The organism is Nocardia sp. NPDC051832, from assembly GCF_040681285.1.
Classification (GTDB): Bacteria; Actinomycetota; Actinomycetes; order Mycobacteriales; family Mycobacteriaceae; genus Nocardia.
In genome coordinates this window covers 2,058,382-2,142,507 of record NZ_JBFAYL010000001.1, presented here as the reverse complement: position 1 = coordinate 2,142,507, position 84,126 = coordinate 2,058,382, and the positions used below count along the sequence as shown (strand labels likewise).

At 67.6% G+C, this 84,126-nt stretch carries 81 protein-coding genes, 2 rRNA genes and 1 pseudogene (2 of these 84 cut by a window edge); 55 read left to right on the top strand and 29 right to left on the bottom strand.

Translation table 11 applies throughout. The annotated features are described in order from the left end of the window. The 3 genes from AB0M14_RS09605 to AB0M14_RS09595 all read left to right on the top strand — a co-directional run. Positions 1-1,499 (top strand): 23S ribosomal RNA (locus AB0M14_RS09605); it begins 1,388 nt to the left of the window's first position. Between the two features lie 86 nt (positions 1,500-1,585). Next, positions 1,586-1,702: ribosomal RNA gene (gene rrf, locus AB0M14_RS09600) — 5S ribosomal RNA — on the top strand. Between the two features lie 128 nt (positions 1,703-1,830). Then, the gene (locus tag AB0M14_RS09595; protein ID WP_364991144.1) at positions 1,831-2,463 is read left to right on the top strand and encodes a hypothetical protein; all 633 of its coding nucleotides are present in this window, start codon (positions 1,831-1,833) and stop codon (positions 2,461-2,463) included. 92 nt (positions 2,464-2,555) lie between these two features. Here AB0M14_RS09595 and AB0M14_RS09590 read toward each other — a convergent pair whose 3' ends face one another. Beyond that, a complete protein-coding gene (locus tag AB0M14_RS09590) occupies positions 2,556-3,377 on the bottom strand; it encodes a GNAT family N-acetyltransferase (protein WP_364991433.1) in 822 nt (273 codons plus the stop codon). Between the two features lie 126 nt (positions 3,378-3,503). Here AB0M14_RS09590 and nucS point away from each other — a divergent pair, with 126 nt between their 5' ends. Both nucS and AB0M14_RS09580 read left to right on the top strand, forming a co-directional pair. Then, positions 3,504-4,187 carry an endonuclease NucS gene (gene nucS, locus AB0M14_RS09585; RefSeq protein WP_364991141.1) on the top strand — a complete coding sequence of 228 codons (684 nt, stop codon included), beginning with the start codon at positions 3,504-3,506 and terminating at the stop codon, positions 4,185-4,187. 86 nt (positions 4,188-4,273) lie between these two features. After that, complete coding sequence (locus tag AB0M14_RS09580) at positions 4,274-4,591, top strand: ATP/GTP-binding protein (protein WP_364991138.1); 318 nt, start codon at positions 4,274-4,276, stop codon at positions 4,589-4,591. Between the two features lie 324 nt (positions 4,592-4,915). On the opposite strand, the gene AB0M14_RS09575 is transcribed toward AB0M14_RS09580, so the two are convergent. Both AB0M14_RS09575 and mce read right to left on the bottom strand, forming a co-directional pair. After that, positions 4,916-5,914 carry a hypothetical protein gene (locus AB0M14_RS09575; RefSeq protein ID WP_364991135.1) on the bottom strand — a complete coding sequence of 333 codons (999 nt, stop codon included), beginning with the start codon at positions 5,912-5,914 and terminating at the stop codon, positions 4,916-4,918. Positions 5,915-6,000: 86 nt separating this feature from the next. Beyond that, entirely contained in the window at positions 6,001-6,474 is a 474-nt protein-coding gene (gene mce / locus AB0M14_RS09570) for a methylmalonyl-CoA epimerase (RefSeq protein WP_364991132.1), read from the bottom strand. Between the two features lie 96 nt (positions 6,475-6,570). On the opposite strand from mce, the gene AB0M14_RS09565 reads away from it, so the two are divergent. From AB0M14_RS09565 to AB0M14_RS09555, 3 genes are all read left to right on the top strand, one after another. Beyond that, a complete protein-coding gene (locus tag AB0M14_RS09565; RefSeq protein ID WP_364991128.1) occupies positions 6,571-7,749 on the top strand; it encodes an acetyl-CoA C-acetyltransferase in 1,179 nt (392 codons plus the stop codon). 53 nt (positions 7,750-7,802) lie between these two features. Then, positions 7,803-8,186 carry a DUF3817 domain-containing protein gene (locus AB0M14_RS09560; protein ID WP_364991125.1) on the top strand — a complete coding sequence of 128 codons (384 nt, stop codon included), beginning with the start codon at positions 7,803-7,805 and terminating at the stop codon, positions 8,184-8,186. A gap of 61 nt (positions 8,187-8,247) precedes the next feature. Next, complete coding sequence (locus AB0M14_RS09555; protein ID WP_364991430.1) at positions 8,248-9,108, top strand: tetratricopeptide repeat protein; 861 nt, start codon at positions 8,248-8,250, stop codon at positions 9,106-9,108. Positions 9,109-9,237: 129 nt separating this feature from the next. Here AB0M14_RS09555 and AB0M14_RS09550 read toward each other — a convergent pair whose 3' ends face one another. From AB0M14_RS09550 to AB0M14_RS09530, 5 genes are all read right to left on the bottom strand, one after another. Further along, positions 9,238-9,834: an AAA family ATPase gene (locus AB0M14_RS09550; RefSeq protein WP_364991122.1), complete on the bottom strand. Its 597-nt coding sequence runs from the start codon at positions 9,832-9,834 to the stop codon at positions 9,238-9,240. A 55-nt stretch (positions 9,835-9,889) separates the two neighbouring features. Further along, the gene (glgB, locus tag AB0M14_RS09545; protein ID WP_364991118.1) at positions 9,890-12,055 is read right to left on the bottom strand and encodes a 1,4-alpha-glucan branching protein GlgB; all 2,166 of its coding nucleotides are present in this window, start codon (positions 12,053-12,055) and stop codon (positions 9,890-9,892) included. Then, the gene (locus AB0M14_RS09540; RefSeq protein WP_364991115.1) at positions 12,052-14,055 is read right to left on the bottom strand and encodes an alpha-1,4-glucan--maltose-1-phosphate maltosyltransferase; all 2,004 of its coding nucleotides are present in this window, start codon (positions 14,053-14,055) and stop codon (positions 12,052-12,054) included. The genes glgB and AB0M14_RS09540 overlap by 4 nt, the downstream gene beginning before the upstream one ends. A gap of 28 nt (positions 14,056-14,083) precedes the next feature. After that, positions 14,084-14,725, bottom strand: a complete 642-nt coding sequence (locus AB0M14_RS09535; protein ID WP_364991112.1) for a LysE family translocator — start codon at positions 14,723-14,725, stop codon at positions 14,084-14,086. Between the two features lie 84 nt (positions 14,726-14,809). Beyond that, positions 14,810-15,394 carry a TetR/AcrR family transcriptional regulator gene (locus AB0M14_RS09530; protein WP_364991109.1) on the bottom strand — a complete coding sequence of 195 codons (585 nt, stop codon included), beginning with the start codon at positions 15,392-15,394 and terminating at the stop codon, positions 14,810-14,812. Between the two features lie 81 nt (positions 15,395-15,475). On the opposite strand from AB0M14_RS09530, the gene AB0M14_RS09525 reads away from it, so the two are divergent. Together AB0M14_RS09525 and glgP are read left to right on the top strand one after the other, a co-directional pair. Continuing rightward, positions 15,476-15,928, top strand: coding sequence for a VOC family protein (locus tag AB0M14_RS09525; protein ID WP_364991106.1), 453 nt, complete (start codon positions 15,476-15,478; stop codon positions 15,926-15,928). A 54-nt stretch (positions 15,929-15,982) separates the two neighbouring features. After that, the gene (glgP, locus tag AB0M14_RS09520) at positions 15,983-18,568 is read left to right on the top strand and encodes an alpha-glucan family phosphorylase (RefSeq protein ID WP_364991102.1); all 2,586 of its coding nucleotides are present in this window, start codon (positions 15,983-15,985) and stop codon (positions 18,566-18,568) included. Here glgP and AB0M14_RS09515 read toward each other — a convergent pair. Then, positions 18,565-19,257 carry a hypothetical protein gene (locus tag AB0M14_RS09515; protein WP_364991099.1) on the bottom strand — a complete coding sequence of 231 codons (693 nt, stop codon included), beginning with the start codon at positions 19,255-19,257 and terminating at the stop codon, positions 18,565-18,567. The two genes, glgP and AB0M14_RS09515, sit on opposite strands and share 4 nt — an antisense overlap. A gap of 222 nt (positions 19,258-19,479) precedes the next feature. Here AB0M14_RS09515 and AB0M14_RS09510 point away from each other — a divergent pair, with 222 nt between their 5' ends. The 3 genes from AB0M14_RS09510 to AB0M14_RS09500 all read left to right on the top strand — a co-directional run bounded on the left by AB0M14_RS09510 (position 19,480) and on the right by AB0M14_RS09500 (position 22,014). Next, on the top strand, positions 19,480-20,841 hold the full coding sequence (locus AB0M14_RS09510; RefSeq protein ID WP_364991096.1) for an NCS2 family permease: 1,362 nt from the start codon (positions 19,480-19,482) through the stop codon (positions 20,839-20,841). A 126-nt stretch (positions 20,842-20,967) separates the two neighbouring features. After that, complete coding sequence (locus AB0M14_RS09505; RefSeq protein WP_364991093.1) at positions 20,968-21,528, top strand: DoxX family protein; 561 nt, start codon at positions 20,968-20,970, stop codon at positions 21,526-21,528. An 84-nt stretch (positions 21,529-21,612) separates the two neighbouring features. After that, a complete protein-coding gene (locus AB0M14_RS09500; protein ID WP_364991089.1) occupies positions 21,613-22,014 on the top strand; it encodes a RidA family protein in 402 nt (133 codons plus the stop codon). Here AB0M14_RS09500 and AB0M14_RS09495 read toward each other — a convergent pair. Further along, positions 22,011-22,721, bottom strand: coding sequence for a hypothetical protein (locus tag AB0M14_RS09495; RefSeq protein WP_364991085.1), 711 nt, complete (start codon positions 22,719-22,721; stop codon positions 22,011-22,013). The two genes, AB0M14_RS09500 and AB0M14_RS09495, sit on opposite strands and share 4 nt — an antisense overlap. A gap of 176 nt (positions 22,722-22,897) precedes the next feature. Here AB0M14_RS09495 and AB0M14_RS09490 point away from each other — a divergent pair, with 176 nt between their 5' ends. Further along, positions 22,898-24,331 carry a protein kinase gene (locus tag AB0M14_RS09490; RefSeq protein ID WP_364991082.1) on the top strand — a complete coding sequence of 478 codons (1,434 nt, stop codon included), beginning with the start codon at positions 22,898-22,900 and terminating at the stop codon, positions 24,329-24,331. Positions 24,332-24,443: 112 nt separating this feature from the next. Here AB0M14_RS09490 and AB0M14_RS09485 read toward each other — a convergent pair. Continuing rightward, positions 24,444-24,623 (bottom strand): annotated as a pseudogene (locus AB0M14_RS09485) (RNA polymerase subunit sigma-24); the annotation flags it as partial. A gap of 194 nt (positions 24,624-24,817) precedes the next feature. On the opposite strand from AB0M14_RS09485, the gene AB0M14_RS09480 reads away from it, so the two are divergent. After that, positions 24,818-25,501 carry a hypothetical protein gene (locus tag AB0M14_RS09480; protein ID WP_364991078.1) on the top strand — a complete coding sequence of 228 codons (684 nt, stop codon included), beginning with the start codon at positions 24,818-24,820 and terminating at the stop codon, positions 25,499-25,501. Positions 25,502-25,532: 31 nt separating this feature from the next. After that, positions 25,533-26,018, top strand: coding sequence for a hypothetical protein (locus tag AB0M14_RS09475; RefSeq protein WP_364991074.1), 486 nt, complete (start codon positions 25,533-25,535; stop codon positions 26,016-26,018). Positions 26,019-26,067: 49 nt separating this feature from the next. Here AB0M14_RS09475 and AB0M14_RS09470 read toward each other — a convergent pair whose 3' ends face one another. The 3 genes from AB0M14_RS09470 to AB0M14_RS09460 form a co-directional block, all read right to left on the bottom strand. Continuing rightward, positions 26,068-26,769 carry a methyltransferase domain-containing protein gene (locus tag AB0M14_RS09470; RefSeq protein WP_364991071.1) on the bottom strand — a complete coding sequence of 234 codons (702 nt, stop codon included), beginning with the start codon at positions 26,767-26,769 and terminating at the stop codon, positions 26,068-26,070. Positions 26,770-26,977: 208 nt separating this feature from the next. Continuing rightward, positions 26,978-29,014, bottom strand: coding sequence for an ATP-dependent DNA helicase (locus AB0M14_RS09465; protein ID WP_364991067.1), 2,037 nt, complete (start codon positions 29,012-29,014; stop codon positions 26,978-26,980). Positions 29,015-29,068: 54 nt separating this feature from the next. Further along, positions 29,069-29,632, bottom strand: coding sequence for a nicotinamidase (locus tag AB0M14_RS09460; protein WP_364991063.1), 564 nt, complete (start codon positions 29,630-29,632; stop codon positions 29,069-29,071). 88 nt (positions 29,633-29,720) lie between these two features. Here AB0M14_RS09460 and AB0M14_RS09455 point away from each other — a divergent pair, with 88 nt between their 5' ends. Continuing rightward, positions 29,721-29,933 carry a hypothetical protein gene (locus AB0M14_RS09455; RefSeq protein WP_364991060.1) on the top strand — a complete coding sequence of 71 codons (213 nt, stop codon included), beginning with the start codon at positions 29,721-29,723 and terminating at the stop codon, positions 29,931-29,933. 25 nt (positions 29,934-29,958) lie between these two features. Then, the gene (locus tag AB0M14_RS09450; RefSeq protein WP_364991056.1) at positions 29,959-30,192 is read left to right on the top strand and encodes a hypothetical protein; all 234 of its coding nucleotides are present in this window, start codon (positions 29,959-29,961) and stop codon (positions 30,190-30,192) included. On the opposite strand, the gene AB0M14_RS09445 is transcribed toward AB0M14_RS09450, so the two are convergent. After that, positions 30,193-31,494 carry a nicotinate phosphoribosyltransferase gene (locus AB0M14_RS09445; protein ID WP_364991053.1) on the bottom strand — a complete coding sequence of 434 codons (1,302 nt, stop codon included), beginning with the start codon at positions 31,492-31,494 and terminating at the stop codon, positions 30,193-30,195. Positions 31,495-31,590: 96 nt separating this feature from the next. Here AB0M14_RS09445 and clpS point away from each other — a divergent pair, with 96 nt between their 5' ends. The 11 genes from clpS to rdgB all read left to right on the top strand — a co-directional run bounded on the left by clpS (position 31,591) and on the right by rdgB (position 38,944). Continuing rightward, positions 31,591-31,917: an ATP-dependent Clp protease adapter ClpS gene (gene clpS / locus AB0M14_RS09440; RefSeq protein WP_364991049.1), complete on the top strand. Its 327-nt coding sequence runs from the start codon at positions 31,591-31,593 to the stop codon at positions 31,915-31,917. Positions 31,918-31,940: 23 nt separating this feature from the next. Further along, complete coding sequence (locus tag AB0M14_RS09435) at positions 31,941-32,513, top strand: DUF2017 domain-containing protein (protein ID WP_364991044.1); 573 nt, start codon at positions 31,941-31,943, stop codon at positions 32,511-32,513. A gap of 9 nt (positions 32,514-32,522) precedes the next feature. Next, complete coding sequence (locus tag AB0M14_RS09430) at positions 32,523-32,900, top strand: DUF1801 domain-containing protein (RefSeq protein WP_364991041.1); 378 nt, start codon at positions 32,523-32,525, stop codon at positions 32,898-32,900. A 58-nt stretch (positions 32,901-32,958) separates the two neighbouring features. Next, on the top strand, positions 32,959-34,020 hold the full coding sequence (locus AB0M14_RS09425) for a P1 family peptidase (protein WP_364991038.1): 1,062 nt from the start codon (positions 32,959-32,961) through the stop codon (positions 34,018-34,020). Between the two features lie 240 nt (positions 34,021-34,260). After that, positions 34,261-34,674, top strand: coding sequence for a M67 family metallopeptidase (locus tag AB0M14_RS09420; RefSeq protein WP_307869867.1), 414 nt, complete (start codon positions 34,261-34,263; stop codon positions 34,672-34,674). Positions 34,675-34,698: 24 nt separating this feature from the next. Further along, positions 34,699-34,971, top strand: a complete 273-nt coding sequence (locus AB0M14_RS09415) for a MoaD/ThiS family protein (RefSeq protein ID WP_364991034.1) — start codon at positions 34,699-34,701, stop codon at positions 34,969-34,971. Positions 34,972-34,979: 8 nt separating this feature from the next. Further along, positions 34,980-35,942 (top strand): cysteine synthase, encoded by a 963-nt coding sequence (locus AB0M14_RS09410; RefSeq protein ID WP_364991031.1) that lies wholly within the window; start codon positions 34,980-34,982, stop codon positions 35,940-35,942. Positions 35,943-36,017: 75 nt separating this feature from the next. Next, on the top strand, positions 36,018-36,695 hold the full coding sequence (locus AB0M14_RS09405) for a rhomboid family intramembrane serine protease (protein WP_364991028.1): 678 nt from the start codon (positions 36,018-36,020) through the stop codon (positions 36,693-36,695). A 69-nt stretch (positions 36,696-36,764) separates the two neighbouring features. Then, positions 36,765-37,529, top strand: a complete 765-nt coding sequence (locus AB0M14_RS09400) for a cyclic nucleotide-degrading phosphodiesterase (RefSeq protein ID WP_364991025.1) — start codon at positions 36,765-36,767, stop codon at positions 37,527-37,529. Between the two features lie 42 nt (positions 37,530-37,571). Next, a complete protein-coding gene (rph, locus tag AB0M14_RS09395) occupies positions 37,572-38,339 on the top strand; it encodes a ribonuclease PH (RefSeq protein WP_364991021.1) in 768 nt (255 codons plus the stop codon). Then, a complete protein-coding gene (rdgB, locus tag AB0M14_RS09390; protein ID WP_364991017.1) occupies positions 38,336-38,944 on the top strand; it encodes an RdgB/HAM1 family non-canonical purine NTP pyrophosphatase in 609 nt (202 codons plus the stop codon). Before rph ends, rdgB begins: the two co-directional genes overlap by 4 nt. Before the next feature lie 30 nt (positions 38,945-38,974). Here rdgB and AB0M14_RS09385 read toward each other — a convergent pair whose 3' ends face one another. The 3 genes from AB0M14_RS09385 to AB0M14_RS09375 form a co-directional block, all read right to left on the bottom strand. Beyond that, positions 38,975-39,316 carry a DUF3817 domain-containing protein gene (locus AB0M14_RS09385; protein ID WP_364991014.1) on the bottom strand — a complete coding sequence of 114 codons (342 nt, stop codon included), beginning with the start codon at positions 39,314-39,316 and terminating at the stop codon, positions 38,975-38,977. Next, a complete protein-coding gene (locus AB0M14_RS09380; RefSeq protein ID WP_364991011.1) occupies positions 39,313-39,750 on the bottom strand; it encodes a transcriptional regulator in 438 nt (145 codons plus the stop codon). The genes AB0M14_RS09385 and AB0M14_RS09380 overlap by 4 nt, the downstream gene beginning before the upstream one ends. Before the next feature lie 62 nt (positions 39,751-39,812). Further along, the gene (locus AB0M14_RS09375) at positions 39,813-40,793 is read right to left on the bottom strand and encodes a helix-turn-helix domain-containing protein (protein WP_364991008.1); all 981 of its coding nucleotides are present in this window, start codon (positions 40,791-40,793) and stop codon (positions 39,813-39,815) included. Between the two features lie 120 nt (positions 40,794-40,913). Between AB0M14_RS09375 and AB0M14_RS09370 the strand changes: the two genes are divergently transcribed. After that, on the top strand, positions 40,914-41,843 hold the full coding sequence (locus AB0M14_RS09370; RefSeq protein WP_364991005.1) for an NADP-dependent oxidoreductase: 930 nt from the start codon (positions 40,914-40,916) through the stop codon (positions 41,841-41,843). Between the two features lie 32 nt (positions 41,844-41,875). Here AB0M14_RS09370 and AB0M14_RS09365 read toward each other — a convergent pair whose 3' ends face one another. Next, entirely contained in the window at positions 41,876-42,751 is an 876-nt protein-coding gene (locus AB0M14_RS09365; protein WP_364991002.1) for an oxidoreductase, read from the bottom strand. Positions 42,752-42,845: 94 nt separating this feature from the next. Here AB0M14_RS09365 and AB0M14_RS09360 point away from each other — a divergent pair, with 94 nt between their 5' ends. Next, positions 42,846-43,478: a TetR/AcrR family transcriptional regulator gene (locus tag AB0M14_RS09360; RefSeq protein WP_364990999.1), complete on the top strand. Its 633-nt coding sequence runs from the start codon at positions 42,846-42,848 to the stop codon at positions 43,476-43,478. A gap of 1 nt (position 43,479) precedes the next feature. On the opposite strand, the gene AB0M14_RS09355 is transcribed toward AB0M14_RS09360, so the two are convergent. Both AB0M14_RS09355 and AB0M14_RS09350 read right to left on the bottom strand, forming a co-directional pair. Then, on the bottom strand, positions 43,480-44,451 hold the full coding sequence (locus tag AB0M14_RS09355) for a sigma-70 family RNA polymerase sigma factor (protein WP_364990996.1): 972 nt from the start codon (positions 44,449-44,451) through the stop codon (positions 43,480-43,482). Positions 44,452-44,606: 155 nt separating this feature from the next. Then, positions 44,607-44,819 carry a hypothetical protein gene (locus AB0M14_RS09350; RefSeq protein ID WP_364990994.1) on the bottom strand — a complete coding sequence of 71 codons (213 nt, stop codon included), beginning with the start codon at positions 44,817-44,819 and terminating at the stop codon, positions 44,607-44,609. Positions 44,820-44,931: 112 nt separating this feature from the next. Here AB0M14_RS09350 and AB0M14_RS09345 point away from each other — a divergent pair, with 112 nt between their 5' ends. The 9 genes from AB0M14_RS09345 (at position 44,932) to AB0M14_RS09305 (ending at position 66,709) form a co-directional block, all read left to right on the top strand. Beyond that, a complete protein-coding gene (locus AB0M14_RS09345; RefSeq protein ID WP_364990992.1) occupies positions 44,932-45,567 on the top strand; it encodes a TetR family transcriptional regulator in 636 nt (211 codons plus the stop codon). Between the two features lie 55 nt (positions 45,568-45,622). Continuing rightward, a complete protein-coding gene (locus tag AB0M14_RS09340; protein WP_364990989.1) occupies positions 45,623-47,659 on the top strand; it encodes an MDR family MFS transporter in 2,037 nt (678 codons plus the stop codon). Between the two features lie 69 nt (positions 47,660-47,728). Continuing rightward, a complete protein-coding gene (locus AB0M14_RS09335) occupies positions 47,729-48,376 on the top strand; it encodes a PadR family transcriptional regulator (protein ID WP_364990986.1) in 648 nt (215 codons plus the stop codon). 197 nt (positions 48,377-48,573) lie between these two features. Continuing rightward, complete coding sequence (locus AB0M14_RS09330; RefSeq protein ID WP_364990982.1) at positions 48,574-49,788, top strand: FAD-dependent monooxygenase; 1,215 nt, start codon at positions 48,574-48,576, stop codon at positions 49,786-49,788. A gap of 147 nt (positions 49,789-49,935) precedes the next feature. Further along, on the top strand, positions 49,936-50,340 hold the full coding sequence (locus AB0M14_RS09325) for an AMP-binding protein (protein WP_364990979.1): 405 nt from the start codon (positions 49,936-49,938) through the stop codon (positions 50,338-50,340). A 145-nt stretch (positions 50,341-50,485) separates the two neighbouring features. Continuing rightward, positions 50,486-64,111: an amino acid adenylation domain-containing protein gene (locus AB0M14_RS09320; RefSeq protein WP_364990976.1), complete on the top strand. Its 13,626-nt coding sequence runs from the start codon at positions 50,486-50,488 to the stop codon at positions 64,109-64,111. Next, positions 64,108-65,085: an ATP-binding cassette domain-containing protein gene (locus tag AB0M14_RS09315; RefSeq protein WP_364990973.1), complete on the top strand. Its 978-nt coding sequence runs from the start codon at positions 64,108-64,110 to the stop codon at positions 65,083-65,085. Before AB0M14_RS09320 ends, AB0M14_RS09315 begins: the two co-directional genes overlap by 4 nt. Beyond that, the gene (locus tag AB0M14_RS09310; protein WP_364990970.1) at positions 65,082-65,900 is read left to right on the top strand and encodes an ABC transporter permease; all 819 of its coding nucleotides are present in this window, start codon (positions 65,082-65,084) and stop codon (positions 65,898-65,900) included. The genes AB0M14_RS09315 and AB0M14_RS09310 overlap by 4 nt, the downstream gene beginning before the upstream one ends. Beyond that, entirely contained in the window at positions 65,900-66,709 is an 810-nt protein-coding gene (locus AB0M14_RS09305) for an ABC transporter permease (RefSeq protein ID WP_364990967.1), read from the top strand. Before AB0M14_RS09310 ends, AB0M14_RS09305 begins: the two co-directional genes overlap by 1 nt. Positions 66,710-66,711: 2 nt before the next feature. Here AB0M14_RS09305 and AB0M14_RS09300 read toward each other — a convergent pair whose 3' ends face one another. Further along, positions 66,712-67,200 carry a hypothetical protein gene (locus AB0M14_RS09300; protein WP_364990965.1) on the bottom strand — a complete coding sequence of 163 codons (489 nt, stop codon included), beginning with the start codon at positions 67,198-67,200 and terminating at the stop codon, positions 66,712-66,714. Between the two features lie 65 nt (positions 67,201-67,265). Next, a complete protein-coding gene (locus tag AB0M14_RS09295; RefSeq protein WP_364990963.1) occupies positions 67,266-67,961 on the bottom strand; it encodes a type 1 glutamine amidotransferase domain-containing protein in 696 nt (231 codons plus the stop codon). An 86-nt stretch (positions 67,962-68,047) separates the two neighbouring features. Between AB0M14_RS09295 and AB0M14_RS09290 the strand changes: the two genes are divergently transcribed. Continuing rightward, entirely contained in the window at positions 68,048-68,968 is a 921-nt protein-coding gene (locus tag AB0M14_RS09290) for a LysR family transcriptional regulator (protein ID WP_364990961.1), read from the top strand. A 49-nt stretch (positions 68,969-69,017) separates the two neighbouring features. On the opposite strand, the gene AB0M14_RS09285 is transcribed toward AB0M14_RS09290, so the two are convergent. Then, positions 69,018-69,806, bottom strand: a complete 789-nt coding sequence (locus AB0M14_RS09285; protein WP_364990959.1) for a helix-turn-helix transcriptional regulator — start codon at positions 69,804-69,806, stop codon at positions 69,018-69,020. A gap of 86 nt (positions 69,807-69,892) precedes the next feature. Between AB0M14_RS09285 and AB0M14_RS09280 the strand changes: the two genes are divergently transcribed. Genes AB0M14_RS09280 through AB0M14_RS09265 form a run of 4 tightly spaced genes read left to right on the top strand, consistent with a single transcriptional unit; the run spans position 69,893 to position 71,700 of the window. After that, positions 69,893-70,324: a hypothetical protein gene (locus AB0M14_RS09280; RefSeq protein ID WP_364990956.1), complete on the top strand. Its 432-nt coding sequence runs from the start codon at positions 69,893-69,895 to the stop codon at positions 70,322-70,324. Between the two features lie 49 nt (positions 70,325-70,373). Then, positions 70,374-70,925 carry an alcohol dehydrogenase catalytic domain-containing protein gene (locus AB0M14_RS09275; protein ID WP_364990953.1) on the top strand — a complete coding sequence of 184 codons (552 nt, stop codon included), beginning with the start codon at positions 70,374-70,376 and terminating at the stop codon, positions 70,923-70,925. 2 nt (positions 70,926-70,927) lie between these two features. Beyond that, positions 70,928-71,317: a zinc-binding dehydrogenase gene (locus tag AB0M14_RS09270; protein ID WP_364990951.1), complete on the top strand. Its 390-nt coding sequence runs from the start codon at positions 70,928-70,930 to the stop codon at positions 71,315-71,317. A 23-nt stretch (positions 71,318-71,340) separates the two neighbouring features. Next, positions 71,341-71,700, top strand: a complete 360-nt coding sequence (locus AB0M14_RS09265) for an ACT domain-containing protein (RefSeq protein WP_364990949.1) — start codon at positions 71,341-71,343, stop codon at positions 71,698-71,700. A 3-nt stretch (positions 71,701-71,703) separates the two neighbouring features. Here AB0M14_RS09265 and AB0M14_RS09260 read toward each other — a convergent pair whose 3' ends face one another. The 4 genes from AB0M14_RS09260 to AB0M14_RS09245 form a co-directional block, all read right to left on the bottom strand. Next, positions 71,704-71,928, bottom strand: coding sequence for a hypothetical protein (locus tag AB0M14_RS09260; protein ID WP_364990946.1), 225 nt, complete (start codon positions 71,926-71,928; stop codon positions 71,704-71,706). 35 nt (positions 71,929-71,963) lie between these two features. Then, positions 71,964-72,728, bottom strand: coding sequence for an HNH endonuclease family protein (locus AB0M14_RS09255; protein WP_364990942.1), 765 nt, complete (start codon positions 72,726-72,728; stop codon positions 71,964-71,966). 180 nt (positions 72,729-72,908) lie between these two features. Continuing rightward, on the bottom strand, positions 72,909-73,331 hold the full coding sequence (locus AB0M14_RS09250; protein WP_364990939.1) for a hypothetical protein: 423 nt from the start codon (positions 73,329-73,331) through the stop codon (positions 72,909-72,911). A gap of 71 nt (positions 73,332-73,402) precedes the next feature. Beyond that, on the bottom strand, positions 73,403-74,545 hold the full coding sequence (locus tag AB0M14_RS09245; RefSeq protein WP_364990937.1) for a TDT family transporter: 1,143 nt from the start codon (positions 74,543-74,545) through the stop codon (positions 73,403-73,405). Positions 74,546-74,615: 70 nt separating this feature from the next. Here AB0M14_RS09245 and AB0M14_RS09240 point away from each other — a divergent pair, with 70 nt between their 5' ends. The 3 genes from AB0M14_RS09240 (at position 74,616) to AB0M14_RS09230 (ending at position 76,347) form a co-directional block, all read left to right on the top strand. Then, positions 74,616-75,527, top strand: coding sequence for a LysR family transcriptional regulator (locus tag AB0M14_RS09240; RefSeq protein ID WP_364990934.1), 912 nt, complete (start codon positions 74,616-74,618; stop codon positions 75,525-75,527). 68 nt (positions 75,528-75,595) lie between these two features. Beyond that, positions 75,596-75,757, top strand: coding sequence for a hypothetical protein (locus tag AB0M14_RS09235; RefSeq protein ID WP_364990932.1), 162 nt, complete (start codon positions 75,596-75,598; stop codon positions 75,755-75,757). Then, entirely contained in the window at positions 75,757-76,347 is a 591-nt protein-coding gene (locus tag AB0M14_RS09230) for a disulfide bond formation protein B (protein WP_364990929.1), read from the top strand. Before AB0M14_RS09235 ends, AB0M14_RS09230 begins: the two co-directional genes overlap by 1 nt. 10 nt (positions 76,348-76,357) lie before the next feature. On the opposite strand, the gene AB0M14_RS09225 is transcribed toward AB0M14_RS09230, so the two are convergent. Further along, a complete protein-coding gene (locus tag AB0M14_RS09225; RefSeq protein ID WP_364990926.1) occupies positions 76,358-77,488 on the bottom strand; it encodes a VCBS repeat-containing protein in 1,131 nt (376 codons plus the stop codon). 569 nt (positions 77,489-78,057) lie between these two features. On the opposite strand from AB0M14_RS09225, the gene AB0M14_RS09220 reads away from it, so the two are divergent. The 7 genes in view from AB0M14_RS09220 to AB0M14_RS09190 are tightly spaced (at most 3 nt apart) and all read left to right on the top strand, a layout consistent with a single transcriptional unit that may run on beyond the window. Further along, on the top strand, positions 78,058-78,936 hold the full coding sequence (locus AB0M14_RS09220; RefSeq protein WP_364990923.1) for an ABC transporter permease: 879 nt from the start codon (positions 78,058-78,060) through the stop codon (positions 78,934-78,936). Continuing rightward, positions 78,937-79,803 carry an ABC transporter permease gene (locus AB0M14_RS09215; protein ID WP_364990921.1) on the top strand — a complete coding sequence of 289 codons (867 nt, stop codon included), beginning with the start codon at positions 78,937-78,939 and terminating at the stop codon, positions 79,801-79,803. 3 nt (positions 79,804-79,806) lie between these two features. Next, positions 79,807-80,841: an MlaD family protein gene (locus tag AB0M14_RS09210; protein ID WP_364990919.1), complete on the top strand. Its 1,035-nt coding sequence runs from the start codon at positions 79,807-79,809 to the stop codon at positions 80,839-80,841. Further along, on the top strand, positions 80,838-81,842 hold the full coding sequence (locus tag AB0M14_RS09205) for an MCE family protein (protein ID WP_364990916.1): 1,005 nt from the start codon (positions 80,838-80,840) through the stop codon (positions 81,840-81,842). Before AB0M14_RS09210 ends, AB0M14_RS09205 begins: the two co-directional genes overlap by 4 nt. Further along, the gene (locus AB0M14_RS09200; protein WP_364990913.1) at positions 81,830-82,861 is read left to right on the top strand and encodes an MlaD family protein; all 1,032 of its coding nucleotides are present in this window, start codon (positions 81,830-81,832) and stop codon (positions 82,859-82,861) included. The genes AB0M14_RS09205 and AB0M14_RS09200 overlap by 13 nt, the downstream gene beginning before the upstream one ends. Further along, complete coding sequence (locus tag AB0M14_RS09195; RefSeq protein WP_364990910.1) at positions 82,861-83,964, top strand: MlaD family protein; 1,104 nt, start codon at positions 82,861-82,863, stop codon at positions 83,962-83,964. Before AB0M14_RS09200 ends, AB0M14_RS09195 begins: the two co-directional genes overlap by 1 nt. After that, positions 83,961-84,126, top strand: partial view of an MlaD family protein gene (locus AB0M14_RS09190; RefSeq protein ID WP_364990907.1) — the 5' portion only. The gene runs 917 nt beyond the window's last position; only the first 166 of its 1,083 coding nucleotides appear in the window; its start codon is at positions 83,961-83,963; its stop codon lies beyond the right edge, outside the window. The genes AB0M14_RS09195 and AB0M14_RS09190 overlap by 4 nt, the downstream gene beginning before the upstream one ends.

Sequence of the window (84,126 nt, the reverse complement as noted above, 5' to 3'; positions counted from 1 at the left end):
CCTGTAGTAGGTAAGCGATGGGGTGACGCAGGAAGGTAGCTGGGCCAGTCAGTGGTTGTACTGGTGTAAGCCTGTAGGGCGAGTGATAGGCAAATCCGTCACTCATGAAGCCTGAGAGGTGATGCGTAGCCGATTGAGGCGAATTCAGTGATCCTATGCTGCCGAGAAAAGCCTCTAGTGAGTTGGTACACGGCCCGTACCCCAAACCGACACAGGTGGTCAGGTAGAGAATACTAAGGCGATCGAGAGAACTGTGGTTAAGGAACTCGGCAAAATGCCCCCGTAACTTCGGGAGAAGGGGGACCTCGTCTGGTGACGACCCTTGCGGTCTGAGCTGGGTGGGGTCGCAGAGACCAGAGAGAAGCGACTGTTTACTAAAAACACAGGTCCGTGCGAAGTCGTAAGACGATGTATACGGACTGACGCCTGCCCGGTGCCGGAAGGTTAAGAGGACCGGTTAGCGCTTCGGCGCGAAGCTGAGAATTTAAGCCCCGGTAAACGGCGGTGGTAACTATAACCATCCTAAGGTAGCGAAATTCCTTGTCGGGTAAGTTCCGACCTGCACGAATGGCGTAACGACTTCTCTGCTGTCTCAACCACAGACTCGGCGAAATTGCATTACGAGTAAAGATGCTCGTTACGCGCGGCAGGACGAAAAGACCCCGGGACCTTCACTATAGCTTGGTATTGGTGTTCGGTACGGTTTGTGTAGGATAGGTGGGAGACTGTGATCCAGGGACGCCAGTTTCTGGGGAGTCGTCGTTGAAATACCACTCTGATCGTATTGGACTTCTAACCTCGGACCATGATCTGGTTCAGGGACAGTGCCTGGTGGGTAGTTTAACTGGGGCGGTTGCCTCCCAAAATGTAACGGAGGCGCCCAAAGGTTCCCTCAGCCTGGTTGGCAATCAGGTGTCGAGTGCAAGTGCACAAGGGAGCTTGACTGTGAGAGCGACAGCTCGAGCAGGGACGAAAGTCGGGACTAGTGATCCGGCACCGGCAAGTGGAAGCGGTGTCGCTCAACGGATAAAAGGTACCCCGGGGATAACAGGCTGATCTTCCCCAAGAGTCCATATCGACGGGATGGTTTGGCACCTCGATGTCGGCTCGTCGCATCCTGGGGCTGGAGTAGGTCCCAAGGGTTGGGCTGTTCGCCCATTAAAGCGGCACGCGAGCTGGGTTTAGAACGTCGTGAGACAGTTCGGTCTCTATCCGCCGCGCGCGTTAAGAAACTTGAGGAAGGCTGTCCCTAGTACGAGAGGACCGGGACGGACGAACCTCTGGTGTGCCAGTTGTACTGCCAAGTGCACTGCTGGTTAGCTACGTTCGGAAGGGATAACCGCTGAAAGCATCTAAGCGGGAAGCCTGTTCCAAGATGAGGTTTCTCACCCCCTTCGAGGGGTTAAGGCCCCCCACAGACCATGGGGTTGATAGGCCAGAACTGGAAGCCCGGTAACGGGTGTAGGTGACTGGTACTAATCGGCCGAGGACTTACCAACAAAGAAGCTACGCGTCCACTGTGCAGTATCTGAAACAACACAGATACAGAAGCATTCGATTGCTCTCTGTGATCGTTTCATAGAGTTACGGCGGCTATAGCGGTGGGGAAACGCCCGGTCCCATTCCGAACCCGGAAGCTAAGGCCACCTGCGCCGATGGTACTGCACTCGACAGGGTGTGGGAGAGTAGGACACCGCCGGAACATCATTGCGAAAGGCCCCCAACAATGTTGGGGGCCTTTCCGCGTTGTCGGACCCTGCTCCGAAGCCTCGATCCCGCTAGACTCGTCGGGAAAGTCGCTGAGCGGCATTAGGGTTGGGGGAGCTTGCGATGGACATTGCCCACTGGAACGACCGGCGTCGCCGTGGATCTAAACCCTTCTGGATCTGGGGCACAATCCTTCTCGCCCTACCAGCTCTTTACGTCGGCGGCGGATTGAAGCACGTGTACGACAGCCGGGATCTGCCGAGGCTGTCTGTGCCCGTCGTAGGAACCTGTACCGACAGCACATCGACCGGGCCGAGGAATTTCGGAGCTCTGACGGTGAAGGCTTGCGCGGATCCTGCGGCCACCTTGAAGGTGGTCACGGTGGAGGTAAATCCCGAAGGTGTAAAACTTCACTGCAGTACTGGAGACGACTGGCGGCTCGCCATCTCTTCAGGGTGGGAAAAGGGCTGGATGAGCAACGACATCGTGAGTGCGTACGCCTGCCTGGAGTCGAACCTCATCCTGGGAACCTGTTATCTCCGTATCGGTCTCGCCCAATTTGCCCACGACCCGGCCTGTGGGAACACCTCTGCGCGATTCGACAGAAGGGTTGCGGCGAAGTCATGGGACGTCGCACGCGAGAAGTGCGGAGTGCGAGCCCCTGACCCACGCTGGCGTGAGTACAGCAAAATCGACCACTTCCACTTCTTCCACGCCACCGACAACGCCGTCTACTGCTTCGCCCCCATATCGTGAGCTGGGTGAACGCCCAGGTGCAGTCGAGTGGGACACCACCGGGGGGCTTACTCGGGCTTTGCCTCGGTTATGTCCCGCTTGCGGCTGCTCGACTATTCCTTGACGAGGATGGCGCGGGTGTAGAGGAGGTCGAAGCCGCGGCGTTGGGCGTTCTGTTGGGATTTGGAGCCGGGCTGGGTGGTGATGACGGCGATGTCACAGCCGGCCGTGGCAGCGCGCTCCAGACGTGCTGACAGCAGGGCGGATTGGACGCCGTGGCGGCGGTGGGTGGGGATAGTGGCCGCGCCGGTGAGCTGGGCGATGCCGCTGTGGTGGCGGACGCTGGCGCCACCGGCGATCTGGCCGTCTCGGATCGCTACATAGCGTTGGACGCCGGCGGTGGCGGTGAGGTCGCGCATGGCGCTCGCGATGATCTCGCGCGGGAACTCCTCGTGGGAGGCGACGCCTTGAGTGTCGGGGTGGGCGAATCCGTCGGCCACGATGTCGAGCCAGAGGTCGAATTCGGTGTCGTCGCTCGGACGCACCTCGATGCCCTCCGGAATCGCCGGAGTGGGAGGACCCGGTAGCGCACGGCCCAGGACGTTCTCGAAATTGACCAGGCGGTATCCACGCCCAGTGAGCAGTTCGGCGAAGGCTGGGTCGGCGAGCTGGGCGAGTTCGACTTGAATGGGCGAACCCACTGCCGCGTAGCGCTTTTCGATCTCGTCGAGTTCTTGGACGTTGGGCACGCCGTCGAAGCCCAGGCCCGCCACTTTGTTCAGCGGCGAGCCGGGCTCGGCGAAGGAGGCTACGCCGCCGGCGAGCGGGATCGTGAATCCCTCGCCCAGGCGTGCGGCCGCCGCGGAACTGCCGGTGGCGATCAGGTCGGTTTCGGCGCTTTCGATGCGGGCGGCGAGTTCGGTACTGCAGAACAGGGATCCGCTGGTCATCGGTGCAGGGTAGTCCGTGGGCGGAGCGCTGGACCACGCATTTTCGGGTGCGGGGCGGGTCGGGCGCCGGGTGCGTCGAAGGGGCAGCCGGCCAGGGCCTAAACTCGACCGGTGCGCCTTGTGATTGCTCGTTGCCAGGTTGATTACGTCGGTCGGCTTACCGCCCACCTGCCGATGGCCAAGCGGCTGTTGATGATCAAGAACGACGGGTCGGTGCTGGTGCACTCCGATGGCGGGTCGTACAAGCCGCTGAACTGGATGAGCCCGCCGTGCTGGCTGGAGGAGCGTGACGGGGACGCGCCCGAGGGGGCGAAGGCGCTGTGGGTGGTGACCAACAAGGCGGGCGAAGAGCTGCGGATCACCATCGAGGAGATCGAGCACGATTCCGCGCACGAACTCGGCGTCGATCCGGGGCTGGTGAAAGACGGTGTCGAGGCGCATCTTCAGGAGCTGCTGGCCGAGCATATCGAGACGCTCGGCCCGGGCTACTCCCTGATCCGTCGGGAGTACATGACCGCCATCGGCCCGGTGGACATTCTGTGCCGCAACGCCGACGGCGCCACCGTCGCCGTGGAGATCAAGCGCCGCGGCGAGATCGACGGCGTGGAGCAGTTGACTCGCTACCTGGAGCTGCTCAATCGCGATCCGCTGCTGGCGCCGGTCGTGGGTGTCTTCGCGGCCCAGCAGATCAAGCCGCAGGCCAAGACCCTCGCCGAGGACCGTGGAATCCGCTGCCTGACGCTGGATTACAACGCCCTACGCGGCACCGAGAGCAGCGAATTCCGGCTGTTCTGAGGGCGGTGACGGTACAGGCGCGCCGACCCGCACAGCCGGTCATAGCCGAAGGTTTGCGCGGCCGGGCGAGCACTTAGGCTTGAGGTATGCCTCGTCGGAAGCCACGCGCACAGAACCGGAACAGTAAGCCCGGTAGTGACGCGCTGGGCGAGGGCTTCCCGGCTGGATTCGAGCTCGGGAGGTCTGTCGACGGTCCCGATGGTGATTCCTATGTGGTGCGCACCATTCCTGGCAGCCGCGCTACCAAGACCTACCGCTGTCCCGGTTGCGATCACGAAATCGTTCCCGGCGTAGCCCATATCGTGGCTTGGCCGGCCTACGGCGGAGAAGAAGATCGCAGGCATTGGCACCGCGGCTGCTGGAACGGACGCCAGACCCGCCGCATCACGAGACGCTGGTCCTGACCGCGGTGTGAACACCGCAGATCAGGCACTGTCAACGTGCGGCGGGGCTGTCATCAGGCGCATCTAGCGAACGAGCAAGGGCCTTCTGCTTTCTAGATATACCGTAGGCCACTTCCGGCACATACACCTGGGTCGGTTTCGGGACAGTTGTGACAGTGAAACAGTCACCGCCCACCCTGTGGAAATTAGGAAGGCCGCCCCCTCGCGGGAGCGGCCTTCGATCGAATTATCTTGTGGGACTACAGCTTCAGCCGCATTCCCGCATCTGTGAAGTTGTCACAGTTGTCGCCCACGTGCGTCGTCGCCTGTGTACTTCTCCAGGGGTCAGGCGATGTCGGCGTTCTCGCGCTCGTCGGCGTCGATGTCCTCGTCCTCGGACGCGACCTCGGGGATGGCCTTGGTGCGGGAACCGGAGACCTGCTTGTTGCCGCCGCCGATCGACTTGCGCTGGTCCGGAACGCCGTCCAGCAGTTCGCTTTCCCGGTTGACCGCCGCCAGCATGGCCGGCACCGAGTCGAGCTGGCCGCGGATTCCGAGCAGCTGGGCCAGGACCCGGCCGCGCAGCACGCGCATCTCCTCGGCCAGTTCCTTGGCGTGCGCGATCTTGCGCTCGGAGGTCTGTGTGGCGGAGGTGATGAGACGGTTGGCCTCGTCGGTCGCGTCCTTGATCCGCTGTGCGGCCTCGGCGCGGCTGGTGGCCTCCAGCTCCTCCATGGCGCGGGTGAGCTTGGTGCGACGCTCGGCCATGGTGACTTCGAAGTCCTGCTGGGTCGCCTTGCGCTTGGCGTCGGCTTCCTTGCCGATACGGTCGGCCTCGGCCTGGGCGGCCTCGATGATCTTGGCGGACTCGGTACGCGCGTTCGCGAGGGTCTGCTCGAACTCGATCTCGAGCGCCTCGCGCTTCTCCTTCGTCTCCGCGAGCAGGGACTCGTACTTGCCCCGCATCTCGGTCGCCTGCTGCTCGGCGATCGAGACCATCTCGGCAGCCTCGGCCTGCGCCAGGGCGCGGACCTCGGAGGCCTCGTCGGAAGCCAGGCGCAGCATGCGCGAGATACGGTCGGACATGCCTTCCGCGGTGGTCGGCGGAACGGAGAGGCGATCGACCTCCTTGCGGAGCTCGTCGATCTCGTCCCGCGCGTCCTCCAGCTGGCTCGCGAGGTTCCGGGCCTGCGCCGCGGCGGCATCCCGGTCGGTAGCGGTGACCCTTAGTTCGGCGTCGAAGCGGTCGAAGTAGTTGCGTACCTCGTCTTGCGCATAACCCTTGCGCACAACGGTGAAGGGCAGTGCAACGAAGCGATTGCGATCGGACTCAGGTGACGACATGGCACACAAACTACAGCCTCATCGAACGTCATGGTGACTCGACCGCGAATGTGATTCCGAAGAAGTTTCCGGGCCCGATCTTGGTACTAGTGAGTAAGATTCGGGTTCGGCTCGACCAGCTCGATCAGCACACCGCCAGCATCCTTGGGGTGGATGAAATTGATGCGGGAATCGGCTGTTCCACGCCGCGGAGCGTCGTACAGCAAACGCAGACCACGATCACGTAAATAGGTAGAGACGGCCTCGATGTCGGTGACCCGATAGGCCAGTTGCTGCAGGCCGGGTCCGCTGCGATCGATGAACTTGGCGATGGTCGACTCCGCGTTGAGGGGAGCCAGCAACTGGATGGCAGTCGCCGAGTCCGCGGCGCCGGGCAGCGAAAGCATGGCCTCGTGCACGCCCTGCGACTCGTTGACCTCGCGATGTGTCTCGATCATGCCGAGGTTCTCGGCGTACCAGGCGATAGCGGTGTCCAGGTCCGGTACCGCGATGCCGACGTGATCGACGGCGATGACGTAGTCCCCCGGGATGAAACCGTGCTGATTTGAAGCTGTGCTCACTACTCGAACGTAGCTTGCCCTGGCTGCCTGTGGGGGAGCCGTACCAGTTACCGTGGAGTAGTTCCCCAGGAAAGCACAGAACAGCGAGGTCTAGTCGTGACTGCAACCGTCATCGTCTCCGGTGCTCGTACCCCGGTCGGCCGGCTGCTCGGCGGCCTCAAAGGCTTCACCGGGTCCGACCTCGGCGGTTTCGCCATCAAGGCGGCGCTGGAGAAGGGTGGCGTGGCGCCCGAGCAGGTCGACTACGTGATCATGGGCCAGGTGCTGACCGCGGGCGCGGGCCAGATCCCGGCGCGGCAGGCCGCGGTGGCCGCAGGCATCCCGATGGATGTGCCGGCGCTCACGCTGAACAAGGTGTGCCTGTCCGGCATCAACGCGATCGCCCTGGCGGATCAGCTGATTCGCGCGGGTGAGTACGACATCGTGGTCGCGGGCGGCCAGGAGTCCATGACCCAGGCCCCGCATCTGCTGGAGAAGTCCCGGGAGGGCTTCAAGTACGGCGATGTGACCATGCGTGACCACATGGCCTTCGACGGCCTGCACGACATCTTCACCGACCAGGCGATGGGCGCGCTGACCGAGACCCGCAACGACACCGACTCGGTGAGCCGCGCGGACCAGGACGCGTTCGCGGCGGCCTCGCACCAGCGTGCGGCGGCGGCCTGGAAGAACGGTGTCTTCGACGACGAGGTGGTGCCCGTCGCGGTGCCGCAGCGCAAGGGCGACCCGATCATGGTGAGCGCCGACGAGGGCATCCGGGCCGATACCACCGCCGAATCGCTGGCCAAGCTGCGCCCGGCGTTCCGCAAGGACGGCACCATCACCGCGGGCACCGCCTCGCAGATCTCCGACGGCGCGGCCGCGGTGGTCGTGATGAGCAAGGAGAAGGCGCAAGCTCTCGGCCTGACCTGGATCGCGGAGATCGGCAAGGCGGGCGTGGTCGCCGGCCCCGATTCGACCCTGCAGGACCAGCCGGCCAACGCCATCGCCAAAGCCTGTGAGCGCGAGGGCATCTCCCCCGCCGATCTGGACCTGGTGGAGATCAACGAAGCCTTCGCCGCCGTCGGCATCGCCTCGACCCGCAAACTCGGCATCGATCCGGAAAAGGTCAACGTCAACGGCGGCGCCATCGCCATCGGCCACCCCCTCGGCATGTCCGGCGCCCGCATCGTCCTGCACCTGGCCCTCGAACTGAAGCGCCGTGGCGGCGGCATCGGTGCGGCCGCGCTGTGCGGCGGCGGCGGTCAGGGCGACGCGCTGATCATCAAGGTCTAGGTGTGATGGGCTCAACTACGACGGGGCGTAGTGCATCCGGCACAATAGGGCGCATGGGCAATATTTTCGACCTCAGTACTGTCGCGAAGCGGTTCCGGTTCATCGCGGTGCTCGAGGCGATCTCCTGGTTGGGCCTGCTGATCGGTATGGCGTTCAAGTACAGCTGGTTGGGCCTGCCCGACCCGGGCAATGAAATCGGCGTGAAGATCTTCGGGCCGGTCCACGGCACGATCTTCATCCTGTTCCTGCTGTGCGCGTTGCTGACCGCGCGCGAGCTGGGCTGGAACGCCAAGACGACCATCCTGGCGCTGCTGTCGAGCATTCCGCCGTTCTTCACCGTGCTGTTCGAGGTCTGGGCCGTGCGTGCGGGCAAGCTGGGGGAGCTGAGCGCTACCGCCGGTACCCAGTCCGAGGCAGCCGTCGGCACCCGTTCGTGACAAACTGGAAACCGTGAATCGACCTGCCCCACGCCGTCCTTCGCCCGCCGTCGCCGCCGCAATGTCCGGTGCGGTGGATCTGTCCAGTTTGAAGCAGCCCCCCGCGGCTCCCGGCGGGGCCGCTCCCGGCGGCGATTACGCGGTCGGCGAGGCGGATTTCGAGACGAAGGTGCTGCGCCGGTCCGCTCAGCTGCCGGTGGTGGTCGCGCTGTTCTCACAGCGCAGCCCGGGCAGCGTCGAGCTGGTCCGCACACTGGAACGCCTGGTCGTCGAGGATGGTGGCTCCTGGGCGCTGGCCACCGTCGAGGCCGAGACCAATATGCGCATCGCGCAGGCGCTGCAGGTGCAGGGCATTCCCACGGTGGTCGCGATTGCGGGCGGCCGTCCGCTCGCCGATTTCGAGGGCGCGCAGCCGGAACCACAGGTGCGGCAGTGGCTGAACGCGGTCGTCGACGCGGTCGCGGGCAAGCTGCCCGGAGACGGCGGCGGGGACGAGGCCCAGCCGGAACCCGAGGACCCGCGTTTCACCGCAGCCGAGGAAGCCCTGGAGCGCGGCGACCTGGCCGGCGCCGAAGCAGCCTACGAGGCGATCATCGCCGCCGAGCCGACCAATGAAGAAGCCAAGTCCGCCCTCCGCCAGCTCCGTTTCCTGGCCCGCGCACAATCCATCCCGGACTCGGTCCTCTCCACCTCCGACGCGGACCCCGGCAACGTCGACGCCGCACTGGACGCCGCCGATGTCGAAATGCTGAACCAGCGCCCCGAAGCATCCTTCGACCGCCTGATCGCCCTGATCAAGCGCACCGCGGGCGACGACCGCACCAAGGCCCGCACCCGCCTCCTCGAACTCTTCGAACTCTTCGACCCGGCCGAGTCTTTCGTCGTCGCCGCCCGCCGCAAACTCGCTACCGCCCTGTACTGAGAACACCTTTCGCCCTAGACCTCACCCACTGAACGGTCACGTCACCCATGCGACCGCAGGTGTGAAGTCACGCACACAGGTGTGAAGTCGCGCGAGCACGCCATTCGTCCCAGAGGTCACACGTCAGGTTTAGAAGCGGATGTGCTTCGCGGTGACCAGGGCTCGGCGGAGGTTGGCGCGGAGCGGGCTGTCGGTGTTGGGGGTGAGGGGTAGGGCGGTCGAGGTGGCGATGTGGTCGGCGACGTCGGGGATGGTGATGTGGTCGGTGTGGATGTGCTCGGCGAAGTCGGGGTGTTGCAGGGCATCGAGGCAGTGAGTGATGCGGTCGAGGGCGAAGCCTTCGAAGCGCAGACCGAAGCCGCCGCGTTTGCGGAGGCGGTTGCGGACGGTTTCCTGGTCTGCCAGGAGGGTGAAATGCCGGACGTCGTGGCCGGTTTCGCGGAGTCGGCCGACGGTTTCGGCGAAGTAGGCGGGGTTTACGACGGTCATGGGGGCGATGACGACGCCGTCGTGTTTGCTGAGTACCAGGTCGAGGACTTCGAAGACGCCCTGTCGCCAGGCGGGAAGGTCCTGGAAGTCGTCGCGTAGTTCCTTGGGCATCGTGCGGTGCAGGCCGAAGCCGACCATTTCCGGGTCGCAGACGACGCTGCCGGGTAGGCGGCGGTGCAATTCGAACGCGGTCTGGGTCTTGCCGCCGCCGAAGGGGCCGTTGATCCACACGAGCATGATCGACACAGTACCGACGGCGTGGAAGTAGGCAGGTAGGGCGAATTCCGGCCGGTCAGGCCGGTGGCCCGGCGAGCCAGATGGCGCTGTGGGGGGCGAGTGTGACGGCGGCGGAGCAGGGCCGGCCGTGCCAGGGGATGTCCTCCGTTTGCACGGTGCCGAGGTTGCCGAGGCCGGAGCCGCCGTAGTCGGCGGCGTCGGTGTTGAGGATTTCGGTCCATGCGCCGCGCGTCGGCAGACCGACCCGGTAGTCGGCCTGCTCCGCGCCGGAGAAGTTGTAGACGCAGGCGACCATCGATCCGTCGGAGCCGTGCCGCAGGAAGGCGAAGACGTTGCGGTCGCGGTCGTCGGCTTCGATCCAGGAGTAGCCGCCGGGTGTGGTGTCCTGGGTCCACAGCGCCGGATGCGCGCGATAGACCTGGTTCAAGGACCGGACGGCTGACGCAATGCCTTGGTGCAGTGGGTTTTCCAGCTCCTGCCAGTCCAGGCCGCGCTCGTGCGACCATTCCCGGAACTGGCCGAAGTCCTGGCCCATGAACAGCAGTTGCTTACCGGGATGGGCCCACATGTAGGCCAGGAGCGCGCGCACACCACCGGCCTTGGCGAAGTCGTCGCCGGGCATCCGGGTCCACAGTGTGCCTTTGCCGTGCACGACCTCGTCGTGGCTGATCGGGAGGACGTAGTTCTCGCTCCAGGCGTAAGTCAGCGCGAAGGTGAGTTCGTTGTGGTGCCAGCTGCGGTGGATCGGATCGCGGCCGAGGTAGCCCAGCGTGTCGTGCATCCAGCCCATATTCCATTTCATGGTGAAGCCGAGACCGCCGACGTCGGTGCCGCGGGTGACGCCGGGCCAGGTGGTGGATTCCTCGGCGATGGTGACGACGCCGGGGTGATGGCGGTGCACAGTGTCGTTGAGCTGCTGCAGGAAGTCCACGGCCTCCAGGTTTTCCCGGCCGCCGTGGATGTTGGGTTGCCAATCCCCTTCGGGGCGTGAGTAATCCAGGTAGAGCATGGACGCGACAGCATCGACCCGCAGGCCGTCGATATGGAACTCTTCGATCCAGTAGCGCGCGTTGGCGACCAGGAAGTTGCGGACCTCGTTTCGGCCGAAGTCGAAAACGTATGTGCCCCAATCGAGTTGCTCGCCACGGCGGGGATCGGCGTGCTCGTAGAGCGGGGTGCCGTCGAAGCGGGCCAGCGCCCACTCATCGCGCGGGAAGTGTGCGGGCACCCAGTCCAGCAGCACGCCGATGCCCGCGGCATGCATGCGGTCGACGAAGGCGCGGAAGTCGTCGGGTGCGCCGAAACGTGCGGTGGGGGCGTAATAGGAGGTGACTTGATATCCCCAGGAGCCGCCGAAGGGGTGTTCGGCGATGGGGAGCAGTTCGATGTGCGTGTACCCGGCCGCTTGCACGTATTCGACGAGCTGATCGGCGATTTCGCGATAACCGAGGCCGGGCCGCCACGAGCCGAGATGCACTTCGTAGACGCTCATCGGCGCGCGGGTGGGGTCGACGCCGGCCCGCTGCTTCAGCCAATCCTCGTCCTGCCAGACGAAACTGGTTTCGGTGACCACCGATGCGGTCGCGGGCGGCAGCTCGGTCGCGAAGGCCATCGGGTCGGCGTGGTCGACGGTGCGGCCGTCCGCGCCGTGTACCCGGAACTTGTACTTCGTGCCCACCTCGACGCCCGGTACGAACACCTCCCAGATGCCGGAGGAGCCGAGTGCGCGCATCGGTGCGGTCTGCCCGCCCCAGCTGTCGAAGTCGCCGAACACGGTGACGCCCCGGGCATTCGGCGCCCACACCGCGAACGAGGTGCCGGTCACCGCGCCATCGAGGGTGGTGTAGCGCTGGGGATGGGCGCCGAGCACCTCCCACAGATGTTCGTGGCGGCCCTGACCGATCAGATGGAGATCGAGCTCGCCGACCGTGGGCAGGAAGCGGTAGCCGTCGGCGCTCAGAACCGTCGGGCCGCCGGGGTAGGTGGCGTAGATCCGATAGTCCTGCAACTCCGGATAGGGCAGTGTCGCGGCAAAAAGGCCATGCCCCAATGATTTCAGCTCATGGTCGACACCGCCGACCCGGACCGCCACGGTCTCGGCGTTCGGGCGGAGCGCCCGCACGATCGTGCCGTCCGGATGTGGGTGCGCGCCCAGCACCGTGTGCGGATCGGGGTGCGTGCCCGCGGCCAGCAGCATCAGATCCCGGCGGCTGGTTGTCATCCGAAGGTCCTGCGGTAGGCCAGTTCGGTGCGGGCCCGCTGTGGCACCGGCGGCAGCGCGATGACGTGGGCGACCGCCTTCGACGGGTCCAGGCGGATGTAATTGCTTTGCGCCCAGTGGTATTCCTCGCCGGTGATCTCGTCGGTCACCACCGGGTGGTCGTGCCATTCGCGGCCGATGGCGGGCAGATCCAGGGACAGGAAGCCGTGTTCGGCCGCATAGGGATTCAAGTTGATCACCACCAGGACAGCGTCGCCGCTCGCGGGATCGATCTTGGAGAAGGCCAGCAGGGCGTCGTTGTCGATCTGGTGGAAGTGGATGCAGCGCAGCTGCTGCAACGCGGGGTGGTTGCGGCGGATCTCGTTGAGCCGGGTGATCCACGGCTCCAGCGATTCTCCGCGCGCCAAGGCTTCGGCGAAGGGGCGCGGGCGGAGTTCGTACTTCTCCGAGTCGAGATATTCCTCGCTGCCGGGACGCACCGCCTGGTGCTCGAAGAGCTCGAAGCCGGAATAGACGCCCCAGGTGGGTGCCAGAGTGGCGGCGAGGGTGGCGCGGATGGCGAACATGCCGGGCCCGCCGTGCTGCAGGCTCTCGTGCAGGATGTCGGGGGTGTTGACGAACAGGTTCGGTCTGGCCTCGTCGGCCTTGGCGGCGAGCTCGTAGCCGAACTCGGCCAGCTCCCATTTGTGCACGCGCCAGGTGAAATACGTGTAGGACTGCGTGAATCCGCGCCGCGCCAGACCGTAGAGGCGGGCGGGGCGAGTGAACGCCTCGGACAGGAAGAGCACGTCAGGGTCGCTGCGGCGGACCCGTGCGATCAGCCATTCCCAGAAATCGGCGGGCTTGGTGTGCGGGTTGTCGACCCGGAAGATCTTGACGCCCAGCGCGATCCAGTGCCGGACGACGCGCAGCACCTCGGCGTACAGGCCGTCGGGGTCGTTGTCGAAGTTGACCGGGTAGATGTCCTGGTACTTCTTCGGCGGGTTCTCGGCGAAGGCGATGGTGCCGTCGGGCAGGGTGGTGAACCATTCCGGATGCGCGGCCACCCAGGGGTGGTCGGGTGCGCATTGCAGGGCCAGGTCCAGGGCGATCTCCAGACCCGATTGCTTTGCGGCGGCCACGAATTCGGTGAAGTCGGCTTCGGTGCCCAGCTCCGGATGGATGGCGTCGTGCCCGCCCGCGGCGGAGCCGATCGCCCACGGCGAACCCACGTCGCCGGGCTCGGCGACCAGGGAGTTGTTGCGGCCCTTGCGATTCACCGCACCGATCGGGTGGATCGGCGGCAGGTACACCACGTCGAAACCCATGGCGGCGATGCGCGGCAGGTCCTTCGTCGCGGTCGCGAAGGTCCCGTGTACGGGGTTGCCGTCGGCGTCGCGGCCCCCGGTGGACCGCGGGAAGAATTCGTACCAGGAACCGAACAGTGCCCGCTGCCGATCGACCTGAACGGTGTGCTGCGGCCCGCGGGTCACCATGTCGCGCAGCGGGGTCGCACGCAGGATCTCGGCGACCTCCTCGGTGAACGCGGGCGCCACCCGGGCCGGCAACTGCTCGTCGCCGCGCAGGGCGGCCGCGGCCGCGCGCAGTCGCTCGAACTGTTTCTTCGGCACGGCCTGCGCGGCCCGCTCGAACAGGCGCGCGCCGAGTTCCAGATCGTTGGCCAGGTCGGCGGCGCTCTGCCCGACGGCCAGCTTCGCCTCCACCGCATGCCGCCAGGTCGCGATCGGATCGCTCCAGCCTTCGACGCGGAAGGTCCAGGCGCCGGGCTGATGCGGGACGAACACCGCGTTGAATACGTCCGGCTGGTAATCCGGCGCCATCGGGATGCGGGTGACCCGTGCGGACCCCGGGCCGCGCACCGCCAGCGTGGCGGCGACCGCGTCGTGCCCCTCGCGCCACACCACGGCACGGACCGGGAACACCTCACCCACCACGGCCTTGGCCGGGTACCCGCCGGGGATGGATGGGGCGGTGTCATCGATGGCGATGCGGCCGGTCACGACGACCAACCTACCGGGTGCGATGCGGTCAGCGTGCGTCCGCGGCCAGACCGAGGCCGAGCGCGACCAAGATCGCCCCGAGCGCCCGCTCCACCCGCTGCCGGATCCCGGTTCGGCGCAACCAGCCACCGGCCTTGTCGGCCGCCACTACCACCCCGACACACCACGCGGTGTCGATGACCAGCTGAATCACCGCGAGAATCAGCACCGTCGGCAGCACCGGGCCGGTGGCAGGCAGGAACTGCGGCAGGATCGTCAGCCCGAACACCGCCGCCTTCGGGTTGGCCGCGATGGAGACCAGCGAGGCGCGGAAGGCCGACCCGGGGGTGCGCCCCGACGGCAGCAGCCCGGTCATCGTCGCCCCGAATTCGCGGTCGTCTTTCGCGCCCCGCCAAGCCTGCACGCCGAGCCAGATCAGCACGACCGCGCCGACGACATGCACGGCGGTGTTGAGATACCGGTTGGCGACCAGCAGCACGGACAGCCCCGCGCCACCCGCCAGCGTCCAGGCGAAGACGCCGATCTCATTGCCGGCGACGGCCGCCAGTCCGGCGCGTCGTCCGTCCCGCAGCGCACGCTGTAAAAACAGCGCCGTTGCTGGACCGGGGAGCGCCGCCAGAATCAAGCAGGCCAGCAGAAATTGGGGGAGGACCTCAACCCAGTGCGGCATCAGCCGATGCTGTCACGCGGGCCTCCGGTGCGCGAGCGAATTTCCGCCGGGCAGCCGCGCCGCGTTCCCGAACGCGTCGACCCGTCAGCGCAGGCCCTCGAGGAGCCGGTTCAGGCAGGAGATGACTTCGGGCAAGGCTTCGGGGTCGTCTTGCGACGCCAGCCAGAGGGCGGATTCGTTCATCGCGCCGGAGAGCAGGTGGGTGAGCGGTGTGATCGGTTGCGGGGGCAGGATTTTCGCGTCGACCAGGGATTGCAGGGCTTCGCCGAGGTGGCGGGCGGAGCTGGCCTCGTCGAGGGCGCGCCATTCGTGCCAGCCGAGGACGGCGGGGCCGTCGATCAGCATGATGCGCTGGATCTCCGGGTCGGTGCAGACGGTCAGGAAAGTGGCGCAGCCGGTGAGGAGTTGACGCCAAGGGTCGGATTCGGCCTCGGCCGCCGCCGCGACGCGGTCGCCGACCTCGTGCTGCACCTGTTCCAGGACGGCGCGGAAGACCTCGGTTTTGCTGGCGAAGTTGTGGTACAGCGCGCCCTTGGTGACGCCGGCGGCGCTGACGATCTCCGAGAGACCCACCGCGCCATAGCCTTTCGCGGCGAACAGGCGCCGGCTCTCGCGCAGCAGGGTGCGCCGGGTTTCCTCGCGCTGCTGGGTGCGCAGGGTGCTCGCCATCACAAACTCCTCCCGTTGACATACCGATGGTACGTCAACTAGCTTAACTCACATACCAACGGTACGTGAAAGGTGAACATCATGAAAATGACCGGCTTCTACCCTGTGATCGGCACCGACAAGATCGCCGAGAGCCGTGACTTCTACACCAAGTGGATGGGCTTCGAGATCACCTTCGAGGCAGACTGGTACGTCAGCCTGCGCCGTGAGCGCGACGATCGGTCCGACGAGATCGCGCTGCTGGACTACACCCATCCGACCGTCCCGGCCGCCTACCGCAAGCCGGTGCAGGGCCTGCTGCTGAACTTCGAGGTCGAGGACGTCGACGCGGAGTGGGAGCGGATGGTCGTGCAGGGCGGCATGCGGGCCGAGCTGGAGATCCGCTCGGAGGGCTTCGGCCAGCGCCACTTCATCGTCGCCGACCCGAGCGGCGTGCTGCTCGACGTGATCATGGAGATCGCCCCGTCGGCGGAGTACGCCGACCAGTTCAGCCCCGAGTACGCCGCCGAGCTCGCCGCGAAGACCGGCGAGTGAGCGGCGGGGCTGCGGCGTCTGCACTGACCTGGGGGATTCGGTAGGGTTCGCGGGGTGAAAGCGCTGCGCAGATTCACTGTCCGGGCCCATCTGCCTGAGCGGCTCGCGGCCCTCGCCGAGCTGTCCACCAATCTGCGCTGGTCGTGGCATTGGCCGACGCAGGACCTGTTCGAGACGCTCGATCCGGTCCGGTGGCGGGAGGTCGCCCACGATCCGGTGCGGATGCTGGGGGAGGTGCCCGCGGCACGGCTGGACGAGCTCGCCGGCGACGCCGAGTACACGGCGCGAGTGGACGCGGCGGCCGCGGATCTGCGCGAGTATCTGACCAAGCCGCTGTGGTTCCAGAGCCAGCTGGCCGAGCAGATCCAGGGCATCGCCTACTTCTCCATGGAGTTCGGCGTCACCGAGGTGCTGCCGAACTACTCCGGCGGGCTCGGGATCTTGGCGGGCGATCATCTCAAGGCCGCCTCGGATCTGGGGCTACCGCTGATCGGCGTCGGATTGCTGTACCGCTCCGGCTATTTCCGGCAGTCGCTCTCGGCGGACGGCTGGCAGATCGAGCACTATCCGGCGCTCGATCCGCAGGGGCTGCCGCTGCGGCTGCTGACCGTCGACGGCTCGCCGGTGCTGATCCACGTGGCGATGCCCGATCAGCGGGTGCTGCGGGCGCGGGTGTGGATCGCGCAGGTCGGGCGAATCCCCTTGCTGCTGCTGGACTCCGACATCGCGGAGAACGATCCGGAACTGCGCGCGGTCACCGACCGGCTCTACGGCGGCGACCAGGACCACCGGATCAAGCAGGAGATCCTGGCTGGAATCGGCGGCGTGCGGGCGGTGCGCGCCTACACCCGCGCCGCGGGCCTGCCGGATCCGGATGTCTTCCATATGAACGAGGGGCACGCCGGCTTCCTCGGGGTCGAGCGGATCCGCGAATACGTCTCGGGCGGACTGGATTTCGAGACCGCGCTGGCCACGGTCCGGGCGGGGACGGTGTTCACCACGCACACTCCGGTGCCCGCGGGCATCGACCGGTTCCCGATGCACCTGGTCCGCCGCTATTTCGGCGGCGCGCACGGTGAAGCCGAATCCGCCATGCTGCCAGGGCTTTTCGTCGACCGGATCCTGACGCTCGGGCGGGAGAACGATCCGTCGGTGTTCAACATGGCGCACATGGGCCTGCGACTGGCCCAGCGCGCGAACGGTGTGTCCAAGCTGCACGGCGAGGTCAGCCGCGAGATGTTCGCGCCGCTGTGGCCGGGTTTCGACCCGGCCGAAGTACCGATCGGTTCGGTCACCAACGGCGTGCACGCACCCACCTGGGCGGCGCGGGAGTGGCTGGACAAGGCGCGTGCGCACATCGGCAAGGAGCTGGTCGAGGAGGCGCGCGGCTGGGAGCGGCTGCGCGATGCCGACCTGCGCGAACTGTGGTCCACCCGCAACAACCTGCGCGCGCTGCTGGTCGAGGAGGTGCGCCGGCGGGTGCGCGCGTCCTGGTTGCAGCGCGGCGCCGCCGAAGCCGAACTCGGCTGGGTAGACCGCGTTTTCGATCCGAACGTGCTCACCGTCGGCTTCGCGCGCCGGGTGCCGACCTATAAGCGGCTCACCCTGATGCTGCGCGACCCGGAACGCTTGCGCGCCCTGCTGCTCGACCCCGAACGTCCGATGCAGCTGGTGGTGGCCGGCAAGAGTCACCCGGCAGACGACGGCGGCAAATCCCTGATCCAGCAGGTGGTCCGGTTCGCCGACGACCCGGAGGTGCGGCATCGCATCGTCTTCCTGCCGGACTACGACATGTCGATGGCCCGGTACCTGTACTGGGGTTGCGATGTGTGGCTGAACAATCCGCTGCGTCCGCTGGAGGCGTGCGGCACCTCGGGGATGAAGTCGGCACTCAACGGCGGTCTCAACGTATCCATCCGGGACGGCTGGTGGGACGAGATGTACGACGGCGACAGCGCACATCCGGCGAACGGCTGGGCCATCCCGACCGCCGACGGCGTCACCGACGAGCACCGCCGCGACGATCTGGAAGCCGCCGCGCTCTACGACCTGTTCGAACGCACCGTCGCGCCGCGCTTCTACGATCGCGACGCGCTCGGCATGCCGGTGCCCTGGGTGGAAATGGTGCGCCATACGCTGCAGACGCTCGGCCCGCGAGTGCTGGCTTCGCGGATGGTCCGCGATTACGCGTTGCAGTACTACGCGCCCGCCGCCGGGGCCTACCGGAGCGTCGTCGCGGACGAATTCGCCAGCGCCCGTTCGGTGTCGGAATACCGGCAGCGCGTCGAATCGGCGTGGCCGAAGGTGAAGGTGGTCCAGGTCGACAGCGCGGGCCTGCCGGATACCCCGATCATCGGCGCGCACCTGTCGCTGACGGCGCGCGTCGATCTGGGTGGACTGAACGTCGCGGATGTGGTGGTGCAGGCGGTACTCGGCCGGGTGTCACCCGCCGACGACCTGTCCGATGTCACCACCATCCCGATGACTCACACCGGAACCGATTCGGGCATCGAGCTTTTCGCGGTCGACACCCCGGTCCCGCTGTCCGGCGCCGTCGGCTACACGGTTCGAGTGCTGCCGCACAGCGCACTGCTCGCCTCCGACGCCGAACTGGGTCTGATCGCCGCTCCCAGCGCTTAATCCGCCAGGTGGTTCAGCTGTGCCAGCCCCTTCGGGTTCCACGGCATCGGCCCGGTCGGAAAACTGAAGCGCACCAGCCGATGTGGCGCCACGGCGTCGAAGTGCAGCGTGAAGGCGGGCAGCAGCCCGCTGACCACCTTGTCCAGCAGGCCGTTGATATGGGTGAAGCTCGGCTTGGCCTTGATCTGCCAGGTGTCGAAGCGCCCGGCCGGCACCTCCACGGTGGTCCGTTTCTCCACCTTGACCTCGACCGGCCAGTGGATCGAGTAGGCCAGCCACAGATTGACGAGCTGCTTCTCGCCTTTGCGGAAGTCCAGTCCGCGGAAGGTGGTGCCGCCGCCGAGCAGTGAGGTCAGCGGGCTCGGGAACGGCTCGACCTTGCCGCCGAACTGCAGGTGCGAGGTGCCGGCGAAGTTCCCTTCCTCGCGGCTCACCAGGGTGTCCTGATGTTTGCTCTCGGCGACGTAGGTGAGCGCGCGCAGCTCGCCGCCGGTGCGGTCGAAGGTCTGATCGACGGTCATCGAGAAGTTGTCCGGGAGGGTCAGGGTCATCCTGCTCCGATACCCCTTGTCACCGTCGTGGTGGACCGTGGAGGACACCTGATACTCGGCCGGATCAGACCCGATGGTGACAACATACTGGGACAGTTCGCCGTCCTTGATGTTCGGATCCCGAAAGCTGTTGGACACCTTTGCTTCCCCTCGGTGCAGGCGACGGCCGCCAGGCGTGCGCAACGGCCGCTGTTTGGACTGTGCTGGCAAAGGTAGACCACACTGTCTGAGATAGCTACCGTGACGATCGTCACGGAGTCGGCCCACCTGCTTCGGCTGGTACGAATCTCCAATTCAGCCAACTGTCCGCTAACGTGCCTGAGCACCCCTTTTGTACTTATCCACGACTGGAGAACCCACATGGCCACCGACGTGCCGCCCCGCACGCGCAGTCGCATCGACCAATTCTTCGGCGTCAGCGACAACGGCTCGACCATGAAGCGCGAGCTGATGGCCGGCACGGTCACCTTCCTGGCTATGTCCTATGTACTGGCGGTCAATCCGGCCGTCCTCGGCGATAGCGGCCCGCTCGGCGCCAAGGGAATCCCGACGCAGGCGGTCTTCACCGCGACCGCGGTCGCCGCGGTGTTCGGCACGCTGGTCATGGGTCTGTGGGCCAAATACCCGATCGCCCTCGCGCCGGGCATGGGTCTCAATGCGTTCTTCGCCTATACGGTCGTGCTGAGTATGGGGATCCCGTGGGAGGTCGCGCTGTCGGGCACGTTCCTCTCCGGCGTCATCTTCTTCGTCCTCGCGGTCACCAAGGTGCGGGAGAAGATCCTCGACTCGATCCCGATGCAGATGAAACTCGCGGTCGGCGCGGGCATCGGCCTGTTCGTGGCCTTCCTCGGTTTGAAGGCCGCCGGCATCGTGCGCGCCAGCGAGGCCACCTTCGTCACGCTCGGCGATTTCCACAAGGGCACCACGCTGCTCGCGCTGTTCGGTCTCGTCGTGACCGTGATCTTCCTGGTCCGCGGCTGGCACGGCGCGGTGCTCTACGGCATCGTCCTGACCGCGCTGCTCGGCATCGTCACCGGTCTGGTCGAGCTGCCCGGCGGTGTCGTGGAGATGCCGAAGGGTCTGGATCAGACCTTCGGTCAGGCGATCATCCACCTGCCCGACGCGTTCACCGCGCAGATGGCCATCGTCGTTCTGACCATGCTGTTCGTCGACTTCTTCGACGCCTCCGGCACGTTGATCGGCGTCGCGAACCAGGCCGGGCTGCTGGACAAGGACGGCCGCCTGCCGCGCGCGTCCGCCGCGTTCGCCGCGGACTCGGTCGGCACCATGGCCGGCGCGGTCATCGGCACCTCCACCACCACCGCCTACGTCGAATCGACGGCCGGTGTGTCGGCGGGCGGACGGACCGGGCTCACCGCGGTCACCACCGCGGGCTGGTTCCTGCTCGCGATGTTCTGCTATCCGATCTTCGCGATCGTGGCGGGCGCCGGTGCGATCACCGCGCCCGCGCTGATCGTGGTCGGCATCCTGATGGCGCGCTCGCTCGGCGATATCGACTGGAGCCGACTGGAGTATTCGGTCCCGGCGTTCATCACCGTGATCATGATGCCGCTCACATACTCGATCGCCAACGGCTTGGCGATGGGCATGATCTTCTACCCGATCGTGATGGCCGCGAAGGGCAGGATCAAGGAGATCCACCCCGCGATGTGGGTGCTGATGGTGGTGTTCGCCGGCTATTTCTTCTTCTTGGCCGAATAAATTCGCCCGGCGTTGGAATAGTCGCCGTGTTGACGTGGTTGGGTCAGATCGTGCTTCAATCGGACCCCGGTCCGGTTGCTGCCGGACCACCCGAAGCTGTCCACCACGCAGGGATGAGGAACCAGCATGACCACCATCGAAGCCACGCCCACAACCACCTCCCGGTTGCAGTTCGCCTCGTCGCTCGACAACGCGGCCACCGATATCGGCCTGCTTGTCGTGCGCGTCGTGTTCGGCGGACTGATGGCGGCCTTCGGCGCCCAGAAGCTGTTCGGCTGGTTCAACGGCTACGGCCTGGCGGCGACCCAGCAGATGTTCGAGGGCATGGGTTACAACCCCGGCACCCTCTTCGGCACCCTCGCCGGCGTCAGCGAACTCGTCGGTGGACTGCTGCTCATCTTCGGCCTGGGCACCCCGCTCGCCGCGGCTATCGTGACCGGCACCATGCTCAACGCGGTCAATGCCACCTGGGCCAATGGCCTGTTCGGTACCGCTGAGGGCCCGGGCTACCAGAGCGCGCTGACGTTCGCGGCCGTGGCCGTCGCCATCGGGTTCACCGGTGCGGGCAAGTTCGCCCTCGACGCCGGTCGTCCGTGGGAGCGCAAGGGCTTCGTGATCGGCGCGGGCGCGCTGGGGCTGGCCATCGTCACGGCCGTGCTGACCCTGATCCTGAAGTGGGTGCTCTGACACCTCGGCAGTGAAAAGCCCGTCTCCGTTCGGAGGCGGGCTTTTTCGATGTCACACCCCGGTGGGCTGCGTCGTCATCTCGGTATGACCATCGAAATCACGAACCCCGCAGAACTGCACGACCCCACCGGCTTCGGCTACAGCCACGTCGCCCGGGTGCGCGGCGAACTGGTTTTCCTCGCCGGGCAGTACGACTCGGACGCCACCGGGCACACCACCAGCGACGACTTCGCCGTCCAGGTCGACCGGGCGTTCGCCAACCTCGGAATCGCCTTGCGCTCGGCCGGTCTGGACTACGCCGACGTGTTCCAGCTGCGTACCTTCATCGTCGGTCACGATATGGCGAAGCTGGAGGTGCTCGGGAAGAAGATCGCCGAGCTCTGGGGTGACCGCCCGCCGGTGCAGACTCTGCTCGGCGTGGCCGCGCTCGCGTTGCCCGACATGCAGTTCGAGGTGGACGCGGTGGCCGCTCGACCGGCCGATTAACCAGGCGGCCGAGTCGCGCGATCCAGCAGCTTCTCGGCCGTGGACAGGTCCGCGCGCAGAATCTCGAGGCGGGCCGGGGGGTCGGTGATCGTCACCTCTCCGGCCCGCTGCGTGGCGGCCCGCACGCAGGCGAGCGCGGCGTGCAGCCGTTCGAGCGGTGCGGCAACGGGATTGGGCGACAAGGCCGCTCCGAGATGGAGCTCGGCCTGGATCAGGTCGGCGGTCAGCACGGCGAGCGCGTCCCGTTCCGGCGTGGCCTTCGGGAGTGTGTCGTACAGCTGGTCGCGGTGCGCGGCCGCTTCCCGCAACGAGCGGGCCGCTGCCACCACGAGTTCGTAGGGTTCGGCGCCGAGCTGGTCGGGGACCGCACGTTCGGCGAGGAGTCCGGCGAGATTTCCCCGGCAGCGGTCCAGCTCGTCCATCGCGACCCGCAGCGGCTCGATCTGATGCAGATAGGAGATGGTGGCCGCCTGCGCTCGCGAATAGTCGGTGAGCTGGGCGATCGCCGCCCGCAGACTGCGATCCAGCAGGAGGACGCGGGCCGCCTGCTCGGCACGCAGGCGTTCCTGGCGGTACACCGTCAATGTCTTTGCGACACAGAAACCTACGAGAACCAGTAGCGCGCCGATCACGAAATCCCGCTGAGAGGAGATGATCTCGCGAAGGTCCTCGGCGGCCAGGGCGATGACGACCGCCGTGATCGTCAAAGTGCCGATTATCCAGACTGACTGGCGGAGGCGGGATGCCATGGATGACTCGCTTTCGTGGCAACGAGCCTCCATCGTCGCCGACCGGGGACCTGGCCGCGCGGGATCGGCGCGGTGCGGAGGTCAGGCCGGGGGACTAGGGTCAGGCGGGGTTGCCGATCGAGAGGAGGGGCGGGATGCTGGCCGCGGGCACGACCTTCGCCGGATATGTCATCGAGCGTCAGCTCGGGCGTGGCGGTATGGGTTCGGTGTATCTGGCGCGGGACGCGCGCTCAAAACGGCGCGCCGCCTTGAAGCTGCTGAACCAGGAGCTGTTCTCCGACCACCGGATTCGCGCGCGCTTCGAACGCGAAGCGGACCTGGTCTCGCGCCTGGCGCACCCGAACATCGTCGCCGCCTACGACAGCGGGCTCGAGGGCGAACAACTCTGGCTCGCCATGCAATACATCGATGGGGCCGACGCCGGCACCCTCGACCCGCAAACCCTGCCGCCGCAGAAATCCCTGTGGATCGTGCGCGAGACCGCCGCCGCGCTCGACTTCGCCCACGAACAGGGCGTCCTGCACCGCGACGTCAAACCGGCCAACATCCTGCTCACCCGCGCCACCGCCGGACCGGAACAGGTCTTCCTCACCGACTTCGGCATCGCCAAACTCCGCGACGACGCCGGCCACCTGACCCAAACCGGCGCCTTCACCGCCACCCTGTCCTTCGCCTCCCCCGAACAACTGATGGGCGCCCCCCTCGACCCCACCTCCGACCAGTACTCCCTCGCCTGCACCCTGTTCTGGCTGCTGACGGGAGCGGCGCCCTTCGAATCCAAACACGCCCCGGTAGTCGTCCAAGGACACCTCCAGAAACCACCCCCCGCGATCAGCGAAGTGCGCTGGGGCCTGCCGGTCCAACTGGACGCGGTAATGCAGCGCGCCCTGTCCAAGCACCCGCAGGAACGATTCCGCTCCTGCACCGAATTCGCCGAGGCCGTACGCCTCGCGATGAGCGGCATCAGCTCGGCAGGCACCGCGCCAACGCGCCAGGCGCAGGAGAGCAGCCCACAGCCACCCCAGCAACGCCCGGTGGCAGGATCTGGTCCCCAGCCCACCTACCAAATGCCTTCTGACGCAGGCCAGTCGATGCCGCGTCAGCCGGTTGCCGGACATCCTGGATTCGGCCAGCCGTTGCACGCGCAGTCCGCACCGGGGCAGCCGATACCGCAGCTAGGCGGTCAAATGCCGTCCGAGGCGGGCCAGTCCATGCCGCGTCAGCCGGTTGCCGGACATTCCGGATTCGGCCAACCGTCGCACGCGCAGTCCGCACCGGGGCAGCCGATACCGCAGCTAGGCGGTCAAATGCCGTCCGAGGCAGGCCAATCCATGCCGCGCCAGCCCATAGCGGCGAAAAACGGGTATGGCCAACCGTATCCGGCGCAGCAGCAGCCGGTGAGTTCCCGCCACGGGTACAGCAATCGGGTCGCCTCACAACCTCCGGCGATGTCCGGCGCTGGAAAGTCGGCCGACCAGACATTGCGCTCCAAGGTCGTTCTCATCATCGGGTTGTGCGCGGTATTGCTTGTGCTGGCGGCAGTTGTGGTCATGCTGACTGTGTTGTGACCGGCTGTTGGTGCGGCAGCGCCGTGCTGGCGGGCGCCCGTCCGCAGGCGATGTCCGCGCGGGTGTGACCCATCGTCCTAGCGTCGATCATGTTGGGCGACTGTGTTTTCGGCCACCGGCGGAGGGCGGGGTCGAGGCCGGAGAGGACGGCCAGCCCGGCCCGGGCGCCGTCGGCTTCGCCGACCGCGACGGCGCGGTTGAGGCGGGCGACCGGGTTGTCGGTGCAGCGCAGCAGTTCGTCGTACCACTCGACGATCTGCACCCAGTCGGCGTCGGCGGCAGTGCGGGCATTGCGCCGGCCGACCGCAGTCAGCCTGTGTGGGACTGCTCGCGTTGCTGCTGATCGCCGTCGTTGGTCACGCGGAGCGGCAGCGGTAGTGGAATTGCTGTCGACACGCTGAGGAAGACAGCAATTTCGCTGCCGGGGATGGGCGGTGGGGTGGAAATGCCTGGATGGGGGATGGGGTGGGTGGATAGCGTCGGGGGGTGGTGAATGTTGCGGGGATGGTGGGGGAGTTGGAGCGGGCGTTTGGGGGGCGGGCGGGGCGGATCGGGGTGGTGGAGGGGTGTTCGCATTGCTTCAGTGCTGGTGAGTTGGAGCGGCTTTCGGGGGCAGTGGATCGGATTTCTGAGAGGGAGTTGTCTCGGGCGGTGTTCAAGTGGGGGAACACGCTGGATGGGAGTGTCGAGTGGATGCGGTGGGTGGCGCCTCGGCTGCTGCGTGGGGTCGCGGAAGGGGGGAGTTCGTTCGATCCGGGACTGGTTGGGTGCAGGCTGTTCGCGGCGGGCTGGCTGGAGTGGCCGGAGGCGGGGGCCATCCGGGCGTTTTGCGAAAGTTACTGGCGAGAGGTGCTTTCCGATCCGGACTACTCGGTGACTCGCGAGTTGTGCTTTCTGGTGCCGCTGGCCGATGCCGTCGAACCGTGGCTGCGGATCTGGTCGCAGGTTTCGGGCCCGGTCGCCGATCGGCATTTTCGCGAACTCTGGCAGGAGTGGGCCAACGAGGTGCTGGCCGGTCGGCTGGAGGTGTCCTGCTACCGGGAGGGGCCGAATATCGCGCCGGCGCTCGCGGACTGGATCATCGCGGAAGCGCCGAAACGGATCCGGGCAGGTGATCTCGAGGATTCGTCGGATGTTACAGTGATTTCACTAACGCAACTTTTGTTGTAACAACCGATTCGGACAGTCCGACAAACCGGGCATGACTCTCAATCGCAAGCAGCTGCAACAGTTTTCGGCCCGTGCCGGTGTCATCGCAGCGGTGACCGCCGCTGGGCTGGTCGGCTTCGCAGGGCCATCGACCGCGATCCCGCATCAGCCGGGAGCTCCGTTCCAGCCGACCCTGACCCGCTTGATTCCGACCAGCTGTTCGGCCATCATCGACGCCGTCACCGTCCCGCAGCCGAAGTCCGGCGAGTTCGGCGTGCGGGTGAAGGTCACCCAGACCGGGGAGGGTTGCGCGGATTGGAAGGTCGCGGTGCGCTGGAAGAACGTCACCACCGGCCGCGAGAACGGGCAGCAGCATCGGGTCGTGAACGGTGTCGTCCAGGACACGGTGGACGGCGTGATCATCGGTTTCGGCATGGGGCCGGGCGTCGGCCAGGTGGAAGCGCGGATCGTCGCGCTGGACTCGAGAGATCGTGAGATGGAGCAGATCTCGGGCACCGCGAAGTTCTATCTCGGCTGAGAACAGAGGTGCTGTGTCCGGCGACCGCCGGACACAGCACCTCCGCCGCTCAGTCGCCGTGCAGGATCAGCATGGTGTGCGCACCATGATGGAACTCGTACTCCGTTTCCCGGAGCGAGGTTTGAATCCCCCTGTCGAGCAGCTTTTTTCGGAGATGCTCGACCAATTCGTCATGATGCCGGCCGATGTGGTCGACGAGCGGATACAGCCGGGCTTCCCCGGCGCTCACCCGGTACAGCTCCAGCAGTGCCGTGAGATGGAAATCCGCGTTCAGCCGATCGGCGTAGGTGAACAGCAGATGTGAGCTGAGCACCAGATCGAAACTGTTGTCGCGGAACGGCAGTGACGGCAACTCGGCAGCAATATAGCGCTCGGGGTGCGCGGTCAGGTCCGCGCAGAAGCGGGCGGCCGCGGTGTGCCGCATCGCCCGATGCCGTTCCGGGCCGCCGTACCAGTCCCACCGGTACCGGTCGGAGTGCGCGGCGGCCCAGTCGCTCCCGCGGTCGGTCTCACTGACCGCCAGGCTGCACAGCCGTTCGGCCGGGCGGGAGTAGATCGGGTCGGCGGCGGTGACGCGGGCCCCGAGGTCGCTGGCTTCGACGGTGAAACTCGCGGCGCCGCCGGGGCAGTCGAGAATCCGGCGGCCTTTCAGGTCTGCTTCGGTGAGATCGAAGATCGCGCGGTACTCCGCCAAAGATCTTGCACTGACGAGGAATTCGCCTAGGACATCGGTGTCGAGAGGGTGCTTCATCTGGACAACGGTCTCATGTGGTGCTGTCGGGCGAAACCGAAATTGCGTCACGAAGTGAGGTTTACCTCAGCGGTGCCCCCGCGCCGCGTGCAGGGCTTGGCGCGGGGGCTCCCGGTGCCTTCGGTGGGGAATTGGGGACTCACCGAAGGTCTGCAGTCCAATTTACTTCCGCATGGAACCAAGTCCAGTTGATGTGCGCGGAGTCACATTACGCCGTGGTCAGACGCCGCAAAGCCTTGGTCACGATCTCCGGATCGGCGGTCTCCCAATACGGCGGCAAGGTCGCCCGCAGGTACCCGCCGTAGCGCGCGGTGGCCAGCCGGGAATCCAGAATCGCGACCACGCCTTTGTCGTCCACGCTGCGCAGCAGGCGTCCAGTGCCCTGCGCGAGCAGCAGCGCCGCGTGATTGGCCGCGATCGTCATGAACCCGTTGCCGCCGCGCGACTCCACCGCCCGCTGCCGCGCCGTGAGCAGCGGATCATCGGGCCGCGGGAACGGAATCCGGTCCAAGATCACCAGACTCAGCGACGGGCCCGGCACATCCACGCCCTGCCACAGCGACAGCGTGCCGAACAGCGAGGTCTCCGGATCGTCGGCGAACTTGCGTACCAGGGCGCCGGTCGCGTCGTCCCCTTGACACAGCACCGGGGTGTCCAGCCGCGAGCGCAACGCCTCGGTCGCCGCCTTCGCCGCGCGCATCGAGGAGAACAACCCGAGCGTGCGTCCGCCCGCCGCGGTGATCAACCGCTCGATCTCGTCCAGGTACGCGGGCGCCAGCCCGTCGCGACCCGGCGCCGGCAAATGCTTGGCGACATAGAGGATTCCGGATTTGGCATGGTCGAACGGGGAACCGACATCCACCGAACTCCAGCGCACGCTCTCCTTGTCCGCGGGCGCCTGCGCGCCGTTCGCGGTGGCGGTGTCGGGCCGGTTCGCGTTCTGCGCCGGCAGCCCCCAGGTCACCGCGAGACTGTCGAACGAGCCGCCGATCTGCAGCGTCGCCGAGGTCAAAACGACTGTGGAGGTACCGAACAGACGGGTGCGCAGCAGCCCGCCCACCGACAGCGGCGCCATCCGCAGCGTCTTGCGAGCCACGCCCCGGATGTCCTCCGAGGCCAGCCAGATCACGTCGCGCCGGGTCGCCGGGTCGGGCTCCTCGAAGGCGGTGAGCGCGCGCACCGCGCTGTCGTGCACCTCGTCGATCGCCGCGAGCGCCTGGGTGCGGGCGGCCGCGCTCTCCGGATCGCCCTGTTCTTTCGACGCGCCCGGCGGGGCCAGTTCGGTGCGCGCGTTCCAGGCCGCGTCGCGGACCAGCGCCAGAACCGGTGCGACACCGTCGGGCATGACATCCCAGCGCGCGGCGGGCAGCTCGGCCAGCAGCTCGTGCCAGGCCTCGGCCGCACCCTCGAGCCGATCCACCTCGCGCTCGTCGATGAGTTTGGCGCAGCGGCGGGCAGCCGCGCTGATCGCCGTCGAGGTGAGCTCCGCGGTGGCCACCCCGGTGACCCGATCGACCAGCTCGTGCGCCTCGTCGATCACGACCACATCATGCTCGGGCAGGATCTGAATACCACTGATGGCATCGATGGCCAGCAGCGCGTGGTTGGTCACCACCACGTCGGCCTGCGCCGACTCCGCACGCGCCTTCTCCGCGAAACAGTCCTGGCCGAAAGCGCACCGGGACTTGCCGAGGCACTCCCGGGAGGAGACGCTCACCTGCCGCCAGGCGCGGTCGCTGACGCCGGGGGCCAGTTCGTCGCGATCGCCGGTCTCGGTGTCGGAGGCCCATTCGTTGAGGCGCTGCACCTCGCGGCCGAGCCGGGAGATCGCGAACGCGTCGAACAACTCCTGCTCGGGCTCGTCGGGGATGACGCTGTTGATCTTGTTGAGGCACAGATAGTTGTTGCGCCCCTTGAGGATCGCGAACTGCGCCTCGCGCTTCAGCGGGGCCTTGAGGGCCTCGGCCAGCCGTGGCAGATCGCGATCGACGAGCTGGCGTTGCAGCGCGATCGTCGCCGTCGACACCACCACCGTGCGCCCAGTCCGGACCGCGTGCCGCAGGCTCGGCACCAGGTAGGCCAGCGACTTACCGGTGCCGGTGCCGGCCTGTACCGCGAGGTGCTCCTTGGTGTCGATCGCGTGGTCGACCGCCGCCGCCATCGTCACCTGTCCGCTGCGCTCTTTACCTCCCAGCGCTTGGACAGCGGTGGACAACAGCTCCAGAGCGGACGGGAGTTCAGGCACCCGAGCAGACTACTGCGCCGCACCGACAGGTGCGGCCGTCGTCCGGCAGAGGGTTCAGCCGGCGTTGCCCTCGAGCTCGATACCCGCCTTGCGCATCTGCTCGAGCGCCGAGTCGATCGTCGCCGGGGCGACGCCGGCGGTCAGGCCGAGCAGCACTCGCGTATCGAAGCCGGCGCTCTCGGCGTCCAGCGCGGTGGCGCGCACGCAGTGGTCGGTGGCGATGCCGACCACGTCGACGGCGTCGATATCGCGGGCCCGCAGCCACTTGGCGAGCGTGCTGCCGTCGGACGCCGCACCCTCGAAACCCGAATAGGCGGCGGAGTATTCGCCTTTGGAGAAGATCTCTTCGATCCGGTCGGTTTTCAGATTGGGGTGGAATTCCGCGCCCGGCGTACCGACCCGGCAATGCGGCGGCCAGCTGTCCACGAAATCCGGGTTCTCGGAGAAATGCGCGCCCGGATCGATGTGGTAATCGCGGGTGGCGACGATCGCGGCATAGTCCCTGTTCGCGACGTGGGCGCTGATCCGCTCGGCCACCGCGGCGCCGCCGGCGACGGCCAGCGATCCGCCCTCGCAGAAATCGTTCTGCACGTCGACGATGATCAACGCCCGGTTCATGACAAGGCTCCTTTTCCCGCGGATGTAAACGAAGGCTACCGCCCTGCGATTACTTTGTGCCGCCGCAATACAGCACCCTGGAGGACACATGGGCAGCACAGCACTGAGAATCGTGGTCGGGATCGCCGTCGGTTACCTCGCCTACCTGGGCGTGACCATCTGGCTGGACGGCGCGCCCGAGAGCTGGGTCGACCTCAGCATCCGCGCGCTCGCCGTGGTCGCCCTCGCCGCACTCGCGGTCGAGTTCCTCAATCGCCGCAAACGGGCCAAAGCCGCTCGCCAGGCCCCGCCCGCGCCCTGAACTCACTCACGATTGGTATTTCGTTGTGTCGCAACAACTCGAGGTCGCTGTGCGCGACGACAGCGTCTGGATCACGCTGACGGTCTGGGCCGTCAAAGCCGTCATGTTCGCCGCGTGCGCGCTCGCGTTCAGCGGAATGTGGCTGCTGTTCGATCCGCCCGTCGACGGTGTCGAGTGGGGTTGGCTGGGCCTGCGCGGCGCGGTCTTCGCCGCGCTCTTCATCGGATTCAGCCTGCTCTACGAACGCCGCCGGGGCTGATCACCGCACGAACGTGGTCGGAATCGCCGGTTCACCGGCCGAGAGCTTGAGCCCCTCCCACGGCAGGCTGACCAGTCCCCGCCGCACCCGCTCGCGGCTCTGCTCCAAGGTTGGCAAATCCGCGAGCACCTGGCCCCCGCGGACCAACGGCACCTGTAGGTCGCGGACCTCGAACCCGTTCGAAGCGGGCGCGGGACTTGTTGCGGGATAGACGATTTCCTCGACGACGGTGCCGGTCTGCCGGGCCAGCCGGATCGCCTTCTTGGCGCCGCCGCGAGATTCCTTGTGGCTGCTGCGTTTCGCCACCGGCACGCCGTCGACCTCGACCAGCTTGTAGACCATGCCCGCGGTCGGCGCGCCCGAGCCGGTGACCAGCGAGGTGCCGACGCCGTAGACGTCCACGGGGTCGCCGCGCAGGGCGGCGATGGCGTATTCGTCGAGGTCGCCGGAGACCACGATGCGAGTCCCGGTGGCGCCGAGGCCGTCGAGCTGATCGCGCACCTGCTTGGCCAGTACGCCGAGATCACCCGAATCTATGCGCACCCCACCGAGTTCCGGGCCCGCCACCTCGATCGCGTTGCGCACGCCCTGGGTGATGTCGAAGGTGTCCACCAGCAGGGTGGTGCCGACGCCCTGCGCCGCCACCTGACTGCGGAAGGCCTCTTTCTCGTGCGCGCCGTCGGAGCCGCTGTGCAGCAGCGTGAAAGCGTGCGCGCTGGTGCCCGCGCTGGGCACGCCGAACCGGCGGGCTGCCTCCAGATTCGAGGTGGTGTCGAAACCGGCCAGGTACGCGGCGCGCGAACTCGACGGCGCGGCCAGTTCGTGGGTGCGCCGGGAACCCATTTCGATCATCCGGCGGCCGGCGGCGGCGCTGACCATGCGGGCCGCGGCCGAGGCGATCGCGCTGTCGTGATTGAGGATGGACAGGATCAGCGTCTCCAGGACCACGCCCTCGCCGAAGCTGCCGCGCACGGTCAGGATCGGGGAGCCCGGAAAATACAGTTCGCCCTCGGCGTAACCCTCGATGTCCCCGGTGAAGCGGTAGTCGCGCAACCACTCGACAGTGCGGGTATCGAGGAACCGGGCCACCACCGCCAGCTCTTCCGCGCCGAACCGGAATCGCTCCAGCGCTTCGAGGACGCGGCCGGTACCCGCCACCACGCCGTAGCGGCGACCGTGGGGCAACCGCCGGGCGAATACCTCGAAAGTGCACTGTCGTTCGGCCGAGCCGTCGGCCAGGGCCGCGGCGAGCATGGTCAATTCGTACTGGTCCGTAAGGAGCGCGGTGCTGGGTGTCTCCACACCGGTCACTGTAGACATCGAGACGCAACTGTGGCCTTATCCGCCAGCCTCGGCGCAGGTGTTGTGCTCGGGGGGGCGAGTCGTACCCTGGACGTTATGGCCTTGTGCGAATCAGAACTGACAACGACGCTGTCGGCGGCACAGGCGACTCCAGAGGCGGTCGAGTACACCGAGATCCTGGAGGCGGAGGACCGCCCCTGGGTAACGGTGGTCTGGGACGACCCCGTGAACCTGATGCACTACGTCACCTACATCTTCCAGAAGCTTTTCGGCTACACCAAGGCGAAGGCGACCGAACTGATGATGCAGGTGCACAACGAAGGTAAAGCGGTGGTGTCCTCGGGCTCGCGGGACAAGATGGAACAGGACGTGCGCCGATTGCACGCGGCCGGCCTGTGGGCCACGATGCAACGCGATGACTGAGCTTGCGACTACCCTGGGTCTCCGTGCGTAAGTGGAGTCGGAAGAACTCGCTGAGCGGCCTCAAACTGCGATCCGAGATGGATCAGCGGGAGGCCGCGGTACTGCGGTCGCTGGTCGGCGCCGTTTCCGGGCTGCTCGTAGAACGGGCCCAATCCGCCCCGGAGGACGAGCTCGCCGCCCTGACGGGCCTGCGTAGCGGCAATACCGCGGCACCCGAGGACCCGCGCCTCAAGCGCCTGCTGCCCGACTTTCACCGCAGCGAACCCGGTTCCCCCGACGCCGACCGCTCCGACCTCAACAGCGCCCTGCGCGGCCTGCACGAACCGGAGATCATCGACGCCAAGGTGGCCGCCGCCACCGTGGTGCTGAACACCGTCCCCACCGAGGGCGGCAAGGTCGCGCTGACCCCGGAACAGGCCGACGCCTGGCTGACCGCGCTGACCGACGTCCGCCTGGCCCTGGGCACCGTGCTGAACATCGACGCCGACACCCCGGACCACCTCGAACCCGGCGACCCGCGCGGCGTGCACCTGGACGTCTACCACTGGCTCACCTGGATGCAGGATTCCCTGCTCCAAGCCCTGTCGCCGGAGTAACCTCCCGCTATGGCGAAGACCGTCGAACAGTTTCTGGCCGAGTCTGCCCACCCGCGGAAGCCGGAAATCGAGGAACTGCGCGCCGCGATCCTCGGGGCGCACCCGGGGATCACCGAGCAGATCAAATGGAACGCGCCCAGCTTCTGCGTCAACGGCGACGACCGCGTCACGATGCGCCTGCAACCGGGCGACGCCGTCGAATTGATCTTCCACCGCGGCGTGAAGGTCAAGGACACCGCCTTCAGCTTCGAAGACCCGGCCGGTCTATTGCATTGGCGTGCCCCGGATCGCGGCACCGTCACCTTCACCGATCTCGCGGATGTGCAGGCCAAGCTCCCGTCGGTGGTCGAGCTGGTCGACCGCTGGATGACCGCCACCGCCGAATAGGGGCGCGGCTCCGGCGCGGCGACCGGTGGCATTCGGCGCGCGGCGCAGAATGGGGCGCATGAATGCGGTGACCGGTGCGCGGAATTCGTTGACCGATGTGGCGGGCCTGTTGGTGGGGCATCACCATGTGCTCGATCCCGATGCGGCGGTCGGGAGCGGCGCGGCGACGGGGTGCACGGTGGTGCACGCGCCGGGCGGGGCGGTCGCGGCGGTGGACGTGCGCGGCGGTGGGCCGGGGACCCGGGAGACGGATCTGCTGGATCCGAGTAACACGGTGCGGCAGGTGAATTCGATTCTGCTGACCGGTGGGAGCGCGTATGGGCTGGCGGCCGCCGAGGGGGTGATGCGGTGGAATGAGGAACACGGGCAAGGGATTCCGATGGACCCGGCCGATGCGGCGAAGGTGGTGCCGATCGTGCCCGGGGCGGTGATCTTCGATCTACCGGTGGGGGAGTGGCGGATCCGGCCCACCGCCGATTTCGGGTTCCGGGCGGCGGAGGCGGCGGCAGTGGAATTCGCCCGGGGTTCGGTGGGTGCGGGGGTCGGCGCTCGTGCGGGATCGATCAAGGGTGGGGTAGGTAGCGCCAGCATCGTGCTCGGCGAGGGGCCCGCCGCCGGGGTGACGGTGGCGGCGTTGATCGTGGCGAATCCGGTTGGCTCCGTGTTCGATCTGCGCACCGGCTTGCCGTGGGGCGCGGGCACCGACGGTCCCGAGTTCTTCGGATTGCGCACGCCCGCACCGGAACAGGTCGCGCGTGCGAACGCGTTGCCGGTCAAGGGAACCGTGCTCAACACCACCATCGGCGTGGTCGCCACCGACGCGCCCCTGGACCCGATCGGCTGCCGCCGCATGGCGATGACCGCACACGACGGCCTGGCCCGCGCCATCCGTCCGGCGCACTCGCCACTGGACGGCGACACCCTGTTCGCGCTGTCCACCGGAACCGCCGAATCGCCCGCGAGCTTCCCGATGCCGCCCGCCTTCCCCGGGAATCTCCTGGCCCTCGACGCGATCTGCACGGCGGCTGCGGTCGCGGTCGAACGCGCCATCGTCGACGCCATCCTGCAGGCGACCACCGTCGCCGGGATTCCTTCGTACCGCGACCTTTTCACGACGTAGCACCCGGTCGACGACGTCCCGGGCGCGTCGGCCGAAGTCTGGTCGCCGAGCTGACGGGACGCCGGAGGTAACTTCCCGGTGGTCGAGCGACGCCTCGTGGCGGGCACCGAGCGGCTCCCGCGCCCGCGCGGTGTGTGGGCGAGGTCACCCGAGGCGGGGTCGGCGGCCGGTATGCCGGGAATAGGTGAATATCCTGGGTCGTTGTCGGCTGGGACGGCCGGGATATGGAAGGGTTCGACGGTGCTGGTGATCAAGAGCGACCTCGTGGACGCGATGGTGGCGCATGCGCGCGCCGATCACCCGGACGAGGCCTGCGGGATCATCGCCGGGCCCGAGGGATCGGATCGGCCGGAGCGGTTCGTGGCCATGGTCAACGCCGAGCGTTCGCCCACCTTCTACCGGTTCGACTCCGGTGAGCAGCTGAAGGTGTGGCGCGCGATGGACGACGCCGACGAGACCCCGGTGGTCATCTACCACTCGCATACCGCGACCGAGGCCTACCCGAGCCGCACCGATATCTCCTTCGCCTCCGAGCCGGACGCGCACTACGTGCTGATCTCCACCCGCGATCCCGAGCAGCACGAGCTGCGCAGCTACCGGATCCTGGACGGTGTGGTCACCGAAGAGCCCGTGCAGATCGTCGACGCGTACTAATCCCCAGGAAATCGAGGAGTTCCCATGTCGGTAACCGTGTCCATCCCGACCATCATGCGCAGCCTCACCGGTGGTGAGAAGCGCGTGCAGGCCAGCGGTGACACGCTGTCCGCGCTGATCACCGACCTCGACGCCAACCACCCCGGTCTGGCCGAGCGACTGCTCAAGGACGGCAAGCTGAACCGCTTCGTCAACATCTACGTCGACGACGAGGATGTGCGCTTCGCCGGCGGCCTCGACGCGGAGGTGCCCGCGGGCGCGTCCGTCACCATCCTGCCCGCCGTCGCCGGAGGCTAGACCCCGCCGTGGCGCGCTACGAATCGCTGATCGCGACCCTCGGCAACACGCCTCTCGTCGGTCTGCGCACCCTGTCTCCGCAGTGGGACGGAGACAACCACGTCCGGCTGTGGGCCAAGCTCGAGGACCGCAACCCCACCGGGTCCATCAAGGACCGCCCGGCGCTACGCATGATCGAGCAGGCCGAGGCCGAGGGCAAGCTCACGCCCGGCTGCACCATCCTGGAGCCGACCAGCGGCAACACCGGGATCTCGCTGGCGATGGCGGCCAAGCTGAAGGGCTACCGCCTGGTCTGCGTGATGCCGGAGAACACCTCGGTGGAGCGCCGCCAGCTGCTCACCATGTTCGGCGCGGAAATCATCGATTCGCCCGCCGCCGGCGGATCCAATCAGGCGGTGGCCAAGGCCAAGCAGATCGCCGCCGAGCATCCCGACTGGGTGATGCTCTACCAGTACGGCAACCCGGCCAACGCGCTCGCGCACTACGAGACCACCGGTCCGGAGATCCTCGCCGACCTGCCCGAGATCACGCACTTCGTGGCCGGTCTCGGCACCACCGGAACCCTGATGGGCACCGGCCGCTTCCTCCGCGAAAAGGTCGCCGACATAGACATCGTCGCCGCCGAACCACGCTACGGCGAGCTGGTCTACGGCCTGCGCAACATCGATGAGGGCTTCATCCCCGAGCTCTACGACGAGTCGGTACTCACCAGCCGTTTCTCGGTGGGCCCGTTCGACGCGGTCAAGCGCACCCGCGAATTGGTCTTGGAGGAAGGCATTTTCGCCGGTATCTCCACCGGCGCCATCTTGCACGCGGCCCTCGGCGTCGCCCGCAAGGCGCTCAAGGCGGGCCAGCGCGCCGACATCGCCTTCGTCGTCGCCGACGGCGGCTGGAAATACCTCTCCACCGGCGCTTACGACGGCACCCTGGAGGAAGCCGAAGAGCGCCTCGACGGGCAACTCTGGGCCTGATCGGCGAGCGCCGTCGGTACGCTCGGTGGGGCGGGGTGCTGAGTTCGGGCGGCCCCGTCGGACGAGGAGGTTGTCATGGCCGGCGGTACAGGGGCGTCGTTCGACCCGAGACGGATCGCGCGGTTGCGGGGGCAGACGAAACCTGAGGGCAGCGGGCAGCCGACGTGGGCTCGGGCCGGGGTGCTGATTCTGGGGTTCGTGGCGCTGCTCTACGGGATCGAGACCGTCGATACGCTGGCGCACGATCGGCTCGAGCAAGCGGGGATCGAACCGCGCGACCCCGACGGGCTCGGGGGCATTCTGTGGGCTCCGCTGCTGCACGACGGGTGGCCGCACCTGGTGAGCAATACGGTGCCGGTGTTGATCCTCGGGTTTCTGGTGCTACTCAGCGGCATCGGGCGGGGACTCGCGGCGACCGCGATCATCTGGCTGATCGCGGGGGTCGGGACCTGGTTGATCGGGCCGGAATACAGCGTGCACATCGGGGCGTCGTCGCTGATCTTCGGGTGGCTGACCTACCTGATCTCGCGGGGCTGGTTCGCCCGGAACATCGGTCAGATCGTGCTCGGATTGGTGATTTTCGCGGTCTACGGATCGGCGCTGTGGGGCGTGCTGCCGGGACCGCCCGGAATATCTTGGCAGGGCCATCTTTTCGGCGCGTTGGGTGGACTGCTCGCGGGCTGGGTACTCTCTGGTGATGCACGCCGAAGCCGCCGCGGGGATCAGTCGGGGATCATTGCGCCGCCCAGGTGAGGCCCTCGAACGCAGCCGAATGTGGGGGATCCGTTGGTGACCGAAAATTCGTCGTGGCAGCATGATGGAATGCGCCTTACCGTCCTCGGGTGCTCGGGCAGTGTGTCCGGCCCGGACTCCCCAGCGTCGGGGTACCTGCTGACCGGGCCGGATATGAATCCGGTGGTCATCGATTTCGGTCCCGGAGTGCTCGGTGCGCTGCAGCGATACGCCGATCCCGGTGAGGTCGACATCTTCCTCACGCATCTGCACGCCGACCACTGCCTGGATCTGCCGGGGCTGCTGGTGTGGCGGCGCTACCACCCGACTCCGCCGGTCGGGAAGGCCATCGTGCGCGGCCCGTCGGACGCGGCGTTGCGGATCGGCAATGCGTCGGCCGAGATCGGCGGCGAATGCGACGACTGGTCCGATGTCATCGATCATCGCCCGTGGGCCGAGCACGACCCGGTGGAATTCGGTCCCGGGCACACGGTGGTAGCGCGGCGGATGTTCCATCCGCCGGAATCCTACGGCCTGCGCATCACCACCAAGGCCGGCCGGGTCTTCGTCTACACCGGCGACACCGCCATGTGCGACGCGGTGCTCGAGCTCGCGCAGGGCGCCGACATCCTGATGTCGGAGGCTTCCTGGACGCACGATCCCGCCAATCGCCCACCGGGCATTCATCTTTCGGGCACCGAGGCCGGTCAGATCGCCGCGCGGGCGGGTGTGAAGGAACTACTGCTCACCCATATTCCGCCCTGGACTTCGCGGGAAGACGTGATCGCCGAGGCGAAGGCCGTCTTCACCGGCCCCGTGCACGCGGTCGCGCCCGGCGAGACCTTCGATATCTGAGCCGTGCGCTCGTGCGCGGCACGCTCCGGTTAAGCTCACCGCGTGTCGAGACGAGCTGATGGCAGGGCGGACGACGAACTCCGCGAGGTCCGGATCACCCGTGGATTCACCACGCATCCAGCGGGTTCGGTGCTGGTGGAATTCGGGCAGACCCGGGTGATGTGCACGGCCAGCGTCAACGACGGGGTGCCCCCGTGGCGGCGCGACTCGGGTCTGGGCTGGCTCACCGCCGAGTACGCGATGCTGCCCGCCGCCACCCACACCCGCGCCGGCCGCGAGTCCGTGAAGGGCAAGGTCGGCGGCCGCACCCAGGAGATCAGCCGGTTGATCGGCCGCTCGTTGCGGGCCTGCATCGATCTTGCCGCCATCGGTGAGAACACCATCGCCATCGACTGTGACGTCCTGCAGGCCGACGGCGGCACCCGCACCGCCGCCATCACCGGCGCCTACGTCGCGCTCGCCGACGCGGTCACCTACCTCGGCGCGGCCGGCCGTCTGGCCGACCCGCAGCCGATCTCCTGCGCGATCGCCGCGGTCAGCGTCGGCGTCGTCGACGGCCGCGTCCGCCTGGATCTGCCCTACGAAGAGGATTCCCGCGCCGAGGTCGACATGAACGTCGTCGCCACCGACACCGGAACCCTCGTCGAGATCCAGGGCACCGGCGAAGGCGCCACCTTCCCGCGCTCCACCCTGGACAAGATGCTCGACTCCGCGCTCGCGGGCTGCGAGCAGCTGTTCGCGATCCAGAAGGAAGCCCTGGCGCTGCCGTACCCGGGCGAGCTCCCCGAGTTGGTGGAGAAGCGCAAGTGAGCCGGGTCCTCGTCGCCAGCCGCAACGCGAAGAAGCTGAAGGAACTGCGGCGCATCCTGGACGAGGCCGGAGTCGCGGGTATCGAGATCGTCGGCCTCGACGATGTGCCGCCCTACGAGGAGGCTCCCGAAACCGCACCGGATTTCGAGGGCAATGCCCTGGCCAAGGCCCGCGATGGCGCCGCCGCTACCGGATTGCCGTGCATCGCGGACGATTCCGGCATCGAGGTGGATGCCTTGAACGGCATGCCCGGCGTGCTGTCCGCGCGCTGGTCCGGCCGTCACGGCGACGACGCCGCCAACAACGCCCTGCTGCTGGCGCAATTGGGCGACGTCCCGGACGATCGCCGCGGCGGCAGCTTCGTATCCACTTGCGCGCTGGTCGTCCCCGGTGGCGAAGAGCTCGTGGTGCGCGGCGAATGGCCGGGCACCATCGGCCGGGAACCGAAAGGCGAGAACGGCTTCGGCTACGACCCGCTCTTCTTCCCGGACGGCGGCGAGCGCAGTGCCGCCCAGCTCAGCCCCGCCGAGAAGGACGCCGTCTCGCACCGCGGCCGGGCGCTGAAGCAACTGCTCCCGGCGCTGTCCGCCCTCGCGCGGGCCTGACCACTCGGCCGTCGCGCGCGCGTCTTCAGCTCAGACGCCGAACTGTTCCTTGACCTTCTTCGCGTTCACGTGCTCGACGTAGAACGACAGGAACGGGATGGTGCCCGCGATGAGCGTGCCGACGGTGCGGGCCAGGGGCCAGCGCACCTTCACGGCCAGGTCGGCGGTGACCAGCAGGTAGGCGAAGTAGACCCAGCCGTGCACGACGGCGATCCAGCTCGGAGTGTCCACGTCGAAGCCGTACTTGGCGACCATCTCGCCGGTGAGCAGTAGCAGCCAGAGGCCGGTGATCCAGGCGAGGGCGCGGTAGCGGGTGAGCGCGGCGGCGATCTTCTGGGTCTTCGCGCCGGGCGCGGTTTCAGTGGCGCTCATCCGGCGCTCCTTTCGGTACGGGCATCCAGACCGGCCGCGCGGACCTGGTCTTCGAGATCTTTCGCGTGCAGGTCGGCCAGGTACTTGTTGTATTCGGCCAGTACCGGGTCGTCGGCGCGCGCCGCCTGCGGGCGTTCCGGCAGGATTCCGGCCGGAATCTCGCGCGGTGCAACGGTTTTCGCGGGCTTAGGGGTCTGTTCGGCGTCCTCTTCGGCTTCGCTCTCCAGCCGCACGAAGCGGAAGTAGGCGAAGACCGCGAATCCGGCGAACAGCGGCCACTGCAACGCGTAGCCGAGGTTCTGTCCGGTGCCGCTCGAGGATTCGAACCGTTCCCACTGCCACCAGCCCAGGGCCAGGCAGGTCAGCGCGGACGCAATTACCAAGGCGATGAGAGCCGGGCGATTGTGTGCCGAGCGGCGGGGAGGAGCAGACACGGCTCCTACGGTACCCGTCTACTACAGCGTCCGTAGGAGCAGGTCGGAACTGGTGACCGGGGTCATGACGACCGGACCGCGGGAGTGCCGGCGTGGAAGGTTTGCCGGTAGGCGGTGGGGGAGACGCCGAGGGTGGTGGACAGATGCTGGCGCATGGATGCCGCGGTCCCGAACCCGGATTCGGCGGCGACCCGGTCGATCGGCAGGTCGGTGGTCTCCAGCAGGCGGCGGGCGTATTCGACGCGCTGCTGGGTGAGCCATTGCCCGGGCGGGAGGCCGACCTCGTCACGGAACTTGCGGCAGAAGGTGCGCACGCTCATCCGGGCGTGATCGGCGAGCTCGGACAGCGTGAGGGGGCGGCCGAGGTGCCGCAGCGCCCATTCTCGGGTGGCGGTGGTGGAGGACGTGGCCGGTTCGGGTACGGGCCGTTCGATGAACTGGGCCTGACCGCCCTCGCGCCAGGGCGGCACCACGCAGAGCCGGGCGACCCGATTGGCGACGGCGGTGCCGTGATCGCGACGCACCAGATGCAGGCAGAGATCGATGCCCGCGGCCGCCCCGGCCGCGGTGAGGATGCGGCCGTGGTCGACGAACAGCACGTTCGGATCGACCTGGACCCGCGGGAAACTGCGCTGGAAACTGGCGGCTTGGTTCCAGTGGGTGGTGGCGGGGGCGTCGTCGAGCAGGCCGACGGCGGCGAGCACGTAGGCGGCCGTACAGATCGACACGATGCGGGCACCGGGTTTCAGCTGGGCTATCGCTTCCGCCAATCCAGTGGGCAGCCAATCGGCTCCGGGTTCCGAGCCGCAATCCACGAACGGCGGGATGACCACCGTGTCGGCGGTGCGCAATGCTGTCCAATCCTGGTCGACCGCGATGCTGAAGTCGGCATTGCTGCGCACCGGCTTGCCATCGAGCGTGCAGGTGCGGATCTCGTACAGCGGGGACCCGTCGACGTCGAAGGCGGTGCCGAAGATCCGCGCCGGAATGCTCAATTCGAACGGATAGACCCCGTCCAAGGCCAGAACCACCACGCGATGCATGGCAAGATCCTTTCACATATTGGCTTTCTTGCCACTCGCTGGGGTGTTCCCACTGCGGAATTCTGTTTACGACGCGGCCGATTCACTTCGGAAACGGCCCGGAGACGCAGGAGAGATGCGATGCGCGCGATTCGTCAGGACGAGTTCGGTGGCCCCGAGGTGCTGCGGGTGGCCGAGGTCGACCGGCCGGTGCCAGGTCTGGCCGAGGTGCTGGTCCGGGTGCACGCGACCTCGGTGAATCCGACCGATGTGTGGCACCGCTTCAGCGGCGGACTGGTCCAGCGCATCGTGCCGCTCGGCTGGGATGTCTCCGGTGTGGTCGAGGCGGTCGGGCCGGGCGTTACCCGATTCCAGCCCGGCGACGAGGTCTTCGGCATGCCGCGCCATCCGCTGCCCGCGGGCGCCTACGCCGAGTACGTCACCTCACCCGCCCGGCATCTGGTGCGCAAGCCCGTCGCGCTCACGCACACCGAGGCGGCGGCGCTGCCGCTGGTCGCGATGACCGCGTGGCAGGCACTCGTCGAGGTGGCCGAGGTGCGGCCCGGGCAGCGAGTCCTGATCCACGCGGCCGCCGGTGGTGTCGGGCATGTGGCGGTGCAGATCGCCAAGGCGCGGGGCGCGTACGTCATCGGCACCGCCAGCGCCGCGAAGCACGAGTTCCTGCGCACCCTCGGTGCCGACGAGGTGATCGATTACACCGCAGTCGATTTCGCCGAGGCAGTCACGGACGTGGACGTGGTCGTCGACGCGATCGGCGGCGAATACGGTCCGCGCTCCTTGCGCACCTTGCGCGCGGGCGGGATCGTTGTCTCCCTCGCCTCGCCCGCCGAAGCTCAGCTCGCGGAAATTGCTGCGCCGCAGGGCAAACGCGCGCAGTTCATGGCCGTCGAAGCCGATCTGCAAGGGCTGCGGGAGATCGCCGCGCTGGTGGAGTCCGGTCAGCTACGGGCGCACGTCGACACCGTGCTGCCGCTCGAAGACGCCGCGAAGGCGCACGAACTCAGCGCCAGCGGGCGCACCGTCGGCAAAATCGTGCTCACCGTCGCCTGAGGCCGCCAGTGCGCCGCGGACAGCGGTGTTCCTCAGAACTTGTAGGTGACTCCGGTGCGCTGCTCGGATTCCTCCCAGAGGCGGCGCCACAGCGTCTGGCTCTGGGAGAGCTTGCTCGACGGCGACGGTTCTACCGGTCCCTGGCTCTGGAACAGCCGGGTCGGCCCCCAGTAGGTTTCGGGGTCGGCGTCGGGCATGGTGGCGGCGAACAAGGTGGAGTGGGCCGCCTTGTGCGGCGGGTGGCCGACGATCCGGATGACCGGCTTGGCCACCTTGTCGATCAACGTCTCGGTGCGGGTGAACAGGTCGGTGGCCGATACACCGGGGTGCACGCCATAGGAGCGCTTGGCCGAGCCCGCCTCGGTGAGGCGGCGCTGCAGTTCCCGGGCGAACATCAGATTCGACAGCTTCGACTGCGCGTACGCCAGATTCGTCTGGTAGCGCCGGTTTTCATAGTTCAGGTCGTCGACCCAGAACTTCGGCGTCTGCTTGTGCGCGATGCTGGCCAGGGTGACCACGCGGTCGCCGATGCGGTCCAGTAGCAGGCCGGTCAGCGCGAAGTGCCCGAGATGGTTCACGCCCCACTGGGTTTCGAAACCGTCCTTGGTGCGAGAGAACGGAATGTTCATCAGGCCCGCGTTATTGATCAGCACGTCGAAGTCGCCGGAGGTCTCGGCGAACTTCCGGATCGAGGCCAGGTCGGCCAGGTCCAGCGTCGCGGTGCGCACATCACCGGGGATGCTGTCGGCGACGGCCTGGGCCTTCTCGGCATTGCGGCATGCCATGATGACGGTGGCGCCCTTGGCCGCAAGGACTTTGGTGGTCTCCGTGCCCAGTCCGCCGTTCGCGCCGGTGATGACAAAGGTGCGCCCGGTCTGATCCGGGATCTGTGTTGGTTTCCACGCCATGGGCCAACCTTACTCTGGAGTAAGTTCCGGGGGAAGAGGAGATCGGAATTGACTCAGACAATACGCGGCTGACCGGCTGAGTACCGTGAACCTCGTGACAACCGTGGGCAGGCAATACGGCGGGCGCGCCGTCACCGAACGCAAAGCCGAACGCCGGCTACGGTTTCTCGACGCCGCGACCCGGATCTTCGCCGAGCGCGGCTACACCGATTGCTCGCTCGCCGATGTCTGCGCCGCTGCCGGACTGTCCAAGCGCCAGTTCTACGAAGAGTTCCAGACCAGGGAAGACGTGCTGGTCGCGGCCTACGATCGGATCCAGGACGAGGCCGCCGCCGCGGTGATCGCCGCGGTCCGCACGGTGGATCCAGCCGCCGACGCGCAGACCGCGATGCACACGGCGATGTCGGCGTACCTCGGCTCGATCGGCTCGGACCCGTTCCGCGCGAAGGTCGCCTTCATCGAGGTGGTCGGCGTCAGCGAGCGGATGGAGACGCACCGCCGCGCCCGCCGGCACAAGTGGGCCGCCCTGCTGGAATCGGTGGTGATCCCACGGGTGACGCCCGGTGGCCGGCTGCGCGGCGGTACCCATCTGGGCGCGTCGGCGCTGATCGGCGCGATCAACGGCCTGAGCCATGAATGGCTGCTCGCCGATCCGCGCCCGCCGGTGGACGCGCTCGTCGACCTCTTGGTGTCGATGTCCTTCGCGCTGATCGAAGCGCCGGCGTAGCTCAGCTCAGCATGTCGGCCAGGCTGCGGGCCCGGCTCGGCTGGCGCAGCTTGCCCAGCGCCTTCGCCTCGAGCTGACGGATCCGTTCCCGGGAGACGCCCAGGGCGGTGCCGACCTGCTCCAGCGTGCGCGGTTCGCCGCGATCCAGGCCGAAGCGCAGCAGGATCACCTCGCGCTCGCGTTCGCTCAGCGTCGCCAGCACCGCGTCCAGCCGGCCCCGAACCTGGCCGTTCGCGACCAGTTCGGCCGGGTCCGGAGCGGCGTCGGCGATCAGGCTGCCGAGCTCGGTCTCGTCCTCGTCGCCGACCGGGGTGTGCAGCGAAATCGGCGTGCGCCCATGGCGGATGACCTCCTCGACCTGTTCGGTGGACAGCTCGAGTTCGACCGCGATCTCCGCCGCGGTGGCCGCGCGGCCCAGCTGCTGCGACAGCGTGCGCTGGGTGCGGGTGACCTTGTTGAGGACCTCGACCACGTGCACCGGAATCCGGATGGTGCGGCCCTGGTCGGCCAGCGCCCGCCCGATCGCCTGGCGAATCCACCAGGTGGCGTAGGTGGACAGCTTCAGGCCGCGCTCGGGCTCGAACTTGTCGATCGCGCGGATCAGCCCGAACGTGCCCTCCTGCACCAGATCCAGCAGCGACATGCCGGTCGGCAGCGGGTAGCGCTTGGCGATGGAGACGACCAGGCGCAGGTTGGCCTCGACCATGTGCTCCTTGGCGTGCTCGCCGTCCACGGCGGTCCGGCGCAGCTCCCGGCGGGTCGCGGCGTCGAGTTCGCGTCCGGCGGCGGCGCTCTCGGTGAGTTCCTGCTGGGCGCGCAGGCCGGCGACGATGCGCTCGGCCAGCTCGACCTCCTGCTCGGCGGTGAGCAACGGGGTGCGACCGATGGCGCGCAGGTAGTCCTTGATCGGGTCTTCGCTGACCGAACCGGTGGTGGGGGCGAGGCGGCGGGTCGTGGTGCAGAACTGAGGCATACGAAGTCCTTTCGATCGTGGAGCGTGCCGGTGGCCGACGCGGGCTGGGCGTCGGCCACCGGCGGGAGGAGAGGCGGGCATCGGAGGGGCCGTTGCGAATCAGTGCCTGGTAGAAGCACTCCGGCGGGCGGAATATTCCGCAGCGGCCGCGCCTTTTAGCGCCCCGGGATCCGCAGCGGGCGGTTCACCTGGGTGCGGTGGACCTGTCCGCGCCGCAGTCCGTCATTGCGATGATCGCGCCGCTTGAGGACCTGGCGGACGGCCTGGTCGGTGCTGGTGTGCGCGGTGTACTTGGCCATGGTGGCTGCTCCCTTGACGGTGATCTGGTCGAACTGGTTCGGGGCTGCGGTGTCAGGGCCGTGAATCATGCGCTGGTTCTCCTTCGATCGTGTGCCGTCTCCGGCAACGAACACAAAGTTAGATCAGACCTAAAAATATGTCAAGTACAAATTTGTGCTGATTTCAGATAGGCTGCTCGACATGACCGAACAGGGCCTCCGCGCGCGGAAGAAACAGCAGACCAGGGACAAGATTTCGCATCAGGCGACACTGCTGTTCCTGGAGCGCGGCTTCGACAAGGTGACGATCGCGGAGGTGGCCACGGCCGCCGACGTGGCGAAGATGACGGTGACCAACTACTTCCCGCGCAAGGAGGATCTCGCGCTGGATCTGGGGGAGGTGTTCGTCGAGCAGCTCGCGCGGACCGTGCGCGAGCGCGAACCCGGGGAATCCGCGTTGGCGGCGTTGCGCCGGGTCTATCTGGCGGCGGCGGCCGAGCAGAGTCCGGTCATCGGGTTCTCCGGGCTGGAGTTCGCGAAGATGATCGCCGACAGCCCGGCGCTGGTGGCCCGCCTGCGCGAGTTCCACGAGGAGCGCGAGGCCGCGCTGGCCCGCGCGCTCGCCGCCGAGACTGTCGCGGAGTCCACCGACATCACGCCGCGGGTGGCCGCCGCGCAACTCGGCGGGGTGCATCGGGTGCTCTTCGACGAAACGATGCGCCGCACCCTCGCCGGTGAGTCCAATGACGAAATCGCCACCGCGCTCACGGGATATATCGAGGTGGCCTTCGATGCGCTCGCGCCGGGGCTGGCCGGTTACGCGGTGCGCGGCGGCTGATTAGCTGCCGTGTCGCTGGTGGTCCGCGACAACGGCATCAGACCATACTGGGCCCATGACCGAGGCCGTAGCTGTCGCCGAGAAGCCCGCTCCGGAAGCGCTCAGCCGCGGCCGGATCAACCTCATTTTCGGCACCATCGTGCTGGGCATGCTGATGGCCGCGCTGGACCAGACGATCGTCTCGGCGGCCCTGCCCAGCATCGTCGCGGATCTCGGCGGCGCCGGGCATATGGCCTGGGTGGTCACCGCCTACATGCTCACCGAGGCGGTGTCGACGGCGCTGGCGGGCAAGCTCGGTGACCTGTTCGGCCGCAAGCTGGTCTTCCAGCTCAGCGGCATCATCTTCATCGCCGGTTCGGCGCTCGCCGGTCTGGCGCACGACATGCTGCTGCTGATCATCGCCCGCGGTATCCAGGGCGTCGGCGCGGGCGGTCTGATGGTGACCGCGATGGCGCTGATCGCCGACACCATCCCGCTGCGCGAACGCGGCAAGTATCAGGGCGCGCTCGGCGCGGTCTTCGGCATCACGACCGTCGTCGGCCCGACGCTCGGCGGCCTGTTCACCGACCACGCCAGCTGGCGCTGGTGCTTCTACGTCAATGTGCCGATCGCGATCATCATGATCGCGCTGGCGGCGCGCACCATTCCGCATGTGCGGGCGGCCGCGCGGCCGATCATCGACTACGCGGGCATCGGCCTGGTCGCGGCGGGCGTCTCCTGCCTGATTCTCGGACTGGAGTTCGGCGGGCAGGAATACCCTTGGGGCTCTTGGCAGATCATCGCGCTGTTCGTGGCCTCGGTGGTGTTGCTGGCGGCCTTCGTCGCGGTGGAACTGCGCGCCCGCGAACCGATGCTGCCGATGAAACTGTTCCGCAGCAACGTCTTCACGGTGTGCTCGATCCTGAGCTTCATCGTCGGTTTCGCCATGATCGGCTCGATGACCTTCCTGCCCGCGTATTTCCAGTACGTGGACGGTGTTTCGGCCACCGCCTCGGGTGTGCGCACGCTGCCGCTGGTGGTCGGGTTGATGGTCACCTCGATCATGTCCGGTCAGGTGGTCGCGAAAACCGGCCGCTACAAATACTTTCCGATTGTGGGTACCGCGGTCATGGCGCTGGGCCTGGGGCTGATGTCCACCATGGGGCGCGCCACGAGCACCTGGCAGGAGTCGCTGTACATGCTGGTGCTCGGTATGGGCATCGGCCTGTCCATGCAGGTGCTCACCATCGTCGTGCAGAACACGGTGCCCTACGCCGACCTGGGCACCGCGACCTCCGGCGTCACCTTCTTCCGCACCCTGGGTAGTGCGTTCGGCGCCACCGTCTTCGGGACGCTGTACACCAATCAGCTCACCCCGAATCTGGGCAAGGCGCTGGCGGAATCGCCGGGGGTGTCACCGGAGGCCGCCTCGAATCCCGAAGCGCTGCGCAAGCTTCCGATGGACCAGGCCGCGCCGATCATCGACGCCTACGCGAATTCCATCGACTACGTGTTCAAGTGGGTCGTTCCGGTCGTCGTCGTCGGTTTCCTGGTGGCCTGGTTCCTGAAACAGGTGCCGCTGCGGGACAGCATCCGGGGTGGGGCGACGGATGTGGGCGAAGGCTTTTCGATGCCAGACCACTCCGACCGGGTCGCGTTGCTGGAACGGGAGGTGGGCGCGACCATGCGAAAAGCGCACGCGAGCGGCGGCAGGATCGGCGCGGGGATTCTCGCCGACGCCGGCAGCACGCTGAGCCGCGGGCAGGCGTGGGCGCTGGGGCAGATCTACCTGCACAACCGGATTCGCGGTGGCGCCACCATCGACTCGATCGCCCGGGCGCACAGGGTGCCCGACGAGGTCATCGAGCCGGTGGTGCTGAAGGTGATGGGCGCGGGCTTCGTCGACGCCGACGCCGGGAATCTGGATCTGACGGTTTCCGGGCGCGCCGAGGTGGATCGGGTGCACGCGGCCTGGCGGCGCTGGTTGAGCGGCCGGATCGAGGATTGGGACGACCGGGATCCCGCGGACAGCGCGCTGCTGGATGAGGCGCTGGACAATATCGCCCGGAAATTGCTCGACGACCAGCTGGAACACGACGAGGCGCGGGTCTGAACCCGAGCTCGGAGATTACTTGCACGCGAGTACTCGTAGACGTATATTCGTATACGAGTAGGAGGTGCAATGGCTACTAAACGCAAGGTCAACAACTTGCTGGCGCTGGCAGTGCTGTCGGTGATCGTGGAACGGCCGATGCACCGCTACGAGATCGCGTCCGTGCTCAAGCAGCGCGGCAAAGACCGCGATATGGACATCAAGTGGGGCTCGCTGTACACGGTTGTGCAGAACATGGCCAAGGCCGGATTTCTGGAGGAGATCGGCAGCGAGCGGGACGGCGCCCGGCCGGAACGGGTGATCTACCAGATCACCGACGCGGGCCGCGCCGAAATGCGGGACTGGACCACCGAATTGATCTCCGACCCGGAGCTGGATGCGACGCGGTTCACCGCTGGGCTCTCCATCCTCGGTGCGCTCCCGCCGGAGCTGGTGATCGAGCTGCTCGGCAAGCGGATCACCGCCCTGGACGCGGCGCTCGCCACCGGGCGCGCGGAGCTGGCGGAGCTGGACGGCAAGCTGCCGCGGCTGTTCACGGTCGAGACCGAATACGGGCTGGCGATGCTGGCGGCGGAAGTCGCGTGGGTGCGTTCGTTCCGTGCCGAGCTGGTCGAGGGCACCTTCCCTGACCTGGGGTTCTGGTCTCGGATGCACGCCGAGAACATCGACCCGGCCGAAGTCATCGAGATGGTGGAGAGGGGGGAGAAACCCGAGTAGATCGGTGCCCCGCAGCGGGGCGACCTTTAGACCCAGGCTCGGCGGAAGTGCGGCAACACGACCGCCGAGCTGGGAAAACCTTCTCGAACCGTGCCCGCGATCGCGCACCCAGCCCAAGATTTGGCAATCACAGGATAGCCGGGTGAGCGACAGGGCGGTTTCGGGGAACCGCAACCACCTTGATTGGGAGATCATCCATGTCTTTGAACAACCCCGCCACCATCCGGTCCGCACTCGTCATCGGCGGCGGCATCGCCGGTCCGGTCACCGCGGCGGCTCTGCGCAAGGCGGGCATCGACGCCCGCGTCTTCGAGGCCTACCCCGGGCCCGCGTTCAACATCGGCAGCGGGCTCGCGCTGGCGCCCAACGGAGTAGCCGCACTCGATGTGATCGGCGCTGGAGATCGGGTGCGCGACATCGCGTTTCCGATTTCCGCGATGTCGTTGTCGGTCGGCGGCAAGATCCACCACGTGCCCGGCCTGCCCGATCTGGAGCCGTTGCAGATGGTCGATCGCAGCGAATTGCACCGCACGCTGCACGATCACGCGATCGCCGCCGGGGTGTCGTTCGAGTACGACAAGCGGCTGACGCACGTCGAAGAGGCCGCCGACGGTGTCACCGCGCACTTCGCGGACGGCACCACCGCCACCGCCGACGTGCTCATCGGCGCGGACGGCATTCGGTCGACCGTGCGGGAGCTGATCGATCCGAACGCGCCGGGACCGGACTACACCGGCATGCTCGGTTTCGGCGCGATGGTCGACTGCGATCTCGACACCCCGGCGGGCTCCATGGTTTTCGCCTACGGTCAGCGGGCCTACTACCTGTATGGGGCGGTCGAAGAAGGGCGCTTCATGTGGGGCGCGAATCTGCCCAGCAAGCAATATCTCTCGCTGACCGAGGCGCGGGCGCTGCCGGCCGAGCACTGGCTGAAGATTCTGCGCGACACCTACGGCGGTGATGCGGCGGGTGGCGCGCTGGTCCGGGCGACCACCGCCGACAACCTGGAAATCGTTGGGGCACTGCATATTATGCCGTCGGTACCGCAGTGGCGCCGCGGCCGGCTGGTCCTGGTGGGCGATTCCGTGCACGCGCCGTCCAACAGTTCCGGGCAGGGCGCCTCGCTGGGCATCGAGAGCGCGGTCCAATTGGCGCGCTGCCTGCGGGATCTGCCGCACGAGCAGGCCTTCGCGGCCTATGAACAGCTGCGGCGGTCCCGCGTGGAAGGGGTGGCCAAGCGCGCCGCCAAGATCAACCACAGCAAGACGCCGGGGCCGGTGGCCCGGAAGATGATGAATGTGGTGATGCCGGTGATGTTCCGGTTGATGGATCAGGAGAAGCAGCTCGGCGCGGAGCAGCGCTACCGGATCGACTGGGACGCACCGGTGTCCGCGGAACTCGTCCCGGTGTGATCCAGACGCCGTTTCACACCCTTGGGTGGGGATTCCCGCACCCCCGGGGGTTGGGTGCGCCAGCACTGGGGTTCCTGTCGAGAGGGCTCTGAACAGGGGAAATTAGAAGTCGTAAACGAAACAAAGACGACTTCGGAGGACCACCCCATGAACACCGCACTCGCTCAGAACCGCACCGGCACTGATCAGGCGGCCGTCGCGGTGGCCACCCTCGATGCCGACCGCGATTACCTGGACCGCTGGTCCAACCGGCTGGCTCGGGTCCTGCTGGCCCGCGGCGCCGCACCCGGCACCCGGATCGCGGTGGCGGTCGAGCCGGCCGTCGAGTTCGTGGTGACCCGCTGGGCCATCGAAAAGATCGGCGCCACCGCGGTTTCCGCCGACTCGGCGATCGGCGTCCGGCTCGGCGTCACCACCAAGGACGACCGCGACGGCCTGTCCGGCAAGATCGCCTGGCTGGTGCTCGACGACCGGTCGACCCTGCTGGGCTACCTCACCGGATCCGACGCCCCCATCACCGACGCCGATCTGTTTCACGCGCACGCCTGCTGAGACCTACGGGACGGACAGCCCTGTCCGTCCCGTAGTGCGTTGAGCGCATTTCAAGTTATCCGCGTATCGCCGCGAGATAGACTCCCGAGGAAGAAATACACGCGCGAGTCCTCACTGGCTATCTCCTGAACTTCCAGGAACTTTTATGCGATCCCCTTTGCCGGTCGCGCCGGATCAGATGCCTGCCGGTGCCTTTCCGCTGTCCGCAGCCCAGCGTGGAATCTGGTTCGCCCAGCATTTCGCGGGCGACACCGCTATTTCCATCGCACAGTACGTCGAATTCGCCGGGCCCGTCGATGTCGAGTTGCTCGCCGATGTAGCGCGCCAGGCCGGCCGTGAATTCGGCACCGGCTATGTGCGTTTGATCGAGGTCGACGGATTTCCGTATCAGATGGTCGATACCGGGCAGGACGATCGGATTCCGGTAATCGATCTACGCGGCGAAGCCGATCCGGTGGCGGCGGCGCAGGACTGGATGAGCGCGGAATACACCGCGCCCCTGGATCTGCTGCGGGATCCACTCGGGTGCTACGTGCTGCTGCGGCTGGCCGAGGACCACTGGTATTGGTATCAGCGGATTCACCACATCGTGCTGGACGGCTTCGGCGCGATGACGATGCTGCAGCGCACCGCCGAGCTGTACAACGCGGCGCTGGCCGGGCGGGAGCAGCCGGCGAGCAAGGCCGAGGATCTGCGCAAGATCATCGACAGCGATGTGGCGTACCGGGATTCGAGCCGATTCCAGGCGGACGGGCAGTACTGGCGGGAGCATCTCGCGGGCATGGTCGAGCCGGTCAGCCTGGCCGGGCGGGCCGCCGAGGTGGACGCGCATCCGCGCGTCGCCGCCGGGGAACTGCCGCTGGACACCGCCGAGCTGCTGGACGCGGTGGCGAAAGCGGAGAACTCCAGCATCGCCCCGATCGTGGTCGCGGCGTTCGGGGCGTACCTGGGCGCGATGACCGGAGCGCCGGAAGTGGTGCTGAGCCTGCCGGTTTCGGGGCGGACGACGGCATCGCTGCGGCGGTCCGGCGGCATGGTCGCCAATGTGGTGCCGCTGCGGCTGAGTATGGACGCGGCGATGACGGTGGGTGCGTTCATCCGGGCTACGCAGGGCGAGCTGACCTCGGCGCTGCGCCGGCAGCGCTACCGCCAGGAGGACATCGTCCGCGATCTCGGCTGGGCGGTGGACGAGGGCGCCTCGTTCGGGCCGACGGTGAACCTGATGATGGTGGACACCAGGATCGAGCTCGGTGCGGTCATCGGGCGGATGCATGTGCTGACCTCCGGAATGATCGACGACCTGTTCCTGAATCTGTATCCCGGTGTGGGCGGCGAGAGCACGCACATCGATTTCCAGGCGAACCCGAACCTGTACGGCGCGGGCGAGCTGGCCGGGCAGCATCGGCGGTTCCTCGCCTTCCTGCATCGATTCCTGGTCGCCGGGCCGGAGGCCCCGTTGTCGGCGGTCCCGGTGTTGTTCGAGGACGAGGTTGCCGAGCTGGTGCCCGCGCGCGGGGCCGCCGACGTGCGGCCGCGGACCCTGCCCGACATCCTGAGTGCGGGTGCGGCCTTCGATCCGTCGGCGGTCGCGCTGGTCGCCGGAGACCTGCGACTCACCTATCGCGAGCTCGAGGAGCACACGAACCGGCTGGCGCGGGTGTTGATCGATGCCGGTGCGGGACCTGAACGGACCGTCGCGATTTCGATTCCGCGGTCCGCGGAATCTGTGCTCGCGATGTACGCGGTGGCCAAGACCGGGGCGGCGTTCGTGCCGATCGATCCGGGGTATCCGGCGGACCGGATCGAATACATGGTGCGGGACAGCGGGGTGGTCGCCGGTTTGACGGTGGCGGCCGCGCGAGCGGCGCTGCCGGACCAGGTCACGTGGCTGACCCTCGATGACGCAACGGTGGTTCAGCTTGTCGCGGAACGGGATTCCGGGGCGTTGACCGATGCGGATCGGACTGCGCGGATTCATCTCGACCAGCCTGCCTATCTCATCTACACCTCGGGCTCGACCGGACTGCCCAAGGGTGTCACGGTGACCCATCGCGGCCTGGGGAACCTGGTGGCGAGTTCCGGCACGACCTTCGGGGTGACCGCCGCTTCCGTGGTGGCGCACGCGGTTTCGCCGAGCTTCGACATATCCATCGAGGAGCTTCTGGTGGCGCTCGCCGCCGGTGCGACGGTCGCGGTTGTGCCGCCGGCGGCATACGCGGGCGAAGAGCTGGCGGAAGTGCTTCGCGCACAGCAGGTTACCCACCTGAACGTGACGCCCGCGGTGGTGGCTTCGCTGGATCCGGCGGCGCTGCCGTCGTTGCGCACGGTGATCGTGGGCGGCGACGCGTGCCCGCCCGAGCTGGTGGCGCGGTGGGCCGGGCGCCGGCTGCTCAACGGATACGGACCGACCGAGACGACGATCACCGTTACCGTGAGCGCGCCGCTGGAACCCGGTGCGCCGGTGACGATCGGCAGTCTGGCTCGGGGCGTCTCCGCGGTGGTGCTGGATCCGTGGCTGCGGCCGGTGGCGCCCGGGGCGACCGGTGAGCTGTACCTGGGGGGTCCCGCGGTGGCGCGGGGCTACCGCGAGCGCAACGGGCTGACAGCGAGTCGATTCGTCGCCGACCCGTACACACCTGGTGCGCGCATGTATCGCACCGGCGACCTGGTGCGCTGGTGCCGGCGCGACGGCCGGCTGGAGCTGGAGTACGCGGGCCGCACCGACTTTCAGGTAAAGGTGCGGGGATACCGCATCGAACTCGGGGAGATCGACGCGGCGCTGCAACGGCAGGCCGCGGTGGATTTCGCGCTCACCATCGGTGCGAAGAGCCCCGCCGGTGCGACTGCTCTGGTGTCCTATGTGCTGGGCAAGCCCGGTGCCGACGTGCAGCCCGAGACCTTGAAAGCTGCCGTGGGACTGGAACTTCCGGCATACATGGTGCCGTCGGTGGTCATGGTGATCGACCACGTGCCGCTCACCCCGGTCGGCAAGGTCGACCGCAGAGCTTTGCCCGCACCGGATTTCGGTGTGCGCGCCGTGGTACGGCGTGCACCGTCCACGCCGCGCGAGGAAACGCTGGCCGCATTGTTCGCCGAGGTCCTGGGCGTGGACGCGGTCGGCGTCGACGACAACTTCTTCGCCCTCGGCGGCGACAGCATCATCTCCATCCAGTTGGTCTCCCGGGCCCGCGCCGCCGGCCTGGCCTTCAGCGCGCGCGACGTCTTCGAACGCAAAACCGTCGCCGCCCTGGCCGCGGTCGCCACCGAAGCGGCCGACACAACTGTGCATGAATTGCCCGGTGGCGGCGTCGGATCCATCGTGCCGACACCGATCACGCACGCCATGCTCGAGCAGGGCGACAGTTGGCAGCGCTACAGCCAGGCAGTACTGATCGACCTTCCCTCCGGCACCACCCGGGAACAGCTGATCCCGGCGGTCCAAGCTCTGCTCGACCGCCACGACATGCTGCGCAGCACCCTGCGCCGCGCCACCTCCGTAGCGTGGGAATGGATTGCCGCCGAGCGCGGTTCGGTCGATGCGGCAGACCTGATCGCTGTCGTGGACGCCGGACCCGACCTGGACGAAACCTGCGAACGCGAATTGCAGCGCGCCGCCGACCAACTCGACCCCGCCGCCGGGATCATGGCGCGATTCGTACTGATAACCCCGCGAACCGCCGAGAATGCCGAGGCCGTCGGTGGTGGGCCGGTGCTGTGGCTGGTGCTGCATCACCTGGTTACCGATGGGGTTTCTTGGCGGACCTTGTTGCCGGACTTGGCTACTGCGTTCAGTGGTGGGGTTCTGGAGCCGGTGGGGACGTCGTATCGGCGGTGGGCGCAGGCCAATGTCGAGGAGGCCGCGCGGCGGGCCGCGGAGTTGCCGGTGTGGGAGCGGATTGTCCGGACGCCTGATCCGTTGATCGGGGCGCGGGGCGCGGATCCGGCTGTGGATGTGGTTGCCACGATGGCGGAGGTGCGGACCGCCGTGCCTGCGGATGTGGCGGGCGTGGTGCTCGATGTGCTGCCGGAGCGGTTCCACTGTGGTGCGGACGATGTGCTGCTGGCCGCGCTGGCGCTGGCGGTGGCGCGGTGGCGGGGGCGCAGTAGTGCGCTGTTCACGCTGGAAGGGCATGGGCGCGAGGAATCGGTGCTGCCCGGGGCGGATCTGGCGCGCACGGTGGGGTGGTTCACCAGTGTGTATCCGGTGGCGATCGACTTGGCCGGAATCGATGTGGAGGAGGCGTTCGCCGGTGGGGCGTCCGCCGGGGCCGCGATCAAGGCGGCCAAGGAACAGTTGCGGGCTGTGCCGGACAAGGGTGTCGGGTTCGGGATGCTGCGGTACCTGAATCCGGAGGCCGCCGAGGCGCTTGCGGGAGCGCCCGCGCCGCAGATCAGCTTCAACTATCTCGGCCGTGCGGCCGGCGGTGCTGAAGGCGATTGGCTGCCGCGACGTTTCGCGGCGACGCAGGATGACCGTGCGCCGCTGCCCGCGGTCATCGATATCAACGCGATCATGGGCGCTACCGATCTCGAGGTGACCTGGGCGTATGCCTCGGGGATCCTGGACGAAGCGCAGGTTCGTGAGCTGGCACAGCTCTGGGCGGAGGCGCTCGGCGCGCTGGCCGGGACCGCGGCCGGTGGGCACACGCCCTCGGATTTCCCCCTCACTTCGGTGACCCAGCGGCAGATCGACGGCTGGGAGCGGAGCTATCCGAATCTCGCTGATGTGTGGCCGCTTTCGCCGCTGCAATACGGGCTGCTGTTCCACGCGATGTACGACACCGATACCGCCGACGGTTACACGGTGCAGACCCGGCTCACGCTGTCGGGACAGGTTGATGCGAAGCGGTTGCGTTCGGCCGCGCAGGCATTGGTCGACCGGCACGAGAACCTGCGGGTCGCCTTCGTGGAGACCGCGGACGGTCCACGACAGCTGGTGCTGAGCGACGCCGAAGTGCGCTGGCGGGAACTGGATTTGCGGCACCTCGGCGATGCCGGGGCGCGGCGGCGGGAGCTGGAACGAACCATCGCCGTCGATGCGAACAGCCGGTTCGATCTGACGCGGCCGCCGCTGCTGCGGTTCCTGCTGATTCGTGGTGACGTCGAGACCTACACCCTGCTGATGACCAATCACCATGTGGTGCTGGATGGCTGGTCGACGCCGTTGCTGGTGCGCGAGCTGCTGACGATGTACATCGCGGCGGCCTCGGGTGCTTCGATGGCCGAGGTGCTGCCGCCCGCGCCGTCCTATCGAGGGTTCCTGGCGTGGCTCGGCGAACCGGATGCCGCCGGATCGGCCTCGATCGATGCGTGGCAGCAAGCGCTGGCCGGGGTGGACGCGCCGACGCGGGCGGTGCCGTCGCTGGCGGGAGTGGAATCCACCGAATCCGGAATGGTTTCCGTCGATCTGCCGAACGAGTTGATCGCACGGCTGGAGGCGACGACCCGTGCGGCCGGCGCCACCACGAACACCGCGGTGCAGGCGGCGTGGGCGCTGCTGCTGGTCATGCTGACCGGGCGCACCGATGTGGTGTTCGGCGGCACCGTGTCCGGCCGGCCGCCGCAGCTGAGCGGGGTCGAGGACATGGTGGGGTTGTTCATCAACACCCTGCCGGTGCGGGTGCGGCTCGATCCGGCGGAGCGGGTCGCGGAGCTGCTGGCGCGGTTGCAGTCCGAGCAGGCGCGGTTGCTGGATCACCAGCAGGTCGGGCTGGCCGAGATCCATCAGGCGGTCGGCTTGGCCGAATTGTTCGACACGCTCACGGTTTTCGAGTCGTACCCGATCGATCGGGAGACACTGTCGCGGTCGCTGGACATCGCGGGGATGCGGGTGCTCGATGTCGAGGGCACCGATGCGACGCCGTATCCGTTGAACCTCATGGTGATTCCGCTGCACGGTGCGCCGGGCCAGCGCGACACCCTGCGAATCACCGTCAAATACTTGGCCGATCACTTCGCGGAGGCCGAGGCGGCGCGCCTACTGGATCGGTTTGTGCTGCTGCTCAGGCAGATTGCCGAACAGCCGCAAGCCCGGATCGCCCGAATGCAGCATTGCGACCGCGCCGAGCGCGCGGAACTGTTGCCGCGGCGGGGCGCGGCATCGGTACCGCAGCGCACCATGCCCGAGATTCTCAGCGCCGGCGCGGCGATCGATCCGGACGCCATCGCGGTCAGCCTGGGCGGCGCTTCCATGACCTATGGGGAGCTCGACGCCTGGTCCAACCGGTTCGCGCGGGTGCTGCTGCGGCGGGGCGTCGGAGCGGAAGTCTTTGTGGTGCTGGCTCTTACGCGGTCGATCGAATCAGTGGTCGCGGTGTGGGCGCTGGTGAAGACGGGTGCCGCGTTCCTGCCGCTGGATCCGAACTATCCGGTGGAGCGCATCGAGCACATCCTGACCGACTCCAAAGCGCCGATCGGCGTCACCGTGCACGCCACCGGCGAGACGCTGCCCGGCACCATCGACTGGCTCCTGCTCGACGAACTCAACACCATCCGCCGGGTGATGACCGTGCCCGCCGATCCGATCACCGACGCCGAGCGCGGCGGCGCGATCCGGATGGATCAGACCGCCTACCTGATCTACACCTCGGGCTCGACCGGAAAGCCCAAAGCGGTATTGCTGAGTCACCGGGGTGTCTCGAATCTCGTGACAGCGCAGCGTGAATCGCTGGCCCTCGACCACACCGCGCGGGAATTGCAGGTCGCGTCCCCGAGTTTCGACGCCTCCGTCTTCGAGATGCTGTGCGCGCACGGTATGGGCGGGCATCTGGTGCTGTCGCCGCCGGAGGTCTACGGCGGCGCCGAACTCGAACAGCTGCTGCGCGCCGAGCGGGTCACCCACGCCGTGATCACGCCATCGGTGCTGGCCACGATGGATCCCCGGGATCTGCCCGAGTTGCGTGTGCTCTCGGTGGCCGGTGAGGCGGCGGGTGCGGAACTGACCGCCCAGTGGTCGGCGGGCCGGCGCATGCTGAATCTCTACGGCCCCACGGAATTCAGCATCTGGGCTACCGGCCCGGGTGAGCTGCGGGCCGGGGAACCGGTGACCATGGGCGGACCGATTCGCGGCGCCGCTCTCATGGTGCTGGACGGATGGCTGCGCCCGGTGCCGGTCGGGGTCGAGGGCGAGCTCTATCTCGCGGGACCCGCGATCGCGCGGGGATACTTCAACCGCTTCGCCATGACCGCCGCACGCTTCATCGCCAATCCCTTCGACGAGCCGGGCGAGCGGATGTACCGCACCGGCGACATGGTGCGCTGGGTGCTGCGCGACGGTGCGCTCGAGCTGGAGTACCTGGGGCGCAGTGACTTCCAGGTGAAGATCCGCGGCCTGCGGATCGAGCTCGGCGAGATCGACGCGGTGCTGGGAGCCGACGAGGACGTGGAATACGCGGCCACCATCGGCATGCCGGGACCGGGCGGCGAAACGGTGCTGGTGTCCTATGTCGTGCCGACCCAGACCTGGCGCGAATCGGTGGCGGCCGGAACGGAATTCGACACCGAGCGGCTGCGCAGCCGGGTCGCGGGCCGGCTGCCCGGCTACATGGTGCCCGGCTATCTGCTCGTCCTCGACGACGTACCGCTCACACCCGTCGGCAAACTGGACCGAAAGGCCCTGCCCGTTCCCGACTTCGAGAGCTACCAGCGCCGCTACCTCGCACCCCGCACGCCGGTGGAGGAGTCCGTGGCCACCGTCTTCGCCGACGTCCTCGGCAGCGAAAGAGTCAGTATCGACCAGTCCTTCTTCGAACTCGGCGGCAACTCCCTCAGCGCAACCCGGGTCATCGCCCGCGTCAACGCGGCCCTCGGCTCGACCATCGCCCTGCGCGACCTCTTCGACGCACCGACCGTCGCCCAACTCGCCGCCCGCATCGTGCCCGCCGCCGAAGGCGCCCGCGCCCGTTTCGCGCTGACTCCCCGCCTCCGCCCCGACCGCATCCCCCTGTCGCCGGCCCAGCAACGCATGTGGGTCCTCAACCAGCTGGAACCCACCTCCGCCGCCTACAACATCGCCGTCGCCCTGCGCCTCACCGGCACCCTCGACGTCGCAGCCATGCAACAAGCCCTGACCGACGTAGTGCGTCGCCACGAAAGCCTGCGCACCATGTACCCCGCCGACTCGGAAGGCCCCCGCCAGGTAATCGTCAGCACCGAAACAGCGGCTCCGACACTCCATCTCACGACCACCGAGGACGGCCGCCAACTCCGCACCCACATCAACAACCTCGCCGGAGTCGGCTTCGACCTCGCCACCGACCCCCCACTCCGCGTCGGCCTCTTCCGTATCACCCCACCCGGCACGTTCTCCGCCGGGCCCCAGACGCCAAACCCGCAGGCAGACAGCGTTATCGACGCGCGCGCCATGGATCCCGGCCGAGAGCATGCCGGGATGACGGTGAATGTGCTTGCCGATGCCCGCGCGGCACAGCCGGTGGATTCACAGTCCACGGCCGAGGGCTTGCGTGCCGAGCCGGCGGATGGACTGTCCGCTAGGACGCCCGAAGGAAGATCGTTCGGCGCGGTGGCGGCGGAGCGCCGGGGTACCCACGGCGACACCGCCGGCGCTGCGGCTGGGGAGTTGGTTGAGGGTGCGGAGTCCGTGCATGTGGTGGTGCTTGTCGTACATCACATCAGTGCCGATGGGGCGTCGATGGCGCCGTTGGCCTCGGATTTGATGACTGCGTATGCGGCGCATGCGTTCGGCGGGGGTGGGGCGTTGGCGGCGCTGCCGGTGCAGTATGCGGATTTCGCGTTGTGGCATCGGGAGTTGCTCGGGGACGAAGCGGAGGCGGAGTCGTTGGCGGCGCGGCAGATCGGGCGATGGGTCGAGGTGCTGGGCGGGGCGCCGGATCTGCTCGAGTTGCCTGGGGATCGGGCCCGGCCGGCGGTGCAGTCGATGCGGAGTGCCGATCTGGGGTTCGTGGTGGACGCGCGGGTGCATCGGGGCGTGGTGGAGTTGGCCGCCGCGCGGGATGTCAGCGTGTTCATGGTGGTGCACGCGGCGCTTGCGGTGTTGCTGGCGCGGCTCGGGAGTACCGATGATGTGGTGATCGGGACCGCGGTGGCGGGGCGGGGTGAGGCGGCGCTCGACGAGATGGTCGGGATGTTCGTCAATACGCTCGCGTTGCGCACTCGGGTCGATCCGAATCTGGGGTTCCGGGAATTCCTCGACGCGGTCAGGGCTTCGGATCTGGAGGCGTTCGGGAACGCGGATGTGCCGTTCGAGCGGCTCGTGCAGGTGCTGAACCCCGCGCGGTCGACGGCGCATCACCCGATTTTCCAAGTGTCGTTGTCCTTGCAGAACTTCGTGGAACCCGTGCTGGAGTTGCCGGGGCTGCGGGTCGGCGTCGAGGATCTGGAACGTAGTGCGGGGCAATTCGATCTGGCCTTCGATCTGCGGGAACGGTTCGCGGGGGCGGAACCCGGTGGGATCGAGGGCGTATTGACTTATGCCACCGATCTTTTCGACGCCGCCACGGTCGAATCGTTCCTGGCGCGCTGGCAGCGGGTGCTGGCGGCGATCATCGCGGATCCGGCACTGACGATTGCCGATATCGATCTGCTGGAGCCGCAGGAGCGGGCGGAGTTGGTGCCGGTGCACGGGCCGGTGAGCTCGGGCACGGTCACGTTGCCGGAGCTGCTCACCGAGACGGCAGCACGCTATGCCGACCGCCCGGCGCTGGTGTACGCCGGAGTGACCACGACCTACGGTGACCTCGAGGCGAGATCCAATCAGCTCGCGCGGACGTTGATCGATGCGGGTGTAGGTCCGGAAACAGTTGTCGCGCTGGGGCTTACCCGGGGCACAGAGCTGCTTACCGGCATGTGGGCCGCGGCCAAGGCCGGTGCCGCGTTCTTGCCGGTCGATCCGAAGCATTCGGTCGATCGAATCGACCACATGCTCACCGATTCCGGTGCGGTACTGGGACTTACAGTGGCGGCGCATCGGGATTCGCTGTCCGGCAGCGGACAGTGGCTGGTGCTCGACGATCCCGAGTTCGAACGGCAGTGGCAGGGCGCCGACCGAACTGCGCTGCGCGCCGATGAACGGGGCGTGATCGCACTGGACCATCCCGCGTGGATGATCTACACCTCCGGGTCCACCGGCACACCCAAGGGCGTCACCGTCAGCCATCGAGGCATCGCCGACGTGGTTGTCGCACAGCGCGAATCGCTGGACCTCGACGAGCATTCGCGGGTATTGCAGGTCGCCTCGCCGAGCTTCGACGCATCGATCTTCGAAGCGCTGATGGCCTTCGGTTCCGGTGGCGCCTCGGTGATCGCGCCGCCCGAGGTGTTCGGCGGCGAAGCGCTGACCGAACTGCTGGCCGCCGAGCAGGTCACCCACATGGTGATCACCCCGTCCGCCTTGGCGACCGTGGATCCCGCCCAGGTGTCCAGCGTCCGAGTGCTGGCCGTCGCCGGCGAGGCTGTGGGCGCCGAGCTGGTCGAACGCTGGTCCGCGCCTGCGCCTGCCGGCGATCGGCACCAGGGGGAGGAACAGCTCCGTCAACAGCGCGCCGGCCGGCGCATGATCAATCTGTATGGGCCGACGGAGTTCACCATCTGGGCGACCGGGTCGACGGCCTTGCGAGCGGATGCACCGGTCACCATCGGTGCCCCCATCCGAGGCGCGGCGGCTCTGGTGCTCGATGACCGACTGCGGCCGGTGCCGGTTGGCGTCGCCGGGGAGTTGTATCTCGCGGGCCCCGCGCTGGCCCGCGGGTATCACGCCCGTCCGGATCTGAACGCTGGGCGATTCGTCGCCAATCCTTTTGGAGCACAAGGTGAGCGGATGTACCGAACCGGCGACCTGGTGCGCTGGACTCGTGCCGCGGCGGGGCTGGAACTGGAGTACATCGGGCGCACCGACTTCCAGGTGAAGGTGCGCGGACAGCGGATCGAACTCGGGGAGATCGATGCGGTGCTCGGACGTGCGGACGGCGTAGAATTCGCTGTCACCCTCGGTGCTCCGGGCCCGACCGGCTCCACCGCATTGGCTGCCTACGTCGTGCACGAACCCGGTGTCGAGATAGACGTCGCAAAGCTGCGCGCTTACGCCGCGGACATTCTCCCCGGCTACATGGTGCCGTCGGCGTTCGTGGTGCTCGATGCGATCCCGCTCAACGCGGTGGGCAAGCTGGACCGGAAAGCACTGCCGGAGCCGGTGTTCGGCGCCGATCAAGCGGAGTATGTGCCGCCCAGCACACCGACCGAAGAGACGCTGGCGGCGATCTTCGCCGAACTCCTCGGCCGCGAGAAGGTCGGGGCCGCCGACTCGTTCTTCGCCCTCGGCGGCGACAGCATCCTCGCGATCCAGCTGGTGTCGCGCGCCAAGGTGCAGGGCGTAACCGTCACTCCGCTACAGGTTTTCGAGCACCGCACCGTCGGCGCCCTCGCCGCGGCCGCGGACACGGCGGGCGAGGTCGTCACCCTCGAGGAGCTGCCCGGCGGCGGCGTAGGCGAGCTGCCGCTGCCGCCGATCGTGCACTACATGCTCGAACGCGGTGGCAATCACAACCGTTTCGCCCAGACCGCGGTGCTCGAACTGCCGGTCGGCATCCGGCCGGACCAGCTCGCCGCGACCATCGGCACGGTGGTGGATCGCCATGACATGCTGCGATCCCGCTTGTTCCAGGACGACACCGGCGAATGGCGTTTGGCAGTAGGCGAACCCGGCTCCGTCGACCCCGCCGCCCTAGTGCGCCGGGTCGAGTTCGCCGCCGACGCGGACACGGTCGACCTGCGCGAATACGCGGTGGCCGAGCTCGATTCCGCGATGAACCGACTCGACCCCGCCCAGGGCGTCGTCCTGCAATTCCTGTGGCTGGACCCGGTCGGTGAAGCGGGTGACCGCAGCCGCGCCGGCCGTCTGATCGTGATCGCCCACCACCTTGTCGTCGACGGTGTCTCCTGGCGAATCCTGGTGCCGGACTTCATGGCCGCCTGGGCCCAGATCTCCGCCGGGGCGACCCCGGTACTCACCGAAGTCGGCACTTCGATGCGCCGCTGGTCGCACGCCCTGACCGAACTGGCCCATGCGGAAGCCAGGTCGGCCGAAATCGACTACTGGCGAAGAACAGTAGACATCCCCGACCCGCCGCTCGGCCGCCGCGAACTCGATCCCGCCATCGATCGAGCCCACACCTTGCGCATGGTCGACATCGAGGTCCCCGCAGACGTAACCACCGCCCTGCTCACCACCTTGCCCGCCCTGTTCCACGGCAGCGTCGAGGACACCCTGCTCGCCACCCTGGCCTTGGCGGTGGACGCCTGGCGCGGCGACCGCGCACCGCAACTCGCCAATGCCGTTGTCTCAGAGACACACTCGGCGGCCGGTGGACGGAGCGTACTGCTTCGCCTGGAGGGCCATGGTCGGCAGCAGGAAGTGATTCCCGGTGCGGACCTGTCGCGGACGGTGGGGTGGTTCACGAGCATTTATCCGGTGCGGGTCGACCTCGACGGCATCGACGTCCCAGCGGCGCTGGCCGGTGGGCCTGCCCTGGGTGCGGCCATCCGGGCAGTGAAGCATCAGCTGCTGGCGGTGCCGGACAAGGGGATCGGGTTCGGACTGCTGCGATACCTGAATTCCGGTGCGGCGCAGCAGCTGCCATCACGCCTGCCCGGTCGGATCGGTTTCAACTATCTCGGGCGGTACTCCGTCGGCGACATTCCGGCGGGGTTGGAAGGTTTGGGCTGGTTGCCGACCGACGAACTCGGTGAGTTGCCGGCGACCGAGTGCGCTGACGTGCCGTTGCAGTCGGAGATCGACGTGAACGCGGTGGTGATCGACGACCGGTTGCAGGCGAGTTTCGGGTTCCCCGCAGCCTTGCTGGACCGCACAGAAGTGGCGGAGCTGGCGCAGCGGTGGATCGAAGCGCTGACCGCGGCAGCCGCTTTCGCGCAGACGGACGCGGCGCGGGAGCTCGGAGCCGCCGAGGAACGGGCGATGGCCGAGCAGGCGGCGGCCGCGGCTTCGGCGGGCTCGCCGCTGGGGCTGGACGTGCTGTTGCCGATCCGCGCGGAAGGTTCGGAGCCCGCGTTGTTCTGCGTTCACCCGTCGTCCGGAATGTCCTGGACCTACCTGGGATTCGCGGATGCGCTGGCGGCCGGACGCCCGATCTACGGTTTGCAGGCGCCGGATTTGAGCGGGCAGCCGTCGGTGCGCAGTATCGCCGAGTTCGCCGAGCGATACGTGCGGGAGATCCGCGCGGTGCAGCCGGACGGGCCCTATCACCTGCTGGGCTGGTCGTTCGGCGGTCTGATCGCGCATGCGATGGCGGTACGGCTGGAGCAGGAGGGCGCCGAAGTCGGGGTCCTGGCGCTGCTCGACGCGGACACCGCCGATATCGACGGGGACAGCATCGAACCGCTGACCGCGGGCTCGTTCGTCAGTACCTTCGGAGCGGTCTTCGGGATCGAGGACGTCCCCGCCGAGGCGACCGCGGCGCAGGCCGCGGCGATGATCAGCGCCCGGATGGGCGGTGCGGCACTGGTCGACGCGGCCACGCTGGAGCGAATGGCGGGCTCCTACAACGCCTCCGCGCGCACTCGCACCGGCTATCAGCGACCGGTCTTTCACGGAGACGTGCTGTATTTCCATGCCACCGTGGAGACTTCGGACATCTTCGGCCCCGCGGGGTGGCGGCCCTATGTCACCGGAGCTATCACCCAGCACGACGTGGCGGTCACCCACGACGAAATGACGGCTCCGCACGTACTGCCCAGCATCGCGCGCGTGCTCGACGAACATCTTGGAGGTAACCAGTGAGCACTGACACCGGGGTAGTGGTGGAGGGCATCGAGAAATCCTTCGGTGCGGTAAAAGCCTTGCGCGGAGTCGATTTCGTGGCCGCGCAGGGCGAGGTGCTCGGGATTCTCGGCCCCAACGGAGCGGGCAAGACGACGACTGTGAACATTCTGTCCACACTGATCGCACCCGACCAGGGCCGTGCCACGGTGGCCGGTCACGATGTGGTCGGCGATCCGGCGGCGGTGCGCCGCGCGATCATGTTGACCGGCCAGTTCGCGGCCTTGGACGACATGCTCAGCGGTTACGAGAATCTGGTGATGTTCGGCCGGCTGATGGGCCTGCGGAAGCGCGCGGCCCGAGCTCGCGCCGACGAACTGCTCGCCGAATTCGATCTGCTGAAGGCGGCGGGCCGCCGGGTCGGCACCTACTCCGGCGGTATGCGCCGGCGTATCGATATCGCGTGCGGGCTGGTGGTCCGCCCGGACGTCGTGTTCCTCGACGAACCCACCACCGGCCTGGATCCCCGTAGCCGGCAGGGTGTTTGGGACCTGGTGTCGAGCTTCCGCAAACACGGCATCACCACGCTGCTCACCACCCAGTATCTGGAAGAAGCCGACGCGCTGTGTGATCGGATCATCGTGATCGACCACGGCGTGGTGATCGCCGAGGGCACCGCCGACGAGTTGAAGGCCCGCACCGGCGGGGCGTACTGCGAGGTGGTGCCGCTGGATCTGAAGGATCTGCCGGCCATCGCCGACGCCCTGGGTTCGCTGCTGCCGGAGGAGAATCGGGCCACCCTCACGGCGGATTCCGATCGGATCGCGATCCCCGCGCCGGACGGCGCGAAGACCTTGGCGGAAGCGCTGCGGCGTTTGGACGACGCGGGCGTCGAACTCGTCGACATCGCCCTGCGCCGGCCCTCGCTCGATGATGTATTCCTGCAGCTCACCGGTCATCTCGCGGCTGCCGACGATGCGGATGCCGGGAAATGACCGCCGGTACCTGGCTGACCGACGTCCGCGCGACACCGCTGCGGGTGCAGCAGTGGTGGGTGCTGACCTCGCGTCTGATCGTGCCCTCGCTGAAAACCGGTGAGGTGCTGTCCTCGATCCTCGCGCCGATCGCGTTCACCGCCAGCTTCTACATCCCGCTGAAAACCGTAATGACCTTCGCCGGACACGGATTCAGCAGCTACGCCCAGTTCATGATGCCGATCGTGATCCTGCAAGCGGCGGCGTTCACCGCGATCGGCGCGGCCTTCCGGGCCGCGACGGACGCGGTCGCGGGACTGGATCGGCGGTTCGGGTCGATGCCGATCGGGCCGCTGGTCCCGGTGGCGGCGCGCATGGCGGGCAACATCTTCCGGTTGTTGATCGCCTTGGCCGCGGCGCTGGTCTCCGGCTACGCCATCGGATTCCGGTTCCATCTGGATCTGGCGCACACGCTCGGATTCCTGGCGTTCGCGATGCTGATCGGCGGCGCGCTGACGCTCGGCGCGGATGTCATCGGAACGGTGTCGAAGAGCCCGGAGGCGACCACGCAGGCGCTGGTGCTGCCGCCGCTGATCCTCGGCATGCTCTCGACCGGGCTCGCGCCCGCGAGTCAATTCCCTTCCTGGGTACAGCCGTTCGTGCGCAATCAGCCGATCTCGCAGTTCGCGATCGGGCTGCGGGCGCTGGCCGGTGATTCGAAAGGTAATGCGGGCGAGATGAGCTGGGCGCTGATGGGGCCGCCGCTGTGCTGGGCGATCGGAATCCTGGTGGTGTGCGTGCCGCTGGTGATCCGGCTGAGTTCTAGGAGGGCATGATGGTGCTGTCGGTCGCTCGCGCGAACAGCCCCAGCGAGACGGCGCCCGTCTCGCTGGTGCGGCACACGGTGATTCAGACGCAGCGGCTGCTGCTGCGCTGGTCCCGCAACCCGGTCGCCCTGCTGGAGACTCTGATCATCCCGTGCCTGCTGCTGCTGATGCTCGACATCGTCGTGGGCAATCAGATCGAAAAGTTCTCCGGCACCAACGCTTTGTACGGTTCGGTGCCGATGGTCGCGATCGTCGGGGCGCTGTCCGGCGCGGTCGCGAGTGGGGTGATGCTGGGCCGGGAACGCGATGCCGGGCTGCTCGCCCGCTTCTGGGTGCTGCCCGTGCACCGCGCCTCCGGGCTGATCTCGCGCGTCCTCGCCGAAGGCTGCCGCATTCTCGCGGGCACCCTGGTCGTGATCCTGGTCGGGCACCTGCTGGGCTTCCGGTTCCAGCAGGGACCACTGGCGGCCCTCGCCTTCGTCTGCATCCCCGTGCTTTTCGGCCTGGCGTTCGCCACCATGGTCACCGCCGTCGCGGTCTTCACCGCGAAAGCGACGCTGGTGGAAGGCATCACGATCCTCAGCTCGCTGCTGATGTTCTTCAGCACCGGCTTCGTCCCGCTGATCGCCTACCCGCAATGGATCCAGCCCGTGGTCCGCAATCAACCCATGTCGGTCGCGGTCGACGCGATGAAAGCCCTGGCGCTGGGCGGCCCCACCGCCCACCCGCTGGTCCTGACAGTGGTCTGGTCACTGGCCCTGATCGTGATCTTCGCGACCCCCGCGGTGATCGGCTACCGCCGCGCCAGCCGCCGCTGAAGTCAGGCCGGATCGGCCAGTACGACGACGCGGTCGGCTCCGGGATCGAACCCGAGCACCGGGCGGGCGTGCTTGCCGCCGTCGAACTCGGCCGCCATGGTTACGGTCTTCCCGAGATGCCGCCCGACGGTGCTGATGAACTCGCACAGGATGTCGACGCCGCGCTGCCCTTGCAACTCCCGCAGATCCAGGTCGAAATCGATGGTGTCGGCCGCCCACGGCCGAAACACCATCAGCACGTCCGCGACCGGTCGAACCTCCAACGACGGCATCGGGGCGTCCTCCGACCGATCCAGCACCTCGTGCGCGGTGGGCAGCTCAGCAGGCACTTCGTCCTCGCTGTACTCCCACTGCCACCCGCTCGACCGGACCAAGTCGAACAATGCCTGCCAGTCCGCCTCGGAAGTGCCCGGGACCTGCAGATCCGGCAACGCACCCATAGTTTCCGGATCGAAGAAGCTCCGCACGTCATCCCACAACAGATCAGGCATCCAGCCATTCTCCCCGTGCCGTGCCGCAACCACCCCGACGCCCCGCCGATACGGAACCCGGCGGTCTAGGCGATTGCCTTTACCAGTTCCGCGGCAAGCGGGGCCGAGGATGCTGGGTTCTGGCCGGTGTAGAGGTTGCGGTCGACTTCGATGTGCGGGGCGAAGGGGGCGGATTCGCGGAAGTCGGCGCCGAGGGCGACGAGGCGGTCTTGGAGGAGCCAGGGGGCTTTGGGGGCGAAGCCGGCGGCGGATTCTTCGTCGTTGGTGAATCCGGTGAGGCGGTAGCCGGCGAAGGGGGAGGTGCCGTCGGGGTTCTTCGCGGCCACGAGGGCGGCGGGGCCGTGGCAGACGATGGCCAGTGGCTTGCCGGAAGTCAGTGTGGCGGTGAGTAGTTCGCCGGAGGATTGATCGACGGGCAGATCTTCCATCGCGCCGTGACCGCCGGGGTAGTAGACGGCGGCATAGTCGTCGAGGACAGCGTCGGCGATGCGGATGGGCTGCTGGAGTTCGGGGGCCGCGGCGATCGCGGCGGCCACCTGGTCGGCTCGGGCCTGGCCGCCGTTGGAGTCGGCGGTGAGGCTGACCTGGTCGACCGGTGGCACGGTGCCCGCGGGCGTGGCGACCACGATGTCGTGGCCCGCTTCGGTGAGGGCGGTGTAAGGAGCGAGGAACTCCTCGGCCCAGTAGCCGGTGGGGTGGGTGCTGCCGTCGTTGAGGGTCCAGTGATCGGCGCCGGTCAGTACGAACAGGATCTTGGCCATTGCAGCGAGCCTTCCGTCGGAGGTGTTGGTGTCGCGGTATCGACCTTAGGAACCAGAGCGATCGGTCGGCCAATAGACTTTCCGATGTGAGCGATAGGGAAACCGATGGAGCTCTGGATCTGACGCAAGTGCGGACCTTCCTGGCGGTGTACCGCGCGGGAACGGTGACGGCGGGCGCCCGGCTGGCCGGACTGTCCCAGCCCACGGTAACCGCGCAGCTCCAGGCCCTGGAGAAGCGGCTCGGCTATCAACTGTTCGAGCGCCTCCCGCGCGGCGTCGCACCGACCGCTGCGGCCGCCGAGTTGGCCGCCCGGGTCGCGGGACCGCTGGACGCGCTCGAACTCGCGATCGGCCGCCCGGCGCAGGCCGAACCTGCCCCCGAACCCCCGGTCCGGCTGGCCGGGCCAGCGGAAATGCTTGCTACACAGGTACTTCCGGCGCTGGCGCCGCTGATCGCCGCCGACGTCCGGCTCACCGTCACCGCGGGACTCTCCGACGAACTGCTCGCCGGACTACGCGCGGGGCAGTACGACCTGGTGTTGTCCACGGTCCGCCCGCGCGGCCGCACGGTGGTCGCGGAAGCGGTGACCGACGAGGAGTTCGTTCTGGTCGCCGCGCCCGCTGTTGCCGTCCACATCGATCAGGAGCAACTGCGCTCGGAAGGACCCGCGGCTTTGGCCGGGGTGCCGCTGATCAGCTACGCCGCGGATCTCCCGATCCTGCGCCGCTACTGGCGGCACGTCTTCGGCGTCCGGCTGACCGCCGAGCCGGCCGTCATCGTCACCGATCTGCGTGCCATCGCCGCGACGGTAGCCGCGGGCGCCGGAATCAGCGTGCTCCCGCGCTACCTCTGCACCGCGGAACTCGAGACCGGAACACTGATCGCGCTCCTCGACCCCGCCGATCCACCCATCAACACCGGCTTCCTCGTCCGCCGCCCCGGCCCCGCCGCCCCACACGTCGAACAGGTCGCCCAGCGTATCCGCACCGCCGCCCGCGCCTGGTGACAGCGAGGGGTTGGAGGCGCTCAGTGCCTCCGCTCCGCCCCGGTCCCGGTTACCGCTGTCCGTACTGCCTGCGCAAGTAGGTGGCGGTGAAGTCGTCGCCCGGGAGGAAGGCTTCGAGGTGGAGTTCGGCGAGGGTGATGTCGACGGCGGTGGCGAAGGAAGTGATGGTGGTGATGAGCTGGAGTTCGCCTTCGGGGCGGCGGAGGCGGAGGGGGACGGCGAAGCCGAGGTGGTCGGGGCCCGGGTTGGCTTCGGGGAGGTAGCTTTCCAGTTCGGCGATGAATTGGTCGAGGGCCGGGTCGGGGCTGCGGAGGGCGCGGCCGTGCAGGGATTCGGTGACGTGGCGGCCCCACTCGGGGAGGTTGACGACGTGTTTTGCCAGGCCTTCGGGGTGTAGTGCGAGACGCAGCACATTGATCGGGGGTTTCAGCAGATGCGGCGCCGCGGAGCCGGCGAGCAGGTCGAAGGCCGCGTTCGCGACGACCAGGCGGCCGTAGGGGGCGATGACGACGGCGGGATAGGGCAGGTGTCCTTCCAGAATGCGGATCAGCGCTTCCCTGACCGGCGCCAATTCCGGTGTGTCCAAACGTGATTCGGGAAACACCGGGGCGAAACCGGCGGCCAGGAGCAGGTCGTTGCGTTCTCGCAGAGACAGTTCCAGCGATTCGGCCAGGCGCACCACCATGGTGCGGCCGGGGCGGGAGCGGCCCTGTTCCAGGAAGCTGAGGTAGCGCTGGCTGGTCTCGGCGCGGATCGCGAGGTCCAGCTGGCTGACCCGTCGCAGCATGCGCCAATGCTTGAGCTGCCGCGCGAATCCGGTCGCCTCCACAGTGGTCATGGGTTCAGTGATATCCGATCGGATGGTCGCACACCATTCCCTGCGGGGAATCGCGCAGCCGCACCCGCTCCAGCAAGCTCGGTCCCATGAGCGAGCAACTGAACGAGAACGACCTGACCGCTTTCGCCGAGCGCTACGTGGCGATGTGGAACGAACCCGATAAAGAACTGCGGCACAAGCTGATTCACGAACTCTGGGCCGCCGACGGCATGCAGCTGCTGATCGATCCGCCACAGGCGATGCGGGAAGCGCTGGCCGAGCTGGCCTTCCCGATCCCGCCGGTACAGGTGCGCGGGCACGACGCCCTGGAACGCCGTGTCACCCGGGCCTACGAGATGTTCGTCGCCCCGGGCCACCGGTTCGTCGCCCGTGGCCCCGCCGTACCGCTCTCGACCGACCTGATCGGCCTCGGCTGGGACATGGTCGCCGCCGACGGCGCGGTGGTCGGCGCGGGCTACGACGTCATCGCCTTCGACGAGCAGGGCCGGATCCGCCTCGACAGTCAGTACATCGGCTGACCCGCACCCACGATCGGCGCCGGGCCCCGGCGCGAAAGGGATACACCAAATGAACGGCCTTGCCTACCACCTGGATCCGACCCGCGGCAGCCTCCAGACGCGGATCCAGGACCTGCCCGAACCCGGCCCGCACCAGGTCCTCATCAAGGTCCGCGCGGCGTCGTTGAACCGCCGGGACCTGATGCTGCGGGACGGCACCTATCCGCTGCCCGCGACGCCCGGCATCGTCCCGCTCTCCGACGGGGTCGGCGAGGTGATCGCCCTGGGCGAGAAGGTGACTCGCGCCGCGCTCGGCGACCGCGTCACCGCCACCTACTTCGTGCGCTGGGTCGACGGCCCGCAGCGCCTCGCGCACGCGGCGGAACAATACGGCGCGAACTATGACGGCATGCTCGCCACCTACGCACTGCTCGAGCAGGATTCGGTCGTCCACGTCCCCGAACATCTCACCGACGCCGAAGCCGCCACCCTGACCTGCGCGGGCCTGGTCGCCTGGGCCGCACTCACCACGCCGGTCCCGGTGCGGCCCGGCCGGACGGTGCTGACGGTTCCACGCGGGAGAAGGCCGAGCGGCTCCGCGAACTCGGCGCCGACGAGGTGATCGTGCGCACCGAGACCCCGGACTGGGAGCACGAAGTCGCTCGGCTGACCGGTGGCGACGGCGCCGACCACATCATCGACGCCGTCGGCATGCCCACGCTGCCGAAATCCGTTGCCGCCGGGGCCTACAACGCCCAGCTCACCATGATCGGCGCGATGCCGGGCCCGGCGATCACCGAGGGCGACGGCAACCCGTTCGGCAGTTCCTACCTGTCGATCCGCCGCATCGCCGTGGGCAGCCGCACCCACTTCGAAGCCATGAATCGCGCCCTCGCCGAGCACCGTCTGCGCCCGGTCATCGACCGCGCCTACCCTTTCGATCAGGCCGCCGAGGCGTACCGCTATTTCTCGGAAGGCGATCCGTTCGGCAAGGTGGTCATCACGATGTCCTGACCCGCGCTGGCTAAGGTGACGGAATGTCGCAGCGCCTGAACGTCGTTCCCTCGCGATTCGTGATCGAGCATTTCCCGGAGGCGACCTTCCCCGAGGACGACGAGTGGATCGCGCTGGTGCGGGCGCCCGAGGGGCTGACCGTGGTGCGGGACGCGCCGCCCTGGGTGGACGCCGAGAAATGGGCCGGGTTCTACGGCGGCGCGTCCGCGCACGGGCTGGACGTGCCCGGCATGCTGGCGGCCCTCGTCGGCCCGTTGGCGGAGGCGAAGATCTCGGTGTTCGTCGCCTCCACCTATCACGCCGACCTGGTTCTGGTTCCGGAGTCCAAGCTCGAGGCAGCTACCGCTGTGCTCGAGGCCGCGGGACACCGGGTCTCGGCCTGAGGTTCAGGCCTCGAAGGGAACGGTGTTCCCGGCCGCGTCGCGCGCACCGATCCCGGCGGTGATCGCCGCCGCCAGTTCGGCGGCGGTCTGCCACGTCCGCGGCGGCTCGGCGGCGATATTGCCGATGGTGTACCAGGTTTCGTTGCCCCGGTAGCGGACCAAACCCTTTCCGGCAGCGTCGACGGTGACGTCGAGCTCGCCGGAGACGGTGCCTTCCTCCTCGGTCATGACGGCGGCCTCGGCTGAAATCTCGATGATGTCGCTTATTTGAACTCTCCTCGAGAGACACAGTCCGCGACCGCGGTACGCAGAGCGGACTGTTCGGCGGAATCAACGGTCAGTGCGTACTTTATCTTCACTCGCACGTATCGATCGATGTAGGCGCACCGGAAAGTGCCCGGTGGCAAATAATTGGCAATGTCCTGGTCGCCCTTGGAACGATTGGCCGAGGGGTCGGAGGCCTCCAGGTTGACGGCATCGTTGGCGATGCGGCGGCGGGTGTCCTCGTCCTTGGACGCGGCTCCGGAGCGCCACGCTTCGGCCAGCGGCACAATGTGTTCGGCGTCGACGGTCGCCGGGTCGGTCATCCACTTGTACGGCTTGAGCTGACCGGTCTTGGCGTCCATGAAGCCGTACTCGTCGCGCCAGCCGCCGTCCTTGCCGACGGTGATCTTGCAGGTCTTCGCGTCCAGGGTGACCGCGCCGACGGCGTCGCGCAGCATCATCACCTCGCGGGTGGTGCATTTGGCGTACTGGGTGAACTCCGCGCCGAATCCGTGCTCGGCCTTGTTGGTGTCCCAGTGCGGGAACTTCTCCCGGTCGTAACCGCTCATCGAGGCTTCCTTGGCGACCGGCAGCTGTTCCGCCATCGCGGTGATCTCCGCGGCCGAACCGACCGGACTACCAGCGGCATTGGGTGGCGGCGGTGACACCTTCGTCGTCGAACCGCACCCGCTGACCAGTGCCAGCGCAACACAGAGCCCGGCCGCACGGCCGAGCAGAGACAGCCGTGGGGCCGTGACCTTCATCAGTTCTTCCTAACGCCCGCAATCTTGAACGGCGTCAAGGTAACTCGCCGCTACCGCGGTGAAAGGCAATGCCGCGTATGAGGTTAGGCACAGCTGGTGACGCACGTCACTCCTGATGCTGTCACAGTCGCCGGAAATCCTGTGTCGAACCAGGTGTTCAACCTGCCGGGAAATCCCGCTCTAAAACCCGAAGCTGCCGGTGGACGGCTTTCCGATGACGTCGACCTCGATCACCTCGGTGTTCGCGGCGGACCCGCCCTGCCCGGTCGGCCGTTCGGGTGCGCAGGCGCCGGCCACGCGCATCTTGCCGGCGGGGAGTTGTCCGTTGCCGAGCGAGGTCTGCACCATCCGGTGATCGAGCGCGAAGGAGGTGGGGTTGTTGCCGCCGAAGATCTCGCCGGTGTCGGCGTTGAAGATCCAGCAGAAGCCGATGTCGTTGGGGTTGTGGAACTTCACCGACACGGTGCCCGGAACGGAGAAGACCTCCTCGATCACCGGCGGCGCGATCGAGGGAACTGCGGTTGCGGTGGCGCCGGAGGCGAGTACGCCGGCCACCGCGGGCAGGGCGAGCAGGGCGATGCGGGAGAGCTGTCGATTGGTCACCCCGGGATCCTGCCATGGGGCCGATGCGTCGGCGTAGCCCGAAAGTCAGGGGAGAGCAAGGTTTTTCGGGCTCAGTGGGCGGGCAGCGCCGGGGGCGCGGTGAGTAGCGCACCGCTGAACAGGCCCTGGAAGGTCTTCGCCACCACCACGCCCCAGGCGCCGATCAGCAGCGCGTACAGCGCGACCGCGGTTCCGGCGAACAGGTAGGCGTTGGTGTGGGCGTAGAGCACGCTGCTGCCGGTGATGCAGGTGCCCAGGGGGAAGGTGAAGCCCCACCAGGTCAGGTTGAACTGGAGTTCACCGGCGCGATAGGTGCGGTAGGTGACCGCGACGGCCAGCGCCAGCCACAGCATGGCGAAGCCCCAGGTGACGACGCCGAAGATGACCGAGAAGACCATGAGGCCCTGGTCGTAGAGCTCGGGCAGCGAACCGTGCGCGGCGTTGGCGATCAGGCCGGACGCGGTCACCGACTGGCCGAGGGGACCGAGCACGATCCACAGGGTCGGCACCATGCCGCCCTTGGAGACGCCGAAATGCACCAGCCGCGACCAGATCATGGTGATGGTGACCATCGCGGCGATCAGCGACAGGCCGAACATGGCGACACAGGCGATGATCATGGTCAGGCGCGCCTGGCCGGCGGGGGCATGCGGGACCAGTAGGGCGCCCATCGCGGCGGAGACCATCGGGGGCACGACCGGCATCAGCCAGCCACCGAAAGCGGCGTCCTTGTCGATCTGGTGCCGGGTGAACATCCGGTAAGGGATGGCGAAGGCGGTGAGCAGGCCCAGCACGGTGCCCGCCGACCACAGCACCCAGTCGATCGCGACGGCGGCGCTCAGGCCGACAACGTCTTTGCCGAGCAGTAGCGTGCCCGCGCCGACGGTCATCAGCGCCATCGGCGGAGCGCCGAAGAACTGGGACATAACCGGATTGTGCCGGTGGGCGCGCGCGTTGTCCGGGAAGCGGATCAGGTGCACCGCGTAGGCGATGGTCAGCCCGATCAGGAACAGGGCGGCGATGCCCCAGACGACGATCGCCGCGTCCCGCAGGCCCGGGAACTGCCAGGGCAGGGTGGCCGCGGCGTTGGCGACGATGCCGGTGCCCATCACGGCCGCGAACCAGTTCGGTCCGAGGTGGCGCAGGGAGTCGCGGTCCAGCTCGCCGAGCAGGCGCCGCGAGCCGAGCGGGCGCGAGGTCGTGGTGGCGGTCATGAATCCAGCATCGCGCCCGAGCGCCGGGTCCAGTAGCCGCCGCATAGCTATGGATGCATAGAGTGGGTCTATGCCTTTGTCGCCGCGAGTACCGGATCTGGCCGCGCTGGATCTGCTGCTGTCGGTCATCGAGCTGGGCAGCCTCGGTCGCGCGGCACAGGCGCACGGGATCAGCCAGCCCTCGGCGTCCTCGCGCATCCGGTATCTGGAGAAGCTGGTCGGGACGCCGGTGCTGGAGCGGACGACGCTCGGTTCGGTCCCGACGCCGGCCGGCGGGCTGATCGCGGAGTGGGCCCGGCGGGTCGTGGACGCGGCCGAACAGCTGGACGCCGGGATCGACACGTTGCGGGCCGAGCGGAGTTCGCGGCTGCGTGTCGCGGCCAGTCAGACCGTCGCCGAGTACCTGTTCCCGGGCTGGCTGATGACCATGCGCACGATCGCGCCCGAGGTCACCATCGCGCTCGAAGCGGGCAACTCCGTCGAGGTCGCCCAGGCGGTGCTCGACGGCAAGGCCGGAATCGGCTTCATCGAGACCCCGCAGATCTTCCGCGGCTTGCACAGCCACGAGGTGGCGCGCGACGAACTGGTGGTCGTCGTCGCGCCGCAACACAAGTGGGCCCGGCGCGGCACGGTGACGGCGGCCGAACTGGCCGCCGCCCCGCTGATTCAGCGCGAGATCGGCTCCGGCAGCCGCACGCTCTTCGAAAAGGTTGTCGCGCAAGCGGTTCCGGGCTGGCAGCCGAACATCGCGCTGGAGCTGTCCTCCACCACCGCGATCAAGACCTCGGTAGCCGCCGGCGTCGGTGTCTCGGTACTGAGTTCCCTCGCCGTCGCCTCCGATATCGCCGCCGGCCACCTGATCGCCCCCACCGTGACCGACCTGGACCTGAGCCGCAGCCTGCGCGCGGTCTGGCCGACCGGCCAGCGGCTCACCGGCCCCGCCCGCGACCTGTACTCGATTGCCCTGAAGACGTCCTCATAGCTCAGCTCTATGGGTCCATTGATACGTTGCCGCTACCAAAGGCTCTGTGCCGAGTGGACCGTGGACCTATGTACACCTTCCTCTTCCTTTTGGTCCTGCTCTGCGCGGTCGCGGCCGTGCGTGAGCTTCCGGCTCGCTACACCTTGTCGCTGAGCGTGGTGACCCTGGCGCTCGCGGTACTGGCATTCCTGCCGCATGTGGTCGGCCGCGAGTTCGGGATCGCCCTGTGATGCCTGCGCTGTCCCACCGCCTCGGCCTGTGGTTCGCCAATCTCTATGTGATCGGCATGTGCGGCACCATCGGCGGCGCGATGTTCTTCCAGTTCGGCCTGGGCGAGTACCCCTGCCCGATGTGCTTGCTGCAACGAGTCTTCTTCCTGCTCAGCGCACTCGGGCCCGCCTGGATCGTGCAGCAGTCGCGGCGGGGCACGGTAACCACCAAGGATTACGCCACCGGTTTCGGCTGGGCCGTCATGACCGCCCTGCTCGGCAGCCTCGTCTCGGGGGCGCAGACCTTGATGCACATCGTGCCGCCGGACCCCGGATACGCGGGCGCGCTGCTCGGATTGCACCTCTATACCTGGGCTTTCATCACCTTCTTCGCCGCGGCGTTCGCCGGTGGAGCGGCACTGTTCCTCGGCGCCGGCCGCGAGATCGCCGAACCCTCGGCTGCACAGCGCAGGGCGGGCACTCTCACCATGTACCTCCTGCTGGCGGTCATCGCGTCCAACTTCATCGCCTGCTTCTTTCTGCAAGGTCTGCACTGGAACATGTCCGGCGATCCCACCGGCTATGTGTTCTTCGGCGACCTCGGTCTGTGAGACCAGCGGATCAGGAGATGTTCTTCAGGAACGAGACGGCGTTCGCGCTGCCGGCCACCACTACGTCGAGCTTGCCGTCGCGGTCGAAGTCGGCGGCGACCGGGGTTTGCGGCTGCGAGGTCACGCCGAATTCGCCGGCCTTGGCGATGGTGCCGTCGCCTTTTCCGCTGAACACCACCATCTTCGAATTGATCACCGCCGACATGGCGGCGTCCAGTTTGCCGTCGCGGTCGAAGTCACCGACCGCGATGCTGGTCGGGCCGAGGCCGGACAGCGCGACCCGGTCGGTCTTGGAGAACCCGCCCTGGCCATTGGAAGTCAGCAGCGTCGTGCTGAACGAGAAGGAGTCGGCGGTGATCACGTCGTCGATGCCGTCGCCGTTGAAGTCGCCCGCGCGCACGTCCTCGGTGATCAGGCCCGAGGTGCTGGCGCCGCGTAACTCGAAGCTGCCGTCGCCCTTGCCGGTGAACACATGCGCCTGTTGCAGCACAGTGTTGTTCACTGCCAGGTCGACGCGGTTGTCGTTGTTGAACTTGCCCAGGGTGAACGCGGTGGGGACGCCGGGAATGATGCTGGACGGGCCGGATTCGAGGTTGCCGTCGCCCTTGCCGAACCAGGTCTTGACCCCGGCGGGCACCAGGCTGAGCACGTCGGCCTTGCCGTCGCCGTTGGTGTCGGCGACCGCGACTTCCTGCTGGGCCCCTTCGAGTGTCACGACCTTCTTCGCGGGTGCGAAGGTGCCGTCGCCGTTGTTGAGGAAGGTGGCCACGAAGGTCCAGGCCTGCGCCACCACGTCGGGCGCGCCGTCACCGTTCAGATCGCCGGCTGCCACCGCGCCGTAGCCGTTGCCGACATTGCCGACGCGGGTGCCGGGATTGAAGCGGCCGTCCCCCTTGCCGGTCATGAGAATCGGTCCGGCGCCCTGGAAGTCGGCCGCGACGATGTCGAGGATGTCGTCGCCGTTGAAGTCCGCGCCGACGGTGCCGGTCGGGGACGGGCCCGGTCCCCAGGACGGGAACGATCCGCCGGAGGGCGAGTCCACCTTCGCGGCGAAGGTGATCGGTCCGGCGTGGGCGGCGCCCGCGGCGAACAGGCAGAACGCGGCGGAGGCGGCGGCGACGGCGAGGGGAGTGGTGCGCATGAGAACTTCCTGACGGGCGGGTAACTTCGATACCTGGGCCCGGACAATATGGCGCACGTCACGCGAAGGTCTTGGTATTCAACGGAATTCGTTCAGGTGCCCAGCGCGGCCGGGCACTGTGCCCAGTGTCATCGCCGGGCCTCGCTGCGGCCGATGCGGGATGACGGAAAGCGTTTGCTGTGTAAGGGTCAGGCAACTGAATGGCAAACTGAAATCGGCTTCCGGAAACCTTCTCGCGAATACCACGCGCCCCCCGATCTGCGCCACTGGATGACTTCTTTGCCTGTTTCTACTTTCGTGGAGCTGGGCGGAAGTTCGAGGCGAATTCGCTGCTATCCAGCATGTATGTGGCCCTCATCGCATCGGCTCGCACTGCGTGATGTGGTGCACGAATAACTCTCGAAGTATGCGAACCGGTGAGTAAGTGACCATCGTCACAAGGGCGCGATTTTGTTGTGACCTAGAGTACCTATTAGCTTGCTTGAGGTGGCGATGACGCCGGATTCGGAGAGATACCTGATGAACTTCGACATGACCCGTGCCCCCGGCGTGGGGCACGGAACTCGCGTATGACCTCGGATACCCGCGCAGCTTTGGAACAGCTGGAACTCCTGCGGCAAGAGAAACGCCGCGAATCCCCGGCCCAGGTCGTCCGCAAGAATTTCTCCGACACCGTGGTGTCGTCGCTGCGCACCTTCGGCCGCGCGGTGGGCATGGCCGAGGAATCGGTGACCGGCGCGGCCGGCGACATCGTGCGCGGCAAATTCCAGTGGCGCGAGGCCATCCTGCAGGCCTGGCGACTGATCACGGTCACCACGATTCCGGCCATCCTGATCGCGATCCCGTTCGGCGTGATCGTCTCCATTCAGGTTGGCAATCTGATCCACACCCTGGGCGCGGACTCGCTGCTCGGCGCGACCGGCGGCCTCGGCGTCATCAAGCAGGGCGCCCCGATGGCCACCGGCTTCCTGCTGGGCGGCGCGGGCGCCGCGGCGATCGCCGCCGACCTGGGCGCGCGCACCATCCGCGAGGAGATCGACGCGCTGCACACCATGGGCATCAGCCCGATCCACCGGCTGGTGATCCCCCGGATGGCGGCGATGCTGATCGTCGCGCCGCTGCTCAACATCCTCATCATCTTCGTCGGCGTGCTCGCCGGCTACGCGGTCGCGATCGCGGGCCAGGGCGTCACCCCGGGCAGCTACTGGGCCACCTTCGGCTCTTTCACCACCACCGCCGACGTATGGGTCTCGCTGCTCAAAGCGCTGATCTTCGGCTTCCTCGTGGTGATCATCGCCTGCCAGCGCGGGCTGGAGGCCAAGGGCGGACCGCGCGGCGTTGCCGACGCGGTGAACGCCGCGGTGGTCCTGTCGGTGGTCTCCATCGTCATCGTGAACCTGGCGATGACGCAGGTCACCGCGATGTTCCTACCCACGAAGCTGGCATAGATGACGACCTCCGCCTACACCCCCAAGGGGTTTCGCTGGGTCCGCCGCTACTTCCGGCGCGGCAGCCGGATCATGCGCGCCACCGACATGCTCGGCTTCATCGCCGTGTTCGTCTGGCAGGTGCTCTCGGCGATCCCGCTGACGCTCAAGCGCTACCGCGGCGAAACCATGCGCGCCATCACCGATATGACCTGGGGCCGGGGCTCCATCGTGGTCGGCGGCGGCACGGTGCCGATGATGATCGTGCTCGGCCTGGTGATGGGCGCCTCGGTGGCCGTCGAGTCGTTCGCGACGCTGGACATGCTCGGCATGGGCCCGGTGACGGGCGTCGTCTCGGCCTACGCCACCACCCGCGAGCTGGCCCCGATCGCCGCCGCGGTCGGCTTCGCCGCGCAGGCGGGCTGCCGGATCACCGCCGAGATCGGTTCCATGCGCATCTCCGAGGAGATCGATGCGATCGAGTCGCTGGGCCTGCGCTCGGTGCCGTTCGTGGTGACCACCCGGGTGATCGCGGGCGCGCTGGCCATCGTGCCGACCTTCCTGATCGCGCTGATCCTGTCCTACGGCGCCTGCCGCGGGCTGATCACGCTGGTGCACGGGCAGTCCGCGGGCGTCTACGACCATTACTTCTTCCAGTTCGTCTCCGGTTTCGACGTCATCGCCGCGGTGATCAAGGTGGCGATCTTCGGCACCGTGGTGATCCTGGTGCACAGCTATTACGGCTTTTTCGCCAGCGGCGGTCCCGAAGGTGTGGGTATCGCGTCCGGGCGGGCGGTGCGGGCCAGTTTCGTCTCGATCATCGCCATCGACATGGTGCTGTCCATCGTGCTGTGGGGTTTCAACGCGGCGATCAGTTTTACGGGGTGAGTGGTGCCTGAATACGGTTTGCCCGGCGTCGCCGCGGATAAGAAGAAGGCCCGCACGGTCGGGTTGACGATCGTCGCGATTATCGCGGTGCTGGCCTTGGCGACCTCGCTGTACCGGAATCTGCGCACCGAGGACGGCCTGCGGATCGCGTTGCACACCGAGCAGGTCGGCGACGGCCTGAGCGCCGGCACTCAGGTGCGTCTGGACGGCGTGCAGGTGGGCAAGGTCGAGGAGATCGCACCGGACGCCAACGGCACGCAGCGAATCATGTTGCGGCTGGACGGTTCCCGGCTGCACGGCGTCGACGACAGCCTGCGCGTGGACTACGCCCCGGCCAACCTGTTCGGCATCAGCGAGCTCGAATTGTTGCGCGGGGCAGGCGGTTCGCCGTTGCGGGCGGGCAGCGTCATCGATCTGACCGGGCCGCGTTCGGATCGCGTCTACGACGCCACCATGGGTTCGATCCTGCGCAGCCTGTCCCAGGTCGGCGCGGCCGTGCTGACCCCGCAGCTGGCCACCGTCATCGCGCAGGTGTCGGCGGACTTCCAGGCCATGACACCGCTGGTGCAGGCGCTGATCTCGGTGTCGAAGATCATCGCCGACAACCAGAACATGCCCAGCTCGGAGCTGCTCGGCAAGCTCGGCCCCGCCTTCGACGGCGGCGGCAAGTTCGCGGGCGCGACCATCCAGATCCTCGATCAGATCCACGACATCCGGATCATCCAGACCGACAAGGATCGCTACGACGTGGGCGTCGCGGCGCTGACCGGCAAGATCCTGCCCGGCCTGTCGACCACGGTGACGGCCGCGGGTGCGCAGCTGGCCGAGGCCACCGACATGCTCGCCCCGATCCTGACCGTGCTGGCGCAGACCGTGCCGCGGCCGCAGCAGTCGGCGGCGGAACTGCGGTTGCTGCTGGAGCGGTTGCGCGCGGCCATGCCCGAGACGCCGGACGGTCCCGTACTGAACCTGAAGGTCGATCTACAGAACGTGCCCGGCATCGCCGTGCCGCTGTTCGGGCAGGGAGGTCTGAAATGACCGTACGCGCAGCGGCCTGGCGGCTGGCGCTGTTCGCGGGCGTGATGGTGGTGGTGCTGGCCCTCGTGCTGACCGCGATCAAGCGTCCGGTCGACGGCGATACCCACGCACACGACGCGCTGTTCACCGACGCCAACGGCCTCAAGGTCGGTGACGACGTGCGCATGTACGGCGTGCAGGTGGGCAAGGTGGAGCGCGTCTCGCTCGACGGGGTGAAGGCGAGAGTTCATCTGACGGTGCGGGATTCGACGCCGGTCTACGACAACTCGGTGCTGGCGATCCGCTATCAGAACCTCACCGGGCAGCGCTACATCGACCTGCAGCAGCAGCCCAATCCCGGTCTGCGCCTGGCCGACGACGCGACCATCGGCACCGACATGACGCTCCCGTCCTTCGACGTGACCAGCTTGTTCAACGGTTTGAAGCCGGTGCTGGCGACCATGTCGCCGGAGTCGGTCAACAAGTTCACCGAGAACATGCTCGCGGTGCTGCAGGGTGACGGCAACGGGCTCGGGCCCGCGCTGGAGTCCATCGCCGAGCTCAGCAAATACGTCGGTGATCGGCAGCAGGTGATCGGCACGCTGGTCAAGAACATGTCCGATATCTCCGACCGGGTCGGCGGGCGGGTGCACTACCTGGTGCCGCTGCTGGCGCGACTCACCGACATCTTCGTCTCGCTACAGGAGAACATCGGCGGCCTGGCGCAATTCGCGATGACCGCGCCCTCGGTGCTGGGTCCGGTGGACCGGCTGCTGAGCACGCTCGGCCTGGACCAGGACGGCGCCGCCGACCTGGACGCGCTGATCCGCCGGTTGTTCCCGGATCCGCAGCAGGCGGTCGAGGTGTTCGGCAAGCTGCCCGGCCTGCTCACCGCGGTGGACAACGCGCTGCCGCACACGGTCGCGGGCTGGAAACCGCAGTGCGGCAAGGGCGCCGCGGAGGTTCCGGCGCCGCTGCAGGTGCTCATCGCCGGACAGAAGGTGGCGGTATGCCAAGCATGATCTCCCGCCTGTTCGGCGGCGACCGGAAGGTACTCGACGACACCGCGAAGCGGCGCCGCGAGGTACGCCTGGGCATCCTCGGCGTGGCGCTGCTGGTGGTCGGCGTCGTCGCGGCCGGCGCGCTGTACGTGGTGCCGTTCGGCAAGACCACCTACACCGCGGAACTGTCCGAGGCGCAGTCGGTGAAGACCGGCGACGACGTGCGCCTGGCCGGCATCTCGGTGGGCTCGGTGACCGCGCTGGAACTGCGGCCGGACAAGGTCGTCATGAAGTTCACCGTCGACAACGAGGTGTTCGTCGGCGACCAGAGCTCGCTGGACGTGCGGATGCTGACGGTGGTCGGCGGGCATTACGTCGCGCTGTTCCCGGCGGGGGACAAGCCGCTGGGCGGCAACGCGATTCCCGCGGATCGGGTGCGCCTGCCCTACAGCCTGGTACAGACCTTCCAGGACGCGACCACGCCGCTGAGCAAGATCGACGGCAACACGCTGCGGGAAAACCTTGCGACGCTGAACAAGTCGGTGGACAACGCGCCGGAAGCGTTGCGCACCACCCTCGATACCGTCGGCGGCTACATCGACGCCATCGACCGGCAGCGCACTCAGGTATCCAACGCGATCTCCGTCGCCAGCGAGTACGTGCGGATGTACGACGGCGCCAAGAGCGACCTGCGGCGGCTGATGGAGAACGCGATCCAGCTGGAGAACGTGCTGATCGACAAGCGCGCCGAGATGCGCGAGGCGGTGGCGCTGTTCACCAGCGTCGTGCAGCGGCTCGCACTGCTCGAGCCGACCTGGGACGCCACCTTGAAGCCCAAGGCGCAGCAGCTCGCCGACGCGCTGCCGCGGATGGCGGACATGGGTGATCGGCTCGACCCGATGATCGCCTCCGCGCACGCGTTGACCGCGAAGCTGAAGGAGCTGTCGATCCCCGAGGGCGGGATCGTGGTCGACCAGTCCGGCGAGACCGTGCCGGCGCCCGCCGGCGTGTGTGTGCCGCTACCCGGGAAGGAGTGCTGATGCTGAACCGGGTACTCGGCAGCCAGGCGTTCATGTCGATCGCCGGCGCCGTCGTCATCGGGGTGCTCGCGATCGCCGGCTACTTCGTCGCCTTCGATCCGCTGCACAAGACGCAGAGCTATTGCGCGATCATGCCGGACAGCATCGGGCTGTATCCGGGCAACCAGGTGACCATGCGCGGCATCACCGTCGGCACGGTCACCGCCGTGCGCAACCAGGGCGCCGCCGTGCGGGTCGACTTCGAGGTCGACGCCGATCATCCGGTGCGTGCCGACGCCGGAGCCACCACGGTCTCCGACACCGTCGTCGCGGATCGTGAACTGGCGGTGCTGGCCCTGGGCAAGGACACCCAGCGCTGGGACGGCGGCCAGTGCATCACCAAGACGCTGACCCCGAAGAGCCTCACCCAAACCCTCACGGCGCTGGCGCAATTGTCCGATCAGATCGTGGGACCCGATCCGGCGCAACCGAATTCGATCGCCGACGGCCTGTCCTCGCTGGACCGCGCCACCGCGGGCACTGGCCCGCAGATCAACGAACTGATCAAGAAGCTGGGCTCCGCGCTGAAGACGCCGGACGCCGACATCGCCAATCTCGCGGGCATTTTCGACGCGTTCGCCTCGGTGTCGGTGAAGGTGCAGCAGCATTGGGGTGACCTGCAGACGATGCTGACCCGGCTCGGGCCCGCGCTGCACCAGGCCAACACCGAACTGCTCGGTCCCGGCACCGACCTGTTCGACGGGCTGCGGCAGCTGCTGCCGATGCTCAACGACATCACCACCATGTTCGGCGGGCAGATCGGCGCGTTGCTCGACCAGAGCATCCCGTTGATCAAACTGCTGCGCGCCAATGTCGGCTCGCTGCGCGACATCGTGCTGACCACGCCGGTGGTCGCCTCGGCGTTCCAGAGTGTGCTGGACCCGCGGACCGGAGCGGCCGGAATCAGCTACGCGCCACCGAAGGTCGCGATACCGGAGCAGAACGCGGAGCAGGTCTGCGCCGCGCTCAACGCTCTCACGCCCGGGCGCTGCGCCGGCGCGGCCGACGGCATGATGCAGGTTTCCTTGACGCAGCTGGTGCTGGGATCGGTTGGTGCGCGGTGAGAACGGTGACTCTGCGGATTCCGGATCGGAAAGTAGTGCGGCGCACCGCACTCGCGCTGGCGCTGGCGGCCTCGCTCGCGGTCGGCGGCTGCGGGTTCGACCCGTCCTCGGTGCCGGTGCCCGGCACCTCGGTGTCCGGGCCGACCTACCGGCTGCAGATCC

What these genes read in the sequence shown, in the direction of transcription:
- AB0M14_RS09595 (WP_364991144.1), top strand. Translation starts at nt 1,831, where the DNA reads ATGGACATTGCCCACTGGAACGACCGGCGTCGCCGTGGATCTAAACCC.
- AB0M14_RS09580 (WP_364991138.1), top strand. Translation starts at nt 4,274, where the DNA reads ATGCCTCGTCGGAAGCCACGCGCACAGAACCGGAACAGTAAGCCCGGT.
- AB0M14_RS09575 (WP_364991135.1), bottom strand. Translation starts at nt 5,914, where the DNA reads ATGTCGTCACCTGAGTCCGATCGCAATCGCTTCGTTGCACTGCCCTTC.
- AB0M14_RS09560 (WP_364991125.1), top strand. Translation starts at nt 7,803, where the DNA reads ATGGGCAATATTTTCGACCTCAGTACTGTCGCGAAGCGGTTCCGGTTC.
- AB0M14_RS09555 (WP_364991430.1), top strand. Translation starts at nt 8,248, where the DNA reads ATGTCCGGTGCGGTGGATCTGTCCAGTTTGAAGCAGCCCCCCGCGGCT.
- AB0M14_RS09550 (WP_364991122.1), bottom strand. Translation starts at nt 9,834, where the DNA reads ATGCTCGTGTGGATCAACGGCCCCTTCGGCGGCGGCAAGACCCAGACC.
- glgB (WP_364991118.1), bottom strand. Translation starts at nt 12,055, where the DNA reads ATGACAACCAGCCGCCGGGATCTGATGCTGCTGGCCGCGGGCACGCAC.
- AB0M14_RS09535 (WP_364991112.1), bottom strand. Translation starts at nt 14,725, where the DNA reads ATGCCGCACTGGGTTGAGGTCCTCCCCCAATTTCTGCTGGCCTGCTTG.
- AB0M14_RS09530 (WP_364991109.1), bottom strand. Translation starts at nt 15,394, where the DNA reads ATGGCGAGCACCCTGCGCACCCAGCAGCGCGAGGAAACCCGGCGCACC.
- AB0M14_RS09525 (WP_364991106.1), top strand. Translation starts at nt 15,476, where the DNA reads ATGAAAATGACCGGCTTCTACCCTGTGATCGGCACCGACAAGATCGCC.
- AB0M14_RS09510 (WP_364991096.1), top strand. Translation starts at nt 19,480, where the DNA reads ATGGCCACCGACGTGCCGCCCCGCACGCGCAGTCGCATCGACCAATTC.
- AB0M14_RS09505 (WP_364991093.1), top strand. Translation starts at nt 20,968, where the DNA reads ATGACCACCATCGAAGCCACGCCCACAACCACCTCCCGGTTGCAGTTC.
- AB0M14_RS09500 (WP_364991089.1), top strand. Translation starts at nt 21,613, where the DNA reads ATGACCATCGAAATCACGAACCCCGCAGAACTGCACGACCCCACCGGC.
- AB0M14_RS09490 (WP_364991082.1), top strand. Translation starts at nt 22,898, where the DNA reads ATGCTGGCCGCGGGCACGACCTTCGCCGGATATGTCATCGAGCGTCAG.
- AB0M14_RS09475 (WP_364991074.1), top strand. Translation starts at nt 25,533, where the DNA reads ATGACTCTCAATCGCAAGCAGCTGCAACAGTTTTCGGCCCGTGCCGGT.
- AB0M14_RS09470 (WP_364991071.1), bottom strand. Translation starts at nt 26,769, where the DNA reads ATGAAGCACCCTCTCGACACCGATGTCCTAGGCGAATTCCTCGTCAGT.
- AB0M14_RS09460 (WP_364991063.1), bottom strand. Translation starts at nt 29,632, where the DNA reads ATGAACCGGGCGTTGATCATCGTCGACGTGCAGAACGATTTCTGCGAG.
- AB0M14_RS09455 (WP_364991060.1), top strand. Translation starts at nt 29,721, where the DNA reads ATGGGCAGCACAGCACTGAGAATCGTGGTCGGGATCGCCGTCGGTTAC.
- clpS (WP_364991049.1), top strand. Translation starts at nt 31,591, where the DNA reads ATGGCCTTGTGCGAATCAGAACTGACAACGACGCTGTCGGCGGCACAG.
- AB0M14_RS09430 (WP_364991041.1), top strand. Translation starts at nt 32,523, where the DNA reads ATGGCGAAGACCGTCGAACAGTTTCTGGCCGAGTCTGCCCACCCGCGG.
- AB0M14_RS09425 (WP_364991038.1), top strand. Translation starts at nt 32,959, where the DNA reads ATGAATGCGGTGACCGGTGCGCGGAATTCGTTGACCGATGTGGCGGGC.
- AB0M14_RS09415 (WP_364991034.1), top strand. Translation starts at nt 34,699, where the DNA reads ATGTCGGTAACCGTGTCCATCCCGACCATCATGCGCAGCCTCACCGGT.
- AB0M14_RS09405 (WP_364991028.1), top strand. Translation starts at nt 36,018, where the DNA reads ATGGCCGGCGGTACAGGGGCGTCGTTCGACCCGAGACGGATCGCGCGG.
- AB0M14_RS09400 (WP_364991025.1), top strand. Translation starts at nt 36,765, where the DNA reads ATGCGCCTTACCGTCCTCGGGTGCTCGGGCAGTGTGTCCGGCCCGGAC.
- AB0M14_RS09385 (WP_364991014.1), bottom strand. Translation starts at nt 39,316, where the DNA reads ATGAGCGCCACTGAAACCGCGCCCGGCGCGAAGACCCAGAAGATCGCC.
- AB0M14_RS09375 (WP_364991008.1), bottom strand. Translation starts at nt 40,793, where the DNA reads ATGCATCGCGTGGTGGTTCTGGCCTTGGACGGGGTCTATCCGTTCGAA.
- AB0M14_RS09370 (WP_364991005.1), top strand. Translation starts at nt 40,914, where the DNA reads ATGCGCGCGATTCGTCAGGACGAGTTCGGTGGCCCCGAGGTGCTGCGG.
- AB0M14_RS09365 (WP_364991002.1), bottom strand. Translation starts at nt 42,751, where the DNA reads ATGGCGTGGAAACCAACACAGATCCCGGATCAGACCGGGCGCACCTTT.
- AB0M14_RS09355 (WP_364990996.1), bottom strand. Translation starts at nt 44,451, where the DNA reads ATGCCTCAGTTCTGCACCACGACCCGCCGCCTCGCCCCCACCACCGGT.
- AB0M14_RS09350 (WP_364990994.1), bottom strand. Translation starts at nt 44,819, where the DNA reads ATGATTCACGGCCCTGACACCGCAGCCCCGAACCAGTTCGACCAGATC.
- AB0M14_RS09345 (WP_364990992.1), top strand. Translation starts at nt 44,932, where the DNA reads ATGACCGAACAGGGCCTCCGCGCGCGGAAGAAACAGCAGACCAGGGAC.
- AB0M14_RS09340 (WP_364990989.1), top strand. Translation starts at nt 45,623, where the DNA reads ATGACCGAGGCCGTAGCTGTCGCCGAGAAGCCCGCTCCGGAAGCGCTC.
- AB0M14_RS09335 (WP_364990986.1), top strand. Translation starts at nt 47,729, where the DNA reads ATGGCTACTAAACGCAAGGTCAACAACTTGCTGGCGCTGGCAGTGCTG.
- AB0M14_RS09330 (WP_364990982.1), top strand. Translation starts at nt 48,574, where the DNA reads ATGTCTTTGAACAACCCCGCCACCATCCGGTCCGCACTCGTCATCGGC.
- AB0M14_RS09325 (WP_364990979.1), top strand. Translation starts at nt 49,936, where the DNA reads ATGAACACCGCACTCGCTCAGAACCGCACCGGCACTGATCAGGCGGCC.
- AB0M14_RS09320 (WP_364990976.1), top strand. Translation starts at nt 50,486, where the DNA reads ATGCGATCCCCTTTGCCGGTCGCGCCGGATCAGATGCCTGCCGGTGCC.
- AB0M14_RS09310 (WP_364990970.1), top strand. Translation starts at nt 65,082, where the DNA reads ATGACCGCCGGTACCTGGCTGACCGACGTCCGCGCGACACCGCTGCGG.
- AB0M14_RS09305 (WP_364990967.1), top strand. Translation starts at nt 65,900, where the DNA reads ATGGTGCTGTCGGTCGCTCGCGCGAACAGCCCCAGCGAGACGGCGCCC.
- AB0M14_RS09300 (WP_364990965.1), bottom strand. Translation starts at nt 67,200, where the DNA reads ATGCCTGATCTGTTGTGGGATGACGTGCGGAGCTTCTTCGATCCGGAA.
- AB0M14_RS09295 (WP_364990963.1), bottom strand. Translation starts at nt 67,961, where the DNA reads ATGGCCAAGATCCTGTTCGTACTGACCGGCGCCGATCACTGGACCCTC.
- AB0M14_RS09285 (WP_364990959.1), bottom strand. Translation starts at nt 69,806, where the DNA reads ATGACCACTGTGGAGGCGACCGGATTCGCGCGGCAGCTCAAGCATTGG.
- AB0M14_RS09280 (WP_364990956.1), top strand. Translation starts at nt 69,893, where the DNA reads ATGAGCGAGCAACTGAACGAGAACGACCTGACCGCTTTCGCCGAGCGC.
- AB0M14_RS09275 (WP_364990953.1), top strand. Translation starts at nt 70,374, where the DNA reads ATGAACGGCCTTGCCTACCACCTGGATCCGACCCGCGGCAGCCTCCAG.
- AB0M14_RS09265 (WP_364990949.1), top strand. Translation starts at nt 71,341, where the DNA reads ATGTCGCAGCGCCTGAACGTCGTTCCCTCGCGATTCGTGATCGAGCAT.
- AB0M14_RS09260 (WP_364990946.1), bottom strand. Translation starts at nt 71,928, where the DNA reads ATGACCGAGGAGGAAGGCACCGTCTCCGGCGAGCTCGACGTCACCGTC.
- AB0M14_RS09255 (WP_364990942.1), bottom strand. Translation starts at nt 72,728, where the DNA reads ATGAAGGTCACGGCCCCACGGCTGTCTCTGCTCGGCCGTGCGGCCGGG.
- AB0M14_RS09245 (WP_364990937.1), bottom strand. Translation starts at nt 74,545, where the DNA reads ATGACCGCCACCACGACCTCGCGCCCGCTCGGCTCGCGGCGCCTGCTC.
- AB0M14_RS09240 (WP_364990934.1), top strand. Translation starts at nt 74,616, where the DNA reads ATGCCTTTGTCGCCGCGAGTACCGGATCTGGCCGCGCTGGATCTGCTG.
- AB0M14_RS09235 (WP_364990932.1), top strand. Translation starts at nt 75,596, where the DNA reads ATGTACACCTTCCTCTTCCTTTTGGTCCTGCTCTGCGCGGTCGCGGCC.
- AB0M14_RS09230 (WP_364990929.1), top strand. Translation starts at nt 75,757, where the DNA reads ATGCCTGCGCTGTCCCACCGCCTCGGCCTGTGGTTCGCCAATCTCTAT.
- AB0M14_RS09225 (WP_364990926.1), bottom strand. Translation starts at nt 77,488, where the DNA reads ATGCGCACCACTCCCCTCGCCGTCGCCGCCGCCTCCGCCGCGTTCTGC.
- AB0M14_RS09220 (WP_364990923.1), top strand. Translation starts at nt 78,058, where the DNA reads ATGACCTCGGATACCCGCGCAGCTTTGGAACAGCTGGAACTCCTGCGG.
- AB0M14_RS09215 (WP_364990921.1), top strand. Translation starts at nt 78,937, where the DNA reads ATGACGACCTCCGCCTACACCCCCAAGGGGTTTCGCTGGGTCCGCCGC.
- AB0M14_RS09205 (WP_364990916.1), top strand. Translation starts at nt 80,838, where the DNA reads ATGACCGTACGCGCAGCGGCCTGGCGGCTGGCGCTGTTCGCGGGCGTG.
- AB0M14_RS09200 (WP_364990913.1), top strand. Translation starts at nt 81,830, where the DNA reads ATGCCAAGCATGATCTCCCGCCTGTTCGGCGGCGACCGGAAGGTACTC.
- AB0M14_RS09195 (WP_364990910.1), top strand. Translation starts at nt 82,861, where the DNA reads ATGCTGAACCGGGTACTCGGCAGCCAGGCGTTCATGTCGATCGCCGGC.